This is a genomic window from Streptomyces sp. NPDC033177 (assembly GCF_055577715.1).
The window spans coordinates 398,391-510,189 of sequence record NZ_JBVIPS010000006.1; the positions used below are offsets into that span (position 1 = coordinate 398,391).

The window sequence follows — 111,799 nt, forward strand, 5'->3', positions numbered from 1 at the left end:
CCGATTACGTGAGGCCGAGCGCCGGCATCAGGTAGTAGAAGGCGAAGACAGCCGACACGATGTACATCGCGGCCGGCACCTCACGGCCGCGGCCCGAGGCCAGACGCAGCACGGTGAAGCTGATGAAGCCGATGCCGATGCCGTTCGTGATCGAGTACGTGAACGGCATCATGACCATCGTCAGGAACGCCGGGATCGCGATGGTGAAGTCCGCCCAGTCGATCTGGCCGATCGAGCCGGACAGGATCAGGAAGCCGACCGCGAGCAGCGCGGGCGTGGCCGCCTGCGACGGGACCATCGTCGCGATGGGCGTGAGGAACAGCGCCACGGTGAAGAGACCGCCGGTGACGATGTTGGCGAAGCCCGTACGCGCGCCCTCGCCGACGCCCGCCGTGGACTCCACGAAGCAGGTGGTGGCCGAGGAGGACGAGGCGCCGCCCGCTGCGACCGCGATGCCGTCGACGAACAGGACCTTGTTCATGCCGGGCATGTTGCCGTTGGCGTCGGTCAGCTTGGCCTCGTCGCCGACGCCCATGATCGTGCCCATGGCGTCGAAGAAGCACGACAGGAGCACGGTGAAGACGAAGAGGATGCCGGTGAGCAGGCCGACCTTCTCGAAGCCGCCGAACAGGCTGACCTGACCGACCAGGCCGAAGTCCGGGGTCGCGACGGGGTTGCCGGGCCACTCGGGCGTCGTCAGGCCCCAGGAGGGCACCTTCGCGACCCCGTTGATGATCATCGCGACGATCGTCATGACGACGATGCTGATGAGGATCGCGCCCGGCACCTTGCGCACGATCAGGCAGAGCGTGAGCAGCGCGCCGAGCACGAAGACGAGTACGGGCCAGCCGTTGAGGTGCCCGTCGCCGCCCAGCTGCAGCGGGACCGTGGTGTGCGCGGCGTCCGGGATGCGCGAGACGAAGCCGGAGTCCACGAGGCCGATCAGCATGATGAAGAGGCCGATGCCGATCGCGATGCCCTTGCGCAGGCCCAGCGGCACGGCGCTCATCACGCGCTCCCGCAGTCCGGTCGCCACGAGCAGCATCACGACGAAGCCCGCGAGGACGACCATGCCCATCGCGTCGGGCCACGACATGCGCGGCGCGAGCTGGAGGGCGACCACGGTGTTCACGCCGAGACCGGCGGCGAGTGCGATCGGGACGTTGCCGATGACGCCCATGAGCAGCGTGGTGAAGGCGGCGACCACGGCGGTCGCGGTCACCAGCTGGCCGTTGTCGAGCTGGTGCCCGTACATGTCCTTCGCGCTGCCCAGGATGATCGGGTTCAGCACGATGATGTAGGCCATCGCGAAGAAGGTGGCGAAGCCGCCTCGGACCTCACGGACGAGGGTCGAGCCCCGTTCGGTGATCTTGAAGAAGCCGTCGATGCCACCCTGCGGGGGCTTCGGCGGCTCTTTGCTGGCGTCGACCGGGGTGGTGGCCGAGGAAGGCATGCGGAACCTCGTGGACTCAGAGAAACGCAGAGAAAGGGGGGAAGATCGTTAAGTGGTGACCGTTGATCGATTTGTTTGTTCTTACGAAAACAACCAGCCATTAACGAGCGGTTTCAGTATGAATACATGAAGGGGAATACGCTATCTCCGCGCGTAGACCGTTGTGGGATCAGGGCGCACCGACCCCCGCGGGGGCCCGCCCCGGCTGCTCGTAAGCTAGGCGCATGGAGAAGTGGACCCCCAAGCACGAGGCGCCCGAGCCCCTGGAGGGCCCCGTCGTCGCCACCATCACGGGCGGCACGATCCTGTGGTTCGTCCTCTTCCTGGTGCAGCTGCCGTTCTACGGCTGGTTCGACGACCGCGACGCCACCTGGTGGGTGTGGACCTGCCTGGCCGGAGCGGGCCTCGGCCTGATCGGCATCTGGTACGTGCGGGGCCGCGACGCGGCGATCAAGCGGGACGCGGCGCGCAAGGCGCCCTCGGACTCCTCGGCCGGCGAGTAGTCCGTTCGTAGCGGAGTAGCCCGTTCGTAGCGGAGCCGCCCGCGCGACCACGGGACTCCAGTACGACCACGGGACGGCCCGTCTCCTACCGTGGTCGGATCTTTGGGCCACTCAAGGGGTGAAGCCCCCGCCCCGCCCGTACCGTCGATGCCATGACGCATATCGACGCGGGCGCCGAGCTCGACCCGGTCCACCCGGTGGCACCGCCCACCGGACGCGCGACGGGTCTGACCGCCGCCGAGGTCGCCGAGCGGGTCGCACGCGGCGAGGTCAACGACGTACCCATCCGCAGCTCCCGGTCCACCACCGAGATCATCCGGGCGAACGTCTTCACCCGCTTCAACGCGATCATCGGCGTGCTCTGGGTGATCATGCTCTTCGTCGCGCCGATCCAGGACAGCCTCTTCGGCTTCGTGATCATCGCCAACACGGGCATCGGCATCATCCAGGAGCTGCGCGCCAAGAAGACCCTGGACGGACTCGCGGTCATCGGCGAGGCCAAACCAACCGTGCGGCGCGACGGCACGGCGGCCGAGATCTCCACCTCCGAGATCGTCCTGGGCGACTTGGTGGAGCTGGGTCCGGGCGACAAGATCGTCGTGGACGGTGAGGCGGTCGAGACCGAAAGCCTGGAGGTCGACGAGTCCCTCCTGACCGGTGAGGCCGACCCCGTCATCAAGAAGCCCGGCGACAAGATGATGTCGGGCTCCTTCGTGGTCGCGGGCGGCGGCGCGTTCACCGCCACGAAGGTCGGCCGCGAGGCGTACGCGGCGCAGCTGGCCGAGGAGGCGAGCCGCTTCACGCTCGTCCACTCCGAGCTGCGCTCCGGCATCTCCACGATCCTCAAGTACGTGACGTGGCTGATGGTCCCGACCTCGATCGGCCTCATCATCAGCCAGCTCGTCGTCAAGGACGACAACTTCAAGGAGTCCGTCGCCTACACCGTGGGCGGCATCGTCCCCATGATCCCGGAGGGGCTCGTGCTCCTCACGTCGGTCGCCTTCGCGATCGGCGTCATCCGGCTCGGCCGCAAGCAGTGCCTGGTGCAGGAACTCCCCGCGATCGAGGGCCTGGCCCGCGTCGACACGGTCTGCCTCGACAAGACCGGTACCCTCACCGAGGGCGGCATGGACGTCACCGAACTGCGCCCGCTGAACGGCACGGACGAGGCGTACGTACAAAAGGTCCTCGGCGCCCTGGGGGAATCCGACCCGCGGCCCAACGCGTCACTCCAGGCGATCATCGACGCCTACCCCGACAGCGAGGAGTGGCGCTGCACGGAGTCGCTGCCCTTCTCCTCGGCCCGCAAGTACAGCGGCGCCTCCTTCAGCGAGGGCGACGGCGACGACTCGACGTGGCTGCTCGGCGCCCCGGACGTGCTGCTGCCCGACGGTGACCCGTCCCTCGCCGAGATCGAGGACCTCAACCAGCAGGGCCTGCGCGTACTGCTGCTCGCCCGCGCCGCCGGTGAACTGGACGACCCGGACGTGGCCTCGGGGGCGCGCGCCACCGCCCTGGTCGTCCTGGAGCAGCGGCTGCGCCCGGACGCCGCCGACACCCTGCGGTACTTCGAGGAGCAGGACGTCAGCGCGAAGGTCATCTCGGGCGACAACGCGGTCTCCGTGGGCGCGGTCGCCGGGAAGCTGAGCCTGCCGGGCGCGGAGAACACCGTGGACGCCCGCAAACTCCCCACGGACCAGGGAGAGATGGCCGAGGCCCTGGACGCCAACTCCGTTTTCGGCCGGGTCACCCCGCAGCAGAAGCGCGACATGGTGGGCGCCCTCCAGTCACGCGGCCACACGGTCGCGATGACGGGCGACGGCGTGAACGACGTCCTGGCCCTGAAGGACGCCGACATCGGCGTCTCGATGGGCTCGGGCTCCGAGGCGACGCGGGCGGTCGCCCAGATCGTGCTCCTGAACAACAGCTTCGCGACGCTGCCCTCGGTGGTCGCGGAGGGCCGCCGGGTCATCGGCAACATCACGCGGGTCGCGACGCTGTTCCTGGTGAAGACGGTCTACTCGGTCGTCATCGCACTCCTTGTGGTCTGCTCGCAGGTGGAGTACTTGTTCCTGCCGCGCCACCTCACGCTCCTGTCCACCCTGACGATCGGCGTCCCGGCCTTCTTCCTGGCCCTCGCCCCCAACAAGGAGCGGGCCAAGCCCCACTTCGTACGAAGGGTCATGCGGTACGCGATCCCGGGCGGGGTCGTCGCGGGCGTGGCGACGTTCTGCACGTACCTACTGGCCCGGCACCACTACGAGGGTGCGGGCGCGCGGGAAGCCGAGACCAGCGCGGCCACGCTGGCGCTGTTCCTGATCGCCATGTGGGTCCTCGCGATCATCGCCCGCCCCTACACGTGGTGGAGGCTCGGCCTGATCTCCGTGATGGGTCTCGGCTTCCTTCTGGTGCTCACCGTGCCGTGGCTCCAGGACTTCTTCCAGCTGAAGCTGGTCGGCACGACGATGCCGTGGGTGGCGGTCGCGGTCGCGGCGGTGGCCTCACTGATCATCGAGGTCATCTTCCGCTGGGTCGGCCGCCGCTTTCCGGCGTAGTCGGTACTAGTTCACGTCGACGAAGTCGCTGGTCGACGTGACGGCCGGGGTGGTGGACGTACCGGCGAAGACGTAGCGGTAGTAGCCGTCCGAGGAGGCCGTCACGGTCGTCTTCAGGTTGCCCTTGGAGTCGGACGTGACGGTCTTGAGGGTGGAGTAGGAGGTCGCACCCTTCTTCTTGTACTGGAGCTTCACCGACTGCTTGGTGTAGCCCGCGTACTTCGAGGTGTCCCAGTTGGCACGGGTCAGGGCGCCGGTGACCGTAAGGGTCTTGCCCTTCTTGACGGGCTCCGGGGAGGCGTTGGTGGTGAGGCGGGAGTTGCGCTGGATGCTGGCGGAGCCGACCGTGTCCTTGCTGACGTAGTCGCCGTCATTGCCGATCGCGTACGCCGACACCTTCCACTTGCCGGCCAGGATGTTGCTGTAGAGGTCGAGCTTCGGGTCGGCCGTGATGTTGACCGTGCAGGTAGAGGTGGTCGCGTTGACTACCTTGCACGTGGCGCCGCCCTCATCGGAGAAAAGCAGGCCGTCTATGTCGCTCTCGACGTCCGAGCCGTGCCACATGGAGGCATCGGCGTCGTAGATGCCCTCGGGGTCGGTCGCCGTGATGGCGACGGTGAACTTCTTCTTCTCGGTGGTGCCGACCACGATGTTCTTGCCACCGTTGACGGTGACCTTCGTGATCTTCGTGTCGCCGAGGGCCTCGTCGGCCGGGGCGTTGGCGGCGAAGGGCGCGAGCTTCGGGGCGTTCGGCTCGTCGGCCGCCTGAGCGGCGGGCACGACGAGAGCGGACAGAGCCAGGGTGCCGGTCAGTACGGCCACGGTGGCACAGATGCGCATGTGTTTCCCCAGTTGGGAAGGGGCTCCGCGGTGCGTGGGGGCTGTCACGCGGGGCCCGGTGATCTAGGAGTCTGTTGACTCGGAAGATCAGACCCTCGACCTGCCCCCGCGGTTGTACGGGAAGTGAAGATTTCGTGACCGAGATATGGACGACGGCCTTCCGCGACTGCGCCCCGGGCCCCGAAGGGGCGCGGGGAACTGCGCGATCCGCCACGGCGAACCCGCACCCGACGACGAACAGGCGTCCCTCAAGGGGCGCGGGGAACTGCGCGAGCGACCACAACCCACCCGCGGACGGCGACGAACCGACAGCCCCCAAGGGGCGCGGGGAACTGCGCGAGCGGCCACATCCCACCCGCACCCGCGGACCCCTCAGTCGAACCAGCGATCCCGCTCCAACTCATCCGTCCGCGAGGGATCTTCGAGCAACGCGGCGACCTCGAAGCGCCGTGGCCACTGCCCCGCCGCCCAGGCGAGCCCCGCGGCCACGCCCTCCAGCGTGGCCGCATGGACCACACCGTCAGGCGTCCGCCGCCAGTCCAGCTCGACGCCACCCGCGTGCAGCTCCTCGTACTCGACGTACGTCCGAGGCGTCCCGGACCCGAGCAGAATCCGCACAGCATCCGGCACCGGATGCTCGGCCCCCTCCCCCGAGGGGTCAACCGCCGCCGTCTCGCTCAACCTCCCCACCTGGAACAGCTCGGCCAGGTCACCCGCCCTGCGGGGCTCCACGGGCAGCAGCGCCACACCCCCGGCCAGCGGCAACAGATCAGGCGCGTCGGCGACGACCGCGTCCGCCACGTCGACGACCACGACCTCCCCGTCCACCACGGCCCGCACCTCGTCCGGCAACGTCACCTGCTCCGGGTCCAGATCGGCCAGAGCCCCGTACAACGCGTGCAACTGCGCCGCCGAAACGGTCCTCTCCGGGTCCGCGAGCCGTTCGAGCAGCTCGGCCGCGCCGCCCGGCTCCGCGAGGAGCGCGGCGACCGACGTACGGACGCCGAGCGCCCGCAGCACCTGCTCGTCGTCGAAGCCGGACGCGTCGGCCGCGTCGTAGAGCCCTTCGAGCAGCGGATCGCCGCCCGACGCCCGCAGACCGGCGGGACGCCGGCCGCCGAGCACGGGGTTCCCGCGCAGCCACCACGCCGTGTACGAACGCACGCTCTCCGTCGTGCCGTCCGGCAGCAGGACCCGCAACGGCTGCGTCACCGCGTCCCGCAGCGGCGGGCGCGACAGCATCGCCAGGGCCTGCGGCCAGCAGTCGTCGTCGACCAGGTCCAGGTCCCGTACGGCGATGATCTCGGTGGCGACCGGCGGGACGGGAGTCTCCGGCAGCCGGTCGAGGGTGTCCTCGCACCACACGTCCACGGCATCGAGCAGCCCCGCGTCGTCGGGCTCGGCGAAGTCGCCCTCGCGCGGGTCGAGTTCATCGGGGTCGAGTACGACGTCCGTGGCGCGGACGAGCGCGAAGGTGGCGAGGACACCGCACGCGGCGAGAGGCTGCTCGCCCCAGCGCTCGGCGAGCTCGGCGTCCACCGTGGCGAGTTCGTCCTCGCGCATGACCTGGGCGAAGGGGCTGCCGGGGAAGACGAGTTCACCGGCGGGCGCGAGGTCACCGTCCTCGTCGTCGGGGAGGGCGAGCGCGCCGAGCCAGGGCTCGTCGCCGGGCGCGAGGTTCGCGTCACGGACGAGCGCGAGCACGATGTCCGCGAGCTCGTCGGCGTCCAGGGCGTCCTCGTCCCACGTGTCGTCGTCGAGCGAGGCGGCGACGGCGGCGCGGACCTGCGGGGTCGTCAGGACGGCGCGGGGCGTGGCGGGCAGGGCGCCGAGCTTCTCCAGGAGGGGGTGCACGGCGTCGGGGTGCGCGACCTTGAGGCCGAGACGGACGAGAGCGGCCGGGTCGCTGTCGTCGCCGATGACGGGCAGGAGGACCTGGCGGGGCCCGATGGTGGTACGGCCGTCGGCAAGGGGTACGGGAAGCCCGGTGAGCCGATCGGGATCGACACCGGCCAACGTCTCGTACAGCCGGTGCCACCAGCCCGGCTCCCGCTCCAGACCGGCGAGCCGGTCGATGGCCTCGGTCAGCGGTACGCGGGCGACACCGAGGGTGCGCAGCTCGGCGCGCCGCTCGAGTCCCGCGGGAAGCAGGCTGGGCAGGACGTCGGCGAGCACACGTACGGTGTCGGCGCCCGCGCCCTCCACGACCTCGGCGTCACGCGGCCGCAGCGCGACGGGGGCCTGCCACTCGGGTACGTCGGGGTCCTCTTGCGGTACGGCCTCCACCGCGGGCGGCAGGAAAGCCGTGCGGGGCAGCCGATCGAGGATGGCCTGGCGCAGGGCGCCGTCGAGTTCGCTCTTGCCGAGCGGGCCGGGGACGAGGCTGATGATGCCTTCCCCGACGGGCCGCCACGCGGCGAGGAGTTCGGCGTACGCGTCGGCCGCGCGCTGCACGAGGAAGTCGGTGAGGGGCCCGGGTGCCGCGTGCCGCCGGGTCGTGTCCAGCGGGAACGAGGCGATGAGCAGCGCGGGTACGCCGAGCGGCTCGTCGCTCGGGGTCGGCGCGTGCAGGACGGGGGCGCTGCGGGGGGCCTGCGGGGCACCGTCGCGGTCGGTGGGGACGGCCCAGGTGACGGACCAGTGGGGGCGCAGCCGCTCCTCGACGGGCCGGTCGGCGAGGAGGTCCTGCTCCAGACCGCCCTGGCGGCTGACGGTGCGCCAGCGGGTGTCGCCGTCACGGGTGTCGGAGACGTCCACGTAATCCGGCTCGGTGGTGCGGCGGAGGGTACGGGGGGCGTGGTCGCCGACCTGGACCACCACCTCCTCGAGCCCGGGGAGGGCGAGGAGGAGAGCATCGTCGATGTCGCCGAGCAGCCGCAGGACGAGGTCCTCGGCGGCGGCGTCCCGCAGGGGCAGGATGACGACGGTGTCGTATCCCTCCGGGGCGGAACCCTCGGCGGCGAAGGGCAGCCGCAGCAGGGGTACGTGGCCGTCGCGCCGGCGGATCTCGTCCCCCAGACCCGGGCTGAAGCGGGCGGTGTCGGCGGCGAGTTCGCGCGCCTCGCCCAGGGACCAGCGGACGCCGCCGGTACGCCCCACGAGGGCGGGCTCGTCGGAGACGGCGAGAACGGCGGCGAAGCCGACGCCGAACCGGCCCACGGCGCCGTTGCTCTGATCCTCCCGCTTGGCGGAGGCGCGGAGGGTGGAGAGGGATTCGACGCCGGTGGCGTCGAGGGGGGCGCCGTTGTTGGCGGCGGCGAGTACGCCGTCCCGGAGGGTGAGGGCGAGTCGTCCCGGGGCGCCGGCCCTGGCTGCCGCGTCGGCGGCGTTCTGGGCGAGTTCGACGATCAGGCGGTCTCGGTAGCCGCCGAGGGCGAGGTCTTCCTCGGCGTTCGCGTCCTCCCGGAAGCGGGCCGGGCTTGCCGCCCAGGCGTCGAGGACTCCCCGGCGGAGCCGTGCCGTGCCGAACGGGTCTGTGCCCTCGGCCGCCGGCCGCACGGTCTTGCTCACGGTGTCGTCTCCCTAGCTCGGTTCGCGGGGCGAACGGTACCGCGTCCAGCGGTTTCCCCTGGCGGGGGGCGTCTCGCTCCCCCGGGCCGGAGGCCTTCTTTCCCACCCGCCCGAGCGCCCCGCAGCACGAACCTTCACGTAGGAACCCTCGGCGGCACGAGGAGTCCCGACCTGCGGGCCGGTGGACACCTCCCCGCGCTCCGCGCGAATTTTTCCCACCCACCCACCCGATTGCCCCGTGGTGCACGGGGTGGCGTGGGAGGAATGTGCGTCTGCTGTCTGCTGTCTGCTGCGGGCCGACGCCACTCCGTGCCGCGCTCCGCGCGGATGCCTCCCACCCACCCACCCGATTGCCCACAGTGCGAACCTGCACGTAGGAACCCTCAGCGGCACGAGGAGTCCCGACCTGCGGGCCGGTGGACACCTCCCCGCGCTCCGCGCGGATTTCCCCCCGGCCACCCACCCGTGCACCCCGCAGCGCCAGCCTGCGCGTAGGGGCCTCGGTGGCGCGAGGAGTCCCTACCTGCGGACCGGTGGAGCCACCCCGCGCTCCGCGCGGGACTCTCCCGCCCACCCACCCGATTGCCCCGCAGCCAATCGATGCCGGGCAATCGGGTGGGTGGGCGGGAAATATCCGCGCGAAGCGCGGGCACGGAGCAACGCCGAGCCGCAGACGGACAGCAGACGCACACCCCTCCCACGCCACCCCGGGGTATCGGGCAGCCGGGCGGGAAAAATCCGCGCGCAGCGCGGCACGGAGAAGCAGCGATGCGCAGACGCAACACAACCCCGCCCCACCTACGCCACCCCGTGCGCACCACGGGGTATCGGGTGGGTGGGTGGGTGGGGGAGATCCGCGCGGAGCGCGGGCATGGAGGAGCGGCGAGCCGCAGATGTGAAGCGACCCCGTTCCACCTACGGCACCCCGTGCACCACGGGGCAATCGGGTGGGTGGGTGGGAGGCATCCGCGCGGAGCGCGGCATGGAGTGCCGCCGGCCCGCACGCAGACAGCAGGCCCCCGCCCCAGCCTCACCCGCAGGGAAAGCCCCGGCCAAGGACCCCCAGCGGGAGCTCAGCTGTGGCCCAAGTCCTCCGGCGCAGCCTCCAGCGGGACCGAACCCGAGTCGGGGGACGGGCGCAGGGGGAGGACGTCCACGCGGGTCTCGTCCAGGACCGGGCCGGCCGGCCGGGACGGCGTAGGCATCACGGCCGCCTCCGAGTGACCCCCGCAGCCGTAGGCGAGGGACACCACGTGCCCGTCCGCAGGACCGAACTCATTCGCGCACACCCCGAACGCCTGTCCGAGCGATCCGCCGATCGGGGCAAGGAAGCCGCAGCTGACGCAGGACGCGGGCGCCGCCTGCGCCATCGCCGTCTTCGCGCCGTGCGACTCCTCCCAGCGATCGGCCGCGGTGTGCAGGCCGTACCGGGACAGGACGCGCGCCCGGCGCATGCCGAGCTCGTCCGCGAGCGCCGCGATGGAGCCACGTGCCGGCGCCGCCGGCAGCTCGGCGGGCGAGCCCGCCGTCACTTCCGCGTCCTCCGCCTCGACGAGCTCCGCCATCTCCTCGGAGAACACGGAGTTCGGCGGCGGCTCCTCCTCGCCGGAGTAGCCGGGCTCCAGGCGCAGATCCTCCGCGTCCGTGGGGAGCAGGTCCCCCGGACCCATGTCACCGGGGCGCAGCCGCTCGCTCCACGGCACCCACTCGGGGGCCAGCAACGCATCCGGGCCGGGCAACAGCACCGTCTCGTCGAGCGTGACGACCTTGGCGCGCGAGGCGCGGGCCACCGTCACGGCCCAGCGCCATCCCCGGTAGCCGAATTCCTTGCACTCGAACAGGTGCGTGACGACGCGGTCGCCCTCGACCACGACCTCGACGTGCTCACCGACCACACCGGGCGCGGCGGCCTCCTCGGCCGCGTCACGGGCCAGTCCCACCGCCTCGGCGCACAGGCGGTCGGGAGTACGCGGGGTACGCGGGGTACGGCTTCGCGTTGTCGCTGCGCTCACAGGTATCGCTTCTCCATTACGCCGTCTCACGAGTGCGCCACCCATACGCGGGAGTGCGGACGGAGCGGACCAAAGGGCCGCGTCGACGTCCGCGCCCTGACGTCCTCGGGCGCACCTACGTCATCCATTCTGCGGGATGACCGAGAGGCGCGCGGCCAAGAACAACCGCCGCAGGCGCGCTACGCACGCTACCTTCTCCTGGCCTCTGGGCCTACACCGGCGTGCGGCTGCCCTCCCCACCGAGCAGAGCCTTTCGCCGCTTCGCGGCGTTTCTCCCGCCCACCCACCCGTACAGCGCGCCTTTAGGGGGCACTATGACGAGGTGGCAACCGCAAGGTCGTCGTCCCAGGGATACAGCGGACGAAGCTCGGTGCTGAACCGGGCCGCCCGCTGGGTCGGCCGCGCCCTGCACCTGCCCTTCACCGGCACGGCCCGCGGCATCCGCAAGGCCACGCACGCGCACGGCGCGGGCGAGTCGGGCCTCGGCAAGCTCATCGAACTGCACGCCGTGAACGGCGCGGGCGACGTCATGATCACCATCGCGCTCGCCTCGACGGTCTTCTTCTCCGTGCCGACGGACGAGGCCCGCGGCCGTGTCGCCCTCTATCTCGCCATCACCATGGCGCCCTTCACCCTCCTCGCCCCCGTCATCGGCCCCCTCCTCGACCGCCTCCCGCACGGCCGCCGATATGCGATGGCCGCCGCGATGCTGGCCCGCGCCCTCCTCGCCCTGCTGCTGTCCGAGGCGGTGATCACCGGGAGCCTGGAGCTCTATCCGGCCGCGCTCGGCGTCCTGGTCGCCTCCAAGGCGTACGGGGTCGTGCGCAGCGCCGTGGTGCCCAGACTCCTGCCCAAGGGGTTCTCCCTGGTCAAGGCCAACTCCAGAGTCACGCTCGGCGGGCTTCTCGCGACCGGTATCGCCGCTCCCATCGGCGCGGGGCTACAAGCCCTCGGCCCACGCTGGCCCCTCTACGGCGCCTTCGTGATCTTCATCGTCGGGATGTTCCTCTCCGTCTCGCTGCCGTCCAAGGTCGACTCGGCGAAGGGCGAGCACAAGGCGCTCCTCGCGGCCGACGAGGAACACTTGCATCTGCACGCGCGCGCCCAGGCCGCGTCGGACACGTCCAAGAAGCGGCGCCTGGGACTGCGTACGGTCGGGCCCGCCGTCACCCACGCCCTCACCGTCAACGCCGCCCTGCGGTGTCTGTCCGGCTTCCTCATCTTCTTCCTCGCCTTCCTGCTGCGCGAGGAACCGCTCGGCGGGCAGAGCGCCGCGGTGTCCCTGGGGATAGTGGGCGTCGCGGCCGGGGTCGGCAACGCGCTCGGCACGGCCGTCGGCGCCGGCCTCAGATCGCGGGCGCCGGAGGTCATCATCGTGACCGTCGTCGCCGTCGTCCTCGGCGTGGCCGTCACCGCGGCGGTGTTCTTCGGGGCGGTGGGCGTCGCCTGCCTCGGCGCCGTGGCCGGATTCGCGCAGGCCATGTCGAAGCTCTCCCTGGACGCGCTGATCCAGCGGGACGTACCGGAAGAAGTGCGGACCTCCGCCTTCGCCCGCTCGGAGACCCTGCTCCAGGTCTCCTGGGTGGTCGGCGGCGGAATCGGCATGGCCCTGCCGCTGAACGGGTCACTGGGGCTCTCGGTGGCCGCGGCGATCGTCGCCGTCGGCTGGCTCTCGACCGTGCGGGGCCTGCTCTCGGCGGCCCGGCACGGCGGGAAGCGCCGCCCGCGGGTGGCGTGAACCCGACAAATTGACAGGTGCGGCACGCCGCGACCCCCACGTGGCGGGACGGCACGGGGTGCCCGATAGCCTTCGCCCATGACCTCCCTGCTCCGCGGCGGAGCCGCACACGTTCTCAAGCCGGCACGCCGTCGCCGTTCCGTGGCCGCCCTTGGCGCTGTCTCCGCCGGACTCCTCGTCCTGTCGGCCTGCGACAAGCCGACGCCGCTGGCCACCGTCACGGTCGGCAGCGACTCGGTGAACTCCGAGGCCTCCTGCTACAACGACGGCAAGGAGATCTCGGACACCCAGCTCCAGGGCTGCCTCAAGGACACGGACGCCGAGTCCATCAAGGTCGACCCCGACGAGAAGGTCCGCTTCGGCGTCGACCCCGAGGTCGCCGACAAGGGCTGGACGCTCCTGATGAACGGTCAGCCGCTCACCGAGGCCAGCAACAAGACCTACGTCGTCATCCCCGGCAGCGTCTTCTTCAACCAGCAGTACGGCGGCGGCAAGAACTCCACCACCGTCGGCCTGCTCGAAGGCGGCAAGGGCTCCGAGGCCAAGGCGACCGGCCTGTGGTCGTTCAAGCTCAAGAAGGACGCCTGACTCCTCCCTTGGTGTCCGCCCCTCACGTCCTGGTGGCCACCGCCGTCCCCGCCGAACGGGACGCGGTGGCCGACCGGCTGCCCCCGCACATGGACGCCGTCGCCGTCGGGGTCGGCCCCGCGGCTGCCGCGGCGCACACGGCGGCCGCCCTCGCGCGCGCGCCGTACGACCTGGTGATCTCCGCCGGGATCGGCGGCGGCTTCGGGCCCGACGCGCCGCTCGGCTCCCTCGTCTTCGCCGACGAGATCACCGCGGCCGACCTGGGTGCCGAGACGCCGGACGGCTTCCTGCCCGTCACCGCACTCGGGTTCGGTGCCGTCACCCACGCGCCGCCGCTGTCCCTCGTACGGGATCTGGCCGCCACCTGCGGCGGTCTCACCGGCAGCGTCCTGACCGTCTCCACCGTGACCGGCTCCGCCGAGCGTGCCGCCGAGCTGCGCCGCCGCCACCCGCGGGCGCTCGCCGAGGCGATGGAGGGATTCGGCGTCGCCGAGGCGGCCGCCGCTTACGCACTGCCCGTCCTGGAGATACGCGCGATCTCCAACGCCGTCGGGCCACGGGACCGCGCGGCCTGGCGGATCGGCGAGGCGCTCGGCGCGCTGGGAGAGGCGTTCGGGAAATTCGCGCCCGTACTGGAGAGTTGGAAACGGCATGACTGAATCGCCCACGCAGGACGCAAGCACCGCGAACACCGCGGACACCCTGCAGATCGCTTTCTCGCCCTGCCCGAACGACACGTTCGTCTTCGACGCCTGGGCGCACGGCCGGGTGCCCGGCGCGCCCGCACTCGATGTCACCTTCGCCGACATCGACATCACCAACGGCATGGCCGAGCGCGGCGAGCTCGACATCCTGAAGGTGTCGTACGCCGTGCTGCCCTACGTCCTCGACGAGTACGCGCTGCTGCCCTGCGGCGGCGCCCTCGGGCGGGGCTGCGGACCGCTGGTCCTCACCCGGGAGGCCGGGACCGATTTGACCGGCAAGACCGTCGCGGTGCCGAGCGAGAAGTCGACGGCCTACCTGCTGTTCCGGCTCTGGGCCGCGGACACCCTGGCCGACGGCGTGGGCGAGGTCGTCGTGCTGCCCTTCGACCAGATCATGCCCGCGGTGCGGGACGGCAAGGTCGACGCCGGACTCGTCATCCACGAGGCGCGCTTCACCTATCAGAACTACGGGCTCAACTGCCTCGCCGACATGGGCGAGCACTGGGAGCGGACGACGGGCCTGCCCATCCCGCTGGGCGCGATCATCGCCAAGAGGTCGCTCGGCGCCGAGCGTCTGCGGCAGCTCGCGGACAGCGTCCGCACCTCGGTGCGGATGGCCTGGGACGACCCCGAGGCCTCGCGGCCCTACGTGCAGGAGCACGCCCAGGAGATGGACCCGGCCGTCGCGGACCAGCACATCGGCCTGTACGTGAACGAGTTCACGGCTGATCTGGGCGAGAACGGCCACGCGGCGATCCGCGGACTGCTGACGCGCGCCGCGGCGGAGGGGCTCGTACCGCCCCTCGCGCCGGACGCACTCGCGTTCCCCTGAGCCCTTCCCCTGAGCCTGCGGCCTAGACGTCCAGCTGGTCCGCCACCGCCCGGAGCAGGCCCGCGATCTTCGCGCCCGACGCCTTGTCGGGGTAACGGCCCTTCTCCAGCATCGGCGTGATGTTCTCCAGGAGGGTCGTCAAGTCCTGGACGATGGACGCCAGTTCGTCCGGCTTGCGCCGCTGCGCGGCCGCGACGGACGGCGTCGGGTCGAGGATCGTCACCGACAGAGCCTGGTCACCGCGCTGACCGGCGACGACGCCGAACTCGACGCGCTGGCCGGGCTTGAGTGTGTCGACACCTGCGGGCAGTACGGAGGAGTGCACGAAGACGTCGCCGCCGTCATCGCGGGAGAGAAAGCCGAAGCCCTTCTCGCTGTTGAACCACTTGACCTTGCCGGTAGGCACCTGAAGTCCTCGTCCTCGTACTTGTCGTCGTACGTCGTCGTACGCGTCGATGCCGCGGAAAACGGCTCTGGATAGCACTACAGCGGGTCGCCCGACCCGCCGGAACCAAGACTATTGGTCCGGGGGCCGGTGACAAGACGTCCCCGGATTCTTCCTTCGCGCTGGGAACTACCCTGGTGGGGTGCGTGACAAAACCCAAACGAATTCCGCCGGACCGGGCGATGGCCTGGTCCGTACCGGAGCGATCATTTTCTTCGTCGGCGCCGTGGCAACTCTGGTCACGGTGGCCCCACTGTTCCTCGGCACCGACCCCTTCCCGTCCATCGCGTACGCGGTGTGCATGCTGATGGGCGTCGGATTCGTCGTCGCCGTGGCGGGAGTGCTGCGCGGTATCGCCGTGCAGCGCCGTCAGGCCAGGTCCGCGGCCACTTAACCGCGGTCGGCGGCGCCCGCGACGTACGAGCCGAGCCAGGCCGGGAACCCCGACAGGTCGGTGAGCACGATGTCCGCGCCCGCCGCGCGCAGTTCCGCTGCGTCGCACGGCCCGGTGGCCACCGCGACGGAGAGCGCGCCCGCCGTACGCGCGCCGCGTACATCACCGGTGTGGTCGCCGACGTACACCGCCGCGTCGTGCTCGCGCAGCGCCTCCGCCTTCGCCTCGGCCCACAGCCAGCCGATCACCGCGTCGGCCTCGATGCCCAGGTGCGCCAGGTGGAGCTTCGCGTTCGGCTCGTGCTTGGCGGTCACCACGATCGCCCGGCCGCCGTGGGAGCGCACGGCCGTGACCGCCTCACGGGCTCCGGGCATCGCGAGCGTGGGGGCGATGGCGTATGTGGGATAGATCTCACGGTAGCGGTCGGCCATCTCCTGGATCCGCTCCTCGGGGAACCAGTGGCGCAGCTCCTGCTCCAGGGGCGGGCCGAGGCGGGTGACGGCGAGGTCGGCGTCTATGTACGTCCCGGTCTCGGCGGACAGCGCCAAGTAGGCCTCCCTGATGCCGGGGCGGGAGTCGATCAGGGTCATGTCGAGGTCGAAGCCGACCGTCAGGGCGCGTGACGTCATGCAGCCATTGTGCAGAGGCCCGAGAGCCGGATGACCTGCGCCGTGCTGGCCTTACGCTTAGCCGAGCCTTACCTCAGTTCCCGCTCAGCCCCACCGACCCGAATCGAGCGCAGCCGATGCGTGTGCCAGCCCGACGCGCCGTCGCGATGACGGCAGCCGTCGTGGCCCTGCTGCTCGCGGTCCTGCTCAGCCTCTCCGTCGGCGCCCGCGCCATCGCACCGTCCGCCGTCGTCGACGCCCTGCTGCACGGCGGGCACAGCGACGCCGCCGACGTCATCCGCGAGATGCGGGTGCCGCGCACGCTCATCGGCCTGATGGTCGGCGCCGCGCTCGCCCTGGCCGGCACCGTGCTTCAGGGCATCACCCGCAACCCCATCGCCGACCCCGGCATCCTCGGCGTCAGCCAGGGCGCCTCGGTGGGCGTGGTCATGGCGATCGCGTTCGCGGGCGTGCACACCCTGACCGGATACGTCTGGTACGCCTTCGTCGGCGCGGGCATCGCGTCCGTCGCGGTGTACGCGATCGCCGCGAGCGGACGGGGCGGGGCGACCCCCGTGAAGCTCGCGCTCGGCGGCGCCGCGATCAACGCCCTGCTGGTGTCCGTGACCACCGGGATCCTCACCACCAAGGCATCGGCCCTGGACGAGTTCCGCTTCTGGCAGGTGGGCTCGCTCTCCGGGCGCGACGCGGAGATCGTCGGGCAGATCTGGCCGTTCCTGCTTGTGGGGCTCGTGCTTGTGCTGTCCGTCGCGCGGGGACTGGATGCGCTCGCCCTCGGCGAGGACGTGGCCAAGGGGCTCGGGCAGAACGTCGCGACCGTGCGGATCGTCGGGGGCCTCGGGGCGACCGTCCTGACCGGGGCGGGGGTCGCGGCGGCCGGACCCATCGCGTTCATCGGGCTCGCCGTCCCGCACATCGCTCGCGCGATCGTGGGCAGTGGGCATCGCTGGGTGCTGCCCATGGCCGCTGTCCTCGGGCCGGTGATGCTGCTCGTCTCCGACACGGTGGGGCGCGTGATCTTTCCGCCGAGTGAGGTTCCCGCCGGGGTGATGACGGCACTGATCGGGGTGCCGTTCTTGGTGACCCTGGTGCGCCGGAAGGCGGTGGCCGCGTGAGCGAGCGTTGTGGGCAGGCGTTCCGCAGGGCGGAACAGGTGGGCACAACCCCTGATGCGGGGCGCCCGGTGAAGCTGCGTCCAGCCGGATATGCCGTACTGCGGCTCGGGAAAGCCACGTTCCTTCTGCACCGCAGGGCAGCGGTGGCCGCCGTCGCCCTCGCCCTGCTGCTGGCGGCGAGCTGCCTCGCGTACCTCTGCATAGGCGAGTCCTTCGTCGCGCCCGGCGAAGTCCTGAAGGTCCTGACGGGGCAGCCATCCCCCGACGAGCTGGTCGTGGGAACGCTGCGCGAACCCCGCATGGTCGTCGGCCTCCTCGTGGGCGCCGCCTTCGGCGTCGCGGGCGGGCTCATCCAGACCGTCGCCCGCAACCCCCTCGCCAGCCCCGACATCATCGGCATCAGCCAGGGCGCGAGCGCCCTGACGGTCGGCGCGATGACCTTCGGGGTCACCTCCGCCACCGTCCTGCCGTATCTCTCGGTGCTCGGCGGTGTCGCCGCCGCCGCGCTCGTGTACGTCTTCGCCTGGCGCGGCGGCCTGCACGCCACGCGCTTCGTGCTCATCGGCATCGGCTTCGCCATCGCCCTGCGCTCCGTCACCACGCTCTTCATGACCAAGGGCGACTACCTCGTCGCCCAGCAGGCGCAGATCTGGATGACGGGCTCCCTCAACGGCCGCGGCTGGCCGGAGGCGTCGCCGCTCGCCCTGACCCTGCTCGTCCTGCTCCCGTTCGTGTTCTGGGCCGCCCGCGCCCAGCGCTCGGTGACCATGGACGACGACACGGCGACCGCGCTCGGGGTGCGCCTGGGACACGTACGCCTCGGGCTCGTGCTGCTCGGCGTGATCCTGGCGTCCGTGGCGACCGGCGCCGCCGGACCCGTCGACTTCGTGGCACTCCTCGCCCCGCAGATCGCCCGCAGGATGACCCGCACCGCGCAGATCCCGCTGCTCTGCTCGGCACTGACCGGCGCGCTGATCGTGGTCCTCGCCGACCTCCTCGCCCGGCGGCTCTTCTCGCCCACCGAGCTGCCGGTCGGCGTCCTCACGGCGGCCGTCGGAGCCCCGTACCTGATCTGGCTGATCGTCCGCAGCCGCTCCGTCCGCAATGGAGGCACCTCGTGACCGCCCCCGCCGCCCGCCTCAGCGCCCGCGAGCTGACCCTCGCCTACGAGGACCGCGAAGTCGTGCACCAGCTCGAACTCGCGGTGCCCGACGGCAAGGTCACGGTCATCGTCGGCCCCAACGCGTGCGGCAAGTCCACCACCCTGCGCGCGCTCGGCCGCCTCCTCAAGCCCCGCGGCGGCGCGGTCCTGCTCGACGGCGAGGCGCTCGCCAAGCTGCCGACCAAGAAGATCGCCCAGCAGATCGGGCTGCTCCCGCAGACGCCCGTCGCACCCGAGGCCATCACCGTCGCCCACCTCGTCGCGCGCGGACGCCAGCCGCACCAGCACTGGTGGCAGCAGTGGTCCGACGAGGACGAGCGGGCCGTGACCCAGGCGATGGAACGTACCGACGTCGCCGCGCTCGCCGAGCGGTCCGTCGACGAACTGTCGGGCGGCCAGCGCCAGCGGGTGTGGATCGCGATGGCCATCGCGCAGGAGACGGACATCCTGCTCCTGGACGAGCCGACGACGTATCTCGACATCGCCCACCAGGTGGAAGTGCTCGATTTGGTCCGCCAGTTGGCCGCCGACACTCAGGAAGGCGCCCGCGGCCGGACCGTGGTCGTCGTGCTGCACGACCTCAACCAGGCCGCCCGGTACGCCGATCACCTCGTCGCCATGAAGCAGGGCCGCATCGTCGCCGAAGGCGCGCCCGCCGATGTCGTCACCGAGGATCTCGTGCGCGAGGTGTTCGGTCTGGACTGTGTGGTGGTACCGGATCCCGTGACGGGGTCGCCCCTGGTCGTCCCCGGGGCCCCGTGGGCCGCCGACGCGCACCCGCACCCCTCGTCCAACCGAAAGGTGGCCCCCGGACCATGAGCACCAAGACCAGCTCCCCGCGCCGCTCCCGCGCCCTCGCCGCCGGGGCACTCGCCCTCGGTGGCGCCCTCGCGCTCTCCGCCTGCGGATCGTCGGACTCCGGCAAGGAGGACGCCCGTTCCGGCGGGACGCACGTCGTCAAGACCGCCATGGGTGACGTGAAGGTACCCGTCGCCCCGAAGCGTGTCGTCGTCCTCGACACGGCCGAGCTGGACTCCGCGATCACGCTGGGCGTGAAGCCGGTCGGCTCCACGCACGTCGAGGCGTCGTCGGGCTTCCCGGGCTATCTGCCCAAGGACAAGGTCAGCGGCATCAAGGACGTCGGCGAGATGCTGAACCCGAACATGGAGGCCATCGCGGCCCTCGAACCGGATGTCATCCTCACCAGCAAGATCCGGCACGCGGCGAAGTACGAGCAGCTCAAGCAGATCGCGCCGACGGTGATGACGGAGAACACCGGCTACCCCTGGAAGGAGAACTTCCAGGTGCACGCCGCCGCGCTGGGCAAGAAGGCCGAGGCGAAGAAGGTCGTCTCCGCGTACGACGCGCACGCCGAGAAGGTCACCACCGCCGTCGGCGGCCCCGCGAAGGCCAAGGCGACGGAGGTCAACGTCGTGCGCTTCGTGGAGGGCGCCGACATCCGCATCTACGGCGAGCAGACGTACGTCGCCACACTCCTCAAGGACGTGGGTCTGGGCCGCCCCGCCATCGCCGCCAAGGCCAAGGACGGCTTCTCGTACGACGTGTCGCCCGAGAAGATCGACCTCGCCGACGCGGACGTCATCTTCCGTTCCACGTACGGCGATCCGAAGAAGTCCAAGCAGACGCGGACCGTCGGCAGCAGCCTGTGGAAGAACATGGACGCGGTGAAGCGCGGCAACGTCCACACCGTCGACGACGAGCTGTGGATCCAGGGCATCGGCTACACGGCGGCGGACAAGATCCTGGACGAGATGCAGGCGGCTCTGACGAAGGAATGACGCAGGAATGGACGAACGAGGCGGCGCACTCCGACGTGGGGTCGGTGTGCGCCGCCTTGAGGGTGTACGGGCCGTGGTGTCGCGCGGCGGTCACTTGGGGTCGTCGTTGAACTTCGCGGTCGCCCAGAAGTAGCCGAGCAGGGTCAGCCCCAGGCACCAGCCGACGGCCAGCCAGCCGTTGTGGCCGATCTCGGTGCCGAGCAGGAGGCCGCGCAGGGTCTCGATGGCCGGGGTGAAGGGCTGGTACTCGGCGATCGGCTGGAACCAGCCCGGCATCGAGTCGACCGGGATGAAGGCACTGGACAGGAGCGGCAGCAGGATCATCGGCATCGCGTTGTTGCCGGCGGCCTCGGCGTTCGGGCTGACCAGGCCCATGCCGACCGCGACCCAGGTGAGGGCCATGGCGAAGAGGACGAGCAGTCCGAAGGCGGCCAGCCACTCCAGGACGGTGGCGTCGGTGGAGCGGAAGCCGATGGCCACCCCGACGGCACCGACGAGGACCACGCTCATGACCGTCTGGATCACGCTGCCGACGACGTGCCCGACGAGCACCGAGCCGCGGTGGATCGCCATGGTGCGGAAGCGGGCGATGATGCCCTCGGTCATGTCGTTCGAGACGGACACCGCGGTACCGATCACGGTGCTGCCGATGGTCATCAGCAGGATGCCCGGGACGATGTAGGCGATGTAGTCGGAGCGGTCCGAGCCGCCGATGCCCGCGCTCATCACGTCGCCGAAGATGTAGACGAAGAGCAGGAGCAGCATGACCGGCGTGAGCAGCAGGTTCAGGGTGAGGGAGGGGTAGCGCCGGGCATGCAGGAGGTTGCGGCGCAGCATCGTGTTCGAGTCGCGGACGGCGAGGGCGAGGGTGCTCATCGGGCGTTCTCCTCGGACTGGTTGGGCTGGTGGGGGATGGCGTCGGTGCTGGTGAGGGCGAAGAAGACGTCGTCGAGGTCGGGGGTGTGGACGGTGAGTTCGTCGGCCTCGATGCCCGCGGAGTCCAGCCAGTCGAGGATGGAGCGCAGTTCGCGCTGCGTGCCGTCGCTGGGGAGCTGGAGGGTGAGGGCCTCGTCGTTGCGGGTCGCTTCGGTGAGGGAGCTGCTGGCGTGCCGGTAGGCGTCGGGGTGGGAGAACCGCAGGCGTACGTGGCCGCCGGGGATGAGTCGTTTGAGTTCTTCGGAGGTGCCTTCGGCGGCGATCTTGCCGTCGTTCAACACGGCGATGCGGTCGGCGAGTTCGTCGGCTTCCTCCAGGTATTGGGTGGTGAGGAAGACGGTGACGCCGCTGGTGACGAGTTCGCGGATGATGGCCCACATGTTGTGGCGGGATCGGGGGTCGAGTCCGGTGGTGGGCTCGTCGAGGAAGATGATGCGCGGGTTGCCGACCAGGGTCATGGCGATGTCCAGGCGGCGCTTCATGCCGCCTGAGTAGGTGGAGGCGGGCTTCTTGGCGGCTTCGGTGAGGTCGAAGCGGGCGAGGAGTTCGGCGGCGACCTGGCGTCCCTCGCTTTTGGAGAGGTGGTGCAGGTCGGCCATGAGGAGCATGTTCTCCTCACCGGTGATCAGGCCGTCGACCGCGGAAAACTGCCCGGTGACACCGATCGCGGCACGCACGGCCTGGGGAGCGGCGGCCAGGTCGTGGCCACCGACGCGCAGGTCACCGGCGTCGGCAGTGATGAGGGTGGAGAGGATCTTCACGGCGGTGGTCTTGCCCGCACCGTTCGGGCCGAGGAGGGAGAAGACCGTTCCTTCCGGGACGGCCAGGTCGATGCCGTCGAGCACGGTCTTGTCGCCGTAGGACTTGCGCAGCCCGTTCGCGGCGATGGCCAGGTTCGTCATGAGGAGCGCTCCTAAAGGGCTGCGGGTCGGCTGTCGGGGGTGTCGGATGCTGAGTTGTCAGGTGCTGGGTCGTCAGTTGCTGCGGGCCGTGATGTCGCCGTAGGCGGTGGTCGCGTGGATGGTCAGGCCCGCGGTGGCGCCGTCGGCGTTCTGGAGCGAGTTGTGGATCCGGCCGTACGAGGTGCCTGCGTCCAGGGAGGCGGAGACCCCGCGGGCCGCGCCGACCGAGATCTCGCCGGACTCGGTGCGCAGGGTGACCGTGCCGTGCACGGCCTCGGCGACGGTCAGATCGCCCTTCTGCGTGCTGATCTCCGCGGGCCCGCCGAGCCGGCCGACCGAGATGTCGCCGGCCTGGAGGGCGAGGCGGGCGCTCGCGGTCTCGTCGAGCTTGACCGTGCCCTGCGCGCCCTCGAAGACGATGTCACCGAGCCGTCCGACGCCGCGGAGGTCGGCGGCGGCGGTCTTCGCCTCGACGTGGGATCCGGCGGGCAACTGGACGGTCACCTCCACCGATCCGGAGCCGTTGCCGAGGATGCGGTGCTTCGCCGGTGCGGCCTGGATGCGCAGGACACCGTCGGCGTACTCGACCGTGGTCTGCTCGGCCGCCGTCACGTCGTGGCTCTTCGATGCGCTCGCGGGCCGGACCTCGACCGCGGTGTCGGTCCGGTCGGCGGCGATGAGGCGGAGGTGGCCGGCGGGGATGTCGATGACGGCGGAGATCGGGGTGGGGGTGTCGAAGTTCCGCATGGTGTGTTCCTTCGGGTCGTCGTTGTTTCTGACATGAGAAAAGCTACGTTGCGTTCACGATTTCAGCAACACACTCGTTGCGCTTAGATTGTATAAGCGCAGCTCAAAGCAGCTTTTTCGTTGCAACAGACCAGAAGCGAATGCAACAGAGGGGACGCATTCGTTGCAATGGATTGCGAGTGAACGCTATGGTGAGGGCATTCGACGGGTACGAAGGAGATCGCGATGCCGGGCGGCAGACTCACTCAGCAGGAACGTCAGCAGATCGCGCTGGGGCTGGCCGACGGCCTCGCCTACGCGGAGATCGCCAGAAGTCTCGACCGGCCGACGTCGACGATCACGCGCGAGGTGATGCGGAACGGCGGCCCCACCGCCTACCGCGCCGACCTGGCCCACCGCGCCACCGAACGCCGCACCCAGCGGCGCAGGCAAGCGTCCCCCCGCGCGCCGGAAGCCGCCCCGCAGGCACATGGACGCGACGCCGAGGCCGTACGGGAGTACGAGGAGACGCTCACCACCGTCTTCATGCAGTCGGGGATGCCCAAGATGATGGCCCGGGTCCATGCCTGCCTCTGCACCACCGACTCGGGCAGCCTCACCGCGGCCGAACTCGTCCAGCGGCTCCAGGTCAGCCCGGCGTCCGTCTCCAAGGCCATCACCTACCTCGACGGGCAGGGCCTCATCCGCCGGGAACGCGACGAACGCCGCCGCGAGCGGTACGTCGTGGACGACGACATCTGGTACCAGTCGATGATGGCGAGCGCCCGCTCCACCGCCCACGTCGTCGAGACCGCGCGGCAGGGTGTGGGCATCCTCGGCCCCGGCACCCCGGCGGCCACCCGCCTCGAGAACATCGCCCGCTTCCTCGACTTCGTCAGCGAGAGCATCGCCCGTGCGGCGGACCAGGCACGCGAGGTGCTTCATGCGAAGCCGGAGGGGTCGGAAGGGGGTCCGGAAGGGGGTTCGGAGGGGGGTCCGGAGGGGGGTTCGGAGGGCCGCGGCTGACCGCGGCCCGTGGGCCTACGGCCGTCGGCGCTGAGATCTCCACAGCAGGTAGAGCGCGGAGGCGATGGCGGCGCCGCGTACCACCCACGGCCAGGTCTCGGCCATCGCGTCGCTCATGTGGCCCTCGCGGATGGGGTCGCCCCAGCGGCCCTCGCTCCTGCCCCACAGCCAGGTGATCCCGGCAGCCACGGACAGACCCGGAAGTCCGAGTGCGGCCCACTTCGCCTCGGCCCGGCTGAGCCTGCGCGAGGCGTAGGCGAGGAGCCAGCCGCCTCCCAGAGCAAGCCAGTTGCCCAGGATGGCACCCACGGTGAGGAGGGCCGCCGCGAGCAGGAGCAGGGGGTTGGTGAAGCGGGGTCCTGTGGGGGCGACGGCCGCGGTGACGGGCCTGCGGATGCGGATGCGGCGGCGACGCGTGGGAGCGGTGTCCTCCGCTTCCTCCCACTCCTCCTCTTCGTCCTCGTCGTCGTAGTCCTCGTCGTCGCCGGCCTCGCGCTTGTCTTCTTCGGGGCGCTTTTTCGGCGGGGGCTTGAGTATCTCCGGGATCTCTACGCCGCCGGTGAAGCCCGGGACGCTGTCGGCGAGGCCGAAGGGGCTGCTGTCCACCCGCCACCAGTCGGGCTCGGAGCCGGGGGCGCCGAGCTCGTCCGTGCTCGCGAGGTGCGGCGGGGAAGGCAGGTCCTCCTGGGGCGGCTCCGGCTCCTCCGCGGCCGGGCGGGGGCGGGGGACGACGCGGCGCAGGCGCTTGGGGCGTTCCTTCGGCTGTCCGGTGCGCTGGGTGGGGACGGCGGGGCGGGGCGTGCGGGGCGTGCGGGGCGTGCGGGTTGTGCGGGCCTTGGGCAGGTCGCGGTCACCGGCGTCGGCGGTGTCGGTGGCAGTGGGGCCGCTGCCGCCTGAGCCCGCGGCTTCGACCAGTTCCTCGGGGGAGCCCAGGCGGTCCAGGATGCGGCGTATCGCGGCCGGATTGTCGGCGGAGGCCTTCGCTCTGCTGCGGTCGATCTGGTTCCGCAGGTCGGATACGAGGCGCATGCGGGCGGCGGACGGCAGCTGGTGCTGCTGGGCCAGGTCGCCGACGCGGCTCAGATAGTCGAAGACGAGCTGATCGCTCTCGATCCCCACGAAGTCCCCTCCGGGGCGGCGCCGTTGGCCCGCCCTTTGTGCCCGGTAGCACGACCGTACCTTCTTCTGGCGTGGGCGCCTTGACCCCCTTCCTCCTTCCTTACGAACGAGCCTTCCCGCCCACCCGCCCGATTGCCCCGCGGTTGACCTCTTGACGAACTAGCCTTCCCGCCCACCCGCCCGATTGCCCCGTGGCTGAGCTCTTGGCGAACTAGCCTTCCCGCCCACCCACCCGTTTGCCCCGTGGCCGTCAGGAAGCACCGGCCTTGCACCGTGAACCGCTACCGTGAGCCTGATGAGCACCGACGAGCAGCCACAGCGCCCAGCGGACACCCCCCGGTCCCTCGCCGAGGCGCTTCGTTTCCGTGATGACGCGTCCCTCGGTGCGCTGCTCCACGCCCGCCCCGATCTGCTCACGCCGGTCCCGAACGACCTCACCCAGCTCGCCACCCGCGCGGCCACCCGCGCCTCCGTGGTCCGCGCGCTGGAGCGCCTCGACCGGTTCGCCCAGCAGGTCGCCGAGGCGCTCGCCGTGGCCCCGGAGCCGGCCACGTACGGAGAGCTGCACGCACTCGTGGCCGGGGACGAGGGAAGCGAGAAGAGCAGCACCGTCGAGGCCGCGCTGGGCCGCGCCCTCGCCACCCTCCGCGAGCAGGCCCTCGTCTGGGGCACCGACGACCGCCTCCGCCTGGTCCGCACCGCACGCGAACTCCTCGCCCCCGCCCCGCAGTACCCCTCCCCCACCGGCCTCGGCCCGACCGTCGCCGAGGCCACCGCGGGCATGTCGCCGAACCGCATGCAGGACATCGTGGCGGCGGCCGGGCTCCCCTCCACGCACGACGCGGTGTCCGCGGTCCGCTCGCTCACCGAACTCTTCACCGACCGCACCCGCATGTCCGCGCTCCTGGACGAAGCCCCCGCCGAGTCCGTCGAGGTGCTCTCGCGGCTCGTCTGGGGGCCGCCGTACGGGCAGGTCACCGCCGACCCGGCGCGCCACCTGCGCTGGCTCCTGGACCGCGGGCTGCTGCTTCCGACCGCGCCCGGCACCGTCGTACTCCCCCGCGAGGCGGCCCTGCACCTGCGCGCGGGCCGCGCCCACCGGGTGCTCGAACCCGCGCCGCCCGCCGTCGAGGCGCTGCGCGAACACCGTCCACAGGCTGTGGACGCGGCGGCGGCCAGCCAGGCGTACATGGCGCTCGACACGATCGAGGAGCTCCTGAAGGACTGGGACGAGGGCGGCCCCACCGTGCTCCGCGCGGGTGGCCTCAGCGTGCGCGACCTGAAGCGCACGGCGGTCGCCCTCGACCTGCCCGAACCGGTGGCGGCGTTCTGGGTCGAACTGGCCTACGCGGCGGGCCTCGTGGCATCGGACGGCGAGGCCGACGAGCGGTACGCGGCGACGCCCGCGTACGACGACTGGCAGGAGCTGCCCCCCGCCGAGCGCTGGTCGGTCCTGGCCACGGCGTGGCTGACGGCGACCCGCACGGCGGGCCTGATCGGCGGCCGTGACGGCAAGGACCGCACGCTTTCGGCGCTCGGCCCGCACCTGGACCGCTCGTCGGCGCCGGAGATCCGGCACCGCGTGCTCACGCTCCTCACCACGCTCCCGGACGGCGCGAGCCCGACCCCCGAGTCGATGCTGGCCCGCCTGCGGTGGGAGCGCCCGCCGCGCGGCGGCACAGGCACCTCCGGCAGCACCGCCCCCCTGGAGCTGCGCGCCCGTATCGCCCAATGGACGCTCAACGAGGCGGAGTTGCTCGGCGTCACAGGACGCGGGGCGCTGTCCGCGCACGGCCGGGCGCTGCTCGGCTCCGAGAGCGAGGACGACTCCGTGGGGACGGCGGCCCCCCACCCCTCCCCCGCCGAACTCGCCGCGTACGGCGCACGAGCCGCCCGGCTCCTCGCACCGCTGCTCCCCGAACCGCTCGACCACGTCCTGCTGCAGGCCGACCTCACCGCCGTGGCCCCCGGCCCGCTGGAGCGGCCGCTCGCCGAGACGCTGTCCGTGCTCGCCGACGTCGAGTCCAAGGGCGGGGCGACCGTGTACCGGTTCACGCCCGGCTCCGTGCGGCGGGCGCTCGACGCGGGCAAGTCCGCCTCCGACCTGCACGCCTTCCTCGCCGCGCACGCGCGTACGCCGGTGCCGCAGCCCCTTGCGTATCTCATCGACGACGTGGCCCGTAAGCACGGCCACCTGCGGATCGGCGCGGCGTCCGCGTACGTACGCTGCGACGACGAGGCGCTCCTCAACGAGATCCTGGCCGACAAGCGCTCCCAGGGCCTGCGGCTGCGCCGCCTCGCGCCGACCGTGCTCGCCGCGCAGGCCGATCCCGGGGCGCTCCTCGAAGGTCTGCGGGGCATGGGCTTCGCGCCCGCCGCGGAGAGCGCCGAGGGCGACGTACTGATCACGCGGGCCCACGCCCACCGCTCGCCGCCCCGCACCGCTCCCGAGCCGGTGCACGACGGGCCGCCGCTGCCGGACACCACCCTGATCGGCGCGGCCGTGCGCGCCATCCGCGCCGGTGACCTCGCCTCGACCGCGCCCCGCAAGGCGACCCCGGACAAGGGCGACGCGCTGCCGCGCACCACGGCCGCCGAGACCCTCGCCACGATGCAGGCCGCGGTCCTGACGGGCGAGGCGGTGTGGATCGGGTACGTCAACGCCGAGGGCTCCGCGAGCCAGCGCGTGATCGCCCCGATCCGGGTGGAGGGCGGCTTCGTCACGGCGTACGACCACACCGCGGACGAGGTCAAGACGTATCCGCTGCACCGCGTGACAGGGGTCGCGGAGCTGGCCGACGACTGAGCCGGGAGCCGAGCCACGAGCTGAGGCGGGGGCTGAGGCGGGAGCCGGGCGAGGAGCTGAGGCGGGAGCCGGGCCAGGGCTGAGGCAGGACCGTATGCGCGCGCCATGCGGCACACTGGACGTTTGGCTTACCGAAAGGGTGCGCGCGTGAATGGTCCCCTGATCGTCCAGTCGGACAAGACTCTCCTGCTCGAGGTCGACCACGAGCAGGCGGAGGCCTGCCGTCGTGTCATCGCGCCCTTCGCGGAGCTGGAGCGTGCTCCCGAGCACATCCACACCTACCGCGTGACGCCGCTCGGCCTGTGGAACGCCCGTGCCGCGGGGCACGACGCCGAGCAGGTCGTGGACGCGTTGGTGGAGTTCTCCCGCTATCCCGTGCCGCACGCGCTGCTCGTGGACATCGCCGAGACGATGGCGCGCTACGGCCGCCTCACGCTCTCGAAGCACCCCACGCACGGTCTCGTCCTGACCACCACCGACCGGCCGGTCCTGGAAGAGATCCTGCGGTCCAAGAAGGTGCAGCCGCTCGTCGGTGAGCGCCTCGACGCGGACACCGTCGCCGTACATCAGTCCGAGCGCGGTCAGATCAAGCAGACGCTCCTGAAGCTGGGCTGGCCCGCCGAGGACCTCGCCGGGTACGTCGACGGCGAGGCGCACCGCATCGACCTCGCGGAGGACGGCTGGGCGCTGCGGCCGTATCAGAAGCAGGCGGTCGAGGGGTTCTGGCACGGCGGCAGTGGTGTGGTCGTACTGCCCTGCGGCGCGGGCAAGACGCTGGTCGGGGCCGGTGCGATGGTCGAGGCCAAGGCGACGACGCTGATCCTGGTGACCAACACGGTCTCGGCCAGGCAGTGGAAGCACGAGCTGATCAAGCGGACGTCGCTGACCGAGGACGAGATCGGCGAGTACAGCGGTACGCGCAAGGAGATCCGCCCGGTCACCATCGCCACGTACCAGGTCCTGACGACGAAGCGTAAGGGCGTCTATCCGCACCTCGAACTCTTCGACTCCCGCGACTGGGGCCTCGTCATCTACGACGAGGTGCACCTGCTGCCCGCCCCCGTCTTCAAGTTCACCGCCGACCTCCAGGCGAGGCGACGCCTCGGCCTGACGGCGACGCTGGTCCGGGAGGACGGCCGCGAGTCGGACGTCTTCTCCCTGATCGGGCCCAAGCGGTTCGACGCTCCGTGGAAGGAGATCGAGGCGCAGGGCTACATCGCGCCCGCGGACTGTGTCGAGGTGCGGGTCAACCTCACGGACTCGGAGCGGCTCGCGTACGCGACGGCCGAGGCCGAGGAGAAGTACCGCTTCTGCGCCACGACGGCCACGAAGCGGAAGGTGACGGAAGCACTCGTCAAGAAGCACGCGGGCGAGCAGACGCTGGTCATCGGGCAGTACATCGACCAGCTGGACGAGCTGGGCGAGCATCTGGACGCGCCGGTCATCAAGGGCGAGACGACGAACGCGCAGCGCGAGAAGCTGTTCGGCGCGTTCCGGGAGGGCGAGATCTCCGTTCTCGTCGTCTCGAAGGTCGCGAACTTCTCGATCGACCTGCCCGAGGCTACGGTCGCGATCCAGGTGTCGGGAACGTTCGGCTCCCGGCAGGAGGAGGCGCAGCGGCTCGGTCGCGTCCTGCGTCCGAAGGCCGACGGCCATGAGGCCCGCTTCTACTCGGTCGTGGCCCGGGACACCATCGACCAGGACTTCGCGGCGCACCGGCAGCGGTTCCTGGCGGAGCAGGGGTACGCGTACCGGATCGTGGACGCGGACGAGCTGCTGGCAGACAACTGAGGGCCAAGGCGAGCGCCAGCAGGGGGTAGGGCGAGGCCAGCGGCTGCTGCCAGTCGGACAGTCGCAGGTCCGTTGCCCCCTGGTGGGGGACGAGCCACAGGGTGCGGGCCGTGAAGAGGGCCGCCACCGCCGCGGTCAGGCGGGGGCGGCCCTCCGCCATGAGCAGGACCAGGAGCGGTACGCACCAGATCCAGTGGTGGGACCAGCTGATGGGCGAGACCAGGAGCGCGGTGCCGGCGGTGAGGAGTACGCCGCGGGGCTCGCCGGGCTTACGGCGGGCCAGCCACAGCCCGGTGGCGGCGACGAGGACGGCGGGCACGGCCCACACGAGCCCTGGATGCGGGTCGTGCGCCACGCGGGCGATCAGCCCTTGCAACGACTGGTTGTCGACGATCCACGCTTTGCCGACGCGGCCCGTCTCGAAGAGCCGGTGGGTCCAGAAGTCGACGCTGGCGGCGGGCAGCACGAGCGCTCCGAGCGCGAGGGTGCCGGCGAGGGCGGCGGTGGCGGTGAGCCCTTCGCGTACGCGTCCGGTGATCAGGAGATACGCGATGAAGATTGCCGGGGTGAGCTTGATCCCGGCGGCGACCCCGATCGCTGCGCCCTTGCCCGGGGCGCCGGGAGGCCGGGTGAGGTCCCAGAGGATCAGACACGCGAGGGCGAGATTGATCTGCCCGAAGACGATCGTCTGGAAGACGGGCTCGACCCAGATCCCGAGGGCGGTGGCCGCGAGGAGGGGGGCGAGGCGGGTGGGGAGTCCGGCGAGGCGGCAGGAGAGGTGGACGAGGAGCGCGAGGAGAACGACGTTCCCGGCGAGGAAGGTGAGCTTGAGGGCGGGGAGGGGGAGCCAGGTGGTGGGGACGAAGAGGAGGGCGGCGAAGGGCGGATAGGTGGCCGGAAGCTTCCACTCGGTGACGGTGAACCCGTAAAGATCCCCGCCGCTCGCGACGGCGGCGCCTTCGGCCCGATAGACGAGGACGTCGGCCATGGGGATGCGCTGCACCAGACAGAGAGCGGCGAAGCCGACGAGAGAGACGGCGAGAAGCGCGACTGCGGGCGCGGGGTCCTTGACGCAACGTGACACGGTGCTCACGAACGGTACCTTCACGCCGGCGACCTTAGTGGATCTGAGGGCTCCGCCCAGAGGCAAGGCTGCGGGGTAAACGGGCGGACAGGCGGGAGAGGCCCCTTCGGCGAGCCCCCCGGCGGGGGCATAAATCGGTGGCCCCGCCACGTGGCGTGGCATAAGATGCCCGGTCTGCCCGCGTGCCTCGCGCCCGCCACCGCCCGGACGGCAACCGGCCGGCCCCAGACCCCGTACCCCCTGCCGGAGGCAACCGTGCACGCCCAGCCCGACCCGCTCTCCCGAGAGCGGAACCACCTCGCCGCCTCCCGCTCGGCCCTCCGAGCCATGCGCGAGGACGCCGAAGCGCTCGACATCCGCGACGTCACCGCGAACTGGGTCAACGCCGCCGTCCTGCAGAGCCAGCTCGACGAGCGCATCAAGTCCCTCGCCGACCTCTCCCACACCCCGCTGTTCTTCGGGCGGCTCGACTACCTCCACGCCCCCGGCGCCGACCAGGCGGAAGGCGCGCAGGGCGAGCAGTTCTACATCGGGCGGCGCCACGTCCACGACTCCGACGGTGACCCCATGGTCATCGACTGGCGCGCCCCGGTCTCGCAGCCCTTCTACCGCGCCTCGAAGAAGGCGCCGATGGACATCGCCCTGCGGCGGCGGTTCGGATACACGGGCGGCGACCTCACCGCGTACGAGGACGAGCACCTCAGCGACGCCGACGAGGCCGAGCAGACCAGCAAGCTGCTCCAGCAGGAGATCGAGCGGCCCCGCGTGGGCCCCATGCGGGACATCGTCGCCACGATCCAGCCCGAGCAGGACGAGATCGTGCGCAGTGATCTCGGCGGGTCCGTGTGCGTCCAGGGCGGGCCCGGCACCGGGAAGACCGCCGTCGGCCTGCATCGCGTCGCCTACCTGCTCTACGCCCACCGCGACCGCCTGGCCCGGACCGGGACCCTGGTCATCGGGCCCAACAAGTCCTTCCTGCATTACATCGAGCAAGTGCTGCCGGCACTGGGCGAGTTGGAGGTCAAGCAGGCCACCGTCGACGACCTCGTCGCCCACGTGGAGGTACGCGGGGCGGACGAAGCCGCCGCCGCCGTCGTCAAGGGCGACGCCCGCATGGCCGCCGTACTGCGCAACGCCCTGCGCTCCCATGTCTCCATGCCCGACGAGCCCGTCGTCGTCGTGCGCGGCTCCCGGCGGTGGCGCATCCCCGCGTACGAACTGGAGGAGATCGTGGGCGAGTTGCTCGCACGTGACATCCGGTATGGGGCCGCCCGTGACGCCCTGCCCCAGCGCATCGCGCACGCCGTGCTCGTACGGATGGAGCAGGCCGGCGAGGCCCCCGACGACCGGGTGCAGGACGCCGTCGCGCGCAACGCCGCCGTGAAAGCCGCCGTCAAGGCCGTGTGGCCGCCCGTCGATCCCGCCAAGCTCGTGCTGCGGCTGCTCTCCGACGCCGATTTCCTCGCCGCGCACGCGGAAGGGATCCTCGATCCCGACGAGCAGAAGCTCATCCTCTGGGCGAAGCCCGCGCGGAGTGTGAAGGCCGCCAAGTGGTCCGCTGCCGACGCCGTGTTGATCGATGAGGCCACTGATCTCGTCGCCCGGACCCATTCCCTCGGGCATGTCGTCCTCGACGAGGCGCAGGACCTCTCCCCCATGCAGTACCGCGCCGTCGGCCGCCGCTGCACCACCGGCTCCGCCACCGTCCTCGGCGACCTCGCGCAGGGCACCACCCCGTGGGCGACCCGGAGTTGGGATCAGGCCCTGGAGCATCTGGGGAAGGGGAACGCCGTGGTGGAGGAGCTCACCGCGGGTTTCCGTGTGCCCCGGGAAGTCATCGCGTTCGCCTCCCGGCTGCTTCCCTCGATCGCGCCGGGCCTCGCCGAGGTGAAGTCCGTGCGTGAGTCGCCCGGTTCACTCGTGGTGCGCAAGGTGACAGAGAGGGACGCCGCCTCGGTCGAAGCCTCTGTCGAAGCCTGCGCGGAGTCCCTGCGGCAGGAAGGTTCCATCGGGCTCATCGCCGCCGACGCCCGCGTCCCCGCGCTCGCCGAAGCACTCGGCGCCGCGGGGATGACGTACCTCTCGCCCGGCGAGGAGACCACCCCCGACACCCGGCTCACGCTCGTGCCCGCCTCCCTCGCCAAGGGACTCGAGTACGACTACGTGGTCCTGGACGAGCCCGCGGCCGTCGTCGACGGCGAGCCCGACGAGCGGACGGGCCTGCGGCGCCTGTACGTCGCCCTGACCCGAGCCGTCTCGGGGCTCACCGTCGTGCACTCGGCCGCGCTTCCCGAACAGCTCGCCGGCTAGCCGCGGGTCCCGGAGCCGTCCGCCGCGGCGCCGGCGGACGGCAGGTGCGTGACGACGAGGACGAGGCCCGCGAGCGTCACGATCCGGGTGGCCGCGTCCAGGCCGTTCCAGTCCTCCGACTGCCACATGGCGAACCATTCGCCGCCGATCCCGATGAAGCCCGCCCCGAAGAGCAGGAGCACCATCAGGAGGCCGACCGTGCCCGCCCGCCGGGCCCGGCGCAGTCCCTGGGGGCGGCGCAGCGCCCCGCCCCACAGGACCGTCGCGGCGATGAGGACCAGCGCCGCCAGGGTCTCCCAGACGATGATCCCGACGTACGCGATGTCCTGCAGCGTGGTGGACTCCACCGCGCGCCACATCAGGTCGTCGTCCTTGAAGGTGGTGTCCATCGCCAGGACATGGCGCACGAACTGCTGATTGGTACCGAAGTCGGTGATGTTCCCGAACGCCACGAGTGCGATGTAGAGCGCCACCGTCCCGGTGAGCAGCATCGCGGCGACGGGCAGCGCCCCGGCCGCGAGCATCCGCTCCGCGGGACGCGTCCTGCTGGCTGGTTTCGGCATGAAGTCCCCTCCCTGTCCGTCCAGTTGTATCGCGTCCCGCGCGTCAGCCCCACACCGCGCCCGCCCGCGCGCGTCGCGTACGGGCACGGCGGTCAGGCGTCCAGCGCCTCGCGCCACGTACGGACCGCGTCCGCCGAAACCGGTGCCGCCCAGCCGTCGGGGCGCGAGGCGCCTCCGATGTGGAAGGCGTCGACGCCCGCGGCCCTGAGCCGCGGCAGGTGGTCGAGGCGCAGGCCGCCGCCGATCAGGATCTGCTGCTCGTAGCCCGGTTCGCCGGACCGCGCCGCCTCGTCGAGCAGCGTGGTCATGCCCTCGTCCACGCCCGTCGCCGCGCCCGCGGTGAGGTAGGTGTCGAGGCCGGGCAGGTCCGCGAGCTGCTTGCGCAGGGAGTCGCGGTCGGGGGCCCGGTCGATGGCCCGGTGGAACGTCCAGCGGCAGCCGTCGAGCGCGCCCACCACGCTCTCCACCGCGGCCAGGTCGGGGCCACCCGTCTCGTCGAGGAAGCCCAGGACGAACTCGTCGGCGCCCGCGCTCCTGAGCTCGCGCGCACTGCGTACGAGAGCGTCGACGTCGCCCGCGTCGAAGCCGTCCGCGAGGCGCAGCATCACGCGCAGGGAGATGTCCACGGCGGCGCGGATCTCGGCAAAGGTCTCGCGGGACGGGGTCAGGCCGTCCGCGGCCATGTCGGTGACCAGCTCGAGGCGGTCCGCGCCTCCGGCCTGAGCGGCGACGGCGTCCTCGGCGTCGAGGGCGATCACCTCCAGGACTGCACGCTTGCTCATGGATGTCTTCCTTCGGGTCCGGGGCCGCGGGAGCGGGCGACGCGGTGGCCTTGAAGCAGCCACACATAGGTCTAGTCCAATTACCCAGCCTACGCGCAGATCACCCCGGCGCGCCCCCACCGCACCGGGGTGATCGAAGAGACATGTACACGTCGATCTTGCCGGGGGTTCAGGCGAACGCCCCTTCGGCGTTCAGCTCAAAGGCCCCCGGGCTTTCAGCTCAGCGGCTTGAACCCCCTCAGGCGCAGGCTGTTGCCGACCACGAAGACCGAGGAGAACGCCATCGCGGCGCCCGCGATCATCGGGTTCAGAAGGCCCGCGGCGGCCAGCGGCAGCGCGCCCACGTTGTAGGCGAAGGCCCAGAACAGGTTGGACTTGATCGTGCCGAGCGTGCGGCGGGAGAGGCGGATGGCGTCCGCCGCCGCGCGCAGGTCTCCCCGTACGAGGGTCAGGTCGCCCGCCTCGATCGCGGCGTCCGTGCCCGTGCCCATCGCCAGGCCCAGGTCGGCCTGGGCGAGCGCCGCCGCGTCGTTCACACCGTCGCCGACCATCGCCACGCTCCGGCCCTCGGCCTGGAGGCGCTTGACCACGTCGACCTTGTCCTGCGGCATGACCTCGGCGATCACGTCATCGGGCGCAATACCCACCTCGGCGGCCACCGACTCCGCGACCGCCTTGTTGTCGCCGGTGAGGAAGGTGGGGGTCAGACCGAGGGCGCGGAAGCGGCGGATCGCCTCCGGACTCGTCTCCTTGACCGCGTCCGCGACCTCCAGGACCGCCCGCGCCTCGCCGTCCCAGGCCACCGCGATGGCCGTACGCCCTGCTGCCTCGGCCGCCGCCTTCGCCCGCCCGAGTTCGACGGGCAGCGGGATCGCCCACTCCTTCAACAGCGCCTCGCGGCCGACCAGCACCGCGTGGCCCTCGACGATGCCCTGGACGCCGAGACCCGCGACGTTCGCGAAGTCCTCGGGGGTGGGCAGCTCGCCGACCTTCTCTGCGGCACCCGCGGCGACGGCCTGGGCGATGGGGTGCTCCGAGGAGTGCTCCAACGCGCCCGCCCGACGCAGGACTTCGAGCTCGCCGACGCCCTCGGCAACGTGCGTGGCGAGCAGGGTCATCTTGCCGGTGGTGACGGTGCCGGTCTTGTCCAGGACGATCGTGTCGACCTTGCGGGTCGTCTCCAGGACCTCCGGGCCCTTGATCAGGATGCCGAGCTGGGCGCCGCGTCCGGTGCCGACCATGAGCGCGGTCGGTGTCGCGAGCCCCAGGGCGCAGGGGCAGGCGATGATCAGTACGGCGACGGCCGCGGTGAAGGCCGCCGTCAGTCCTGAGCCGTTGCCGAGCCAGAAGCCGAGGGTGGCGACGGCGAGGGCGATGACGACCGGCACGAAGACCGCGGAGATCTTGTCGGCGAGGCGCTGGGCCGCCGCCTTGCCGTTCTGCGCGTCCTCCACCAGCTTGGCCATGCGGGCGAGTTGGGTGTCGGCCCCGACGCGGGTGGCCTCGACGACCAGGCGTCCGCCGACGTTGAGGGTGGCGCCGGTGACGGAGTCGCCCTTGGCGACCTCGACCGGCACGGACTCGCCGGTGAGCATGGAGGCGTCGACGGCGGACGCCCCCTCGACGACCTTGCCGTCGGTGGCGATCTTCTCGCCGGGGCGTACGAGGAATCGGTCGCCGACCTTCAAGTCGCTCACGGGGATGGTCTCTTCACGCCCGCCGCCCGCACCGTCACGGATGACCGTGACGTCCTTGGCGCCCAGCTGGAGCAGTGCCTTCAGGGCGGCGCCCGCCTTGCGCTTGGAACGGGCCTCGAAGTAGCGACCGGCCAGAATGAAGGCGGTGACGCCTGCCGCGGCCTCCAGGTAGATGTTCCCGGCGCCGTCCGTGCGGGCGATGGTCAGCTCGAAGGGGTGCGTCATGCCGGGCGTGCCGGCCGTACCGAAGAAGAGCGCCCACAGCGACCAGATGAACGCGGCCGACGTGCCGACCGAGATCAGTGTGTCCATCGTCGCCGCGCCGTGCCGCGCGTTCGTGTACGCGGCCTTGTGGAAGGGCCAGGCCGCGTACGTCACGACCGGTGCCGCGAGCGTCAGGGACAGCCACTGCCAGTACTCGAACTGCAGGGCGGGGATCATCGCCATCGCGACGACGGGCAGGGAGAGCAGGACGGCGGTGATCAACCGCTCGCGCAGCGGCCGCAGTTCATCGTCGGCACGCCGTTCGTCGTCGGCCGGGCCCTGCTCCTGCGCGGCGACCGGTGCGGGCTCCTGCGCGGTGTAGCCGGTGGCTTCGACGGTGGCGATCAGGTCCTGTACGGCGATGTCCTGGCCGCGGTAGCTGACCTTGGCCTTCTCGGTGGCGTAGTTGACGGTCGCCTCGACGCCGTCCATGCGGTTGAGCTTCTTCTCGATCCGGGCGGCGCACGAGGCGCAGGTCATGCCACCGATGGCTAGCTCTACTTCTGCCACCTCGGTGGTGCCGGGTGTGGTGGTCATGGCTGCGGGCTCCTTGTGACGGGGGTACCCGGGGCGGGTACCTTCGACCTGGGCCCCTTTATACCCCTGGGGGGTATCGATCGCAAGAGCCACCCCGGGCTTGACTTGATACCCCTAGGGGGTATCGTCAAGACATGAAGGGCGGGCCGTGCCTCTCCCGCCGACTCTCCACCCGACCCCTCCACCCGACTCATGGGAGCCGTCATGAACACCGGACTGAAGATCACCGCCTTCGCCGCGGCCGTCGCCGCGACCTTCGGCACCGCGTACGGAGTGGGCCAGGGCGTCGACCCCGTGACCGCGGAGAAGAAGCCCGCGAGCGAGCACGGCGGGCATGCGGACGAGAGCGGGAAGGCGAAGAAGCCAGGAGGGGCGGATGCCGGCACGGGCCACGCGGAGACCGTGCCCGGCGGCCTGCAGATCTCCGAGCGCGGCTACACCCTGGACCTGGAGACCTCCCGCATCGACGCCGAGAACCGCGAGGAGCTCCGGTTCTCGGTCGTCAAGGACGGCAAGGGCGGTGCGGGCGGTGGGGGCGAGGACGGCCGGGGCAAGAACGGCCGGGGCAAGAACGTCACGGCGTACGAGAAGGAGCACGGCAAGGAGCTGCACCTCATCGTCGCCTCACAGGACCTGACGACCTACCGCCACCTGCACCCGACCCGCGCGAAGGACGGCACGTGGTCGACGCCGGTCGAGCTCCCGGAGGCGGGCGGTTACCGCGTCTTCGCCGACTTCAAGCCCGCGGGCGCGAAGGAGGGGCTGACACTGGGCGCGGACCTCGCGGTGGCGGGGACGTACGCGCCGCGGTCGCTGCCGGAGCCCTCCAGGAAGGCGAGTGTCGACGGCTACGAGGTCAGCCTCAAGGGGGAGTTGAAGCCCGGCAAGGCGGCGGACGTGACCCTGGACGTGGAGAAGAACGGCAAGCCCGTCACCGACCTTCAGCCCTACCTCGGCTCGTACGGCCACCTGGTCGCCCTGCGCTCCGGTGACCTCGCCTACCTCCACGTCCACCCCACCGGCGAACCCGGCGACGGCAGGACGAAGCCGGGTCCGGGCGTCTCCTTCGCGGCGACGGCTCCGAGCGGGGGCGCGTATCGGCTGTTCCTCGACTTCAAGCATGAGGGGGAGGTACGGACGGCGGCGTTCACGGTTTACGCGGGTGCGGGTGCGGGTGCCGGTGCCGGCGGCGAGGGGGGGCACGGGGATACCCCCGAGTCCGCAGACTCGGGACACGCACACTGACGCCTTGCGGTTCCTCGCCACCTGCGGGTCCGCTGTGGCCGTTCGCGCAGTTCCCCGCGCCCCTGAAACCGCTACGACCCCCGTCCGCACCTGCGGGTTCACTGTGCTTGCTCGCGCAGTTCCCCGCGCCCCCTGGGCGCCCGAAGGGGCGCGAGGAACTGCGCGACCAGCCACAGCGGGCCCGCAGACGTGTGTGAGCGGGCTCAGTCGAAGATCGGGAGTTCCGATTCCCTTGCTCCGGCCAGTTCGTAGCGCGTTCCCGCAAGGGGACGGCCCGTGTAGAGACGGATCAGGGTCGGCGCATCGCCGATGTAGCGGGCCGGAGGCCGCTTGCCGTCGGGGACACCAAGGGAGAGCGGCTCATCCCTCCCGTCCACATCCGCGTGCAGCGCAAGCGCCGACGTAGCCCTGCTGTACTCCCCGAGCAGGGTCAACACATCGGGCAGCCCCGCACCGCCGTACGCCCCAGGCAGCCCCCACGCCTCCCGCACATCCCCCGCGTGCACCCACTCCCCCAGCGCCACGCCGTCCAGGCGCCCCTTGAACTCGACCATGACCGCACCCGCCTCCGTCATGCCGCGCTCCAGCTCGTCCACGACACGGGAGTGGGACCAGTCGGCGCGCTCGGCGATGTCGCGGTCGTTGCTCTCGGCGCTGTAGACGCCCTCCTCGAAACGGCGGTCGATGACGCGCATCAGCGCGGCACTGCAGTGCGCGAGCACATGCCGCACGGTCCAGCCGGGACAACAGGTCCTGACCGCGTACGCGGAGTCGTCCGCGTCCCTCAACAGCGGTATGAGCAGGTCGCGTTCGGTTCGCAGTAGCCGGCCGGGCAGCTCGGGGTCGTATGTCTCGTCGCGGTGCGTCATGGAAGTCATGCGGGCAAGCCAATCGCGCGCGGCGGCATACGGCAACGCACAAGGGCGGTGAATATCTACATACCCCCCAGGGGTACAGGCCCTCGCGCCCGCTAAAGTCGCCCCATGCCCCACCACGACAAGGACCTCGACCTCCGCGCCCGCTGGCACGCGACGCTGCTCCGCGCGAGCGAGGAGACCCCCGACCCCGCCCCCTACGCGGACAACCTGCTGACGCGCTGGGCCGAGCCGCAGCGGCGGTATCACACGACCGCCCACCTCGCGGCGGTCCTCGGTCACATCGACGTACTGGAGGAGCACGCCGAGGAGCCCGATCTCGTACGGCTCGCGGCATGGTTCCACGACGCGGTGTACGCGCCGGACCGCTCCGAGAACGAGGAACGCAGCGCCCGCCTCGCCGAACGTGCCCTGGCCGAGGCCGGGTTGACCGAGGCGCGGACCGCCGAAGTGGCCCGTCTCGTCCGGCTCACCGTCACCCACGACCCCGCCGACGGCGACCACGACGGCGAGGTCCTGTGCGACGCCGACCTGGCGATCCTGGCCGCGGCCCCGGACGCCTACGCCGCGTACGCCGCCGCCGTCCGCGAGGAGTACGCCTTCGTGCCGGACGAGGACTTCCGCGCGGGCCGGGCCGCGGTGCTCCGGCAGCTCCTCGCGCTGCCGAGGCTGTTCCGCACACCGTACGGAGCGGCCGAGTGGGAGGGTCCGGCGCGCGCGAACCTGGCGACGGAAATGGAGCTGCTGGACTCCTGAGGCTCCCGTACGCTCGCCGCATGCTTTTCATGGGTGGGGACCAGATCGAGGAAGCCGTGGCGTACGCGGCGAAGGTGCTGCGCGCGGGGGTGGAGCTCGACTGGAGCGTCAAGGCGGGCGGTCTCGAATGGAGCTGCCTGGATACGGCCGAGCACATCGCGGGCGACCTCGTCGCGTACGCGGGGCAGTTGACGGGCCGGGCGACCGACGGGTGGGTCCCCTTCGAGATCGCCTTCGACGAGGGCTCGGGTCCCGCGGACGCGATCAGCGTCATCGAGTCGACCGGCCGCCTGCTCTCGGCGGTGGTGCGGACCACGCCCCCGGGGGTGCGGGGCTACCACCCGTACCCGTCCGGGAGTGCGGACGCGACCGGCTTCGCGGCGATGGGCACGGCGGAGGTGCTCCTGCACACGTACGACATCGGGCAGGCGCTCGGCCTGGACGCGCAGCCGCCGGCCGGGCTGTGCGAGGCGGTGCTCGCCTGGCTCTTCCCGCAGGTCATGCCCGCGCGCACGCCCGACGACCACTGGGCGACGCTGCTCTGGGCCACGGGGCGCGGTGCGCTGGCGGGGCGGCCCCGCCTCGACAAGTGGCGCTGGCACAACGCCTTTTCGATTCCCGCGGGGCGGATCGCGCTGCGGGAGGTCTCCCCCGCGGCGGCGGCGGATCTCGCCGCGGGCGGCACGGGGGGTCTGACCTGGATCGAGGGCGGGCCCTTCGACGGGACGCGGCGGGCGGCGGAGGGGGTCGCCAAGGCGTACGCGTCCGGGGTGCACCGGCCCGAGTGGGGCATGTTCGCGCTGGTGCGGGTGGAGGACGAGGTCGCGGTCGGTGGCATGGGCTTCCACGGTCCGCCGGACGAGGAGGGCGTGGCGGAGGTCGGCTACGACCTGGCGGTCGGCGCGCGGGGCCGGGGGTACGCCACGGAGTCCCTCCGCGCGCTCTCCGACTGGGCCTTGGCCCGCCCGGGAGTCACGTCCCTCCTGGCCGTGATCGACCCCGAGAACGAACCTTCCCAGGCGGTGGTGACAAGGGCGGGCTACACCCGAGCCTCGGACCGGGAGAACCTCCGGGCGTACGTGCGCCGCGCCTAGCCGGGTGGGGGGTGGCGATGGCATCTCGACCCGGGGCAATCGGGTGGGTGGGCGGGAAGCATCCGCGCGAAGCGCGGGAGAGGCACCCGACCCGGGGCAATCAGGCGGGTGGGCGGGAAGCATCCGCGCGGAGCGCGGGAAAGGCACCCGACCGGGGCACCCCCGCAGGAGACGCCCGCGCGCAGCGCGGGGAACGCGGCCGCGGCCCACCCCCGCACCCCACGGGAATGTAAGCAGCCACCCCGACGTTCACCACTGTTATGCCGACACCTGACCCAAAGGCCCCTCTCCCCAAGGCCCCCGAGCCAGGGAAAAGCCCCGCCCGCAGCACGAACCGTATGCCCGTCGCCGTCTACATCCTCGGCCTCGCCGTCTTCGCGCTCGGCACGAGTGAGTTCATGCTCTCGGGGCTCCTGCCCCCCATCGCGGACGACATGGACGTCTCCATCCCCCGCGCCGGCCTCCTCATCTCCGCCTTCGCCATCGGCATGGTCGTCGGCGCTCCCCTCCTGGCCGTGGCGACCCTTCGCCTCCCCCGCCGTACGACCCTGATCACCCTCATCACCGTCTTCGGGCTCGGCCAGGTCGCAGGTGCCCTCGCGCCCACGTACGAGATCCTCTTCGCGTCCCGCGTCGTCAGCGCCTTCGCCTGCGCGGGGTTCTGGGCGGTCGGCGCGGCCGTCGCCATCGCGATGGTGCCGGTCAACCAGCGGGCCCGCGCCATGGCCGTGATGATCGGCGGCCTCTCGATCGCGAACGTCCTCGGCGTCCCCGCGGGCGCGTTCCTCGGCGACAACTTCGGCTGGCGTTCGGCCTTCTGGGCGGTGGGCGCCGCCTCCGCGATCGCCCTCGTCGGCGTACTGACCCTCATCCCCCGCATCCCGCTCCCGGCCGAGAAGCCGCGCCTGAAGCAGGAGTTGGCCATCTACCGCGACCGGCAGGTCTGGCTCTCCATCACGATCACCGCCCTCGCGGCGGGCGGCGTCTTCTGCGCGTTCTCGTACCTCTCGCCGCTCCTGACGGACGTCGCGGGGCTCGACGAGGGATGGGTGCCGACCGTGCTCGGCCTCTTCGGGCTCGGCGCGCTCATCGGCACGGCGATCGGCGGCCGTGTCGCCGATGCCCACCTCTTCGGGGTCATGCTGAGCGGCGCCGCGGCCTCGACCGTCTTCCTCGTCGCCCTCGCGCTCTTCTCCGGCACGACGGCCGTCGCGGTGACGCTCTCCTTCCTCCTCGGCGTCTCCGCCTTCTACACGGCCCCGGCCCTCAACGCCCGCATGTTCAACGTCGCGGGCGCCGCCCCCACCCTCGCGGGCGCGACCACGACGGCGGCGTTCAACCTGGGCAACACCGGCGGCCCCTGGCTCGGCGGCACGGTCATCGACCTGGACCTGGGCTACGCATCGACGGCGTGGGCGGGCGCGGCGATGACGGCGGTGGCGATCATCGCGGTGACGGTGTCGATGCGACTGCACCGCAAGGCACCGAGCCGCGTGATCACGACGTCCACGACCGAACCCGAACCCGAGGTTGAAGCCGAAGCCTCCCACCCCGCCGCCGCGCCCTCACTCCAGAGGCCGTAGGAACCGACGCTCGTAGCGCCGGATGCACCGCGTCCGGCGCGCGAGTTCGACGGCTTCCTGGCACTCGGGGTCGCTCGCGCTCTCGGTGCGGTAGCGCTCGTAGTCGGCGAGGCTCGGGAAGGAGAACAGGGCGTACGCGATGTCGCTGTCGCCCTCGCTGGGCAGGAAGTAGCCGTGGTGGTCGCCGCCGAGGCGGTTGACCAGGACGACCCAACGGCGGCCGTACTCCTCGAAGTCGTCGATGCGGTCGGGGTCGATCTCGTACTTCAGGTGAACCGTGATCATGCGGCTCACCCTAGGCTCGCCCCGCGAAGCGCCGCCCGCCTTTAAGCGGGCCTCCCGCTCAAGCGTGCCTCGCACCGCCGGCGGGCCTCCCCTTGGGCCTCCGCAGCCCGGCCTCAGTGAGCCTGCGCACAAGCTCCTTCGAGCCGATCTCGACCGCTCCCGCGCGCACCGCGTCGTCGTAGCGGTGCGAGGGCAGGTCGTAGTGGTCGCGCTCGAAGGCGCGCGCGGGGGCGCCGATGCCCGCCGCGAACGCGTGCAGTTCCTCGTACGAGACGTCGCTGACCAGGTGCGACCACATGCGCCCATGCCCCGGCCAGGTCGGCGGATCGATGTACACCGTCACGGCGTCAGGCCGCCCACGGGAGCCACGACCACGCCCGCCTTGCCGCACACCCAGTGCGGGTCGGGGCCCAACTCGGGCTCCACGTCCAGGGCGTGCGGGTCGCCCGTGCCGCAGACGGGGCAGAGCGGCCAGCGGCCGTAGCGCTCCAAGAGCGCGTCCTGGACGTCCTGGGCGACGAGGCCCGCGACGTACTCGACGCCCTCCGGCCACTGCTCGACCCACCAGCGGCGGTGCGCCACCGACTCCTCGACCAGCGAGACGACCTCGGCCTGGGCGACCTCGCGGGTCACGAGGTCGGCGAGGACAAGTGCACGAGCGGCGTGCAGCGCCTGCTCCAGGGGGTCGATCGCGTCCATGCAGCCATTGTCCACCCCACGCGCAACCCGCTGAAGATCCAACCGGAACGGAGGTGAGGCAGGTAACCGAGATCGGGACCAAAGGGGTCTTGACCGCCCCCCGCTCCGAAAATATCTTTCAAGCGTGACCAATGACGTGAAGGAAATTTTCGCGGGCGCGGCGCCCCCCGCCCCGGCCGCCCTCGCGGCCAAGGTGCGGACCCTCGCCCCGTCCATGACCCGCTCCATGCAACTGGTCGCCGAAGCCGTCGCAGGCGATCCCGCGGGCTGCGCGGCCCTCACGGTCACCGGCCTCGCCGAGCTCACCGGGACCAGCGAGGCCACGGTGGTCCGCACCGCCCGCCTCCTCGGCTATCCCGGCTACCGCGACCTGCGGCTCGCCCTCGCCGGACTCGCCGCCCAGCAGCAGTCGGGCCGCGCGCCCGCCGTCACCGCCGACATCGCGGTCGACGACCCGATCGCGGACGTCGTGGCGAAGCTGGCGTACGACGAGCAGCAGACCCTCGCCGACACCGCGGGCGGCCTCGACACCGTCCAGCTCGGCGCCGCCGTCGCCGCGCTCGCCGTCGCGCCCCGCGCCGAGATCTACGGCGTCGCGGCCTCCGGCCTAGTCGCCCAGGACCTCGCGCAGAAGCTGCTGCGCATCGGTCACATCGCCCACGCGCACTCCGACCCTCACCTGGCCGTCACGAACGCTGTCACCCTGCGCTCCAAGGACGTGGCCATCGCGATCACGCATTCCGGGTCGACCGGTGACGTCATCGAGCCGCTGCGGGTCGCCTTCGAGCGCGGGGCGACGACCATCGCGATCACCGGACGCCCCGGCAGCCCCGTCTCGCAGTACGCGGACCACATCCTCACCACGTCCACCGCCCGCGAGAGCGAACTCAGGCCCGCCGCGATGTCCTCCCGCACGAGCCAGCTGCTCGTCGTGGACTGCCTGTTCGTCGGCGTCGCCCAGCGGACGTACGAGACCGCCGCCCCCGCGCTCGCCGCCTCGTACGAAGCTCTCGCCCACCGGCACAGCCCGCGCGGCGGCAGCCGCTGAGCCCACCCTTGCAGCACGCCCCTTGCAGCACCCGCACCCACCCCCCTCGCCGCACACGAAAGAGCCGCACCTCATGACCTCCACGACCGACGCCACGGACTCCCCCGCCCCCGGAAGCGGATCCGGCGACACGTACGGCGAACTCCGCGCCCAGCTGGACACGCTCACCACGGAAGCGTTCCGGCCCGAGCTCTCCGAGATCGACCGGCTGCCCACGTCGGAGATCGCGAAGATCATGAACGGCGAGGACGCCACCGTGCCCGCGGCCGTCGCCGAGCAGCTCCCGGCCATCGCCGCCGCCATCGACGGCACCGCCGAGCGCATGGCCCGCGGCGGCCGGCTCATCTACGCGGGCGCGGGAACGGCCGGGCGCCTCGGGGTGCTCGACGCCTCCGAGTGCCCGCCCACCTTCAACACCGACCCGGCCGAGGTCGTCGGCCTCATCGCGGGCGGCCCGAGCGCCATGGTCACGGCGGTCGAGGGCGCGGAGGACAGCAAGGAGCTCGCGGCCGATGACCTGGACGGGCTCCGGCTCACCGCGGACGACGTGGTCGTCGGCATCTCCGCGTCCGGCCGCACGCCGTACGCGATCGGCGCGGTGGAACACGCCCGCACCCGCTACGGCGCCCTCACCATCGGCCTCTCCTGCAACGCGGACAGCGCCCTCGCGGCAGCGGCCGACCACGGCATCGAGGTGGTCGTGGGCCCCGAACTCCTCACCGGCTCCACCCGCCTGAAGGCGGGCACGGCCCAGAAGCTCGTCCTCAACATGCTGTCGACGATCACGATGATCCGCCTCGGCAAGACCTACGGAAACCTGATGGTGGACGTACGCGCCTCGAACGAGAAGCTGCGCGCCCGCTCGCGCCGGATCGTCTCCCTCGCCACCGGCGCGTCCGACGAGGAGATCGAGGCCGCGCTCGCCGCCACCGACGGGGAGGTGAAGAACGCCATCCTCACCATCCTCGGCGGGGTGGACGGCCCCACCGCGGCCGACCTCCTGTCGTCATCGGACGGCCACCTGAGGGCCGCCCTCGACACCTCCCGCACGAACCGCACCACGCACACCCCCCGCACCACCTGACTGACCTCCCCCAGCCGCTGGAAGAACAGCGCCACCCGCACGCACAGCAAGGCACCCCGCACCATGGCAACTGACAAGAACCGCGCCACAGCCGCCGCGATCCTCCCCCTCGTCGGCGGCGCCCAGAACGTCACGTCCATCGCCCACTGCATGACGCGCCTGCGCCTGAGCCTGGCCGACCGCTCGCTGGTCGACGACGAGGCCCTGAAGGCACTGCCCGCTGTCATGGGTGTGGTCGAGGACGACACGTACCAGATCGTGCTGGGCCCGGGCACGGTCGCCCGCGTCACGCCGGAGTTCGAGGCCTTGGTGGCGGAAGCCGGGGCGGCGTCCCCGCCGGAACCCACCCGCACCGCGGATGAGTTGGCGGAGCAGGGGGCGGCCATCAGGGCGGCCCGCAAGGAGAAGAACGCCACCCCCTTCAAGCTCTTCCTGCGCCGCATCGCGAACATCTTCGTGCCGCTGATCCCGGCCCTCATCGGCTGCGGCATCATCGCGGGCATCAACGGCCTCCTGATCAACCTGGAGTGGCTGCCGGGCATCACCCCGGCGCTCGCGGCGATCGCCTCCGGGTTCATGGCGCTGATCGCGGTGTTCGTGGGCTTCAACACGGCGAAGGAGTTCGGCGGTACGCCGATCCTGGGCGGCGCGGTGGCGGCGATCATCGTCTACGCGGGCGTGGCGAACATCGAGGCGTTCGGCCAGAAGCTGTCGCCCGGCCAGGGCGGCGTACTGGGCGCGCTCGGCGCGGCGGTCCTCGCCACGTACATCGAGAAGTGGTGCAGGCGCTGGGTCCCCGAGGCGCTCGACGTCCTCGTGACCCCCACCATCACGGTCCTGCTCTCCGGCCTGGTCACGATCTTCGGCCTGATGTTCCTGGCGGGCGAGGTCTCGACGGGCATCGGCACGGCGGCGAACTGGCTCCTGGACAACACGGGCGCGTTCGCCGGCCTCGTCCTCGGTGGCCTGTTCCTCCCCCTCGTCATGCTGGGCCTGCACCAGGCGCTGATCCCCATCCACACCACGCTCATCGAACAGCAGGGCTTCACGGTTCTGCTCCCCATCCTCGCGATGGCGGGCGCGGGCCAGGTGGGCTGCGCGATCGCGGTGTTCAAGCGCCTGCGCCACAACACCTCGATCCGTACGACGATCAAGTCGGCGCTCCCCGCGGGCTTCCTGGGCGTGGGCGAGCCCCTGATCTACGGCGTCTCGCTCCCCCTCGGCCGCCCCTTCATCACGGCGTGCGTGGGCGGCGCGGCGGGCGGCGCGTTCATCGGCTTCTTCTCGATGATCGGCGACAAGGTCGGCTCCACCGCGATCGGCCCGTCGGGCTGGGCCCTGTTCCCCCTCCTCGACGGCAACCAGGGCCTTGGCCCGACGATCGCGATCTACGGCGGCGGCCTCCTCGTCGGCTACCTCGTGGGCTTCTTCGCGACGTACTTCTTCGGCTTCAGCAAGCAGATGCTGGTGGAGCTGAACGTCGACACGACCGCCCACGAACAGGTCGTCGCGGCGTCCCCCGGCACGAAGTCCGAGCCGACGACTCCGGAGGCGGAAGCGGATACGGAGCCGGCCAGGGTCTGACCCGCGGCCTCGGGGGCGGATGACGAAAAGATCCCGGTGAACGCCGCCCGAAGCGGCGTTCATCGGGATTTTTCTGCACGGGCCGCGGCGAGTTGTCCACGAAGTCCCCCGGGATTGTCCGTGATCCGTAACGGACTTGGTCTCGGTGCATCCTCCCGGCCCCCTTCCTCGTCCTGCCAGGTGCCGCGCGTGACCGGGGAGCGGCGAGGGACTGGACGCAAAGGGGCGGACGATGGCGCGACACAGCGGCGGCCGGGGCTGGTACGGGAAGATGATCGGGGCTGCGCTCGGGGTGACGCTGCTCGCCACCGGCGCAGGGGTGTGGAGCGCGCAGGCCGGTACGTCGGAGGGAGCACCGGCGGCCAAGAAGCCCAGCGCCGTGAAGCCGGTCTCGGCGGCCATCGCGCACGCCTCCGAGAAGGGGAAGCAGGGCGTCAACCTCACCATCGACGACGGCCCCGATCCCAAGTGGACTCCTCAAGTACTCGACGTGCTGCGGGAGTACGACGTGAAGGCCACGTTCTGCATGGTCGGGACGCAGGCCGAGGCCCACCCCGACATGGTGAAGAAGGTCGTCGCCGCCGGGCACCGCCTCTGCGACCACTCGGTGTCGCACAACACCGGCATGGACAAGGACTCCAAGGCCTACCAGCGCCGGCAGATCCTCGACGCCGAACGCATGATCACCAAGGCGTCCGGTGGCGTACGGCCGATGTACTACCGGGCCCCCGGCGGGGCGTTCACCCCGTACAGCCGCGAGCTCGCCGCCGAGCGGGGCATGCGGCCGCTCGGCTGGAACGTGGACACCAAGGACTTCGAGCGCCCCGGTACGGACGCCATCGTCGCCACGGTCGAGCGGGAGCTGCCCAACGGGCCCACCCTCCTCTTCCACGACGCCGGCGGCGACCGCACCCAGACCGTCGAGGCTCTGCGCACGCTCCTCCCCCGGCTCAAGCAGCAGGGCTACACCTTCGGCTTCCCGGTGCGCTGAGCCGGAGAAGTCGAAGGTGTGCTCATTCGGGACATATTTCCCCGACCGCGGCGCGCCGATCCTGACCGAGTCCCGCACCCGCGTCCGCCTCCGCCCCGTCCCGACCTGCTCCGGCCCCCCTGCGGCACAGGCGAAAGCGGCCAACGTCCCGCTGTCCGAAAGGACTCGGCCCGCCCGGGGAATCGCGGTGGCCGTCTTCCGGTGGCTACCCCGCGTATCGAGGATGGCACGTGCCGTCATCGAGGCCGACGCACCGGAGGGGACCATCCATGACCGAGCCCAACGACACCGGCCAGCCCGACGAACAGCAGATCGCCGAAGCTCTCGGCTCCGCGGCCAACATCACGCTCGCCCCAGGCCCCAGGGCGGTCTCCGAGGCCGCTCCCGCCCCCGACCAGGAGTGGACGCTGCCGGAAGGCAGGGCCTGGGTGTATCTCGCCGACCCCGGGCAGGGGCTCACCAAACCGGTGATCCTCGCCGATGGCTTCAACACCGGGCCGAGCGACCTTGACTTCCTCTGGGAGGGCCTGGAGCGGGGCGCGTACCCGTTCATCGGCGAGCTGCGGGCGCGCGGCCACGACGTCATCCTGCTCGGCTTCGACGAGCGCAGCGCCTCGATCCTGGACAACGCCAAGGCGGCCCGTTCGGCGATCCAGGAGGCCATCGCGCGGCGCACGGGCAACCACCCGCTGACCGTCGGCGGTTTCAGCATGGGCGGCCTCGTCACGCGGTACGCGCTCGCCAAGATGGAGCACGAGAGCGTCGACCACGAGACCGAGCTGTACTTCTCCTTCGACAGCCCGCACCGCGGTGCCTGGATCCCGATCGCGCTGCAGTCGTTCGCGCACTACATCCGGCGGCTCAACGCGGCCTTCTCGAACCAGATGAACAGCCCGGCCGCGCGCCAGCTCCTGTGGCAGCACATCGCGGAGTGGAATGACACCCCGGAGACGGACAAGGAGCGCGTCGAGTTCCTCGCCGAGCTGGCGCGGGTCGGCGGCTGGCCCAGGCGCCCGCGGAAGATCGGCGTCGCCAACGGCGTGCGCACAGGCGTCGCCAACGGCATCGGCCCCGGCGAGCGGGCGTTCCACGGCAGGGGCCTGGCCATCACCGGCACCCACCTCTACACGCAGCCCACGGGCGAGGAGAAGCTCGTCGCGCAGCTCCGGGTGGTGACCCTGCGCAAGCCGCAGATCCACACCTCGGGCCTGCCCGAGATCGACGGCGCCCCCGGCGGCACCCTGGAGGGCTTCGGCATCCTGGCCGACGAGCTGAACAAGATCCCCGCGATCATCGGCCTCGGCTCCGAGGCCGAGATCCGCGAGCACTGCTTCGTGCCCTCGGTCAGCGCGGTCGCCCTGCGGGACATCGACACCCAGGAGAAGCTGCACGACCCGTTCCCGGAGCAGTCCGAGGACAGCGAGCTCGACGAGTACCTCTGCGCCACCCACAACGAGGGCCACACCCTCGTCACCGGGGAACTCTGCGCATGGATCATGGACCGGCTGCCGTAGTCACACACGGCTCCGGAAAACGCCCGAGGGCGGCACCCCTTCGTGAGAAGGGGTGCCGCCCTCGGTTCGCGTGAGCGATGAACCGCTGATCAACCAGAGGTCGATCAGAAGTCCATGTCACCGCCCGGCATGCCGCCGCCGGCCGGGGCAGCGCCCGCCTTCTCCGGCTTGTCGGCGATGACGGCCTCGGTGGTGAGGAACAGCGCGGCGATCGACGCGGCGTTCTGCAGGGCAGAGCGCGTGACCTTCGCCGGGTCGAGGATGCCCTCGGCGATCATGTCGACGTACTCACCGGTCGCGGCGTTCAGGCCGTGGCCGACGGTCAGGTTGCGCACCTTCTCGACGACGACGCCACCCTCAAGGCCGGCGTTGACGGCGATCTGCTTCAGCGGGGCCTCGAGGGCCAGCTTCACAGCGGCGGCACCGGTGGCCTCGTCACCCTCGAGCTCAAGCTTCTCGAAGACAGCGGCGGCCTGGATGAGCGCCACGCCACCACCGGCGACGATGCCCTCTTCGACGGCGGCCTTCGCGTTGCGAACGGCGTCCTCGATGCGGTGCTTGCGCTCCTTGAGCTCGACCTCGGTCGCGGCACCGGCCTTGATGACCGCAACACCGCCGGCGAGCTTCGCCAGGCGCTCCTGCAGCTTCTCGCGGTCGTAGTCGCTGTCCGAGTTCTCGATCTCGGCGCGGATCTGGTTGACGCGACCCTGGACCTGGTCGCTCTCACCGGAGCCGTCGACGATCGTGGTCTCGTCCTTGGTGATGACGACCTTGCGGGCGCGGCCGAGCAGGTCGAGACCGGCGTTCTCCAGCTTGAGGCCGACCTCCTCGGAGATGACGGTGCCACCGGTGAGGATGGCGATGTCGCCGAGCATGGCCTTGCGGCGGTCACCGAAGCCCGGGGCCTTGACGGCGACGGACTTGAAGGTGCCACGGATCTTGTTGACGACCAGGGTCGACAGGGCCTCGCCCTCGACGTCCTCGGCGATGATCAGCAGCGGCTTGCCGGACTGCATGACCTTCTCGAGGAGCGGAAGGAGGTCCTTCACGTTCGAGATCTTCGAGTTCACGATCAGGATGTACGGGTCGTCGAGCGACGCCTCCATACGCTCCATGTCCGTGGCGAAGTACGCCGAGATGTAGCCCTTGTCGAAGCGCATGCCCTCGGTGAGCTCAAGCTCGAGCCCGAAGGTCTGCGACTCCTCGACGGTGATGACGCCTTCCTTGCCGACCTTGTCCATCGCCTCGGCGATGAGCTCGCCGATCTGGGTGTCGGCGGCGGAGATGGAGGCGGTCGAAGCGATCTGCTCCTTGGTCTCCACGTCCTTGGCCTGCTCGAGCAGGGCGCCCGAGACGGCCTCGACGGCCTTCTCGATGCCGCGCTTGAGGGCCATCGGGTTGGCACCGGCGGCCACGTTGCGAAGGCCCTCACGGACCAGCGCCTGGGCCAGGACGGTCGCGGTCGTCGTGCCGTCACCGGCGACGTCGTCCGTCTTCTTCGCGACCTCCTTGACCAGCTCGGCGCCGATCTTCTCGTACGGGTCCTCGAGCTCGATCTCCTTGGCGATGGAAACACCATCGTTGGTGATCGTGGGGGCACCCCACTTCTTCTCGAGGACGACGTTGCGACCCTTGGGGCCCAGGGTCACCTTGACGGCGTCGGCGAGCTGGTTCATGCCGCGCTCGAGGCCGCGCCGTGCCTCCTCGTCGAACGCGATGATCTTGGCCATGTGAAGTGGTCCTCCCGGACAGGGGTGGCATGCTTCCGGATCGCGCCAGCGCCCGCGACGGACGGCCTGCAAGCCTTGTGGTTCCTTGCCCCACCCGGCCTGCGGGCCTCACCGACCCGATCCAAGTTCTGTCACTCTCACTCGGAGAGTGCTAAGCCCAATGATTAGCACTCGACCCCTACGAGTGCAAGCGCCTCTTGCGGATCTCAGACGTACGAGGGGGTGCGCGCCCAGGGGCGCGCGGCGGTCCGCGCCACGGGTCGCGGGCGATGACGCACGAGGGGCCCGTACTCCTGTCGGGATACGGGCCCCTCGTCACTCGCTAAGTTCGCTGGCCGATCGCGCCGAGATCAGACGGCGAGCTTGACCATGTCCGCCTGCGGACCCTTCTGGCCCTGCGAGATCTCGAACTCCACTCGCTGACCTTCTTCAAGGGTGCGGTAGCCGTCCATCTGAATCGCGCTGTAGTGGACGAAAACATCCGCACCACCGTCGACCGCGATGAAGCCGTACCCCTTCTCCGCGTTGAACCACTTGACGGTGCCCTGAGCCATGCCTAACTCCCCTATTACTGGCCCTTGCACGGACCCGCACTTCGCGGACCCGGGTCAGACCTCACCCCCCCAATGGGTTGTGGAGGCGTGCGCCGGAACGCGTCGACCGCGGCTGAATGTATCTGTCCAACTGCCCTCTGCAACAGGTCAATCGGACGAGAATTCTGGGCACGCCTGATCGGTGATACGCGGAGAATTCACCGGAGTTCAGGGCAAGTCGGGCCAGACAAATGCCACAGGAAGGGCAAATGGGCGGTGCACATTGGCTACTTCTTGTCGCTCTCGGGGCGACTTCGTATATGCGCCAGGCACAAACGGGGAAGCTCGCTTCCCAACTGTACCGCGCTCAACCTCATGGAATTGCCCCCTCCGTTTCTCTCGCGGAGGGGGCAACAAGGATTACGCAGGGTATTTCCTTAAAGAATCAACCAGGATCAACCACCCGCGACGGCGGGGATGATCGAGACGCCCGCACCGTCCGGCGTCGCGGTCTCAAGACCCTGCTCGAAGCGGACGTCGTCGTCGTTCACGTAGACGTTCACGAAGCGCCGCAGCTTGCCCTGGTCGTCCAGGACGCGGGCGGCGATACCGGCGTGGTTCTTCTCCAGGTCGGCGATGACCTCGGAGAGGTTCGCCCCCTCGGCGGCAACCTCGGACTGACCGCCGGTGTAGGTGCGGAGAATGGTGGGGATGCGGACCTTGACGCTCATGGGATTCACCTCGGTAGTTCAGGAGGGGCGCCCGCCAGGGGCGCCCCGTCAGGGGCGCGGGGCTGTGACATTTGCGGCTCCGCCGCGGGGCGCGACCAGCCACAGCCGGCCCGCAGCCAGGGGGACAAGCTCAGTCTGCGAGCCCGGCGGCGCGGAACGCGTCGAGGCTGGGACGGATGGTCGCGGTCGCCTGAGACCTCTCGGCAACAGCGTCCAGGGTCTTGAGCCCGTCACCGGTGTTCAGCACGACTGTGGTCAGCGTCGGGTCGATGAGCCCCGCCTCAAGAAGCTTCTTGGTGACGCCCACCGTCACACCCCCGGCGGTCTCCGCGAAGATCCCCTCACTCCGAGCGAGCAGCTCGATCGCATCCACGACCTGCTCGTCGTTCACGTCCTCCACCGCACCGCCCGTGCGACGCGCGATGTCCAGGACGTACGGCCCGTCGGCGGGGTTGCCGATGGCGAGCGACTTGGCGATGGTGTCCGGCTTCTGCGGGCGCACGACGTCGTGCCCGGCCTTGAAGGCGGTCGACACCGGGGAGCAGCCCTCGGCCTGCGCACCGAAGATCTTGTAGGGCTTGTCCTCGACCAGACCCAGCTGGATGAGCTCCTTCAGGCCCTTGTCGATCTTCGTGAGCTGCGAGCCGGAGGCGATCGGGATGACCAGCTGGTCGGGGAGGACCCACCCCAGCTGCTCGCAGATCTCGTACGCGAGGGTCTTGGAGCCCTCGCCGTAGTACGGCCGCAGGTTCACGTTCACGAAGCCCCAGCCCTCGCCGAGCGGGTCGCCGATGAGCTCGGAGCAGAAGCGGTTCACGTCGTCGTAGTTGCCCTCGATGCCGACGAGCTCGCCACCGTAGACCGCGGCCATGACGACCTTGCCCTGCTCCAGGTCGTGCGGGATGAACACGCAGGAGCGGAAGCCGGCACGGGCCGCCGCGGCGCCGACGGCGCCCGCGAGGTTGCCGGTGGAGGAGCAGGAGAGCGTGGTGAAGCCGAAGGCGCGTGCGGCCTCGATGGCCTGCGCCACGACGCGGTCCTTGAAGGAGTGCGTCGGGTTGCCGGAGTCGTCCTTGACGAACAGCTTGCCCTGCTCGACGCCGAGCTCACGGGCGAGGTTGTCGGCCTTGACGAGCTTGGTCCAGCCGGGGTTGATGTTCGGCTTCTCGGCCACGTTCGCCGGGACCGGCAGCAGCGGGGCGTAACGCCAGATGTTGTCGGGGCCGGACTCGATCTGCTTCCGCAGGGCCTCGGGGTCACCGGTCGGCAGGTCGTACGCCACTTCGAGCGGGCCGAAACAGGCCTGACAGGCGAAGATCGGGCCGAGGGCGTAGAGCTCGCCGCACTCGCGGCAAGAGAGGCCCGATGCGGGACCGAGGTCCACGGAACCCGTGGTGGAAGGGGTGGTGTCGTTCGTTGCGACAGTCTGCGCAGCCATGGAGGCGAGGCCCTTTCTCCTCATCTTCCCCGCGACGCATCTCGTCGCGAGACGGAATTGGCACCTTCCCCACCGAGACCTCGCGTGCGCGGTCGGCGGGATGGTTGCCGGGGCTTCAACGGGCCGTATCCCTCTGCCCCTCTGGATGAGCGGTATGGCGCCGGGGGCTTCAGGGGCCCCAGGGCATTTGTCACGCGATGACCCCGGCATGCGATGGTCATCGGCGTTGTTCAAGACTGTAACCGACGGCCTGGACCCTTGAGATAGTCGTCCGAACCGCGAGATGGATCACATGTAGGTCACACACAGGAGGAGCCCCCCGTGCTGGAAGAGGCCGAGCGCTGGCTGACCAGGCGTTCCTGGTCCGTTGCCGACCGTCCGCTCAGCGCGCTCGTCGACGCCAAACGGACGTCCGGGGCCTCGGTGAGCGTGGTCCTGCCCGCGCTCGACGAGGAGGGGACGGTCGGCGAGATCGTCGCCGAGATCCGCCGTGAGCTGGTCGAGAAGGCCGCTCTCGTCGACGAGCTCGTGGTGGTCGACTCCGGCTCGCGGGACCGTACGCCGGAGGTCGCGCGGAAGGCGGGCGCGCGGGTCGTGCACCGGGACGTGATCCTGCCGCGCATCCCGGCCGTGCCCGGCAAGGGCGAGGTCATGTGGCGCTCGCTCCTGGTGACCGGCGGTGACATCGTCGCGTTCGTCGACGCGGACCTGAAGGAGTTCTCGGCGGACTTCGTCACCGGCACGGTGGGCCCGCTCCTGACCGAGACCGACGTGCACTTCGTGAAGGCGATGTACGACCGCCCCCTGGGTGAGACCGCAGGTCAGGGCGGCCGGGTGACCGAGCTGATGGCGCGCCCGCTGCTCAACATGCACTGGCCCCAACTGGCGGGCTTCGTACAGCCGTTGGGCGGCGAGTACGCGGCGCGCAGGTCCCTCCTCGAGCGGCTGCCGTTCCCCGTCGGTTACGGGGTGGAGCTGGGCCTGCTCGTGGACGCGCTGCACACCGTGGGCCTCGACGCGCTCGCGCAGGTCGACGTCGGGGTGCGCAAGCACCGGCACCAGGACGGGCAGGCGCTCGGCCGGATGGCGGCGGCGATCTACCGGACGGCGCAGCTGCGGCTCGCGCGCGGCCATCTCGTACGGCCCGAGCTCACCCAGTTCGAACGGGGCGAGCAGGGGTTCGAGCCGCGGTCCCATTCGGTGGACACGGAGGAGCGGCCGCCGATGTGCGGTATCGCGGAGTACACGGCTCGCCGCGTGGCGTAACCACCCCAAGCCAGGCATTTTGTCTACATTCCCCACTTATGTGGGTCAGACAAGCAGTGAGAAGCGCGCCACGCGCCGGTGCCGTGGCCTTGGCGACGGCCACCCTCGCGGCAGGGGCTCTCGGCGCGGCCACCGCGTCCGCCGCCACGGCGGATGCCGGCACCGGGCCGGGGATCGGCCACACCGACGACATCGCCCGGCGGGCGCAGGCGCAGCCCGCGCCGCGGGAACAAACGGGCGAGCCCGTGCGCCGGGAGGGCGCCCCGGGGCAACTGGCCAAGTCGGGCAGCGACTCGGACACGATGCTGTACGCGGGGCTTGCGATCTCCCTGTGCACACTGGGCGCGCTGACGGTCGCGGGCGCCAGGAGCAGACGTGATCAGTCGCCGCCGGCCACCCGGAGTCCGGCCGTACGTTTGAGTCCCCGCCCCAGGGGCTAGGTTCGCCACATGGTCTCCGAGCACGCCTCCGCACAGGTCCTCGTCGCGTCCAACCGCGGCCCCGTCACGTACACCCTGGAGGAGAACGGGGAACTGACGGCCAAGCGGGGCGGAGGCGGACTCGTCTCCGGGCTCAGCGCGATCGGCGACTCCGACGGCGACGACGCGGCCCTGTGGGTCTGCGCGGCGCTCGGCGACGGCGACCGGGAGGCCGTGCGGCGCGGGGTGGGCGAGCCGGGCGTACGGATGCTCGACATCGACGCGCGCGTGCACGCGGACGCGTACAACGGGATCGCGAACTCGGTCCTGTGGTTCGTCCACCACATGCTCTACCAGACCCCGCTGGAGCCGGCCTTCGGCCCGGAGTTCCGGGCGCAGTGGGCGGCGTACGAGACCTACAACCGGGCCTTCGCCGAGGCACTCGCCGAGAGCGCGGGCGCGGACGCGGCGGTCCTCGTGCAGGACTACCACCTGGCGCTGGTGCCGGGAATGCTGCGTGAGCTGCGCCCCGACCTGCGCATCGGCCATTTCTCGCACACGCCGTGGGCGCCGGTGGACTACTTCCGGATGCTGCCGGACGACGTCGCGGAGCAGCTCCTTCGCGGCATCCTGGGCGCCGACCGTGCGGCGTTCCTGACGGGCCGGTGGGCGGACGCGTTCACGGAGTGCTGCGTCGCCGTCCTCGGCGGTACGTCCGGTACGCGGATCGGGGTGCACGGGCTCGGGGCGGACGCGGACTTCCTGCGGGAGCGGTCGCGGCGGGCGGACGTGGAGGAGCGCCTGGTCGCGCTGCGGGAGCAGATCGGGGGCTCCGGCGACCGGAAGGTGATCGTCCGAGTGGACCGGACGGAGCTGTCGAAGAACATCGTGCGGGGACTGCTCGCTTACCGGGAGCTGCTCGAGACGCGCCCCGAGTGGCGGGAGCGGGTGGTGCACGTCGCCTTCGCCTATCCCTCGCGGCAGGATCTCGCGGTGTACCGCGAGTACACCGCCGAGGTCCAACGGGTCGCCGATGAGATCAACTCCCGCTTCGGGGTGGAGGGCTGGACCCCGGTCGTCCTGCACGTGAAGGACGACTTCGCGCGGTCGCTCGCGGCGTACCGCCTGGCGGACGTGGCGCTGGTGAATCCCATCCGGGACGGGATGAACCTGGTCGCCAAGGAGGTGCCGGTCGTCTCCGACGACGGGTGCGTTCTTGTCCTGTCCCGGGAGGCGGGGGCGTACGAGGAGTTGGGCGAGGATGCGGTTGTCGTGAACCCGTACGACGTCACGGGGACGGCTGTCGCGTTGCACGCGGGGCTGACGATGCCGGAGGGGGAGCGGGCGGAACGTACGAAGCGGCTCGCTTCGGCGGCGACGGCGTTGCCCCCGGCCCAGTGGTTCCTGGACCAGCTGCGGGCGCTGAGGGCCTGACTTTTTTCCCCAACCCCGCCCCTTCCCAAAGACCGTGCCTGCGCCCCGGGCCTACCTGGGGCTCCGCCCCAGACCCCGCTCCTCAAACGCCGGAGGGGCTGAATTTTCAGCCCCTCCGGCGTTTGAGGAGGGCCCTCGCGCCGAGCGACCCGCGGCGGAGCCGCAAATGTCACAGCCGGGAAGGGGCGGGGTTGGGGACTACATCGTGCCGTTCAGGCCAGCCGCGCGGCCACCGCGACAAGCAGCGCCACCACACCCCCCGGCCCGTCCACCACCAAGTCCGCCCGTTCCGCCAGCTCCGCCACCTCCGCACTGCCACTGCACACCAGCAGCCCCGGAACCTGGTCAGAGCGGAGTTTCTCGACGGCCGCGAAGGCGGGCAGGTCGCCCAAGTCGTCGCCCGCGTACAACACACATTCGGCACCCACCTCCCGTACGTAGTCCGCGAGGGCCACGCCCTTGTCCATGCCGGGGGGCCGCAACTCCAGGACGAGGCGCCCCGGTTCGACGATGAGGCCGTGGCGGGACGCCAGCTCCGCCAGCGGCTCCCGCAACGCCTCGAAGGCGGCCTGCGGATCGGCCGCACGCCGGGTGTGGACGGCGACCGCCCGGCCCTTCTCCTCTATCCACGTACCGCGCCACGCGCCCATCGTGTCCAGGAAACCGGGCAGTTCGGCGCGCACGGCCGCCACACCGGGATGCGGCTCCGCCGCGTGCACGGTGGACGAGACGGCGTCCCAGCGCTCGGCGCCGTAGTGCCCGAGCACGACGAGGTGTTCGAGGCCGGGCACACCCGCGAGCCCGCCGTACCGCACCGCCACACCCGCAGGCCGCCCGGTGACGACCGCGACGGAACACACCTTCGGCGCGAGCGCGGCGAGAGCGGGGACGGCGCCGGGGTGGGCGCGGGCCTGCTCGGGGTCCGGCACGATCGCGGCGAGCGTGCCGTCGAAGTCGAGCGCGATCACGGCTTTCCCGGGGCGCGCGAGCAGCGCGGCAAGGCCCTCGCGCCCGGCGGCGGTCACGGGCTCGGGCAGCTCGGGAGAGTTCGGCGAGTACTCAAGGTCACCCATGCGCCCGACCCTACGCTCAACGCTCCCCGCGCCGGGACTCCCTGACCCGCCGGAGCCGGTTGACGGTGACCGGATCGTGCGCGAGGGCGCGGGGATCGTCGAGCAGGGCGTTCAGGAGCTGGTAGTAGCGCACCGGCACCAGGCCGAGCTGCTCGCGCACGGCCCGCTCCTTGGCGCCGGGACCGGTCACCCAGTCACGGCGCTCCAGGGCGAGGATCGCGCGGTCACGCTCGGAGAGCCCGGTGTCGGGAAACATGTCACCGGAGGAGTCGGCGGGATCCGTGGCATCCGTCATGCCGGTCACGCTATTCCGAGTTCTCCTCGGTCGCCGCCTTGGACTGGATCTGGCCGAGGATCGACGCCGGATTGCCGTTCGGGTCGACTGCCTTGCCGATGTACTTCTTGACCTCGACGGACACCTGCGCCCAGGACGTCTTGCCCACGGGGTACAGCTGCGAGGTGGGCAGCTCGTCGAGGAACTCGGCGAGCGCCTTGTCGTTCTTGTTGCCCGTCATCTCCTCGGCGGCGGAGTTCGTGACCGGCAGCAGGTCGTACTCGCGGGAGAAGTCCAGGACGTTCTTCGTGCTGTAGGCGAAGTCGAGGAACTTGCCGATCTCCTCGCGGTGGCCCTTCTGCTTGAAGGCCATCATCCAGTCGGCGACACCCATCGTGGCGTCGGCGTGGCCGTTCACGCCGGGCATCGGCACCATGCCGTACTTCACGCCCTTCTTCGCGGCCATCTGCATCAGCGTGGGGTGGCCGTTGAGCATGCCGACGTCGCCGCGCGTGAAGGCGGCGAAGGCCTCGGCGCGGTCGAGCTTGGCGGGGGGCGTGGCGCCCGTCAGGCCCTTGCCGACGAGCTCGTCCTTCAGCCAGGTGAAGGTCTTCACGTTCTGCGTGGAGTCGATGTCGTACGTGTCGACGTTGTCGGTGTAGCCGCCGCCACCGCTCAGCAGCCACTGCATCGTCTCGGCCTGCGCCTCTTCCTTGCCGAGCGGAAGGGCGTAGGGGATCTTCACGCCGCGCGCCTTGAGCGTCTTGGCGGCGGCCGCGAGATCGCTCCAGCTCTGCGGCGGGGTGAGGCCTGCGTCCTTGAAGATCTTCTCGTTGTAGAAGAGCAGGCGCGTCGAGGAGGCGAAGGGCATGCCGTACTGGACGCGCTTGACCTCGCCCGCCTCGGAGAGGGGGGCCATGAAGTCGGCCTGCGTGGTGATGGAGACCAGGTCCTCGGTGCGGTAGAGCTTGTCCGCCGCGGCGTAGTCGGCGTACGCGCCGATCTGGGCGATGTCGGGGGCGTCGCCGGCCTTGACCATTTCCTTGACCTTGCGGTCCACGTCGGTCCAGGAGTAGACGCTGACGTCGACCTTGATGCCGGGGTTCTCGGCCTCGAACTTGTCGGCGATCTTGTCCCAGTACTTCTGGGAGCTGTTGGCCTTGGAGTCGCCGTAGTCGGCGGCCACCAGCTTGAGGGTGACGTCGCCGGAGTCGCCCGGACCGCCGCAGCCGGCGAGTACCGCCGCCATGCCCAGTACGGCTATCGCCGCGGTCAGTCCTGTCGCGCGCCGCTGCACAGCTGTTCCCACCCTCGATGATCTTCGTGAACTGCGATTTTCCCTCGCGTATGGACACGAGGTCTACACCACCTCAGTATCGCTTGTGCAACGGCGTACCACTGACAGCCCACCGGCAAGGAGTCTCGACGCATGTCGCGTACCGCAGCAGAGATCGCAACCCAGCCCGCCTGCTGGCACCGGGCGGCCGAGGCCGCTCTCACCTTCGACGGACTGCCGAAGAAGGGCGAGCGGGTCGCCGTCACGGGGTGCGGGACGTCGTGGTTCATGGCCATCGCGTACGCGGCGCTGCGCGAGGCCGCCGGGCAGGGCGAGACGGACGCGTTCGCGTCGTCGGAGTTCCCGGCGGGGCGGTCGTACGACCGGGTGGTGGCCATCACCCGGTCCGGTACGACGACGGAGGTGCTCGAACTCCTCGGACAGCTGAAGGGCGTGGTCCCGACCACGGCCCTGACCGCCGACCCGAAGACTCCGGTCATGGACGCGGCCGACGCGGTGGCGGTCCTCGACTGGGCGGACGAGGAGTCGGTCGTCCAGACCCGCTTCGCCACGACCGCGCTCGCCTTCCTGCGGGCCGGGCTCGGTGACATCCCCGGCGTGAAGTCGGTCGCCGACGCGGCGGTCGACGCGGAGCTCGCGGTCACGGAGCCGCTGCCCGCCTCCGTGGTCGGCGCCGAGCAGTGGACGTTCCTGGGGCGGGGCTGGACGTACGGTCTCGCCCTTGAGGCCGCGCTGAAGATGCGGGAGGCCGCGGGCGCCTGGACGGAGTCGTACCCGGCGATGGAGTACCGCCACGGGCCGATCTCCATCACGGGCCCTGGCCGGGTGGCGTGGATGTTCGGGGTGCTTCCGGAGGGGCTCGCGGGCAATGTCGACCGGGTCGGCGGGGAGCTGGTGGCCCGCGAGGAGCTGGATCCCCTGGCGGATCTGATCCGGGCCCAGCGGCTCGCGGTTGCACTGGCTGAGTCGCGGGGCTTCGACCCTGACCGGCCCCGGAACCTGACGCGGAGCGTCATTTTGGGCTAGTCCGATCCTGACCCGCCGCTTCGCGGCGGATGCTCCCCACCCACCCACCCGATTGCCCCGCGGGGTGCCGGGTGGGTGGGTGGGAGACATCCGCCGCGAAGCGGCGGTTTAGGGTCGCCCACCCACCGGAGGAGACCGGCAGATACCCGAAGTGGACTAGACCTCTCGCGGCGTAGGCGCGACACTGTCCCCCGTGAGACACGTCATCGCCCTCGATGTGGGCGGCACCGGAATGAAGGCCGCCCTGGTCGGGGCGGACGGCGCGCTCCTCCACGAGGCGCGGCGGCCCACCGGCCGCGAACGCGGTCCCGACGCCGTGGTCGAGTCCATCCTCGACTTCGCCGCCGATCTGCGCGCCCACGGGATCCAGGAGTTCGGGGAGTCCGCCGCCGCGGCCGGCGTCGCGATCCCCGGGATCGTCGACACCGAACGCGGCACGGCGGTCTACGCCGCGAACCTCGGCTGGCGTGACGTCCCGATGCGCGACCTCCTGAGCCGCCGGCTCGAAGGCATCCCGGTGGCGCTCGGCCACGACGTCCGCACCGGCGGCCTCGCCGAGGGGCGGATCGGCGCGGGCAAGGGCGCCGACCGGTTCCTCTTCGTGCCCCTGGGCACGGGCATCGCCGGCGCCATCGGGATCGGCGGCGGCATCGAGCCCGGCGCCCACGGCTCGGCGGGCGAGATCGGGCACATCATCGTGCGCCCCGGCGGCCCGCTCTGCGGCTGCGGCCAGCGCGGCTGCCTGGAGCGGCTCGCCTCCGCGTCCGCGGTGAGCGAGGCGTGGGCGGCGGCGAGCGGCGACCCGGAGGCGGACGCCGCGGACTGCGCGAAGGCCGTGGAGTCCGGCGACCCGCGCGCCCGGGAGGTCTGGCAGAACGCCATCGACGCGCTCGCCGACGGCCTCATCACGGCCCTCACCCTCCTGGACCCGCACACTCTGATCATCGGTGGCGGTCTGGCCGAGGCCGGGGAAACCTTGTTCACACCCCTGCGGGCGGCCATGACGGAACGCATCGTCACGTTCCAGACCCAGCCCCTCATCGTCCCCGCCGCCCTGGGGGACACCGCCGGGTGCCTGGGCGCGGGCCTGCTCGCCTGGGATCTGCTCGAAGGAACCGCCCCCGACCCCACCCGACCCACGGAGGTAACCGCCTGATGGCCGCTAGCAAAGTTCTCGCCGGTGCTCAGGTGGTCCTGCCCACCGGGACGCTCACCAACGGCCGCGTGATCGTGGACGGCACGCGCATCGCCGGGAGCACTCCCGCGGACGCCGAGGTCATCGACCTTCCGCCCGGTCACTGGGTCGTCCCCGGCTTCGTCGACCTCCACAACCACGGCGGCGGCGGAGCCTCCTTCACCTCCGGCACGGTCGACGACGTGCTCAAGGGCGTCCACACGCACCGCCTGCACGGCACGACCACGCTCGTCGCCTCCACCGTCACCGGCGAGATGGACTTCCTCGCCCAGCGGGCGGGCATGCTCAGCGAGCTGGCCGAGCAGGGCGACATCGCGGGCATCCACTTCGAGGGCCCCTTCATCTCGCCGTGCCGCAAGGGCGCGCACAGCGAGGTGCTCCTGCGCGACCCGGACCCCGCCGAGGTCCGCAAGCTGATCGACGCCGCCCGCGGCCGGGCGAAGATGCTGACGCTGGCCACTGAACTGCCGGGCGGCATCGACTCCGTACGCCTCCTGGCCGAGCACGGTGTGATCGCGGCCATCGGGCACACGGACGCCTCGTACGAGCAGACGGTCGAGGCCATCGACGCGGGCGCCACCGTCGCCACGCACCTCTACAACGCGATGCCGGGTCTCGGGCACCGCGAGCCGGGCCCGATCGCCGCGCTCCTGGAGGACGAGCGGATCACGGTCGAGCTGATCAACGACGGCACGCATCTGCACCCCGCCGCGTTCGAGCTGGCCTTCCACCACGCGGGCGCGGCCCGCACGGCGCTCATCACGGACGCGATGGACGCGGCGGGCTTCGGCGACGGCCGGTACATGCTCGGCCCGCTGGAGGTCGAGGTGAAGGACAGCGTCGCGCGCCTCGTCGAGGGCGGTTCGATCGCGGGCTCGACCCTGACCCTGGACCGCGCGTTCAAGCGCTCGGTGACGGTGGACGGGCTGCCGGTCGAGGACGTCGTGCGGTCCATCTCCGCCAACCCGGCCAGGCTGCTCGGGATGTACGCCGAGATCGGCTCGCTGGAACCCGGCAAGGACGCCGACCTGGTGATTCTGGACGCGGAGTTCGACCTGAAGGGCGTCATGCGCAAGGGCGAGTGGGTACTTGCGCCCCATTAGGCCCAACTGGGGTGATTTCACCACCCGTTGAAGAGACAACCAAGAGAAGGCGGTTGGCCCGGACCCCTGGGCCAACCGCCTTCTCTTTGGCATGATCAGCCCCGGAAAGAGACGGGCGGCAAGCGCGTTCCCAAGTGAACCCGGGGGTGAGTGACCAGTGATCCTCGCGGTGACGCTGAACGCCGCCCTGGACATCACCTACCGCGTCCCCGCCCTCGTCCCGCACGCCTCGCACCGCGTCACCGAGGTCATCGAACGCCCCGGCGGCAAGGGCCTGAACGTCGCCCGCGTCCTGGCCGCCCTCGGCCACGACGTGACGGTGACCGGCTTCGCGGGCGGTGACACGGGCCGCGTCCTGCACGAGCGCCTGGCGCGCGAGCCCCGCGTCACGGACGCCCTCGTGCCCGTCGCCGGCGCCACCCGCCGCACGCTCGCCGTCGTCGACGCGGCGACCGGCGACACCACCCAGCTGAACGAACCGGGCCCGGCGGTCTCACCCGCCGAGTGGACCGCGTTCCAGGAGTCGTACGAGGAGTTGCTGCGCCGGGGCGCCTCCGCGGTCGCGCTCTGCGGCAGCCTGCCGCCCGGGGTCCCGGTCGGCGCGTACGCGACGCTCGTACGGGCCGCGCGTGCCGCCAAGGTCCCCGTGCTCCTGGACACCAGCGGGGAGGCGCTGCGCCGTGGCCTCGCCGCACGCCCCGACATCATCAAGCCGAACGCCGACGAACTGGCCGAACTGACCGGCTCCCACGAGCCCGCCCAGGCGACCCGTGACGCCCGCCGCAGGGGCGCGCACGCCGTGGTGGCGTCCCTGGGCGCCGACGGCCTGCGCGCCGTCACGCCGGAGGGCACCTGGCAGGCGGCTCCGCCGGCCCGTGTGCGCGGCAACCCGACGGGTGCCGGTGACTCGGCGGTGGCGGGCCTGCTCTCCGCCCTGGTGGAAGAACTCCCCTGGCCGCAGCGCCTCGCACGGGCCGTGGCCCTGTCCGCGGCGACCGTCGAGTCCCCCGTGGCGGGCGAGTTCGTTCCCTCGACGTACGAAGACCTGCTCGCGCGGGTCGTGGTGACCGGGGAGGCCACCGCGGCGTGAGATCACGCGTCACCGCGTGGGCGAGCACAACGCGACGCACAACGGGCCGTTATGGCCCAGGAATTGGGGACATTCATCGTGCCACTCGTATCCACCGGCGACCTGGTTTCCGACGCGCGCGCCACGGGGCGCGGGGTCGCCGCGTTCAACGTGATCACCCTGGAGCACGCGGAGGCGATCGCCGCTGGCGCCGAGCAGGCGGGCTCCCCCGCGATCCTCCAGATCTCCGAGAACGCCGTGAAGTTCCACGGCGGCAGCCTGTCCGCCATCGCGGCGGCGGCAGCGGCGGTGGCCCGCACCTCCTCGGCCCCGCTCTCCCTGCACCTGGACCACGTCATGGACCCGGAACTCCTGCGGGCCGCGCATCCCGAGGGCTTCAGCTCGGTGATGTTCGACGCGTCGAAGATGCCGTACGACGAGAACGTCAAGGCGACCGCGGACGCCGTGCGTTGGGGCCACGAGCGCGGCATCTGGGTCGAGGCCGAGCTGGGCAAGGTGGGCGGCAAGGAGGGCGAGGCCCCGCTGGACGCGCACGCGCATGGCGTCCGCACGGACCCCACGGAGGCGGCGGCCTACGTGGCCGACACGGGAGTCGACGCCCTCGCGGTGGCGGTGGGCTCCTCCCATGCGATGACGGAGCGCACGGCGGCCCTGGACCACGAGTTGATCGCGACCCTCGCGGCAGCCGTGCCCGTGCCTCTCGTGCTGCACGGCTCAAGTGGCGTACCGGACCACGAGATCCGGCGGGCCGTCGCGTCCGGCATGGTGAAGATCAACGTCGGCACGGCCCTCAACACGGCGTTCACGGGCGAGGTGCGCGCGTACCTCGCCGCCCACGACCAGGGTGTCGACCCCCGGAAATACCTCGCCCCGGCTCGCGAGGCGATGGCCGGGACGGTGGCGGGGTTCCTGGGGCTGCTGAAGCAGCCCCAGGAGTAGCCCCAAAGGGGCGGCGGACGGCTCAGCCCTTGCCGCCCTCCACGAGCCACATCTGGTCGATGTTCGCCCCGACTGTCCCGCACAGGTCGCTCTGGGCGCAGGTCAGCGTGATCGAGTTGGTGCCCTTGGTGAGCTGGACCACCGCCCAGGTGTTGGTCCAGCCCTTCTCCCAGTTCCCTTCCTCCGCACCGGCGAAGTTCTTCATGTTCAGGGGACGGGTCTGCTTCTTGCCGTTCACCAGGATGGTGGCGTTGGAGTCCTTGCCGGGGACGCCGTAGTTCACGCGCAGGCTGTACGAACCGGCCTTGGGGATGCCGTTGACGGTCCACGTCACCTGGGCGCCGACCTTGTCGAACCCGGACACGTACGAGCCGCCGTCCGACTTCGCGCCGTCTACGTCCGAGGCCGTGGTCGTGCCGCCCTCCAGCTTGAGCGCCTTCGCGTCGGTCTTCGGCAGTTCGACCGGCTCATCGGGCTTCTTGGTCGGCTTCTCGCTGGGCTCGACCGTCTCGGCCTGGGTGGAGCCGCCGCCCGCTTCCTTCTTGCCGCCCTCGTCGTCGCCGCCACCGAAGATCATCGCGGCGCCGATCCCGATGGCGACGACCGCGACGACCGCGATCGCAGCGATCAGGAGGCCCTTCGTGTTCGGGCCGCTGCCGCGACCGCCGGAGCCTCTGGACGCCGGGGTGTACTGCGGGGTCGTCGGAGCCCCGCCGGGCTGCGTCTCCGGAGCGGCGTAGTGCGCGTTCGGCTGGCCGTACGCCTGCTGCTGCGGCGGCACCTGCTGGCCGTACGTGGGCGCGGCCTGCGTGCCGTAGCTGTTGGGCCGACGGTCACCGACCGCGCGCACGTGGTTGTACGAGGACCGCGGACCGGGGTACCCGTAGCCGCCCCCGCCGTTGGGCGGGGTGGCGCCGGCCGCCTGTCCGTCTTCGTACAGATAGCCGAACGGATCGTCGTCGCCCTCCGGCGGGTTCGGCGTGTGCTCGCCGTTGTTGCCGGGCGTCATTCCCTGGTCACTCCCTCATGTCGCTGACCGGGGGAGCCTACCCGCTCCGGGTAGGCCCAATGGGTGGCGTGCGCCTCACCCGGCACGCCTGTGCTGCTTGGCACGTGAGCGTTTCTCCACGTACATCCGCTGGTCAGCGGAGTGCAACACCTCGTCGGCCGACATCCCGCAGTGCGCCCACCCGATGCCGAAACTGGCACCGACCCGGACCGCCCTGCCGTCCACCCGGATCGGCGGGATGATCGCGTTCCGCAGCCGCACCGCGAGGTCCTGGGCGTCGGCGCGGCCGAGCCCGTCGGCGAGGACGACGAATTCGTCACCCCCGAGCCGCGCGACCGTGTCCCCGTCACGGACGCCGCTGGTCAGCCGCCTGGCGACCTCGATGAGAACCGCGTCACCCGTGTGGTGCCCGAAGCGGTCGTTGATCGACTTGAAGCCGTCGAGGTCGCAGAAGAGCACGGCGAGGCCCTTCGTGCCGTCGTCCGTGTCCCCGTGGCCCTCGGGGGGCGCGACGGTGTGCACGTGGTGGTCGAAGCCTTCGCCGCCCTGCTGGAGGCTGTGCGCGTTCTGCGAGCCGTAGTCGAAGCTGTGCCGGCCCTCCGCGTCGTAGACGCCGTCGTACGCCGCGTCCAGCGAGTCCACGGCGCTCGGCTGGCCCGCGTGCGGCCTGCGACAGAGCCGGGCGCTGAGGCGGGAGCGCAGCTCGGCGGAGTTCGGCAGGCCGGTGAGGGAGTCGTGCGAGGCGCGGTGCGCGAGCTGGAGCTCGCGGCGCTTGCGCTCCTCTATGTCCTCGACGTGGGTGAGGAGGAAGCGCGGCCCGTCGGCGGCGTCGGCGACCACGCTGTTGCGCAGGGAAACCCAGACGTACGTCCCGTCGCGGCGCGCCAGGCGCAGCTCGGCCCTGCCGCCCTCGGCGGACGTCCGCAGGAGGGTGCCGATGTCCTCGGGGTGGACCAGGTCGGAGAAGGAGTAGCGGCGCATCGCGGACGCGGGGCGGCCAAGGAGGCGGCACAGCGCGTCGTTCGTGCGCAGGATCCGCCCGTGCTGGTCGCCGCCCATCTCGGCGATGGCCATGCCGGAGGGCGCGTACTCGAAGGCCTGGCGGAAGGACTCCTCGCTGGCCCGCAGCGCCTGCTGCTCGCGCTCCAGGCGGACCAGGGCGCGCTGCATGTTGGCGCGAAGGCGGGCGTTGCTGATCGCGATGGCGGCCTGGAAGGCGTACATCTGGAGGGCCTCGCGGCCCCAGGCGCCGGGCCTGCGGCCATTGCGGGGGCGGTCCACGGAGATCACGCCGAGCAGTTCGCCGCCGGCCGCGCCCGTCGCGTACATCGGGGCGAAGAGGCGGTCCGCGGGGTGCCACTCGTCCTCGAAGCGGGGCTCGGGACCGTCGGTGTACCACTGCGGGACGTCGTCCTCGTCCAGGACCCATCCCTCGGTGTACGAGATGAACCGCAGGGCGCCCCAGGCCTCGCCCATGGCGAGCCGCTTCTCCCAGGCCTCGCGGGAGCCGACCCGGCCGGTGATGAGGGCCTCGGCGGCGGTGTTGCCCGCGAAGGCGGCGACCACGAGGTCGCCGTCAGGGCGCACGAGATTGACGCACGCCAGTTCATAGCCAAGGCCGTTGACCACGCCGTCGGCGACGGTCTGCAGCGTGTCCGCCAGGCTCCGGGCCGTATTGAGATCCGCCACCACCTGATGCAGCTGCCGCAGGGTCGCAAGACGGACGTACGGCTCCGACTCGGTCTCCATTGCTCGCTCTCCCCGAGACCTCGACAGCAACTCCAGGATTCGCAGCGCCCTTACTGTTCTCTTCGTACCTGAGTTCTCTCAGTGTCCGATTGCCACCGTCACTGAATCACAGCGAGCAGCTCACTCGGTACACAGGGTCAACAAAATATGGGTCCTGTGACTCAAGTCACAGATGGGAAGCCTTCGTTGGTCCAGTCCACTTGCCCGGTACACGGCTCCGCACGCCCTGCCGGCCGCCTCGGTCGCCGGTCCTAGGCCCGGTCTCGGACCACGGGCCGATGTGGCGGCGGGGACGGCCGGGCTAGCGTCGGCCTTGTGGTTCCCGTACTGAAGACATCCCTGCCGAGCGCCTCCGCGACTCCCCCCGCCCCGCCCTCCCCCCGCGCCCCGTCCCCCGACGGGCATCCTGTGGGGGTGAGCAACGAAGAGTTCCGTGCCGCCATGTCCCGGCTGGCCGCGGGTGTGGTCCTGGTGACCGCCAGAGAGCCGTCACTGGACGCGGACGACCCGCAGGCGCCGGACGGCGAGGACGTCGGCATGACCGCGACGGCCTTCCTGTCCGTGTCCCTCGACCCGCCGCTCGTGCTGGTCAGCCTGCGTGAGGGCTCCCGGATGGACGACCTGCTGGCCGAGCAGCCGCTGTGGGGCGTCTCGGTGCTCTCCGAGAGCCAGCGCCACATCGCGGGCCGGTTCGCGATGAAGGGCCGGATCAGCGACCGGCTGCTCTTCGAGGACCTTCCCTACTCCCGGGGGGAGACGTCAGGGGCACCGCTGATCGGCGGCGCGCTCTCTACGCTTGAATGCCGGACCGAACAGACGGTGACAGCGGGTGATCACACCCTCGTCATCGGGCGTGTACTTTCGGCTGCCCTGCCGAGCGCCGACGGGGGCCCGCTGATGTACTTCAAGGGCAAGTACCGACAGCTGGGCTGAACGGTTGCCGGATGAACCGTTCCGGGCTCAATGGTCCTGAACTCAATGGTTCTGGGTTGAACGGTCTTTGCCGGCGGGATCGTTTGCTGCGGTGGCCATGGCCGGGTCCGGGGCTCAGCCCCAGCCCTCGCCCGAGCGGCCGCGCTTGGTCTGACTGCGCTGCTTCTTCTCGCGGAGCCGCCGTTCGTTGATCCCCCGGGGGATCTTCGTGGCGCGGCGGGGCCGCGGCGGCGGCGCGGTGGCCTCCGCGAGCAGCGAGGCGAGGCGGGTGGCCGCCATCTCGCGGTTGCGCCACTGGGAACGGTGCTCGGAGGCCCGCACGCTGACGACTCCGCCGACGAGCCGGCCGGCGAGCCGCTCCAGGGCGCGCTCCTTCCACACCGGAGGCAGCGCTTCCGTGCCGGCCAGGTCGAATCTCAGCTCCACCTGCGAATCGCTGGTGTTGACGTGCTGACCGCCCGGCCCTGACGACCTGGAGAAGCGCCACATGAGCTCGGCCTCGGGCAGGGAGACGGAGCCGCGGATGACATAGGGACCGGACATGGGTCCTATGGTCCCGCGTCTGTCCGGTCCACGTCACCCGTATTAACGGCGCGCCCCGCTTGCGTCGGGAGTGACACGTGAGATGAGTAAAGAAAGTAAAAGGACCTGGAACCTCTGGGACCCTGGTCGACGTTCATAGAGGTGACGGTAGCTTCGTCCCCAGTACGAAGCCCGTTCGTACGCAACGAGGGAAGGGACTCCCAACAATGGCAGTAAGCCTGTCCAAGGGTGGCAACGTCTCGCTCACCAAGGAGGCTCCGGGCCTGACCGCCGTCACCGTGGGCCTCGGCTGGGACGTCCGTACCACCACTGGCACCGACTTCGACCTGGATGCCTCGGCCATCGCGGTGAACCCGCAGGGCAAGGTCTTCTCGGACCAGCACTTCGTCTTCTTCAACAACAAGGTGACGCCGGACCAGACCATCGAGCACACCGGTGACAACGTCACGGGTGAGGGCGAGGGCGACGACGAGCAGATCAAGGTCAACCTGGCCGGCCTCCCGGCCGACATCGACAAGATCGTGTTCCCGGTCTCGATCTACGACGCCGAGAACCGCTCGCAGAACTTCGGCCAGGTGCGGAACGCCTTCATCCGCATCGTTAACCAGGCCGGTGGCACCGAGATCGCCCGCTATGACCTGAGCGAGGACGCCGCCACCGAGACCGCCATGGTCTTCGGCGAGCTGTACCGCAGCGGCGCGGAGTGGAAGTTCCGCGCCGTCGGCCAGGGCTACGCGTCCGGCCTCGTCGGCATCGCGCAGGACTTCGGCGTCAACGTCTGAGTTTTCTGGGCGAGTTCGCGAGGGCCCCCGGCGGAGATTTTCCGCCGGGGGCCCTCGCGGTGCGCCGCCGCCCGCCACGGGCAGGCGGCTAACGTGCGCCGCATGATCCTCGAACCGCTCACGCCCGCGCGGGACGGCGCGCTCCCCGGCGAGCTGCTCACCGAGCTCACCGCCCTGTACGCGTCGAACCACGCCTTCCACGCCCTCTCCGGGGACTTCCCCGACCCCCACGACATCCGCTCGGAGCAGGTCGCCGCCGCGCTCGCGGACGAGTTGGCCGTGCCGGGAGCCGAGGTGCTTCTCGCGCGGTCCGAGGGGCGGGTCGTCGGGATCGGCATCACGCTGGACCGCCATCCCGACCCCGCCGACCCGGACCCGTGGATCGGGCTGCTCATGGTCGACGCGGGGGAGCAACGCAAGGGGTATGGAGGGGAGTTCGAGCGCAAGATCGAGGAGAGGTTCCGGGCTGACGGGCGCGACGGGGTGCGGCTCGCGGTGCTCGACGGGAACGCCACCGGGCTCGCCTTCTGGAAGGCACTCGGTTACGAGGTCATCGATCACCGCCGCGATCTTCAGGCGGACCGCCCCTGCGCGGTACTCCGCAAGCCGCTTCCGTAGGTCTACGGGCGCGCCGGCTTCCCGTCCCCGTACAGCCACGGGCCCCAGATGGCGCGCACCTTCTTGCGCGCCGCCTCGCTGCCCGCGTGCTGCTCCACGTACCGCGTGAAGTCCTCGGTGTCCGCGTTGCCGTGGCGGTGGGTCTTCGTCCAGCCCTGCACGATGTCGTAGAAGGTGGCGTCGCCCACCGCCCGGCGGATCTTGTGGACGACCATGCCGCCCCGCTCATAGACCGGGCTGTCCGAAATGGTCGCGGCGGACGGCGGCTTCGCGGGCGGGAAGGCCCAGATGGCGTCGTTGTCCTCCTTGGCCTCGTAGTAGTCGCCCGCGTAGATCTGGTCGAAGATCTCCTGCGCGCTGTCGCCGTCGTTGTCCTCCTGCCAGAGCCACTCGGCGTACGTCGCGAAGCCTTCGTTGAGCCACATGTCCCGCCAGGACTTGGGCGTCACGGAGTTCCCGAACCACTGGTGAGCCAGCTCATGGACGATGAGCTGGGTGTCGGGGGCGCCCGGGTAGGTGGGGCGGGTCTGCGTCTCCAGGGCGTAGCCCGCGTCCCCCTCGCTGCCGACAATCGCGCCGGTCGACGAGAAGGGGTAGGGGCCGAAGTTCAGCTCCTGCCACTCCAGGATCTCGGGAATCCGGGCGAGCGCCTTGGCACTGGCCTTGGCCTCGGCGGGTTCCACCGCCGTGAGCACCGGTATGCCGGACTCCGTCGTCGACTTCTTCACCTCGTACGGCCCGATCGCCACCGTCGCGAGATAGCTCGCCATCGGCTCGGCGCTGTGCCAGGCGAAGGTGGTGCGGCCGTTCCTGGTCGACTCGCGGGTCAACTCGCCGTTGGAGATGGCCTTCAGGCCCTTGGGCACGGTGACGCGTATGTCGTACGAGGCCTTGTCCGACGGGTGGTTGTTCGACGGGAACCACGCCATGGAGCCGGTCGGCTCACCCAGCGCGATGGCGCCCTCCTCCGTCCGCAGCCAGCCCTCCTCGGAGTCGTCCGGGTCGGTGATGGTCTCCGGGTTGCCGGAGTAGCGGACGACCGTGCGGAACGTCTCGCCCTCGTCGAGGTCGTCCGGCGGGCGGATCGTCAGCTCCTGCCCGTCGCGGTGGAAGGAGGCGTCCTTCCCCTCGACGGTCACGCCCTTCACCTCCAGGCCCTTGAGGTCCAGGTTGAAGGCGCTGAGGTCCTGCGTCGCGCGCGCCGTGACCTCGGCGGTGCCGGAGAGGTGGCGCGCGTCGGGGTCGTAGCCGAGGGTCAGGTCGTAGTGCGCGACGTCGTAACCGCCGTTGCCGAGCCTGGGGAAGTACGGGTCACGCACGCCGTCGGCCCCGGGCGTGCCGTGCACTCCGGAGCCGCTGCACGCGGTGAGGACGAGAGCGGTGAGGGCGGCGGCGGACGTGCCGCGCAGTGCCGTGGATCGTGGGTGCACGCCTGTGATCTTATGCGGCATATGTTCGGTCGTGCATCGCGCACGCCCGCCGCGTCGGCGCCCTAGAGGACCACGATGCCCAGCGGGCGTTCCCCTGCCGGGAGTCGGTGGGTTTCGCCGCTCCTCAGGTCGATGACGGTGATGCCGTTCCAGAAGCCGTCGCGGGTGAAGCCACCGGTGACGTAGGCGGTGTCGCCGTCCTCGGAGACCGCGACGTCCTCGTGCGGGCCGTCCAGCGGGAAGACCCTCTCCTCGCCGTCCTTCATACGCATGGTCAGCGAAGGCCCCTCGTCCGACGAGGGGTCGATGGGGCCCGTGCCGACCGCGAAGAGCGTGCCGTCCGGGGTGATCAGCGCGCCGTGCTGATGCGTGTTGGCCGTCATCTTCTCGATGTCGGACTCGCCGGTGCGCGGGTCGAGCACGACGAGCTTCTCGCCCTCGAAGGGCAGCAGAAGCTTGCCGTCCGACGGCCGTACGGCGGCGTAGTGCGGCTTCAGCCAGGAGCCGAGGCCGCCTTCCGTGCCGTAGGGGGCGACTTCGATGCGACGCGGTTCGAGGGAGTCCGCACGGACGACCGTCACGTCGAAGGTGTCGTGGTTGGTCGCGTAGACCTCCTTGCCGTCCTTCGAAACATCCACGTCGAAGGGCCGGCGGCCCACCGGAACGGTGTCCGTGACCTCGCGCTTCCCGGTGTCGATGACCTCCAGGGTTCCCTTCCCGTCCGGGACATTGACGCCCACGTAGGCGTGCTCGCCGTCCGGCGAGAGCGCGATGCCCATGCCGCCGCCGCGGTACTCGCCGGTCGTCGCGGGGCCGCTGTCGGTCTCGTACGGGATGCGGTCGACGCGTTCGCGCGTGTCGGTGTCCACGAGGGCCACGCCGTCCGCGGTGGCGACCCAGGCGCGGCCGTCCTCCCCCACGGCGATCCCGTACGGCGCGGTGCCGACCTTCACGGACTCGACGGGCCCGCGCTCGGGGTCCACGAACGTGACGGTGTCCGAGCCGAAGTCGGCCACCAGGAGGGTGCCTTCGGGGGTGCGCCGGTCCGCGGGAATGGTGGCGGTGGCCTTCGCGCGGGTGGGCTCGGCGCCGGACGCCGCGGCGTCATCCCCGCCGGTGCCGCAGCCCGCGAGAACGGCGGCCGCCAGCAGGACCGACGCACCGGTGGCGAAGGGCCGCGCCTTCACGCGGCGCCCCCCAGCAGCGCGGCGATCTCGGCGAAACCGCGGCGCTCCGCGTGCCCGAGAGGGGTGACGCCGTCCCGGTCGGCGAGTCCTGGCGTCGCGCCCGCGGCGAGCAGCAGCTCCACGATCTCCTGGTGCGCGCGACCGCCGTCGCCGAGGATCACGGCCTCCAGCAGGGCGGTCCAGCCGAGGTCGTTGACGTGGTCGACGTCGATGTCGGTGACGCGCAGGACCTCCCGTACGTACGCGACGTGGCCGCGTTCCGCCGCCGGGATCACGGAGATCCCGCCGAACCGGTTACGGAGCTTCAGGTCGGGCCCCGCGGGAAGCAGGACGCGCAGCATGGCGACGCTGCCGGTCACGCCGGTGGCCAGCCAGGGGCTGTCGGCGCGGCGGTCCTGGGCGTCGACGTCGGCGCCGGCGGCCACCAGGACCCGTGCGGCCTCGACGCGGTCGCCTATGACGGCGAGCAGCAGGGGGGTGCGCAGCTCGGGGTCACGGGCCTCGACGCGGGCTCCCGCGTCGAGGGCGGTTCTCACTTCGTCGGCGTTCCCGGCCCGTGCGGCGTCGAGCAGCCGCTGGTCCTGCGCGGTCCTTGCCATGTGCGTCCTCCTCGTCGTCGTACGGACCGGGAACACCCTCAGCATCAGCGGCCGAGCGCCGCGACGCCCGCCTTGGCGAACTTCTCGTCCAGGTCGCCGCTCGGGGCGCCCGCGACACCGATGCCCGCGATGGGCGCGTTCTTGGCGGTCACCGGGGCGCCGCCCGCGAGGAACAGGGTGCCGGGGATGTCCTTCAGGTTCGGGGCCTGCTCCAGGCGCTTGGTCAGCTCGGAGGTGGGCGCGTTCCAGGAGACCGCGGTGTACGCCTTCTTCACGGCGGACTCGGGGGACTGCGGTCCTGCGCCGTCACCGCGCAGCTCGACGATGGTGTTGCCGTTGCGGTCGACGACGGCGACGGAGACGCGCTGGTTCTCCTTCTTCGCGGCGTCGAGGGTGGCCTGGGCGGCCTTGGTCGCCGCGGCGACGTTCAGGTGCGTCGACTGCGTGAGGTTCTTGTCAGCGGCGACGGCGACGGCGGCCTTGGGGGCGGCGGCCGGGGACTCGGCGCTGGCGGAGACGGCCCCGAAGGTGCCGGCGAGAACGGCGGCGGTCGCGGCGATGGTCAGGACGCGGGTGCGGCGGGAGAGCTTCTGCATGGGGTGCTCCTCAGGTGAAGGTGGGGCGCGGAGGCGGGGATCGGGGGAGGTCGTTCCCTCTGCGATCAATCCTCCGGCCGCATCCGGGGCCCACCCCTCGACGTACCGGCTGCTACCTGCCTGCGACTCGGCCGACACGAGGGTCAGCCGATCGGTTGACCCCCTGGTGATCCCGACGGGCCACAATGAGGTTGTTTGCGCAGTTCAGCAGCGAGGCGCGAGCCGCGCGTCATGAGCCGCTCATCGTGCGCCGCGCGTCACGAGCCGCGCATCGTGAGCCGCGTGTCGGAAGGAGCGAAGCCGTGGAGCAGGCCGAAGTCGCCCCCGCGGGCAGGGGTTCCGCGGACCCCGACGCACGCTGGCTCGCAGCCGTCATGCACACGGCGTTCTTCGTGCTCCTCGGCTCGTCCCTGACCCGCTTCCTGATGCGGCACCCCGGCGAACCGCGTACGCCGTGGATCATCGCACTCTCGGTCTCCCTCGCCCTGCTCTACGTACTGGGTCCCGCCATCGGCGCCCGCCCCACCGCGCCGCGCCGCCTCACCTGGTTGATCCTCGTCGTCACCGTCTGGGTCGTCATCGTCATACTCGCGCCGAGCTTCGCCTGGTGCGCGGTGCCGCTCTTCTACACCGGGCTGCGGACGCTGCCGCCGCGCGCCGCGCTGTTCCTGGTGGCCGTCCTGACCGCCTTCGTGGTCGTCGCGCAGTTGCAGCTCGCGGGCCACTTCGACCCGAACCTGCTGCTCGCTCCGCCCGCCTGGGCCGCGGTCGCGACCGCGGTCTTCCTCTACATGCAGCGTCAGGCGGCCCGGCAGCGCACCCTCATCGACGACCTGATCCGCACCCGGCGCGAGCTGGCCGCCATCGAGCGCCGCGAGGGCACCCTCGCCGAGCGCCAGCGCATCTCCATGGAGATCCACGACACCCTCGCGCAGGGGTTGTCCAGCCAGCAGATGCTGCTCCAGGCCGCCGACCGCGTCTGGGACACCGACCCGGACAAGGCCCGCGCCCATGTCCGTACCGCCGAGTCGATCACCGAACTGGGCCTCACGGAGGCTCGCCGCTTCGTGCACGACCTGGCGCCCGCCGACCTCGCCGACGGCGGCGGCCTCGACGCGGCACTGCGGACGCTGGCCGAGCGCACCGCGCAGGACGCGGGCCTCACGGTCCGCTTCCACGCCGAGGGGACGCCCGCGCCGCTGCCCGACCGCACCCAGTCGGCGCTCCTGCGCATCGCGCAGGGCGCGCTCGCCAACGTGACGGAGCACGCCGACGCGTCCACCGCGGCGCTGACGCTCACACACCTGGACGATCAGGTGGTGCTCGACATCGCGGACGACGGGCGTGGCTTCACACCCACGGAACAGCCGCCCGCCTCCGACCGTCGGGGGCACGGGCTGCCCGCGATCCGCGCCCGCGCACAGCAGCTCGGCGGCACCCTGACGATCGAGTCCGCGCCGGGCGAGGGCACGGTCCTCTCGGTCGCGATCCCCCTCTCCCCCCAAAGGACCACCTGATGTCACAGCCTTCGGTACGCCTCCTGGTCTGCGACGACCACATCGTCGTACGCGCCGGACTGCTGGCCCTGCTGGGCAGCGCGCCGGACATCGAGGTGGTCGGCGAGGCGGGCACCGGCGAGGAGGCGATCGCGCTCGCCGCGAAGCTGGCGCCGGACGTGGTCCTGATGGATCTGCAGCTCGGCGAGGGTATGGACGGCGTGGAGGCGACACGCCGCATCACGTCCGTCGCCGCCCCCGCACCCCACGTCCTGGTCCTGACGACGTACGACACGGACGCGGACATCACCCGTGCCATCGAGGCGGGGGCGACGGGCTACCTCCTGAAGGCCGAGCGCCCCGAGGAGCTCTTCGCCGCGATCCACGCCGCGGCGCAGGGCCGCACCACGCTCTCCCCGCCGGTCGCGTCCCGCGTGATGGCCCGCATGCGCAAGCCGCTGCCCACTCTCACCGACCGCGAGCTGGACATCCTCGCCCAGCTCTCCCAGGGCCTCGGCAACCGCGACATCGCCCGCGCGCTGTTCATCAGCGAGGCCACGGTGAAGACACACCTGGGCCGGATCTACGACAAGCTGGGCGTGGACACGAGGGCGGGAGCGGTATCGGTGGCAAAGGAGCAACGCCTGCTGCCGTGAGGAGAGGCAGGCCGTCCACGGCCCCGGCCAAGGAGCAGCGGCGATCCGTGGCCTCCGGCCCGTGACACCATCGACCACGTGCTCGACATCGGCTACGCCCTCTCCCACCGCTTTCCCGACCCCCCGCAGTTCGACTACCGCCGCGCGGACGTCCACGCGCTGCGGCACGACCTGTTCTGCGGTGACGTGTATCTCGCGGACACGAAGGCGGACCGGGAGCTGTCCACAGCCTGGGGATGGGTTCCGGTGCTCGATTTCGCGTGGGCGCTGTGCGACATCGTCGAGCTCCTGGACCAGGACCCCCTGGGAAGCCGGGCGTCCCGCCCCCAGTACGCCGAGCTCGACTTCACGGAGTCGACGGACCGCATGCTGTTCACCCGCCGCTTCGGCTGGGTGGACATCGAGGCGGACTGGATGCAGGCAGAGGAACCCCCTCTCACGTTCTCCCACTCCGAGCTGCGCCGCGAGGCCCGGGACTTCCTCCAGGACCTCCTCGCCGACCTGACGGACCTGCACGAGTCGCTGGCGGACAACCCGGCGATCTGGACGCTCCAGTCCCGTTTCCCCCGGGCGTAGGCGCATCCTCCCCTCCCCCCGGGAGGCGCAGGCACGCTAATCCACCCGTACGCCGACCTGCGCGGCGAACGCCGGGGCCAAGTCCATCAGTTGGGCCGTACTGATCACCGACCCCGCCAAGCAGTCGATCCCCCGCAGGATGTCCACCTCGGCCGCTTCCCGCAGGTCGACGTCCTTCATCCGGACCCCGCTGAAATCCGCCCCCTTCAGCACGCAGCCCACGAACTCCACCCGTTCGAGCACCGCCTGCCCGAAGTCCGGCTCCACCAGCACGCACCCCTCGAAAACGACGTCCTTCAGCCGGGCCTTCCGCAAATTCAGATAGTCGATCTTGCCGCCCCGCACGACCACCCGCTCCAGCACACCCCCGTGCAGCTGCACACCCCCCAGCCGCGCGTCCACCACCTCCACGTCCCGCAGCGACGCCTCCACCAGCTCCGTGCCGACCCCGCGCAGCTCCGTCAGCACCGAGTCCACGAACCGCGCCCGGCTGAGCCGCGTCTCCGTCACCCCGCAGCCCGTCACCGCGCAGTCCAGGAACAGCGCTCCCCCACCGTCCTGCCCCGCGAGATCCAGGTCCCGGAACTCGACCCCGTCGTAATCCCCGTCGGGCTGCAGCTCACCCCCGCCGAGCCCCAGCTCCACGAACCCCCGCAGCGCGGGCAACCGCACCTCCGGCCGCCGAGCCTTCTTCACCCCTGCCGCATCCCGCTGCCCATCCCTCAGTCCCATGCGCCCATCGTGCACCCACCCACTGACAACCCCCGCACCCCCATGTCACATCCCGGGCACCCCCGTCCGTCGTACCCAGTGAACGCACCGACCACGGCAGGAGCCCAGCCACATGCCCACCCACCGCAAGACCCTCAGCATCATCGGCGGCGGCTTCGCCGGCCTCACCGCGGCCATCACCGCCGCGGAATCCGGCGCCCGCGTGACCCTCCACGAGTCCCACCACACCCTCGGCGGCCGGGCCCGCACCGCCGAAGGCCCGTACCGCACGAACGAAGGCCCGCACGCCCTCTACAACGGCGGCCCCCACTGGACCTGGCTCAAGCAGCGCGACCTCATCGGCCCCCTCGCCCCCATCCCGCCCATCGAGGGCACCCGGCTCCGCCTCCACCACCAGGGCAGGCTCCGCCGCACCCCACCCCTCGCCATGCTGAAGCTCCTGCGCCGCAAGGCCGAACAGGCGCCCGTCGACCAGGACTTCATGACGTGGGCCACCGGCGAGGTGGGCGAGGACGGCGCACGCGCCGCCGCTCACTACATCGCCGTGGCCACGTTCCACCACGACCCCGGCTCCCTCTCCGCCAGGTTCGTGCACGAGCGCCTGCGCCGCGCCACGAAGCTGCCCCCGGAGGCCCACTACCCGAGCGGCGGCTGGGGCTCGGTCATCGACCGCATGGCGACCCTCGCCTGGAACCTGGGCGTACGGGTGGAGACGCTGTCCCGCGTCGACTCCCTCGCCCCGCTCTCCGCCAAGGGACCGGTCGTCGTCGCCACCTCACTGCCCGCGGCCCGCCAACTGCTCCAGGACGACGGCCTGCGCTGGGACAGCGCCCGTACGACCCTCGTCGACCTGGCCCTCACCTCCCGCAGGGGCGACCCGTTCGCGATCTCCGACCTGGACGGGACCGGCTGGATCGAACGGTTCACCACCCAGGACCGCAGCCTCGCCCCCGCGGGGCAGGAGCTCGTCCAGGGCCAGTTCCCGCTCTCCCCCGAGGAGTCCAAGGCGGACGGCACCGCCCGCGCCGACCGCCTGCTCGACCTCGGCTTCCCCGGCTGGCGCGACCGCCTGGTCTGGCGCCGCGACGCCGTGTCCAACGGCCGCACCGGCGCGGTCGACCTGCCCGGCACCACCTGGCGCAACCGCCCGGCGATCGACCGCGGCAACGGCGTCTACCTGGCCGGAGACCAGGTCGCGGCGCCCGGTCTGCTCTCCGAGGTCTCCTTCAACAGCGCGCTGGAGGCAGTGACACTCGCCCTCACCTCGACAAGGCTCGACCTCGAGTCCGCCTGATCTACGGGAGCAGCCCCGTCACTTCGCGGCGGACCCCAGCCCCGCCAACGCCCCGTCGGTCAGCCGGTACACGGTCCACTCGTCCTGCGGCAGCGCGCCCAGCGACTTGTAGAAGTTGATCGACGGCTCGTTCCAGTCGAGCACGGACCATTCGAGCCGCTCATAGCCACGCTCCACACAGATCCGCGCGAGCTCGGTCAGCAGCGCCTTGCCGTGCCCGCCGCCGCGCGCCTCCGGCCGTACGTACAAATCCTCCAGGTAGATCCCGTGCACCCCACGCCACGTGGAAAAGTTCAGGAACCACAGCGAGAACCCGACGACCGCCCCCGTGGCGTCGTCCTCGGCGATGTGCGCGAACGCGGCGGGCCGCTCCCCGAAGAGCGCCTCACGCAGCTGCTCCTCGGTGGCCCTGGCCTCGTCGAGCGCCTTCTCGTACGCGGCGAGGTCGCGGACCATGGCGTGGATGACAGGGACGTCGGCAGGCGTGGCGGTACGAATCATGGCGGCAGAGTACGACGATCCTGCGCCGCACAGCAGGTCGTCACCGGCCCAGGAGCCGCCGCGCGACCTCCAGATCCTCCTCGTCCGGTGACCGCCCGTCCTCGATCTCCCACAGGGCGTTCTGCAGCACCCGCCCCAGCGTCCACGCACGGGCCCGCCCGCGGTCGAGACCGAGCACCTCGCTCATCGCGTCGAAACGCCACAGCACGTCGTCCGCGTCGAAGCGGTTGTTGAGCGCGGGCCACAGATCGAAGCCCGGGTCCCCGGCCAGCGGCTTCGGGTCGATGGCGAGCCACGGCTCACGCTCGGCCGCCAGAACGTTCTCGAAGTGCAGGTCCCAGTGCAGGAGCTGCTCCCCCGGCTCCCCCATGACCTCACGCATCGCGCCCCCGCACCGCTCCACGAGCGCGCGCTCGGCCGGGTCGGGGATCGCGTTCAGGGCATCCGGCAGATCGTCGAGCATCTCCGCCGCGATGTCCGCGAGCCGCCGCATGCCCGCGGGCGCGGGCACGGACGTGAGCCGCGCGAGCAGCTCGGCGATGACGAGAACCGCCTTGTGCGTGTCCTCCACCGTCGACAACATCCGCCCGGAGTCGAGGCGTTCGAGCAGCATCGTGCCGGTGCCCTCGTCGTGGTCGAGCAACCGCACCGCCCCGTCGCCGTCCCACACCCGCAGCCCGACCGGCTCCCCCTCGGTCTCCTCGTCCAGAAGCTGGAACTTGACCGCCGCGGGGGTGCCGTCGCGCCGCACCACGGGCAGTACGAGCGCCGCCATGCCGTGCATCGAGGGCCCGTCGACCCGCAGGTCCCACCGCTCGACGAACTCCGCCACGCGCGCGGGCAGCGCCGCGATGAAGGCACGGCCCGGCTCCCCCGCGTACGCGTACTGCGACTCGATCAGCTCGTCCGGAATGCGAAAGTCGATCACACCGGCGACGCTACCGGGCGTGCGTGAATCACCGCACGGGGATTACGCGCGGGGATCACGCACGGGGACCACGCATAGGGGGAAGAGCCCGATCAGATCCCCGAGGCCTTGAGCTCCTTCGCGAACGCGTCCTGGTCGAACAGCGAGTTGCTGTCCGCCTTCTTGCCGTCGATGACGACGGTCGGCGTGCCCTGCATGCCGTCGTCGGTGAAGGCCTGCATGGCCTCACCGACCCAGCCCTTGTACGTCACCTTCTTCACCGCCTTGTCGAACTCGGCGCCCCGCAGCCCGTCCACGGTGTCGGCGATCTTCAACAGGAAGGCCGGCGTGAAGGCGTCGTCGGTCTCGCGCTCCGGCTGGTTGGCGAAGACCGCGGCGTGGAACTGCGGGAACTTGCCCGCGTCCACCGAGGCCCGCAACGCGTTCGCCGCGTTCACCGAACCACTGCCGCCGAGGTTCTTGTCGAGGAACGACGCGAGCGTGTACTCGACCTTCACCTTGCCCTCGGCCACCGGCTTCACCAGAGCCTGCGCACCCGTCTCCTCGAACTTCTTGCAGATCGGGCAGCGCGCGTCCTCGTACAGCTTGACCGTGTGCCCGGCCTTCGGGTCGCCGACCGTGATCACGCCACCCTTCACCGACGCGGGCGTCTTGGCCAGCGCGTCCGTGCCGGCCGGCGGCTGCTTCGCCGCAGGGCCGCCGCCGGACGCGGACTCCGACGCCGACGTCCCCTTGTCGTCGCTCCCGCCCCCGCCCGTGAGGTCCTCGGGCCCGCAGGCGGCTGCGCCCCCGGCGACGAGTGCGGTGGCAGCCACCGCGGCGACGATGCGCCCGGCCTTGCGTACGGCCATCTGGACAGTCCTCCTGGATCTCGGCACGCGCCGCTTCGACATCGCCACGCGCCGGATCAACGTATCGGAACCCCCACCCCCAAGACCCCTCCCCAAAGCCCCCACCAGCGCAGTAACGTCCCGCACATGAGCAGCACGATCAACGGCGGCATCTCGTACTGGTACGCGGACCACGGCACCCCGGCCCCCCGCGAACCCCTGCCGGGCGACGAGAGTGCCGACGTCTGCATAGTCGGCGGCGGCTACACGGGCCTGTGGACCGCGTACTACCTGAAGAAGGCCGCCCCCTTCCTCCGCATCACCGTCCTGGAACAGAAGTTCTGCGGCTACGGAGCCTCCGGCCGCAACGGCGGCTGGCTCTACAACGGCATCGCGGGCCGCGACCGCTACGCCCGCCTGCACGGCAAAGAGGCAGCGGTCCGCCTCCAGGAGGCGATGAACGAAACGGTCACCGAGGTGATCGAGACGGCGAAGACGGAAGGGATCGACGCCGACATCCACCACGGCGGCGTACTGGAAGTCGCCTACACACCCGCCCAGTTGGCGCGCCTGAAGGAATTCCACGCCACGGAACTCGCGTACGGCGAGAAGGAACGCACCCTGCACGGCGCCCGGGAGACGGCCGACCGGATCCGCGTCGCGGGCGCCGTCGGCTCCACCTGGACCCCGCACGGCGCACGCCTGCACCCGGTGAAACTGGTGAAGGGCCTGGCGGCGGCGGTCGAGTCCCTGGGCGTCACGATCCACGAATCAACGCCCGTCACGGAGATCAAGCCGAAGCACGCGATCACCCCGTACGGCACGGTCCGCGCCCCGTACATCCTGCGCTGCACGGAGGGCTTCACGGCGTCCCTGAAGGGCCAACGCCGCACATGGCTCCCCATGAACTCCTCAATGATCGCGACAGAACCCCTGTCGCTTGCCCAATGGGAGTCGATCGGCTGGGAAGGCCGCGAAACGCTGGGCGACATGACGCACGCGTACATGTACGCGCAACGCACGGCCGACGGTCGCATCGCACTGGGCGGCCGAGGCGTCCCGTACCGCTACGGCTCGAAAACGGACAGCGACGGCCGCACGCAACCGGCCACGATCGAGGCCCTGCGCGACATCCTGACCCGCTTCTTCCCCCAACTGGCCGGAGTCGAGATCGCCCACGCCTGGTCCGGCGTCCTCGGCGTCCCCCGCGACTGGTGCGCCACGGTCACCCTGGACCGCGCCACGGGCCTCGGCTGGGCGGGCGGCTACGTCGGCTCGGGCGTGGCCACCGCCAACCTCGCGGCCCGCACCCTGCGCGACCTGGTCCAACAGGACTCGGGCCAAGCAGGCCCCACGGACCTCACCACCCTCCCCTGGGTCAACCACAAGGTCCGCAAATGGGAACCGGAACCGTTCCGCTGGCTGGGCGTCCAGGGCATGTACGCGACATACCGCAAAGCAGACCAAAACGAACTCACAACCCCAACCGCAACATCGTCCCGCCTGGCCCAATGGGCAGACAGGGCGTCCGGACGCCACTAAACATCAGCAGCCCCTCCAGCACCGGGTGCCACAACCGTGTGCCACGATCACTCGATCATTCACTCAGCCTGGGGGGGCTCGATGCCTGAACCACGTCCTTCTGCGAGACCCGCGGCTTCTGCCGCGCTCTTTCTCGCTCTCGCCGCACTGCTGGCCCTGCTCGTACCCACCGCACTGCCCGCGACGGCAGCCCACGCCGCCGAGCCGGACTGCGCACCGCTGGCTCTCGCCCCGTTCGGCGATCCGGGTGCCGCGCTCGGGAAAACGACCGTCGCCCCCGACGCGACGACCTGCTTCACCTTCACCACCGCCGAGGCCGGCCTTCACCTCGTCTCGTTCGACGACTCCAGCAACGAGGCGCACACCGACGTCTACAGCGGCGACACCGAAGTCGACTGCTATGACACCGAGTACCGCACCGACGGCTGGTGCGACCTCTCCGCCGCGGGCACCTACACGCTGAAGGTCGTCAACGACGGCTGGGAGGAAGCCGACGTCGCGGTCACCGTCGTCTCGCTCGGCAGCGACCGCGGCTGCGCCCCGAAGGCCGGCACCAACTGGGACCAGTCGACGCCCACACGTACGTCGGTCAGCCCCGCCCAGATCGACTGCCTGCCCCTCGACGCCGAGCCGGGCGACCGCATCCGGCTCACCCGCGGCACGAAGGTCTATGGCGAGTCCATCGCCTGGATCACCGACGCCACCGGCGCCCGGATCTGCCCGCGCTTCCCCGAGGACGGCGAGAACAGCTGCGTCCTGCCCGGCAAGGGCCCCTACCGTGCTCTGTCCCGCGTCACGCGCGTGGAGGGCGGCTTCCCGGCCGAGTTCGCGGTCACGGCACGCCGCCTGAACGACCCGCAGGGCTGCCCGTCCGCCCCGGTCCGCCCCTACGGCCCGCTTACCGCGCAGGACTTGACCAAGACTCCCTGCTTCGCGGTCACCGCCGAGAAGGCGGGCAAGTACCGCTTCGACTCCGTCGACAAGGACGGGGAGACCGCCCCGGTCCGCGTGCACGACCGCTCCGGCACAACCGTCTGCCGCACCAATGAGCAGCCCTGCCGACTGCCCTCCGCGGGCACCTACACCGCCTACCTCGACGGCTCGTCCCCCTTCCACGACACCCCGCGCGGACTGATCGTCCTCGACCGGGCCTCCGCCGATGGCTGCCTGAAGAGCGAAATGGGCACCCACAAGGGCTCGTTCAGCACGGCAGGGCAGTACGACTGCCTGAACCTCCCCGCGCCCAAGGACTCCCGGATCGCGGCCCTCACCCCGCTCAGCAGCTCCGGGGTCGACGCAGCGGTGGAGGTTCTGGACAGCGAAGGCACCGAACAGTGCGGCGCGGACCAGCTCGCCGCGGGCGACTGCGCGCTCACCGGCACCGCGCCGTACCGCGCCCTCGTGCACGCCGCCGGCAGCCCCCGCACCGGCCCGTACTCGGTCGCCGTGCACCGCACGGATGCGGCTGAAGACTGCCCCGTCCTGCCCGCGGGCAGCTTCGCCGCCGACGGGGCCAAGGCCGCCTTCTCCACCGGGGACGGCGTCTTCGCGCACTGCCTGACCATCCCGGCGGACGACCACACCTCGGCCGAGGCACTGCAACTCGCCGCCACCTCCGGTGACGTACCTGCCAAGTTCTCCGTGCTCGACTCCACCGGCAAGCGCGTCTGCGACCGAACCGCCACCACCAACGGCTGGACGCTCTGCTCCCTGACAGCGGGCAAGGCCCACACAGTCCTGGTCACCGGCCGCGACCAGGCCGCCGACTACACCCTGACGAGGCGCGACGTGACGTCGACGGCTTCATCGGCAGGCTGCACGAAGACGGCGGCCGCCAAGGTCGGCGGCCCCTCCGTGCAGGGCACGTCCGGCACCCCCGGCGCTCTCCGCTGCCACCAGGTCACCACGTCCGCCGCCACCGACGTCGTGCACGTCAACGTGCGGGACGCCCTTGGCACCGCCGACATGTACGTCATCGACGGCGCCGGCAAGAGCGAGTGCGGCCAGCGCGCACGAGCCTGCGCCGCCACCGGCAGCACCACCCACCAGGTCCTCGTCCAGACTCCGGCGAACCGCGCGGCAGCACCTAAGTACCGCCTCGACGCACTGCGCATCGCCACCGCCGACGGTCCCGTCGCCGAGTGCACCAAGGTCCCTTCGGTCGCCTTCGGCTACGGCCCGGTCACCGGCGCCCTCGACGAAACGCACACGGCCACGTGCGCATCCCTGCCCACGGCCCGCAACGACCACTTCGACGTCGAGATCTCCGACACCACGGGAGCGACCGACGAAGCGGTCCCCGCCCTCTACAACAGCTCCTGGCAGAACGGCTGCGCCGGGATGGTCCCGGGTGACTACACCTGCGGGGTGAACGACTCGCCCACGGACCCGAAGAAGCCCTCCGTGCTCATCCTCGGCCTCCCGGAGAAGGCCTCGGCCACGTCCTACAGCGCCACCCTGAAGTGCCGGTTCAGCCGCTGCGGCGACGAGACGACCACCATCACCGGCGTCACCCCGGCCGAGGCCCCCGGCGGCACCAAGCCCACGGTCACCGTGACGGGCACCGCCATCAGCCCCGACGCGACGGTCCGGCTGACGCAGGCGGGCAGGACCCTCACCGCGAAGACGACGTCGGTCTCCGCGGATTACCGGACGCTGAAGGCGACGCTCGACCTGACGGACGTCCCCGCGGGCACCTGGAACGTCAGCGTCATCGCGGGCGGGGAACACCAGCGCGGCACCTTCACCGTGACCGAGCCGCAGCCCCGCAACACCACCGCTCCCAAGGTAACGGGAACGGCGGCCGTCGGCTCCAAGCTCACCACCGACACCGGTAGCTGGGCGGCAGCGCCCTCGTCGTACACCTACCAGTGGAAGGCGAACGGCACGGCGATCGCGGGCGCCACGGCATCGACGTACAAAATCCCGGCGGCACAGCTGAACAAGAAGCTTTCCGTGACGGTCACCGCCCACAAGGCGGGCCACGAGGACGCCACCGCGACGTCCTCGACGGTCACGGTCGCCCTGGGCGCCGCGCCCAAGGCGACGAAGAAGCCGACGGTCAGCGGCACCGCCAAGGTCGGCAAGACCCTCAAGGCCGCGAAGGGCACCTGGTCGCCCGCCCCGGGGTCGTACTCCTACCAGTGGTACGCAAACGGAACGAAGATCACCGGCGCGAGCAAGTCCTCGCTGACCTTGAAGTCCGCCCAGCGCGGCAAGAAGGTCACGGTCAAGGTCACGGCACACCGCACCGCCCACCGCGACGGAACGTCCACGAGCAAGGCAACGGCGACCATCGCCCCCTAGCCAGGAACACCACCCCCACAACCACAGCGAAGGCCCAGGCCACCAATCCGGTGACCTGGGCCTTCGCTGTGTCGGAGCCCCCTGTCGGATTCGAACCGACGACCTACGCATTACAAGTGCGTTGCTCTGGCCATCTGAGCTAAGGAGGCGTGCTGCGGCGTGCCCGAGCAGTGTAACCAACGTCGCATGTGCCCCCGTCGAAAATTTCCTCGAAGGTCGCGGGTGCAGGACTACTGACAGATCCGTGCCCCCCGGGGTACCGTCCGAGCAGTTCACTCAGGTGGACTACACCACTCCTCTCTTTACAACGGATCGTCCGGCACGTTCCTGCCGGTGAAGGGGGCCCTCACCATGGCCACTGTTTCGTTCGACAAGGCGACCCGCATCTACCCGGGTGGCGACAAGCCCGCCGTCGACCAGCTTCAGCTCGACGTCGCGGACGGCGAGTTCCTCGTCCTCGTCGGTCCCTCCGGCTGCGGAAAGTCCACCTCCCTGCGCATGCTCGCGGGCCTGGAGGACGTGAACGCCGGAGCCATCCGCATCGGTGACCGCGACGTCACGCACCTGCCGCCCAAGGACCGGGACATCGCCATGGTGTTCCAGAACTACGCGCTCTACCCGCACATGACGGTCGCCGACAACATGGGCTTCGCCCTGAAGATCGCGGGCGTCAACAAGGCCGAGATCCGCCAGAAGGTCGAGGACGCGGCGAAGATCCTCGACCTCACGGACTACCTGGCCCGTAAGCCGAAGGCGCTCTCCGGTGGTCAGCGTCAGCGTGTCGCCATGGGTCGCGCCATCGTGCGTGAGCCGCAGGTCTTCCTCATGGACGAGCCGCTGTCGAACCTCGACGCCAAGCTCCGTGTGAGCACTCGTACGCAGATCGCGTCCCTCCAGCGCCGTCTCGGCATCACCACCGTGTACGTCACGCACGACCAGGTCGAGGCCATGACCATGGGCGACCGCGTGGCCGTGCTGAAGGACGGGCTCCTCCAGCAGGTGGACAGTCCCCGCAACATGTACGACCGCCCGGCCAACCTCTTCGTCGCCGGCTTCATCGGCTCCCCCGCCATGAACCTCGTCGAGGTCCCGATCACCGACGGCGGCGTGAAGTTCGGCAACTCCGTCGTGCCGGTGAACCGCGAGGCGCTGTCCGCCGCGGCCGACAGGGGCGACCGCACGGTGACGGTCGGCGTCCGCCCGGAGCACTTCGACATCGTCGAGCAGGACGGCTCCACGGCGAAGTCCCTCTCGAAGGAGACCGAGGACGCCCCGGCGGGCCTGGCCGTCTCCGTGAACGTCGTCGAGGAGCTCGGCGCCGACGGTTACGTCTACGGCTCCGCGGAGGTCGGCGGCGAGCACAAGGACCTCGTGGTCCGCGTGAACGGCCGCAGGGTCCCGGAGAAGGGCACGCAGCTGCACGTCGTCCCGCGTCCGGGTGAGATCCACGTGTTCTCGACGTCGACGGGCGAGCGCCTCACCGACTGACCTGCGGACATCGACGGACGAAGGGCCCCGCACCTCGGTGCGGGGCCCTTCGCGTGCGCCCACGTTGTCGACAAATACCCCGGCAGACCGGTCATTTCGCCCCGGGCCCGTCAACACCGCTCCAAAAAAACCTCATTCTCCGTCGCTCGACCGAGTGACGTAATGTCGCCAAATCATCACCGAGCGCTACGCTCACTCGCGTGACGCACTCCGCCAACTACACCCAGAAGCCGCGCCGAGCCCACCGAGGCCCCGCCCGACGCATCGGCCGCACGCTCGCTCTCGTCCTGCCCGTGATGCTGGTGCTCTCCGGGACCCTCGCGGTCACCAGCGTCAACTGGTCCGGGAACTCCTCGGATTCGATGCTCACCGCATCCGCCGACAATCTTTCGAAGCCGGCCAAGTCCCGCGCCCCGCAGGACATCCTGCGCGACAAGCTGCTCTTGGAGCTCCAGGAGAAGAACCCGGGCGTCGCGCTCACGCACCTCCAGCAGGAGGTGAACCGCCACCCGTCGCTCGCCAGGCACTGTGTCTCCATCGCCCGTGCCCTCGGCCGCGCGGCCGTCCGGGCGTACGGCCCGACACGCGCGCAGTCGTATGCCCGTCCGGTCTGCGACACGTCCTTCGCGACGGGCGTCGCCGGCGCCCATCAGAACGGCTGACCGGGCCGGCACGTAGGGTTTCCGGCATGACCGGCGACCCTCACGCTCACAGACCCACGCAGGCCGTCGTCCTGGCCGGAGGCCAGGGCTCGCGCCTCCGTCCGTACACCGACGACCGGCCCAAGCCGATGGTCGAGATCCCCGGCACGGGGACCCCGATCATCGGCCATCAGCTTTCCTGGCTGGCGGCCGAGGGCGTGACGGACGCCGTGGTCTCCTGCGGCCATCTCGCCGAAGTGCTCCAGGAGTGGCTGGAGTCGGCGGACCTCCCCCTGAACGTCACCACGGTCGTCGAGAACGAACCGCTGGGCCGCGGCGGCGGCCTGAAGTACGCCGCCCGCCACCTCCCGCACGCGGACCGCCCCTGGTACGCGACGAACGGCGACATCTGGACCCGCTTCTCGCTGCGCGACATGGCGGCCTTCCACGCCGAGCGCGACGCCACCGCGACGCTCGCCCTGGCCCGCCCCCGCATCCCGTGGGGCGCCGTCGAGACCGACGCGTTCGGCCACATCACGGACTTCATCGAGTCCCCGCCGTCCCCGTACCTGATCAACGCGGGCGTGTACGTCTTCTCCGCCTCGTTCACCGCGCTCCTGCCGGACCGCGGTGACCACGAGCGCACCACGTTCCCGCGCCTGGCCCGTGAGAAGAGCCTGGCGGGCTTCCCGCTGCCGCAGGGCGCGTACTGGCGGGCGATCGACACCGCGAAGGACCTCACCGAGGCGGCCAAGGAGCTGGCGGCACAGAGCGGTTGAGAGCCTCTCGACGATATTCGTGACCCGTACGCGAACCGGGGCCCCGCACAGTGTCTGTGCGGGGCCCCGTCGGCGTATCCGGAAGGGCAGGTCAGCCGCCGAGCAGGCCGCCCACGAGGCGGTCGTTGCCGCCGCCGCCCGTGCTGCCGCCGCTCGTGCCGCTCTCGGGCGCCGCGCCACCGCTGCCGCCGCCGCTGGACGTGGGTCCGGCGGTCGCGGACGAGGGAGGCTGCTGCGGCGAGGACTGCTGTGGCGGTGCCTGACCGGTGGTGCCCTGCGTCTGGCTGGGCTGCCCCTGGCCGGCGGCCGCGCCCGCGGTCTCGCGCGCCGCCGCACCCGGCGGGGTCGCCGTGGCGCCCTGGGTGGGGCTCGCGGAACTGCCCCGCGTCGGCGCACCGGAGCCGGTGGCCGTGGGGCTCTGCGACTGCCCCTGGCCGCGCTGCCGCTGCTTTCCGGGCTCCTCCGGGAGCGGTGAGCCCGGGAGTTCGTTGCGCGGGGCCTCGCCGGGTCCCGGCACGGTCACGCGGTCGGCGTCGCGCACCGCGCCGCCGAGCATCGAACCGATCAGCAGGGTGAGGCCGACGACGAGCGCACCGACGAGCGCGCCGCGCCGCAGCACCCGGCGCCGCAGATCCCAGATGTGCACGCGCGGCCCGAGCGTCCGCCAGGCCTCGCCCGCCAGGCGTCCGTCGACGGAGTAGACGGGGGCGCCCGCGATGATCAGCGGCGACCAGGCGGCCAGATAGATGATGTCCGGCGCGTCGTAGGCGGGGACGGTCTTCCAGCTGACGGTGACGATGAGCGCGGCGGACAGGAGTACGCCGACGCCGGCCGCGACCCGCTGCCAGAGCCCGAGCACCGTGAGCACGCCGACGATGATCTGCAGGAAGGCGATGCAGAGCCCCGCGCCCACGGGGTGCGAGAGGGCGAAGTCACGCAGCGGCTCGGCGAGCGCCCAGGGGTGCAGCGAGTTGAGCCACTTGACCATGGAGCCGCGGTCGCCGCCGTCGAAGTACACGGGGTCGCAGAGCTTGCCCATGCCGGCGTAGATGGAGATGAATCCGAGGAAGACGCGCAGCGGGAGCAGCACGACGCCGAGGTTCATGCGGCGGCCGGGGTAGTAGGCGTGCCGGACGGGGTCGGCTCCGTGCCGCCGGGCGACCTGACGCCCGTCCTCGTCCTCGTCGTCGAAGCCGTCGTCGAACTCGTCGTCCCTGTAGGGGAGTTGTTCGTCGAGGTCGCTCTCCGGCATGGGCATGCGCGGGATGAGCCGGGTTCCGGGGTCGGGGTGGCGGGGGCCGATGACGGCAGGCGTGGCCTGCGTGGTCTCGAGGTCGTCCTCGACGTCGATGCGGGGGATGACCTGCGTGGCACCTCCGTCGTCGTAGGAGGAGCCGCCTGCTTCGGCCGAATGGCGCAGGCCGGTGCCGCGCACCGCCTGCAGCAGTCCGGTGGCTCCGGGGTCGCCCGGCTCGGACTTCCCGCTCCAGACAACGGGCGAGCGGCGCCGTGCGGCGGAGCCTGCCGCGGGGATACGCAGGGTGTCGTCGGCATTGCTCAAGTGCCGTGCGATACGCGGGGATTGGGTCCGCTGCGCGGTGGGGAGCTGCACGCGGAAGCTCGCGTGGTTCACGATGACCTGGGCCGGGTCGCTCGGCACCTTCACCATGCTCAGCGCGGGAGCTTCGTCGAACCCTGACGAGCTTCCCCCCGTGGGATTGCGGGGCGTTCTGGTGTCCACACTCATCTAACCGAGTGATGTGTGTTTAGGACACTGCCTTGACCGTGCGGAAATGTCCGGACCGCGTCAAGATCTACATCGGACGCCCGCCGGCCCGCTGAATCCGGGCCGGCCGACGTCCTGGGTGAGGTCTAGCTGCGGCGCCGGGACGCCTCGTAGAGCACGACTCCGGCCGCGACACCGGCGTTCAGGGACTCCGTGCCGCCCGGCATCGGGATCCGTACGCGGTAGTCGCAGGTCTCGCCGACGAGGCGGGAGAGGCCCTTGCCCTCGCTGCCGATGACGATGACGACGGGACCGGAGAGTGCCTCCAGGTCGCCGACCTCGTGCTCGCCGTCCGCCGCGAGCCCGACGATCGCGAGCCCGGCCTTCTTGTACGACTCAAGGACGCGGGTCAGGTTCGTGGCGCGCGCCACGGGCGTACGCGCCGCGGCACCCGCGGCCGTCTTCCAGGCGCCCGCGGTCATCCCGGCGGCACGCCGCTCGGGGACGACGACGCCATGCCCGCCGAAGGCGGACGCCGAACGCACCACGGCGCCCAGGTTCCGCGGGTCGGTCACGCCGTCCAGTGCGACGATCAGCGGGTCCTCGCCCTGGTCGTACGCGGCGGCGGCGAGCTCCTCGGGGTGCGCGTACTCGTAGGGCGGCACCTGGAGCACGAGGCCCTGGTGGTTGAGCCCGTTGGTCATGCGGTCCAGCTCGGGGCGCGGGGCCTCCATGAGGTGGATGCCGCCGCGTTCACCGGCGATCTGCAGCGCCTCGCGGACGCGCTCGTCGTTGTCGATGAACTGCTGGACGTAGAGCATCGAGGCGGGCACGCCCTCGCGCAGCGCCTCGACGACCGAGTTGCGGCCGACGACCATCTCGGAGGTGCCCTTGCCGCGGCCCTTCACGGAGGCGGGACGGCGGCTGCCACCGGGGCCGCCGCCTGCCTTCTTGGCCGCGGCGTTGGCGATGCGGTTCTTCTTGTGTCCCTTGCGCGCCTCGGCGGGCGGCGTCGGGCCCTTGCCCTCAAGGCCGCGGCGCCGGTTCCCGCCGCTGCCGACCTGCGCGCCCTTCTTGCCGGACATGCGGCGGTTGTTAGCGGCCATGACCTACCTGTCTCTGTGTTGCGTGCGGCTGCCTGCTTGCTGCATGGCTGCCCACGGCGTGACTGCGTACGTATATGAAGTGTGCCGCCCGGGTCGCCGGGCGGCACATCGCGAGGTCAGACGCTCAGCGCGGGCCGAGAGTCCACCGCGGTCCGGCCGGGCTGTCCTCGATGACGAGGCCGGACTGGTTGAGCTGGTCGCGGATGGCGTCGGCGGTGGCCCAGTCCTTGCGGCCGCGCGCCGCCTCTCGCTGCTGGAGCACGAGACGGACGAGGGTGTCGACGGCCCCGTGGAGGTCGTCGCCGCGGTCGCCGTCGCCGGCCCACTGCGGGTCGAGCGGGTCGAGGCCGAGGACGCCCAGCATGGCGCGCACCTCGGCGAGCCGTTCCACCGCGGCTTCCTTGTCGTCGGCGGCCAGGGCGGAGTTGCCCTGCCGGACCGTCGTGTGCACGATCGCGAGGGCCTGCGGGACACCGAGGTCGTCGTCCATGGCGTCGGCGAAGGCCGGCGGCACGTCGGAGGCGGGCTCCACGACGCCTCCTGCCTTCTCCACCACGCGCTGCACGAAGCCCTCGATCCGCGCGAACGCGGACTCGGCCTCGCGCAGGGCCTCCTCGCTGTACTCGATCATCGAGCGGTAGTGCGGGGTGCCCAGGTAGTAGCGCAGGACGATCGGGCGCCACTTCTTGACCATCTCGGAGACGAGGACCGAGTTGCCGAGCGACTTCGACATCTTCTCGCCGCTCATGGTGACCCAGCCGTTGTGCACCCAGTACCGCGCGAACGCGTCGCCGAAGGCCTTGGCCTGCGCGATTTCGTTCTCGTGGTGCGGGAAGATCAGGTCGATGCCGCCGCCGTGGATGTCGAACTCACGGCCGAGGTATTTGTGGGCCATGGCCGAGCACTCCAGGTGCCAGCCCGGACGGCCGCGGCCCCAGGGGGTCTCCCAGCTGGGCTCCCCTTCCTTGGCGGTCTTCCACATGGCGAAGTCACGCGGGTCGCGCTTGCCGGTCTCGCCCTCGCCCGACGGCTGAAGGAGGTTGTCCAGCTCTTGGTTGGACAGCTCCAGATAGCCGGGGAAGGACTTCACGTCGAAGTAGACGTTGCCGTCCGACTCGTAAGCGTGGCCGCGCTCGATCAGGCCGCGCATCATCTCGACCATCTCGGTGATGTGTCCGGTGGCGCGCGGCTCGTACGTGGGCGGGAGGCAGCCCAGGACGTCGTAGCCGCTGTTGAAGGCGCGCTCGTTCTCGTACCCGATCGACCACCACGGGCGGCCCTGCTCGGCCGACTTCCGGATGATCTTGTCGTCGATGTCCGTGACGTTCCGGATGAAGGTGACGTCGTATCCGCGGTGGGCGAACCAGCGGCGCATGATGTCGAAGTTGAGTCCCGACCGGATGTGGCCGATGTGTGGGGCTGCCTGCACCGTCGCGCCGCACAGGTAGATCGAGACACAACCGTCGTTGAGCGGGCTGAAGTCTCGGATCTGCCGGGCGCTGGTGTCGTACAGGCGAATCGTCACCACTCCAGGGTAGTGGTCCAAGGACAGTGCCCTGCGACCTCCCGGGTCAACAGGGCACGTAACTGTGACATGCGCGGGTCCGCGAGGGGGCGTCAGATCCTGCCGACGACCTTGCGCGGGGTGACGCGGACGACGACGCGGGTGTCGTCCTTCGCCGCGGACTGATTGAACTCGGCGTACTTCAGGCCGGTGTACTTCAGCGCCAGCTCGTCGATGAGCTCCTGCCCGCCCTCGGTGGTCATCGTCACCTCGCCGCGGATCTCGGCGTACGTGTACGGGGCGTCGAAGGGCTGGAGGAGCACCGTCACGCGTGGGTCGCGGCGCAGGTTCTTCTCCTTGCGGCGGTTGACCGTGGTGGAGAAGAGCAGGTCGTCGCCGTCCCGCTTCACCCAGACCGGTGAGACCTGGGGGCTGCCGTCGGGCTGGACCGTGGCGACGGAGACGAAGACGGGGGTGTCGAGCAGGGCCTTGAGCTTGTCGGACAGTTCGGCGGACATAGGGGCGCCTCTCTCGTACGTCGGTGACTGTCGCTGTTGCTGTCGGGGTGCCGTACCGATACTCCCCCGTCGCCCGTGCGCCGGTCAGTCCGTCCGCACGACCAGTGCCGTCGCGATGGCGGCGAGGCCCTCGGCGCGGCCGGTGAGGCCGAGCCCGTCGGTGGTCGTGCCGGACACGGCGACCGGGGCGCCGACGGCTGCGGTCAGCGTCTTCTGTGCCTCGTCACGCCGCTTGCCGACCTTGGGGCGTACGCCGATGACCTGGACGGCGACGTTGCCGATCTCGAAGCCTTCGGCGCGCACGATCCTGGCCGCCTCGGCGAGCAGCGTCACTCCGGAGGCACCGGACCATTCGGGCCTGCCGGTGCCGAAGTGCGCGCCGAGGTCGCCGATGCCGGCGGCGGAGAAGAGGGCGTCGCAGGCGGCGTGCGCGGCGACGTCACCGTCCGAGTGCCCGGCGAGGCCGGCGCTCTCGCCCTCCCAGAGGAGTCCGGCGCACCACAGCTCGCGCCCTTCCTCGAAGGCGTGCACATCGGTGCCGATGCCGACCTGCGGGAACGCCGCGCGCGGCTGCTGCTCAGAAGCCATCGTTGGCCCTCCTGCGGGCGAGTACGGCCTCGGCGAGGACGAGGTCCAGGGGCCGCGTGACCTTGAAGGCCTCTTCGTGGCCGGGCACGACGACGACCTGGAGGCCGAGCTGCTCGACCATGCTGGCGTCGTCCGTGACGTTGTCGGTGACCGTGGCGTGGGCGCGGACGAGGATGTCGCGGTCGAAGCCCTGCGGGGTCTGCACGGCGCGCAGACGGGCCCGCTCGGGCGTGGCCACCACGGGCTCCGGCGCTCCGGGCTCGCCGGGTTCGACCTGCTTGACGGTGTCGGTCAGGGGCAGCGCGGGGACGACGGCGGGGGCGCCGTCGCGTACGGCCTCGATGACGCCGTCGACGGTGTCGACGGGCACCAGCGGGCGGGCCGCGTCGTGCACCAGGACGACGTCGATGCCGTCCGGCAGGGCGTCGAGGCCGAGCTTCACGGACTCCTGGCGGGTGTCGCCGCCGGGGACCACGACGAAGTCGGTGCTCCCAGGCAGCGCGTGGTCGGCAAGGAGGGTCTTGACCTCGGCGGCGCCCTCCGGCGGGGCCACGACGACGACGAGCGAGACGGCGCGGGAGGCGGCCATGGCCCGTACGGCATGGATGAGCATGGGCGTGCCGTTCAGCGCGCGGAGCGCCTTGGGGGCGCCCGGGCCGAGCCGTACGCCGCGTCCGGCGGCGGGGATCACGACCGCGGTGCGGGATTCCTCAGACATCGCTTCCGTTCAGGTTTGTGTGCTCGGCGGGGCTGGGTATGGCCTTGGCAGAGTGCCGGGCGTGAGCCTTGACCGGACCCTTCCGTGACATCTGGTCGAGCCGACTGCCCGGCACGCACACCAAGCAGCGCCGAGTACGACGCGGGTAGGGAACGTCAGGAATTCAAGGATTACGCCTTCAGGGATTACGCCTGAGCAAGCTGGGCAGGTCCAAGCAGGGCAGGTCTGGGTACGAACATGCCGCAGCGCCCGGCGACACCATTGAGGGTCAGCGGGCACCGCGGCATTTCATGGCGCCAAGACGTATGCGTATGTCAGGACGCGATCAGGACGCGAGAACCTCGTCAAGCAGGGCCTCGGCCTTGTCCTCGTTCGTGTTCTCCGCGAGGGCGAGCTCGCTCACCAGGATCTGGCGAGCCTTGGCGAGCATGCGCTTCTCACCCGCGGACAGTCCGCGCTCACGCTCACGACGCCACAGGTCACGCACGACTTCCGCGACCTTGATGACATCGCCCGATGCGAGCTTCTCGAGATTTGCCTTGTAGCGACGGGACCAGTTCGTCGGCTCTTCGGCGTACGGCGCGCGCAGTACTTCGAAGACCCGGTCGAGCCCGTCCTGACCGACCACATCACGCACGCCGACGAACTCCGCATTGTCCGCAGGCACACGTACCGTCAGGTCGCCCTGAGCGACCTTCAGCACCAAGTAGGTCTTGTCCACGCCTTTGATCTGGCGAGTCTCAATGGCCTCGATCAGCGCGGCCCCGTGATGGGGATAGACCACGGTGTCGCCAACCTTGAACGTCATGTGACAGGTACCCCTTCCGTGGCTATCCATCCTAACACGAGAATCGCCTCTTCTGAATGGCGTTTTCGCAGGTCAGGGCATATCTCGGGGCTTGACAACAGCAACAGGAACGTGCTGCGAAGGGCTTGTGGAGCGAGGTATTCGCAGGTCGGAGCGGCTCTTCGGGGAAGCGGAAACATGCCCGTCACACCCCCTCCGGGAGCGCTCCACGAGGCTGAACGTCCCGGTTTGCCGGGTTCCGAGTGGTGAACTTCCGCTACTCCGTTCGGCGACCGGAGAGCGGTGCGAGCCCGCGTTCGACGGAAATCCGGAATTGATCAAGCGCCCCCGGTGATCAATTCCCCCGGACTTCCGCGCACTTCCTCGGACTTCCCCGGAACCGCCATGCATTCCTTACCGGAAATCCGCAGGTCCAGCCGCGATGACTCTTGACGGCACTTAAGTGAATGGTGGACGAGATGCCAATGGCGCGGACGTCACGGCAGGGGCGTGTGCGTCGCCGCACGAGCCACGGGAGAGCGGCTCACCACCCGTAGGGGCGGGTCGGGTGCGGTGGCACGGGAACGGCTCGGTAACCTAAGCCCGCTGACACACGCTTAGGGCGGCTTCAGGGCCGCCCGCCCCTCCCGTACCGCCCTCGTTCAAGGAGTTGCCGCCGCCGTGAGCCGCAGCCTTCGACGTGGCGCAATTGCCGCCACCGCCATCGCGTTCTCGCTCGCGTCGCTCGCCGCGTGCGGCGCCGGTAACAACGCCCAGACGCACGAGATCAAGCCGGACAACGCCGCGACCGCTGTCGGCGACATCAAGATCCAGAACGCCATGGTGATCACCCAGCCCGACCTGAAGTCGACGGGCCCGGCGGTGATCGCCGCCACGATCTTCAACAACGGCAGCACCGACCAGAAGCTGGAAGAGATCGCGGTCGACGGCACCGGCAAGAAGGCCAAGATCACGCCCGCCAAGGACGACAAGATCTCCAAGCGGGGCGGTCCGCTGACCATCCCCGCCGGCGGCTCGGTCATCATCGGCGGCAAGGACAACGCCACCGCGGTCCTGCCCAGCAGCCGCGAGGCCGTCAAGGACGGCGACGCCCAGCCGGTCACCTTCGCCTTCAGCAAGACCGGCGACGTGAAGATGAAGACCTTCGTCGTGCCGGCCGAGAGCTACTTCAAGAAGTGGGGCCCGGCCGAGGTTCCCGAGGCCCCGGGCTCGAAGCCGTCGGAGAAGCCGTCCGGCAGCGCGTCGGCCGACCCTTCGGGCTCGCCCGCCACGAACCCCTCGGGCACGCCCGCCGATGGCGCGAACACCGAGCCGTCCGGGGCGGCCTCGTCGCCGGCCGGTGGCGGCACGCAGTCGCACGGTGCGGGCGACGCCGTCCAGCACTGACCGGCGTCCGTACGAGACGTACACACGGAAGGGCGGGAACCCGGTGCCGGGTTCCCGCCCTTCCTCTGTCTGCCGCGTCTACCGGGGGGCCGTCTACGGCTCGAACTTGTAGCCCAGGCCCCGCACCGTCACCAGGTAGCGCGGGGCTCCCGGGTCCGGTTCGATCTTGGCGCGGAGGCGCTTGACGTGGACGTCGAGGGTCTTGGTGTCTCCCACGTAGTCCGCGCCCCAGACGCGGTCGATGAGCTGCATGCGGGTCAGGACGCGGCCCGCGTTGCGCAGGAGCATCTCCAGGAGGTCGAACTCCTTGAGGGGCAGGTCGACCTTGGAGCCGGAGACCGTGACGACGTGGCGGTCCACGTCCATCCGGACCGGGCCCGCCTCCAGGGCCTGCGGGGTGACCTCCTCGGGCTCACCGCGGCGGCGCAGTACCGCGCGGATGCGGGCCACGAGTTCGCGGGACGAGAAGGGCTTGGTGACGTAGTCATCGGCTCCTATTTCCAGGCCGACCACCTTGTCGATCTCGCTGTCCTTGGCGGTGACCATGATCACCGGGACGTTGGAGCGGCCGCGCAGCTGTCGGCAGACCTCCGTGCCGGGCAGGCCCGGCAGCATCAGGTCGAGCAGGACGAGGTCGGCGCCGTTCCGCTCGAACTCGTCCAGTCCGTCAGGGCCGGTTGCCGCGATGGCGACCTCGAAGCCCTCCTTGCGAAGCATGTAGGACAGGGCGTCGGAGAAGGACTCCTCGTCCTCTACGACGAGCACTCGGGTCACGGAAGGACCTCCGGGGCAGGAATGGGTTCGTACGAAGTGGTCTCTTCGGGCCGTGCGGTGCCGGCTTCGCTGCCGTCTCCGCCGTGACCGGATCCGCGGTCGCGGTTCGCGGCTGCTTCGGGCAGCCGCAGCGTGAAGGTGGAGCCCTGTCCCTCGGAGCTCCACACGGTGACCTCCCCGCCGTGCGAGGCGGCCACGTGTTTGACGATGGCGAGGCCGAGGCCGGTGCCGCCGGTGGCGCGGGAGCGCGCCGGGTCCACTCGGTAGAAGCGCTCGAAGATGCGCTCCTTGTCCTTGTCGGAGATGCCGATCCCCTGGTCGGTGACGGCCACCTCGATGAAGTCTCCGCCCGGTGCGTTGACCCGGCGGGCGGCGACGCCCACCCGGGTGCGCGCCGGCGAGTAGTTCACGGCGTTCTCGACGAGGTTGCCGAGTGCCGCCGCCAGCTGGCCGCGGTTGCCCCATATCTGCAGGTCGGCGGTGCCGCCCGCGGCCATGGTGATCTGTTTGTGCGATGCCTGGTGACGGCTGCGGTCGATCGCCTCCGCCACCAGTTCGTCGACACGGACGGGCTCGGCGTCCTCCAGGGGGTCGTCGTTCTGGACCCGGGAGAGGTCGATGAGCTCCTGCACGAGGTTGGTCAGGCGGGTCGCCTCGATCTGCATGCGGCCCGCGAAGCGCTCGACGGCCTCGGGGTCGTCCGAGGCGTCCATGACGGCCTCGGAGAGGAGGGAGAGAGCTCCTACCGGCGTCTTGAGCTCGTGGCTCACGTTCGCGACGAAGTCGCGTCGTACGGCCTCGATGCGGCGGGCCTCCGTGAGGTCCTCCACGAGGAGCAGGACCAGGCGGGAGCCCAAGGGGGCCACGCGTGCGGAGACGGCGAGGGCCTCGCCCCGGCCGGTGCCGCGGCGTGGCAGGTCCAGTTCGACCTGGCGTATCTCGCCGTCGCGGCGGGTGTCGCGCGTCATCTGGAGCATGGGCTCGACGGCGAGCTTGCCGCCGCGGACCAGGCCGAGGGCGTACGCGGCCGAGCTGGCCTTGACGACGCTGTCCGCCTCGTCGAGGACGACGGCGGACGAGCGGAGCACGGAGAGCACCGTGTCGACGCCGGGCGGCAGTACGGGGTCGGTGTGCAGGGAGGTCCGGGTGGGGCGTTTCAGGTCGCGCTCGCTCCAGCGGAACGCCAGCATGGCGATGACGCCGGTGCACACCCCGGCGATCGCTGCCGCTGCGGCGACCGCCGCGTTCACGTCCATGCCCCCAGGTTATGCGCCGGATGAGCACCTGCCCCAGCCATCCGGGTGCCCGCTCGAACACTCGTCGCCCAGAGTTCACCGAGGGGACGGTGTTGGTTCACTTCGGCCGAACGGGTTACTCCGGGCCGTGCGGACACGGCTCCGGGGCGCGCACCACGCGTCGCCCACAGTTCACCTCGGTGACAGGGGCGGTTCATTCGGGGTGCCGGAAACGGACGCGTCGGGGCCGCACCGTGGGAGCGTGGGGGTCACCCCCCGGGACGTACTAGAGAGGGACATCCACATGCGGGACGCGTACCACGAGGAACTTGACTCGATCGGCGAAGGCCTGGTCGAGATGGCCCGCCTTGTCGGGTCCGCGATCGGGCGCGCCACGACGGCCATGCTCGACGCCGACCTGAAGATGGCGGAGAGCGTGATCGCCGCCGACCAGAAGGTGGACGATCTGCAGCACGAGCTGGAGGCGCGCGCGATAGCCCTCCTCGCACGGCAGCAGCCGGTCGCCACCGACCTGCGCATCGTCGTGACCTCGCTGCGGATGAGCGCCGACCTGGAGCGTTCGGGCGACCTCGCCCAGCACGTCGGCAAGCTGACCCGCCTGCGCTTCCCCGCGTCGGCCGTTCCGCAGGACCTGCACGCGACGATCCTGGAGATGGGGCAGCTCGCGCAGCGCCTCATGGCCAAGGCGGCCGAGGTCATCATCACGAAGGACGTCGACCTGGCGCTCCAGCTGGAGCAGGACGACGACGAGATGGACCTGCTGCACCGCACGCTCTTCCAGCACCTGATGGACGACCGCTGGAAGCACGGCATCGAGACGGCCGTGGACGTGACGCTGCTCGGCCGCTACTACGAGCGCTTCGCCGACCACGCCGTCTCGGTGGCGAAGAGGGTCGTCTACCTGGTCACGGGCGAGCACGCGGACGAGATCCAGACGACGGGGGCGCCGGTGGAGGGCGCCTGAGGCGCTTCTCGTCCGGAGGGCGCCTGAGCCCTCCTGTTCGTACGCAAGGGTGTGCCCCGCACGGTCAGGTCGTGCGGGGCACGGTCGTGTCCGGCGTCGCTCCGGGTCAGCCGCAGCAGCCGCCGCATTGGCACGGTCCGCCCGACTGACAGCCGCAGCCGCAGCCCGAGCCGCAGCCGCAGGAGCCAAGGAGCACCAGCTCGGGCAGGCCGGGCGTCTTCGCCGACTGCTCGGGGACGGTTTCGGTCATGGGGGACTCGGCCATGGGTCTCCTCCTCGAAGGCGTACTGCCTGATGCCCATTCCATGCCCACTGGGAGGGGCGCAGCAACGGCGCACGCGCGCGCGGGTGTTGAGGGACGGGCAGGGACGCTGTCCCCTACGCGCGGGCGGGAAGGTCGGCGGCTTCGCCGGGCGCGGGAGCCGTGGGCACGAGGGTCGCTTCCACCGTTTCCTCCTCGGCGGGCAGCCCCTTCATCAGCCACCAGTACCCGGCGGCGGCGAACGTGCCGATGACCGCGCAGATGCCCCAGAGCCACTCGGCGCCGAAGCGGTCGATGACGAAGCCGGACATCAGCGGGGCGACGAGCGAGGCCACGGCCCACGACAGGACGTACATGCCCTGGTAGCGGCCCCTGCCGTGGGTCGGCGAGAGGCGTACGACCAGGCCCGTCTGCGTGGGCGCGTTGACGATCTCGGCGAGGGTCCAGACGCACACGGTCAGGGCGAAGACGCCGATGGATCCGGCGAAGGCGGTGAGCCCGAAGCCGTAGCCGGCGAGCAGCGCGGAGACGATCAACAGCCGCTGCGGGTCGCGGTGTTCGATGAAGCGGGTGACGGGGATCTGGAGCGCGACGATCAGGACGCCGTTGACGGCGATGGCGAGACCGTAGTCGGCGGGCGTGAACCCGGCCTCGCCCATGGCGACGGGCAGTCCCACGGAGCCCTGCTGGAAGATCAGGGCGACGAGGAAGGACAGCCCCACGACGCCCATGAAGCGCCTGTCGCGCAGGACGGTCCCGAGGCCGACCTCCGGGTCCGACGCCTTCTCCAGGGCGGTCCGCACGGGCCGCGACTCCGGGAGCTTCGCGAAGACGACGACGGCGCAGACCATGGTCATCACGGCTTCGATGAGGAACCCGGCGAGGTAGCTGAACTCGGCGATGAAACCGGCGCCCATGGAGGAGATCGCGAACCCGAGGTTGATGGCCCAGTAGTTGAGCGAGAAGGCCCGCACCCGGTCCTCGGGGCGGACGATGTCGGCCATCATCGCCTGGACGGCGGGGCGGGACGCGTTGCTCGCCATGCCGACGAGGAAGGCGACGGCCGCGATGGCCAGGGGGTCCTTCATGAAGCCGAGGAGCGCCACGGACAGGGCGGTGGAGGCCTGGGCGACGAGGAGGGTGGGCCGCCGCCCGAGCCGGTCGGTCATCACGCCCGCGCCGACCGAGGAGACGACGCCGCCGAGTCCGTGCAGGGCGGCGACGAGACCGGCGTACAGGGCGGAGTAGCCGCGGTCGAGGGTCAGGTAGAGCGCCATGAAGGTGGCGACGAAGGCGCCGAGGCGGTTGACGAGGGTGCTGGTCCACAGCCACCAGAACTCGCGGGGAAGACCGGAGACGGACTCCTTGGCGGCGCGTCTCAGGGCGGCGAGTGGCATCGGTGTTCCCCCACGGTTCAGGCAGACCTACAAGCGCCTCATGTAAGTGTCTCTAGCGCGGATCGAACATTACGATGTGACTGTCCCGGAGGGCCAGTGGATTAGCGAAACCCGTCAATCGACCGGCCTGCCGTCCGGGGTCCGGGCGGACGCGCGGGGCACCCGGCGGTTCGATTACGCTCAGGGGCATGGCCGACGCACCGTACAAGCTGATCCTCCTCCGCCACGGCGAGAGCGAGTGGAACGCGAAGAACCTGTTCACCGGCTGGGTGGACGTCAACCTCAACGAGAAGGGCGAGAAGGAGGCGGTCCGCGGCGGTGAGCTGCTCAAGGACGCCGGCCTGCTCCCCGACGTGGTCCACACGTCGCTCCAGAAGCGCGCGATCCGCACGGCCCAGCTTGCGCTGGAGTCCGCGGACCGCCACTGGATCCCCGTGCACCGCTCGTGGCGCCTGAACGAGCGTCACTACGGCGCGCTGCAGGGCAAGGACAAGGCGCAGACGCTCGCCGAGTTCGGCGAGGAGCAGTTCATGCTCTGGCGCCGCTCGTACGACACCCCGCCGCCGCCGCTGGACCGTGACGCCGAGTACTCGCAGTTCGAGGACCCGCGCTACGCGACGCTCCCGCCCGAGCTGCGCCCGCAGACGGAGTGCCTGAAGGACGTCGTCGTCCGCATGCTCCCGTACTGGTTCGACGGCATCGTCCCGGACCTCCTGACCGGCAAGACGGTCCTGGTCGCAGCCCACGGCAACTCGCTGCGCGCCCTGGTCAAGCACCTGGACGGCATCTCGGACGAGGACATCGCGGGCCTGAACATCCCGACGGGCATCCCGCTGTCGTACGAACTGGACGCGGAGTTCAAGCCGCTGAAGGCCGGCGGCACGTACCTCGACCCCGACGCGGCGAAGGCGGCGATCGAGGCGGTCAAGAACCAGGGCAAGAAGAAGTAAGACGGACTGATCAAGCCCCCCTACCTGCGGGTCCTCCGCTGGTAGGGGGGCTTGATGCTGCTGTGGGGCCGTCTCTGGGCCGTCAGCTGCTTGGTCGGGCGTCACACGGCAGGACCGGCGGAGCCCGGTCGCGGCTGTGGTCTCACATCTGCCTGTGCTCCCGCTTCACGGAGAGCCGCAACCGCGATCTCGGCGGCCTCTTCGGATATGCCGTCGTGGATTACAACGGGAGCCTCATCCATCAAGATTTTGCTCTGCCAGATGCTCAGCCCGGTCAGCCAACGCACGACCTGCAGAACGTCCAGCGTCCGGGCTCCGACGTCGGTGAGCACCACGGTCTGAGGTATGTCGTCGCACACCACGGTGACGTAGATGTACTCGTCTGCCATCCCTGCCCCCTCCCGTCCAGATCAGGAGCGTAGGCGTGCTGCGCCGACGCCCGCCCACACATGGATAGGGCCGGGGCCAATCGGCGATCACCCGACGAATCGACCCAGGCGCAAGGCGATGCCTCCGGCGGGGGCGCTCTGACTCTGGGATGGAGGGGGCGCCGTACGCGTCTGCGGGCTCATCGTGGCGAGTGTTGGGGGGCTCCCATCCCGTCCACCGTCGACCCAGGCAGAGCCGAGCAGACGCGGCCCATGGCGTCCAGGTCGTTCGTACAGTGGCGCGCTCCACCTGGACGCCATGAACCACGCCCGCTCCACGGTGTGTGGGTCGACGGCGGACGGGATGGGAGCTGAGGAGAGTGGTGGGTTGAGCTGAACCGATCGAAGCCGCCTAGTGGTAGCCCCTGACAGTGGTTAGTCGTAGCTTTCAGTCATGCGACATCCAGCAGACCCGGTGCTGCTCTTCGATCCAGATGGGCGCATGTTCATAGTCCCTGAACCAGCCCTCGCTGATGAACTGATCGGGTCGGTAGAGGAGTTCTTTGAAGGCTACGACGGTCGGGGGCGCCCTATCCGCGCATATGGACCGCCCGGACAGGTGGGCCTGACCCTCGTTTCTACGGATCCACGGGAGGAGGAAATCCGAGCACGAGTCGAGCACTACTACTTCGTATTCGCCGCCCGCCATCCCACGAGAACCCCTCCCCAGGAGACCGACTTAGAGGCCTTCATTCGAGCTGTAGCGGAGGACTGGGTCGAGGAGTAGCTGAAATGGGCGAAGGGCCGTCTACTTGGCCCAAAAGCCAGCTGGGCGGCGCGATGCATCTTGCACCTTCTTCAGAGCATGCACCCACCGGTACGCGCTGCGTGCGCACGCTGCGAGGTCGTGGAGATCCCGTACCGTTGGCGCTCCCTTGGCCTTGGGCATGGAATCAATCAGCTGTCGAGTCCTCCGCAGACACTGCGCGTCGTCGCCGGTAAGAATGTTCAGATCCCTGCGCAAGACCTGCGTCAACTCGTTGTCCAACCAGGGGAGACCGACTGACGCCAACCGAGCTCGGACATCGCGTTCGAGGAAGCGCCACTCCGCTTCGGCAAGTCCGGCCCACTCCAGAGCCTGCCGACTCTGCGAGAGCGTTGTCGCTATCCCAGATTGGTCCAAGAACTTCCGTCCGGCATTTGCAGCCTGATCCCACTCGTATCGGGATACAGAAACGCCGATCACCCGCTCCCGCATGCCCCGTCTCGGCCGGAGTAGATCTCGCGTGTTGGTGACGGCGTGTGTGTAGAAGTCGTCGACAAAAGTCACAAGACCGTTGAGCCGTGTTTCGGCGCCCTCCCCGGAATCGTCCATCCGGATGCAGCTCCGCACGGTCAGATCAAAATCTTCCGCCACACGGCGAGCCAGGCTGAGTGCTGCTCGCCGCTCCGAACGCTCTACTTGATCCCTGTTGAGTGCATTGAGGAAGAAGAGCGCAACGGGCGCTCCAATCAGGAAGCCGGTAAGCCCCGAGAGGGCGCTCGGCACATATGCCAAGCCCCAACCCGAGGTCGAATCCTTCCAGACGGACCAGGCCAGCAGCAGGAAGCCAAGGATCAAGGATGCCCACCCTGCGACCTTCGTAGCAGCTGTTGCGTCCCTCATGTCCTCGCGCCAGCGTGTCATCTGGCCTCCTCATGTACCGCGCGTAGCACGGAGTCCTGTGTGGATCTGTTATGCAGCACAGCAGTGGATACGGCAACCCCAGAAGCCGGAAGCGTTCCACAGCGGGGCTCACTTGCCTCCCCATAGCCTGGATGTCCTCCGAGACCGAATTTCTACCGAGCTGCGGACAGAAGGCGCGGAGGTAGAGCGGGAATCTGTGAGTGTCTAACTGAGTGACAAAACCGACGGACAGCGCCGGACGTAAGCGAACAACGACGGACCATCTCCGCAGCTCAGCACGGCAGTTAGTCCCGCTCAGCCTCTCCCCAAGTTGCTTCGGGGCGCAGCGGTCGTTCCCCAAGGCTCGCCGCTACGCTACCGTCGGCACGGCCTTCTCATACGGACGTCGCCAGCAGCCTGGCTGAGGCTGGACGGCGCTGACGCAGACGATGCCCTCCGATACGCTCCCGAGCCATGGCGAATGGCAACGGCGTGCCGGAAAAGGTGGCGTGGATCCTGGTTCGGGACGACCGGGTGTTGGTAACGCGTAGTCACGGCAGAGATTGCTTCTACTTCCCGGGCGGTCATCGTGAGCCGGGCGAGTCCGACAGCGAGACCCTGGTGCGGGAGATCGACGAGGAACTGCAGGCGACGATCGACCCTGGTTCCATGGTGCACTTCGGCACTTTCGAGATCGGTGAGGGCCATCCGGATCACGGCCCTTTCCGGATGATCTGTTACACCGCCGATCACCGTGGTGAGCTAACCCCGTCGAGGGAAATCTCCGAGAAGGCATGGTTCCGCTATGCCGATCGGGACCGAGTCTCGGCCGTCGACGAGCTGGCTTTCGACGCGCTTCACGAGGCCGGGGGGCTTCCCTGATCCCGTGACCGCTGTACAGCAGCGAAGTACAGCAACCACCACGACCGCAGCCGACCGCCAACAGCCGTCGATGGCTGACTCACCAGCCAACCAGACCTAATGGCCCTCCAGCCAGGAGTTCGGGCCGAAGAGACCGTGCAGAAGCGTGCCAGGTCGCGCGGGGAACCATGGGGAATGGCGGGGACCAGATCGTCGGCCCGTCCCGTGTCAAAGCCGCTGCTACACAGGGCAGGCCAGCAATCGCCCACAGGAGACCCGAGCTTCCCAAGCTGATATCTCCGACAGCAGCTCGCACTCGTGTCTTGGCCTTCACCGTTGCGGGAGATCGCCCAGCGTGGCGCACTCCCTGGCCCACCTCTGCCACGGCACCCTGGCGGCCCAGAAGAAGCGACAGAGAGAGGTTGACCTGTGCCCCGTTCCGACCAAGTGCAGACTCCTGCGCTGGCGCCCCACGTCTCGCAGGTGGCGTTGAGCCCAGAACGCCTTCTGGATGCCCCGCTGCTCGATCTTCTCGCAGAGGTGGACATCACGCTTGACGAGTCTTCGATCACCGACCCCGGGTTCACCGGCGCTGCCGTGGTCACCCAAGACCGCGTGGTCCTGGCCATGAGGTCCGGCCAACCCGACTGGGAGCGGGACAATGTTGCGCGAGCCTTGCTGGGTCGTGTGCTCAACGTGCCGCTGGCGCCGTTGCCTGAGCCCTACCGAATCACGGAGGTCTGAACCGGTCAGATCCTGGGCCGTTTCTGGGGCGTCCGAGGCCGCTCGCCACTGGCCAATAATGACCAATGACGAGCACTCGGCCGCCTATGGACACCGCCCTGAACAGCAAAGTCCCAGCTCCCCAAGATCCCCGACACCACCCAGGGCAAGAAGAAGTAGCCCACAGCCGTACGCGCACAGTCGTAAGCCCCCTGCCCGCCGGTTCCCGTCGGGCAGGGGGCTTTCGTTGGTCTGTGCGCGGGGTCGGGCTCAGGCGCTCCAGCCGCCGCCGGTCGCGCGGCTCGCCAGGTAGGAGTCCCGTAGTGCCTCGCGCAGGCCCGGGACTATTTCGTCGTAGCGGGTGGCGAGGGTCTTGAGGGGTTCTTTGTGGGCGCGGGACTCTGCGCGGGTCCATACGCAGGTCAGTTCCAGTTCGACCGCGAACACGGCCATGGTCAGCTCGTCCAGGGGGATCGACGCCGGGTCGGCTCCGCTGAGGACGGTGTCGCGTACCCGCTTCTGGAGGGTGCGCACCGCCTCCGGGTCCGTGACGGTGACGCGGTCGGCCGGGATGAGGCCCATCAGCTTGCCGCGGGCGACGGACACCGCTCCCGCCTCGGCGAGCTGGTCACGCACCGGTGTCTCCGCGGTGTGGGCCTTGTTGTGCACGTAGTTGAGCCAGCCCTTGGGCTTCTCGTCGGGCAGGTCGCCCCACACCCCGGCGGCGAAGGAATCGTCCGGCGCCTTCCCGGGCCTTCGGATCACCTTGCGTCCCTCTGTGGCGAGCAGCCCGTCCCGGGCCAGCTCGGTGAAGGCACCCGCCCGCAGCAGTTGGCCGCGGCCCTGGATGTTGTCGAGCTGGAACTTGCCCTTGTCCACGGAGTAGCAGAGCAGGTAGAGCCGTTGCGGCAGTGTCTGGGTCTGGGTCTGGGTCATGGCTTCTCCCGTAAGTGTCTCGGCCGTACGCATGGGTGTGTTCATGCCTCGTGAGGGCTGAAGCCCAGGTGTTCGCCCAGGAAGCGTTCGGCCGCCGTGTAGAGCGCGATAACGTTCTCCGGGTTCTCGATCGCGTGGCCCTCGTCCTCCATGACGATGTACTCGACGGGGACACCGCGTGCGCGGCAGGCTTCGACGAGCTGGTCGGACTCGGCGAGGACCACGCGGGCGTCGTTGGCGCCGTGCACCACCATCAGGGGCGTACGGATCTGGTCGACGCGGCTGATCGGGGAGCGGGCCAGCATGTCGGCCTCCTGCTCCGGGTCCGCCGGGTCGCCGACGTACGTGAACCAGTTGTAGGCGAGCATCGGCTTGACGAAGTCGGGCTGGCTGCGCATGAAGTTGGCCAGGTCCGCGATGCCGACGACATCCACGGCTGCGGCGAAGACGTCCGGGGTGAAGGTGACGCCGACCAGGGACGCGTAGCCGCCGTACGAGCCGCCCATGATCGCCACGCGGTCCGGGTCGGCGTACCCCTGGTCGACCGCCCACCGCACGCCGTCGATGAGGTCGTCGTGCATCTTGCCTGCGAGCTCCCCGATGCCGGCCCTGGTGAAAGCCTTGCCGTACCCGGTGGAACCCCGGAAGTTGACCTGCAGCACGGCACAGCCACGGTTGGCGAAGAGCTGCACGGCGGCGTTGTACCCCCAGCTGTCCCGGGTCCAGGGGCCGCCGTGGACGAAGAGGACCAGCGGCAGCCCTGACGGCTCGATGCCGACCGGCAGCGTCAGGTGCGAGGGCAGGGTCAGACCGTCGCGTGAGGTGATCGACACCGGTCGCATCGGGGCCAGCGACTCGGGGTCGAGGTCCGGCCTCGCCCGGTGGAGGAGGCGGCTCTCGCCCGTGGCGTGGTCGTAGAAGTAGGTGACCCCGGGGTCACGGTCGTGGGTGAAGCTCACCACCCACCGCCGGCCGCTCTCGTCGGATGACACCCCGGCGAGGTCACCGTCGGACAGCTTCTCCAGGTTCTCCAGTACGGCGGCGAAGTGCGGGTCGAGGGCGTGGATCACCTGCCGCTCGCCGAGATAGCGGACCCCGAGCAGCTCCCCGGTGCGTCGGCAGCGGATGAGAGGGGAGGGCAGGGCGGGGAAAACCAGGGCACGGGTGTCCAGGTCGTACGACGGGTGGGAGTCGACCTCTTCCTCCTCGCCGGTGGCCAGGTCGAGCCGGGCAAGACGCAGGCGGTCGCTCCCGCGGTTCGAGCCCAGCCACACGCCGGTGCCGTCCGGCGTGACCTCCATGGGGTAGATGCCCAGCGGCGCGTCACTGCCGTCGAACTCCGCCACGGGGTGCAGCGCGCCCGTCGCCCCGTCCCACCGGGACAGTTCGAGGTTGCCCTCGGCCGTCGTCGCCACCGCGAACAGGCCGCGCTCGCCGTACAGCCAGCCCCCGACCTTGCCGCCGGGGTGCCGGGCGAGGGTCGTGAGGTCACCGGTGGCCATGTCCAGCTCGACCAGGTCGAACTGGGCCCGGTCGCGCAGGTTCAGCTGGGTGATCACCTTGCCGGGCCGTCCCGCGGGCAGGTCCAGGCCCATGGTCCGTACGCCGGGGAAGGGCGTGAGGTTCACCGCGGGGGCGTCCGGGTTCTCCAGGTCCACGCGGTAGAGGTGCAGGTTCTCGTCGCCGCCCTGGTCCCGGCAGTAGAGCAGCCACCGCGGGTCACGCGTCCAGTGGTAACTCACCACCCCGCGGTCCTCGGTCGACACGCAGCGCGCGTCGCCCGGCGCGTCGGTGCTGCCTTCTGCCTGCTGATCGACGCTCTCGATCCAGACGTTCATGCGGTTCTTCCACGGCGCCAGGTACGCCATCTTCTTGCCGTCCGGCGAGAGCGTTGCCTTCGCTCGAGCCGGCGAACCGAAGAACTCCTCGACGGAGATGGTCTCCCGCGTCTCTCGTGTCTCTCGCAGTCCCATGTCGGTCCTTCCTGTGGGCGCTTGCTGTCACGCCTCCATCGCGGCACTTGCTGTCACTTAATGACAGTGTCACTAAATGACACGCACGGCAAGCAGGCATCGACAGGCGGAAGCGCGGGCAACCGTGTGGTCCACGTCACATGCAAAACGGGTAGCCATCGTGTGTCACTAAGTGTCAATCTAGCGTTAAGTGACGTAGCGAAATCGCACTGTGCCCCCCAGACGAACTCGGGAGAACTGACCACCATGAAGACCAAGAGCTTCCTGGCGACAGAGACCGACCACACGCAGGCGGAGCAGGAGCAGCAGCCGGCATCCCCGCAGCGGCCTTCGATCCTCGATCAGGCGGGTGGCACCAAGGGAGTCGTCTACTCGGCCCTGCCCGTACTGGCATTCGTCGTCGCCCACAACTTCCGCGGGCTCAAGGCGTCGATCATCGCCGCCGTCGCCGTCGCCGTCGCGATCGGCGTGGAGCGGCTCGTCCGCAAGGAATCGGTGCAGCCCGCGATCGGCGGCGTGTTCGGCGTCGCGATCGCCGCCGGCGTCGTCTGGTTCACCGGCTCGGCCAAGGACTACTTCCTCATCGGCATCTGGGCGAGCCTGGCCGGCGCCGTCCTCTTCCTCCTCTCCGTACTGGTGCGGTGGCCGCTGGCCGGCGTGCTCTGGAACGCGGCGACCGGTCAGGGCAGCATCTGGCGCGCGGACAAGCGCTCGCGGCTCTACTACGACGTCGCCACCCTGGTGCTCGCCGCCGTCTTCGGCGCCCGGTTCGCCGTACAGCAGTACTTCTACGCGACCGACCAGGTCGGGTCGCTGGGCGCCGCCAAGATCGCCATGGGCTTCCCGCTGCTCGCCCTGGCCCTCCTGGTGGTCGCCTGGGCCGCCCGGCGTTCGAACCAGCGGCTGGCGGAGATCGGCCTGCTGCCCGCCAAGCACGTCTCGCCCAGCCGGTGATGGTGACGGCGACAGCGACGGTGGCTGTGACCGCGACCGTGACCGTGACACCGGGAAGGAAACCGCAGTGACCACGAGCCGAGGCCACGTCGTCCGACCGCTGGGCGCGTTCGAGCGGACCATCGACTTCTACATGCGCCGCAACCCCCTCCAGTTCTCCCTGGTCGCAGAGCTCGACCGGCCCGTGTCGGAGGCCGAGCTGGCAACCGCGCTGGTGGAGCTGTGCCGTTGGCACCCGCTGCTCGCGGTGACGGTGGACCGCACCGCGGCCGAGGCCGTGTACCGGCGGACCGACCGCGCGATCCCGGTGACGACGCTGCCCGATGGCACGCCCTGGCAGGCCGTCGCGGCCGCCGAGCAGACCCGGCCGATCCCTCAGGACCCGGGCCCGCTGGTGCGCGCCGCCCTGCTGCCGCGGGGGCCGCGGTGCGCCATCGTGCTCACCTTCGCCCACCAGATCGCCGACGGGGTGGGCGGGTTGCGGGCGCTGCTCGACCTGGTGGCGGCGCTGGACGGCGAGGAGCGCTCGCCCGGCAGTGTCCCCGAGGCACAGGAAGACCTGCTCGCCCGGATCCGGATGGTCACGCCACCGGACACCGTGACCGACGGACCGGCAGCGGATGATCCGCGCATGCACGCCACCGGCGGACTTGCCCCCTTCTCCGGGCACCTGCCGCACCTGCAGTCCCTGGCCCTCGACCAGGAGCTGACCAGCCGGCTCGTCCACCGCTGCCGCCTGGAGAGCGCATCGGTGCATGCCGCGCTCTGCGCCGCCGCCGCGGTGGTGTTCCACCGGCGAGGGCGTGAGTTCGTACGAGTGCTGACTCCCGTCGATCTGCGCCGCGCCGGCGGTCTGCCCGACGAGGTGGTGAACCGCTTCGTCGGGGCCAAGACCTCGAGTGAGGCGCACGAGGCCGGCGACTTCTGGAAGCTGGCGCGGAACGTTCGCGAGTCCCTCACCCGCCAGCGTGCTCCGCACGCCATCAAGGAGGCCGGTGCGCAGCTCACGGAGCATGCC

General features: G+C 70.6%; 102 protein-coding genes, 1 tRNA gene, 1 pseudogene and 1 riboswitch (1 of these 105 running past the window's edge). Of the genes and pseudogenes, 52 read left to right on the plus strand and 52 right to left on the minus strand.

Going from position 1 to position 111,799, the window contains the following annotated elements:
* Positions 1–4: 4 nt before the first annotated feature.
* The gene (locus tag ACZ5U5_RS22720) at positions 5–1,453 is read right to left on the minus strand and encodes an NCS2 family permease (protein ID WP_469024518.1); all 1,449 of its coding nucleotides are present in this window, start codon (positions 1,451–1,453) and stop codon (positions 5–7) included.
* Positions 1,454–1,677: 224 nt separating this feature from the next.
* Between ACZ5U5_RS22720 and ACZ5U5_RS22725 the strand changes: the two genes are divergently transcribed.
* Positions 1,678–1,956, plus strand: a complete 279-nt coding sequence (locus ACZ5U5_RS22725; RefSeq protein ID WP_469024521.1) for a DUF2530 domain-containing protein — start codon at positions 1,678–1,680, stop codon at positions 1,954–1,956.
* A gap of 152 nt (positions 1,957–2,108) precedes the next feature.
* Positions 2,109–4,511: a cation-translocating P-type ATPase gene (locus ACZ5U5_RS22730; RefSeq protein ID WP_469024524.1), complete on the plus strand. Its 2,403-nt coding sequence runs from the start codon at positions 2,109–2,111 to the stop codon at positions 4,509–4,511.
* Positions 4,512–4,517: 6 nt separating this feature from the next.
* Here the strand turns inward: ACZ5U5_RS22730 and ACZ5U5_RS22735 are convergent, their stop codons facing one another.
* From ACZ5U5_RS22735 to ACZ5U5_RS22745, 3 genes are all read right to left on the minus strand, one after another.
* Complete coding sequence (locus tag ACZ5U5_RS22735) at positions 4,518–5,351, minus strand: calcium-binding protein (RefSeq protein WP_469024526.1); 834 nt, start codon at positions 5,349–5,351, stop codon at positions 4,518–4,520.
* A gap of 372 nt (positions 5,352–5,723) precedes the next feature.
* Positions 5,724–8,861 carry a sacsin N-terminal ATP-binding-like domain-containing protein gene (locus ACZ5U5_RS22740; RefSeq protein ID WP_469024528.1) on the minus strand — a complete coding sequence of 1,046 codons (3,138 nt, stop codon included), beginning with the start codon at positions 8,859–8,861 and terminating at the stop codon, positions 5,724–5,726.
* A 1,073-nt stretch (positions 8,862–9,934) separates the two neighbouring features.
* The gene (locus ACZ5U5_RS22745; RefSeq protein ID WP_469024530.1) at positions 9,935–10,873 is read right to left on the minus strand and encodes a DUF3027 domain-containing protein; all 939 of its coding nucleotides are present in this window, start codon (positions 10,871–10,873) and stop codon (positions 9,935–9,937) included.
* A 373-nt stretch (positions 10,874–11,246) separates the two neighbouring features.
* Here ACZ5U5_RS22745 and ACZ5U5_RS22750 point away from each other — a divergent pair, with 373 nt between their 5' ends.
* The 4 genes from ACZ5U5_RS22750 to ACZ5U5_RS22765 all read left to right on the plus strand — a co-directional run bounded on the left by ACZ5U5_RS22750 (position 11,247) and on the right by ACZ5U5_RS22765 (position 14,735).
* Positions 11,247–12,611: an MFS transporter gene (locus ACZ5U5_RS22750; protein WP_469025006.1), complete on the plus strand. Its 1,365-nt coding sequence runs from the start codon at positions 11,247–11,249 to the stop codon at positions 12,609–12,611.
* 78 nt (positions 12,612–12,689) lie between these two features.
* Positions 12,690–13,199 carry a DUF2771 domain-containing protein gene (locus ACZ5U5_RS22755; RefSeq protein ID WP_469024532.1) on the plus strand — a complete coding sequence of 170 codons (510 nt, stop codon included), beginning with the start codon at positions 12,690–12,692 and terminating at the stop codon, positions 13,197–13,199.
* An 11-nt stretch (positions 13,200–13,210) separates the two neighbouring features.
* Positions 13,211–13,858, plus strand: a complete 648-nt coding sequence (locus tag ACZ5U5_RS22760; RefSeq protein ID WP_469024534.1) for a futalosine hydrolase — start codon at positions 13,211–13,213, stop codon at positions 13,856–13,858.
* Positions 13,851–14,735 (plus strand): 1,4-dihydroxy-6-naphthoate synthase, encoded by an 885-nt coding sequence (locus ACZ5U5_RS22765; RefSeq protein ID WP_469024536.1) that lies wholly within the window; start codon positions 13,851–13,853, stop codon positions 14,733–14,735. The genes ACZ5U5_RS22760 and ACZ5U5_RS22765 overlap by 8 nt, the downstream gene beginning before the upstream one ends.
* Positions 14,736–14,757: 22 nt before the next feature.
* Here ACZ5U5_RS22765 and ACZ5U5_RS22770 read toward each other — a convergent pair whose 3' ends face one another.
* Positions 14,758–15,141, minus strand: coding sequence for a cold-shock protein (locus tag ACZ5U5_RS22770; RefSeq protein ID WP_055701393.1), 384 nt, complete (start codon positions 15,139–15,141; stop codon positions 14,758–14,760).
* A gap of 181 nt (positions 15,142–15,322) precedes the next feature.
* On the opposite strand from ACZ5U5_RS22770, the gene ACZ5U5_RS22775 reads away from it, so the two are divergent.
* A complete protein-coding gene (locus ACZ5U5_RS22775) occupies positions 15,323–15,574 on the plus strand; it encodes a hypothetical protein (protein ID WP_469024539.1) in 252 nt (83 codons plus the stop codon).
* On the opposite strand, the gene ACZ5U5_RS22780 is transcribed toward ACZ5U5_RS22775, so the two are convergent.
* Positions 15,571–16,203 (minus strand): HAD family hydrolase, encoded by a 633-nt coding sequence (locus ACZ5U5_RS22780; protein WP_469024541.1) that lies wholly within the window; start codon positions 16,201–16,203, stop codon positions 15,571–15,573. The genes ACZ5U5_RS22775 and ACZ5U5_RS22780 overlap by 4 nt on opposite strands.
* Positions 16,204–16,319: 116 nt before the next feature.
* Here ACZ5U5_RS22780 and ACZ5U5_RS22785 point away from each other — a divergent pair, with 116 nt between their 5' ends.
* The 4 genes from ACZ5U5_RS22785 to ACZ5U5_RS22800 are packed head-to-tail and all read left to right on the plus strand — an operon-like array spanning position 16,320 to position 20,279.
* Positions 16,320–17,318 (plus strand): FecCD family ABC transporter permease, encoded by a 999-nt coding sequence (locus tag ACZ5U5_RS22785; RefSeq protein ID WP_469024544.1) that lies wholly within the window; start codon positions 16,320–16,322, stop codon positions 17,316–17,318.
* Positions 17,319–17,356: 38 nt separating this feature from the next.
* Positions 17,357–18,439 carry a FecCD family ABC transporter permease gene (locus tag ACZ5U5_RS22790; RefSeq protein WP_469025008.1) on the plus strand — a complete coding sequence of 361 codons (1,083 nt, stop codon included), beginning with the start codon at positions 17,357–17,359 and terminating at the stop codon, positions 18,437–18,439.
* Entirely contained in the window at positions 18,436–19,299 is an 864-nt protein-coding gene (locus tag ACZ5U5_RS22795; RefSeq protein ID WP_469024546.1) for an ABC transporter ATP-binding protein, read from the plus strand. The genes ACZ5U5_RS22790 and ACZ5U5_RS22795 overlap by 4 nt, the downstream gene beginning before the upstream one ends.
* A complete protein-coding gene (locus ACZ5U5_RS22800) occupies positions 19,296–20,279 on the plus strand; it encodes an ABC transporter substrate-binding protein (RefSeq protein WP_469024549.1) in 984 nt (327 codons plus the stop codon). Before ACZ5U5_RS22795 ends, ACZ5U5_RS22800 begins: the two co-directional genes overlap by 4 nt.
* A 90-nt stretch (positions 20,280–20,369) precedes the next feature.
* Here ACZ5U5_RS22800 and ACZ5U5_RS22805 read toward each other — a convergent pair whose 3' ends face one another.
* From ACZ5U5_RS22805 to ACZ5U5_RS22815, 3 genes are all read right to left on the minus strand, one after another.
* A complete protein-coding gene (locus ACZ5U5_RS22805) occupies positions 20,370–21,155 on the minus strand; it encodes an ABC transporter permease (RefSeq protein ID WP_469024551.1) in 786 nt (261 codons plus the stop codon).
* Entirely contained in the window at positions 21,152–22,117 is a 966-nt protein-coding gene (locus tag ACZ5U5_RS22810) for an ATP-binding cassette domain-containing protein (protein WP_469024553.1), read from the minus strand. The genes ACZ5U5_RS22805 and ACZ5U5_RS22810 overlap by 4 nt, the downstream gene beginning before the upstream one ends.
* A gap of 72 nt (positions 22,118–22,189) precedes the next feature.
* Positions 22,190–22,864, minus strand: a complete 675-nt coding sequence (locus ACZ5U5_RS22815; protein WP_469024557.1) for a DUF4097 family beta strand repeat-containing protein — start codon at positions 22,862–22,864, stop codon at positions 22,190–22,192.
* Positions 22,865–23,089: 225 nt separating this feature from the next.
* On the opposite strand from ACZ5U5_RS22815, the gene ACZ5U5_RS22820 reads away from it, so the two are divergent.
* A complete protein-coding gene (locus tag ACZ5U5_RS22820; protein ID WP_469024560.1) occupies positions 23,090–23,869 on the plus strand; it encodes a GbsR/MarR family transcriptional regulator in 780 nt (259 codons plus the stop codon).
* A gap of 15 nt (positions 23,870–23,884) precedes the next feature.
* On the opposite strand, the gene ACZ5U5_RS22825 is transcribed toward ACZ5U5_RS22820, so the two are convergent.
* Entirely contained in the window at positions 23,885–24,988 is a 1,104-nt protein-coding gene (locus tag ACZ5U5_RS22825) for a hypothetical protein (protein WP_469024563.1), read from the minus strand.
* Positions 24,989–25,283: 295 nt separating this feature from the next.
* Here ACZ5U5_RS22825 and ACZ5U5_RS22830 point away from each other — a divergent pair, with 295 nt between their 5' ends.
* Together ACZ5U5_RS22830 and ACZ5U5_RS22835 are read left to right on the plus strand one after the other, a co-directional pair.
* The gene (locus tag ACZ5U5_RS22830) at positions 25,284–27,794 is read left to right on the plus strand and encodes a helicase-associated domain-containing protein (RefSeq protein WP_469024565.1); all 2,511 of its coding nucleotides are present in this window, start codon (positions 25,284–25,286) and stop codon (positions 27,792–27,794) included.
* A 147-nt stretch (positions 27,795–27,941) separates the two neighbouring features.
* Entirely contained in the window at positions 27,942–29,585 is a 1,644-nt protein-coding gene (locus ACZ5U5_RS22835) for a DNA repair helicase XPB (protein ID WP_469024568.1), read from the plus strand.
* A gap of 271 nt (positions 29,586–29,856) precedes the next feature.
* Here the strand turns inward: ACZ5U5_RS22835 and ACZ5U5_RS22840 are convergent.
* Positions 29,857–30,831: pseudogene (locus ACZ5U5_RS22840) on the minus strand (glycosyltransferase 87 family protein); the annotation flags it as partial.
* Between the two features lie 3 nt (positions 30,832–30,834).
* Here ACZ5U5_RS22840 and ACZ5U5_RS22845 point away from each other — a divergent pair.
* Positions 30,835–32,979 carry a HelD family protein gene (locus tag ACZ5U5_RS22845; protein WP_469024570.1) on the plus strand — a complete coding sequence of 715 codons (2,145 nt, stop codon included), beginning with the start codon at positions 30,835–30,837 and terminating at the stop codon, positions 32,977–32,979.
* Here ACZ5U5_RS22845 and ACZ5U5_RS22850 read toward each other — a convergent pair.
* The 3 genes from ACZ5U5_RS22850 to ACZ5U5_RS22860 form a co-directional block, all read right to left on the minus strand.
* A complete protein-coding gene (locus tag ACZ5U5_RS22850) occupies positions 32,976–33,542 on the minus strand; it encodes a DUF2165 domain-containing protein (protein ID WP_469024572.1) in 567 nt (188 codons plus the stop codon). The genes ACZ5U5_RS22845 and ACZ5U5_RS22850 overlap by 4 nt on opposite strands.
* Before the next feature lie 92 nt (positions 33,543–33,634).
* Complete coding sequence (locus ACZ5U5_RS22855; protein WP_469024574.1) at positions 33,635–34,324, minus strand: copper homeostasis protein CutC; 690 nt, start codon at positions 34,322–34,324, stop codon at positions 33,635–33,637.
* 215 nt (positions 34,325–34,539) lie between these two features.
* A complete protein-coding gene (locus tag ACZ5U5_RS22860) occupies positions 34,540–36,822 on the minus strand; it encodes a heavy metal translocating P-type ATPase (RefSeq protein ID WP_469024576.1) in 2,283 nt (760 codons plus the stop codon).
* Between the two features lie 204 nt (positions 36,823–37,026).
* On the opposite strand from ACZ5U5_RS22860, the gene ACZ5U5_RS22865 reads away from it, so the two are divergent.
* Positions 37,027–38,067, plus strand: coding sequence for a hypothetical protein (locus ACZ5U5_RS22865; RefSeq protein WP_469024579.1), 1,041 nt, complete (start codon positions 37,027–37,029; stop codon positions 38,065–38,067).
* A gap of 203 nt (positions 38,068–38,270) precedes the next feature.
* On the opposite strand, the gene ACZ5U5_RS22870 is transcribed toward ACZ5U5_RS22865, so the two are convergent.
* Positions 38,271–38,945, minus strand: coding sequence for a maleylpyruvate isomerase family mycothiol-dependent enzyme (locus ACZ5U5_RS22870; protein ID WP_469024581.1), 675 nt, complete (start codon positions 38,943–38,945; stop codon positions 38,271–38,273).
* Between the two features lie 105 nt (positions 38,946–39,050).
* On the opposite strand from ACZ5U5_RS22870, the gene ACZ5U5_RS22875 reads away from it, so the two are divergent.
* The 3 genes from ACZ5U5_RS22875 (at position 39,051) to ACZ5U5_RS22885 (ending at position 42,375) form a co-directional block, all read left to right on the plus strand.
* Positions 39,051–39,698: an HD domain-containing protein gene (locus ACZ5U5_RS22875; RefSeq protein ID WP_469024584.1), complete on the plus strand. Its 648-nt coding sequence runs from the start codon at positions 39,051–39,053 to the stop codon at positions 39,696–39,698.
* Positions 39,699–39,718: 20 nt separating this feature from the next.
* Positions 39,719–40,792, plus strand: coding sequence for a GNAT family N-acetyltransferase (locus tag ACZ5U5_RS22880; protein WP_469024586.1), 1,074 nt, complete (start codon positions 39,719–39,721; stop codon positions 40,790–40,792).
* A gap of 338 nt (positions 40,793–41,130) precedes the next feature.
* Positions 41,131–42,375 (plus strand): Cmx/CmrA family chloramphenicol efflux MFS transporter, encoded by a 1,245-nt coding sequence (locus ACZ5U5_RS22885; RefSeq protein WP_469024589.1) that lies wholly within the window; start codon positions 41,131–41,133, stop codon positions 42,373–42,375.
* On the opposite strand, the gene ACZ5U5_RS22890 is transcribed toward ACZ5U5_RS22885, so the two are convergent.
* Genes ACZ5U5_RS22890 through ACZ5U5_RS22900 form a run of 3 tightly spaced genes read right to left on the minus strand, consistent with a single transcriptional unit; the run spans position 42,358 to position 43,359 of the window.
* A complete protein-coding gene (locus ACZ5U5_RS22890; protein WP_469024591.1) occupies positions 42,358–42,660 on the minus strand; it encodes an NIPSNAP family protein in 303 nt (100 codons plus the stop codon). The two genes, ACZ5U5_RS22885 and ACZ5U5_RS22890, sit on opposite strands and share 18 nt — an antisense overlap.
* 58 nt (positions 42,661–42,718) lie before the next feature.
* On the minus strand, positions 42,719–43,003 hold the full coding sequence (locus ACZ5U5_RS22895) for a DUF4031 domain-containing protein (protein WP_469024594.1): 285 nt from the start codon (positions 43,001–43,003) through the stop codon (positions 42,719–42,721).
* A complete protein-coding gene (locus tag ACZ5U5_RS22900) occupies positions 43,000–43,359 on the minus strand; it encodes a hypothetical protein (RefSeq protein WP_469024597.1) in 360 nt (119 codons plus the stop codon). Before ACZ5U5_RS22900 ends, ACZ5U5_RS22895 begins: the two co-directional genes overlap by 4 nt.
* A 124-nt stretch (positions 43,360–43,483) precedes the next feature.
* Here ACZ5U5_RS22900 and ACZ5U5_RS22905 point away from each other — a divergent pair, with 124 nt between their 5' ends.
* The 5 genes from ACZ5U5_RS22905 (at position 43,484) to ACZ5U5_RS22925 (ending at position 49,580) form a co-directional block, all read left to right on the plus strand.
* Positions 43,484–44,407, plus strand: a complete 924-nt coding sequence (locus ACZ5U5_RS22905; protein ID WP_469024599.1) for a MurR/RpiR family transcriptional regulator — start codon at positions 43,484–43,486, stop codon at positions 44,405–44,407.
* Between the two features lie 73 nt (positions 44,408–44,480).
* Positions 44,481–45,491 (plus strand): N-acetylmuramic acid 6-phosphate etherase, encoded by a 1,011-nt coding sequence (gene murQ, locus ACZ5U5_RS22910; protein ID WP_469024601.1) that lies wholly within the window; start codon positions 44,481–44,483, stop codon positions 45,489–45,491.
* Between the two features lie 63 nt (positions 45,492–45,554).
* Positions 45,555–47,075 carry a PTS transporter subunit EIIC gene (locus tag ACZ5U5_RS22915; protein ID WP_469024604.1) on the plus strand — a complete coding sequence of 507 codons (1,521 nt, stop codon included), beginning with the start codon at positions 45,555–45,557 and terminating at the stop codon, positions 47,073–47,075.
* 232 nt (positions 47,076–47,307) lie between these two features.
* Positions 47,308–48,066, plus strand: a complete 759-nt coding sequence (locus ACZ5U5_RS22920; protein WP_469024607.1) for a polysaccharide deacetylase family protein — start codon at positions 47,308–47,310, stop codon at positions 48,064–48,066.
* 269 nt (positions 48,067–48,335) lie between these two features.
* On the plus strand, positions 48,336–49,580 hold the full coding sequence (locus ACZ5U5_RS22925) for an esterase/lipase family protein (RefSeq protein WP_469024609.1): 1,245 nt from the start codon (positions 48,336–48,338) through the stop codon (positions 49,578–49,580).
* 104 nt (positions 49,581–49,684) lie between these two features.
* Here ACZ5U5_RS22925 and groL read toward each other — a convergent pair whose 3' ends face one another.
* The 4 genes from groL to thrC all read right to left on the minus strand — a co-directional run bounded on the left by groL (position 49,685) and on the right by thrC (position 54,012).
* Positions 49,685–51,310: a chaperonin GroEL gene (gene groL, locus ACZ5U5_RS22930; RefSeq protein WP_055551550.1), complete on the minus strand. Its 1,626-nt coding sequence runs from the start codon at positions 51,308–51,310 to the stop codon at positions 49,685–49,687.
* A gap of 350 nt (positions 51,311–51,660) precedes the next feature.
* Complete coding sequence (locus tag ACZ5U5_RS22935; protein WP_005315736.1) at positions 51,661–51,864, minus strand: cold-shock protein; 204 nt, start codon at positions 51,862–51,864, stop codon at positions 51,661–51,663.
* Between the two features lie 434 nt (positions 51,865–52,298).
* Positions 52,299–52,574 carry a MoaD/ThiS family protein gene (locus tag ACZ5U5_RS22940; RefSeq protein ID WP_190083788.1) on the minus strand — a complete coding sequence of 92 codons (276 nt, stop codon included), beginning with the start codon at positions 52,572–52,574 and terminating at the stop codon, positions 52,299–52,301.
* Between the two features lie 130 nt (positions 52,575–52,704).
* Positions 52,705–54,012, minus strand: a complete 1,308-nt coding sequence (gene thrC, locus ACZ5U5_RS22945) for a threonine synthase (RefSeq protein ID WP_469024613.1) — start codon at positions 54,010–54,012, stop codon at positions 52,705–52,707.
* 17 nt (positions 54,013–54,029) lie between these two features.
* Positions 54,030–54,164: riboswitch (SAM riboswitch) on the minus strand.
* A gap of 169 nt (positions 54,165–54,333) precedes the next feature.
* Here thrC and ACZ5U5_RS22950 point away from each other — a divergent pair.
* From ACZ5U5_RS22950 to ACZ5U5_RS22960, 3 genes are all read left to right on the plus strand, one after another.
* Positions 54,334–55,278: a glucosyl-3-phosphoglycerate synthase gene (locus ACZ5U5_RS22950; RefSeq protein ID WP_469024615.1), complete on the plus strand. Its 945-nt coding sequence runs from the start codon at positions 54,334–54,336 to the stop codon at positions 55,276–55,278.
* Between the two features lie 89 nt (positions 55,279–55,367).
* Complete coding sequence (locus tag ACZ5U5_RS22955; RefSeq protein WP_469024618.1) at positions 55,368–55,718, plus strand: hypothetical protein; 351 nt, start codon at positions 55,368–55,370, stop codon at positions 55,716–55,718.
* A 9-nt stretch (positions 55,719–55,727) separates the two neighbouring features.
* Positions 55,728–57,131 (plus strand): alpha,alpha-trehalose-phosphate synthase (UDP-forming), encoded by a 1,404-nt coding sequence (locus ACZ5U5_RS22960; protein ID WP_469024621.1) that lies wholly within the window; start codon positions 55,728–55,730, stop codon positions 57,129–57,131.
* A 212-nt stretch (positions 57,132–57,343) separates the two neighbouring features.
* Here ACZ5U5_RS22960 and otsB read toward each other — a convergent pair whose 3' ends face one another.
* Genes otsB through ACZ5U5_RS22975 form a run of 3 tightly spaced genes read right to left on the minus strand, consistent with a single transcriptional unit; the run spans position 57,344 to position 59,775 of the window.
* Positions 57,344–58,204, minus strand: a complete 861-nt coding sequence (otsB, locus tag ACZ5U5_RS22965; protein WP_469024623.1) for a trehalose-phosphatase — start codon at positions 58,202–58,204, stop codon at positions 57,344–57,346.
* Positions 58,205–58,220: 16 nt separating this feature from the next.
* Positions 58,221–58,499, minus strand: coding sequence for a DUF3263 domain-containing protein (locus ACZ5U5_RS22970; protein WP_469024626.1), 279 nt, complete (start codon positions 58,497–58,499; stop codon positions 58,221–58,223).
* A 10-nt stretch (positions 58,500–58,509) separates the two neighbouring features.
* Positions 58,510–59,775, minus strand: a complete 1,266-nt coding sequence (locus tag ACZ5U5_RS22975; protein WP_469025010.1) for an ABC transporter substrate-binding protein — start codon at positions 59,773–59,775, stop codon at positions 58,510–58,512.
* Positions 59,776–59,907: 132 nt separating this feature from the next.
* Here ACZ5U5_RS22975 and ACZ5U5_RS22980 point away from each other — a divergent pair, with 132 nt between their 5' ends.
* The 5 genes from ACZ5U5_RS22980 (at position 59,908) to ACZ5U5_RS23000 (ending at position 65,128) form a co-directional block, all read left to right on the plus strand.
* Positions 59,908–60,801: an SIS domain-containing protein gene (locus ACZ5U5_RS22980; protein ID WP_469024628.1), complete on the plus strand. Its 894-nt coding sequence runs from the start codon at positions 59,908–59,910 to the stop codon at positions 60,799–60,801.
* Positions 60,802–60,994: 193 nt separating this feature from the next.
* Positions 60,995–61,957: an ROK family protein gene (locus ACZ5U5_RS22985; protein WP_469024630.1), complete on the plus strand. Its 963-nt coding sequence runs from the start codon at positions 60,995–60,997 to the stop codon at positions 61,955–61,957.
* Positions 61,957–63,099: an N-acetylglucosamine-6-phosphate deacetylase gene (gene nagA / locus ACZ5U5_RS22990; protein WP_469024633.1), complete on the plus strand. Its 1,143-nt coding sequence runs from the start codon at positions 61,957–61,959 to the stop codon at positions 63,097–63,099. The genes ACZ5U5_RS22985 and nagA overlap by 1 nt, the downstream gene beginning before the upstream one ends.
* 157 nt (positions 63,100–63,256) lie before the next feature.
* A complete protein-coding gene (locus ACZ5U5_RS22995) occupies positions 63,257–64,189 on the plus strand; it encodes a 1-phosphofructokinase family hexose kinase (protein WP_469024635.1) in 933 nt (310 codons plus the stop codon).
* A gap of 78 nt (positions 64,190–64,267) precedes the next feature.
* Positions 64,268–65,128 carry a class II fructose-bisphosphate aldolase gene (locus tag ACZ5U5_RS23000; RefSeq protein WP_469024637.1) on the plus strand — a complete coding sequence of 287 codons (861 nt, stop codon included), beginning with the start codon at positions 64,268–64,270 and terminating at the stop codon, positions 65,126–65,128.
* A gap of 22 nt (positions 65,129–65,150) precedes the next feature.
* Here the strand turns inward: ACZ5U5_RS23000 and ACZ5U5_RS23005 are convergent, their stop codons facing one another.
* Positions 65,151–66,137 carry a CBM35 domain-containing protein gene (locus ACZ5U5_RS23005; protein WP_469024640.1) on the minus strand — a complete coding sequence of 329 codons (987 nt, stop codon included), beginning with the start codon at positions 66,135–66,137 and terminating at the stop codon, positions 65,151–65,153.
* Positions 66,138–66,212: 75 nt separating this feature from the next.
* Positions 66,213–67,886 (minus strand): diguanylate cyclase CdgB, encoded by a 1,674-nt coding sequence (gene cdgB, locus ACZ5U5_RS23010; RefSeq protein ID WP_469024642.1) that lies wholly within the window; start codon positions 67,884–67,886, stop codon positions 66,213–66,215.
* Between the two features lie 339 nt (positions 67,887–68,225).
* On the opposite strand from cdgB, the gene ACZ5U5_RS23015 reads away from it, so the two are divergent.
* The gene (locus tag ACZ5U5_RS23015) at positions 68,226–68,819 is read left to right on the plus strand and encodes a flavin reductase family protein (protein WP_469025013.1); all 594 of its coding nucleotides are present in this window, start codon (positions 68,226–68,228) and stop codon (positions 68,817–68,819) included.
* A gap of 114 nt (positions 68,820–68,933) precedes the next feature.
* Here ACZ5U5_RS23015 and arfB read toward each other — a convergent pair whose 3' ends face one another.
* Positions 68,934–69,371: an alternative ribosome rescue aminoacyl-tRNA hydrolase ArfB gene (gene arfB / locus ACZ5U5_RS23020; protein ID WP_469025015.1), complete on the minus strand. Its 438-nt coding sequence runs from the start codon at positions 69,369–69,371 to the stop codon at positions 68,934–68,936.
* A 197-nt stretch (positions 69,372–69,568) separates the two neighbouring features.
* On the opposite strand from arfB, the gene ACZ5U5_RS23025 reads away from it, so the two are divergent.
* Both ACZ5U5_RS23025 and ACZ5U5_RS23030 read left to right on the plus strand, forming a co-directional pair.
* A complete protein-coding gene (locus ACZ5U5_RS23025) occupies positions 69,569–70,144 on the plus strand; it encodes a TerD family protein (protein ID WP_363213091.1) in 576 nt (191 codons plus the stop codon).
* A gap of 102 nt (positions 70,145–70,246) precedes the next feature.
* A complete protein-coding gene (locus ACZ5U5_RS23030; RefSeq protein WP_469024645.1) occupies positions 70,247–70,762 on the plus strand; it encodes a GNAT family N-acetyltransferase in 516 nt (171 codons plus the stop codon).
* Between the two features lie 2 nt (positions 70,763–70,764).
* Here the strand turns inward: ACZ5U5_RS23030 and ACZ5U5_RS23035 are convergent, their stop codons facing one another.
* From ACZ5U5_RS23035 to ACZ5U5_RS23050, 4 genes are read right to left on the minus strand one after another with little or no spacing between them, the layout of a single operon-like run.
* A complete protein-coding gene (locus ACZ5U5_RS23035) occupies positions 70,765–72,213 on the minus strand; it encodes a M1 family metallopeptidase (protein ID WP_469024647.1) in 1,449 nt (482 codons plus the stop codon).
* A 41-nt stretch (positions 72,214–72,254) separates the two neighbouring features.
* Complete coding sequence (locus tag ACZ5U5_RS23040) at positions 72,255–73,379, minus strand: YncE family protein (protein WP_469024650.1); 1,125 nt, start codon at positions 73,377–73,379, stop codon at positions 72,255–72,257.
* Positions 73,376–73,978, minus strand: coding sequence for an ankyrin repeat domain-containing protein (locus tag ACZ5U5_RS23045; protein ID WP_469024653.1), 603 nt, complete (start codon positions 73,976–73,978; stop codon positions 73,376–73,378). Before ACZ5U5_RS23045 ends, ACZ5U5_RS23040 begins: the two co-directional genes overlap by 4 nt.
* Positions 73,979–74,022: 44 nt before the next feature.
* A complete protein-coding gene (locus ACZ5U5_RS23050) occupies positions 74,023–74,574 on the minus strand; it encodes a GlcG/HbpS family heme-binding protein (RefSeq protein WP_469024656.1) in 552 nt (183 codons plus the stop codon).
* Positions 74,575–74,759: 185 nt separating this feature from the next.
* Between ACZ5U5_RS23050 and ACZ5U5_RS23055 the strand changes: the two genes are divergently transcribed.
* The 3 genes from ACZ5U5_RS23055 to ACZ5U5_RS23065 all read left to right on the plus strand — a co-directional run bounded on the left by ACZ5U5_RS23055 (position 74,760) and on the right by ACZ5U5_RS23065 (position 77,302).
* Positions 74,760–76,091 carry a sensor histidine kinase gene (locus ACZ5U5_RS23055; RefSeq protein ID WP_469024658.1) on the plus strand — a complete coding sequence of 444 codons (1,332 nt, stop codon included), beginning with the start codon at positions 74,760–74,762 and terminating at the stop codon, positions 76,089–76,091.
* The gene (locus tag ACZ5U5_RS23060) at positions 76,091–76,726 is read left to right on the plus strand and encodes a response regulator (RefSeq protein WP_469024661.1); all 636 of its coding nucleotides are present in this window, start codon (positions 76,091–76,093) and stop codon (positions 76,724–76,726) included. The genes ACZ5U5_RS23055 and ACZ5U5_RS23060 overlap by 1 nt, the downstream gene beginning before the upstream one ends.
* Before the next feature lie 78 nt (positions 76,727–76,804).
* Positions 76,805–77,302 (plus strand): hypothetical protein, encoded by a 498-nt coding sequence (locus tag ACZ5U5_RS23065; protein WP_469024664.1) that lies wholly within the window; start codon positions 76,805–76,807, stop codon positions 77,300–77,302.
* A gap of 36 nt (positions 77,303–77,338) precedes the next feature.
* On the opposite strand, the gene ACZ5U5_RS23070 is transcribed toward ACZ5U5_RS23065, so the two are convergent.
* Entirely contained in the window at positions 77,339–78,034 is a 696-nt protein-coding gene (locus ACZ5U5_RS23070; RefSeq protein ID WP_469024667.1) for a pentapeptide repeat-containing protein, read from the minus strand.
* A 112-nt stretch (positions 78,035–78,146) separates the two neighbouring features.
* Between ACZ5U5_RS23070 and ACZ5U5_RS23075 the strand changes: the two genes are divergently transcribed.
* Positions 78,147–79,328: an FAD-dependent oxidoreductase gene (locus ACZ5U5_RS23075; RefSeq protein ID WP_469024670.1), complete on the plus strand. Its 1,182-nt coding sequence runs from the start codon at positions 78,147–78,149 to the stop codon at positions 79,326–79,328.
* A gap of 18 nt (positions 79,329–79,346) precedes the next feature.
* Here the strand turns inward: ACZ5U5_RS23075 and ACZ5U5_RS23080 are convergent, their stop codons facing one another.
* The 3 genes from ACZ5U5_RS23080 to ACZ5U5_RS23090 form a co-directional block, all read right to left on the minus strand.
* Entirely contained in the window at positions 79,347–79,829 is a 483-nt protein-coding gene (locus ACZ5U5_RS23080; protein WP_469024673.1) for a GNAT family N-acetyltransferase, read from the minus strand.
* A 40-nt stretch (positions 79,830–79,869) separates the two neighbouring features.
* Positions 79,870–80,757, minus strand: a complete 888-nt coding sequence (locus ACZ5U5_RS23085) for an aminoglycoside phosphotransferase family protein (RefSeq protein WP_469024676.1) — start codon at positions 80,755–80,757, stop codon at positions 79,870–79,872.
* 92 nt (positions 80,758–80,849) lie between these two features.
* Positions 80,850–81,608 (minus strand): DsbA family protein, encoded by a 759-nt coding sequence (locus ACZ5U5_RS23090; protein WP_469024679.1) that lies wholly within the window; start codon positions 81,606–81,608, stop codon positions 80,850–80,852.
* 126 nt (positions 81,609–81,734) lie between these two features.
* Here ACZ5U5_RS23090 and ACZ5U5_RS23095 point away from each other — a divergent pair, with 126 nt between their 5' ends.
* Together ACZ5U5_RS23095 and ACZ5U5_RS23100 are read left to right on the plus strand one after the other, a co-directional pair.
* Complete coding sequence (locus ACZ5U5_RS23095) at positions 81,735–83,129, plus strand: NAD(P)/FAD-dependent oxidoreductase (RefSeq protein ID WP_469024681.1); 1,395 nt, start codon at positions 81,735–81,737, stop codon at positions 83,127–83,129.
* 81 nt (positions 83,130–83,210) lie between these two features.
* Complete coding sequence (locus ACZ5U5_RS23100) at positions 83,211–86,435, plus strand: Tat pathway signal protein (protein ID WP_469024683.1); 3,225 nt, start codon at positions 83,211–83,213, stop codon at positions 86,433–86,435.
* Positions 86,436–86,510: 75 nt separating this feature from the next.
* On the opposite strand, the gene ACZ5U5_RS23105 is transcribed toward ACZ5U5_RS23100, so the two are convergent.
* Positions 86,511–86,584: transfer RNA gene (locus ACZ5U5_RS23105), tRNA-Thr, on the minus strand.
* Between the two features lie 202 nt (positions 86,585–86,786).
* Between ACZ5U5_RS23105 and ACZ5U5_RS23110 the strand changes: the two genes are divergently transcribed.
* From ACZ5U5_RS23110 to ACZ5U5_RS23120, 3 genes are all read left to right on the plus strand, one after another.
* Positions 86,787–87,923, plus strand: a complete 1,137-nt coding sequence (locus tag ACZ5U5_RS23110) for an ABC transporter ATP-binding protein (RefSeq protein WP_469024685.1) — start codon at positions 86,787–86,789, stop codon at positions 87,921–87,923.
* 200 nt (positions 87,924–88,123) lie between these two features.
* Positions 88,124–88,585, plus strand: a complete 462-nt coding sequence (locus ACZ5U5_RS23115) for a hypothetical protein (protein WP_469024686.1) — start codon at positions 88,124–88,126, stop codon at positions 88,583–88,585.
* A 26-nt stretch (positions 88,586–88,611) separates the two neighbouring features.
* On the plus strand, positions 88,612–89,343 hold the full coding sequence (locus ACZ5U5_RS23120) for a nucleotidyltransferase family protein (RefSeq protein ID WP_363213109.1): 732 nt from the start codon (positions 88,612–88,614) through the stop codon (positions 89,341–89,343).
* A 91-nt stretch (positions 89,344–89,434) separates the two neighbouring features.
* Here the strand turns inward: ACZ5U5_RS23120 and ACZ5U5_RS23125 are convergent, their stop codons facing one another.
* The 7 genes from ACZ5U5_RS23125 to ACZ5U5_RS23155 form a co-directional block, all read right to left on the minus strand.
* Complete coding sequence (locus tag ACZ5U5_RS23125; RefSeq protein WP_469024689.1) at positions 89,435–91,090, minus strand: DoxX family protein; 1,656 nt, start codon at positions 91,088–91,090, stop codon at positions 89,435–89,437.
* Between the two features lie 125 nt (positions 91,091–91,215).
* A complete protein-coding gene (gene rlmB, locus ACZ5U5_RS23130; RefSeq protein WP_469024692.1) occupies positions 91,216–92,175 on the minus strand; it encodes a 23S rRNA (guanosine(2251)-2'-O)-methyltransferase RlmB in 960 nt (319 codons plus the stop codon).
* Positions 92,176–92,299: 124 nt separating this feature from the next.
* Positions 92,300–93,700 (minus strand): cysteine--tRNA ligase, encoded by a 1,401-nt coding sequence (cysS, locus tag ACZ5U5_RS23135; protein ID WP_469024695.1) that lies wholly within the window; start codon positions 93,698–93,700, stop codon positions 92,300–92,302.
* Positions 93,701–93,792: 92 nt separating this feature from the next.
* A complete protein-coding gene (locus ACZ5U5_RS23140) occupies positions 93,793–94,197 on the minus strand; it encodes a PPOX class F420-dependent oxidoreductase (protein WP_469024698.1) in 405 nt (134 codons plus the stop codon).
* Between the two features lie 84 nt (positions 94,198–94,281).
* A complete protein-coding gene (gene ispF / locus ACZ5U5_RS23145; RefSeq protein ID WP_469024701.1) occupies positions 94,282–94,785 on the minus strand; it encodes a 2-C-methyl-D-erythritol 2,4-cyclodiphosphate synthase in 504 nt (167 codons plus the stop codon).
* Entirely contained in the window at positions 94,775–95,503 is a 729-nt protein-coding gene (ispD, locus tag ACZ5U5_RS23150; protein WP_469024703.1) for a 2-C-methyl-D-erythritol 4-phosphate cytidylyltransferase, read from the minus strand. Before ispD ends, ispF begins: the two co-directional genes overlap by 11 nt.
* 325 nt (positions 95,504–95,828) lie before the next feature.
* The gene (locus ACZ5U5_RS23155; protein WP_003953493.1) at positions 95,829–96,311 is read right to left on the minus strand and encodes a CarD family transcriptional regulator; all 483 of its coding nucleotides are present in this window, start codon (positions 96,309–96,311) and stop codon (positions 95,829–95,831) included.
* A gap of 660 nt (positions 96,312–96,971) precedes the next feature.
* Here ACZ5U5_RS23155 and ACZ5U5_RS23160 point away from each other — a divergent pair.
* Entirely contained in the window at positions 96,972–97,697 is a 726-nt protein-coding gene (locus ACZ5U5_RS23160) for a copper chaperone PCu(A)C domain-containing protein (protein WP_469024705.1), read from the plus strand.
* 93 nt (positions 97,698–97,790) lie between these two features.
* On the opposite strand, the gene phoP is transcribed toward ACZ5U5_RS23160, so the two are convergent.
* Together phoP and phoR are read right to left on the minus strand one after the other, a co-directional pair.
* Positions 97,791–98,462 (minus strand): two-component system response regulator PhoP, encoded by a 672-nt coding sequence (gene phoP / locus ACZ5U5_RS23165; RefSeq protein ID WP_468975769.1) that lies wholly within the window; start codon positions 98,460–98,462, stop codon positions 97,791–97,793.
* A gap of 5 nt (positions 98,463–98,467) precedes the next feature.
* Entirely contained in the window at positions 98,468–99,727 is a 1,260-nt protein-coding gene (gene phoR / locus ACZ5U5_RS23170) for a two-component system sensor histidine kinase PhoR (RefSeq protein WP_469024709.1), read from the minus strand.
* Positions 99,728–100,010: 283 nt separating this feature from the next.
* Here phoR and phoU point away from each other — a divergent pair, with 283 nt between their 5' ends.
* The gene (phoU, locus tag ACZ5U5_RS23175) at positions 100,011–100,691 is read left to right on the plus strand and encodes a phosphate signaling complex protein PhoU (RefSeq protein ID WP_469025017.1); all 681 of its coding nucleotides are present in this window, start codon (positions 100,011–100,013) and stop codon (positions 100,689–100,691) included.
* Between the two features lie 106 nt (positions 100,692–100,797).
* Here the strand turns inward: phoU and ACZ5U5_RS23180 are convergent, their stop codons facing one another.
* Both ACZ5U5_RS23180 and ACZ5U5_RS23185 read right to left on the minus strand, forming a co-directional pair.
* Positions 100,798–100,956 carry a hypothetical protein gene (locus ACZ5U5_RS23180; RefSeq protein ID WP_363213118.1) on the minus strand — a complete coding sequence of 53 codons (159 nt, stop codon included), beginning with the start codon at positions 100,954–100,956 and terminating at the stop codon, positions 100,798–100,800.
* 113 nt (positions 100,957–101,069) lie between these two features.
* Positions 101,070–102,350, minus strand: a complete 1,281-nt coding sequence (locus ACZ5U5_RS23185; RefSeq protein WP_469024712.1) for an MDR family MFS transporter — start codon at positions 102,348–102,350, stop codon at positions 101,070–101,072.
* Between the two features lie 188 nt (positions 102,351–102,538).
* Here ACZ5U5_RS23185 and ACZ5U5_RS23190 point away from each other — a divergent pair, with 188 nt between their 5' ends.
* Entirely contained in the window at positions 102,539–103,300 is a 762-nt protein-coding gene (locus ACZ5U5_RS23190; RefSeq protein ID WP_469024715.1) for a phosphoglyceromutase, read from the plus strand.
* A gap of 101 nt (positions 103,301–103,401) precedes the next feature.
* On the opposite strand, the gene ACZ5U5_RS23195 is transcribed toward ACZ5U5_RS23190, so the two are convergent.
* Entirely contained in the window at positions 103,402–103,689 is a 288-nt protein-coding gene (locus ACZ5U5_RS23195) for a ribosomal protein L7/L12 (RefSeq protein WP_469024717.1), read from the minus strand.
* A 433-nt stretch (positions 103,690–104,122) separates the two neighbouring features.
* Between ACZ5U5_RS23195 and ACZ5U5_RS23200 the strand changes: the two genes are divergently transcribed.
* Positions 104,123–104,455: a hypothetical protein gene (locus ACZ5U5_RS23200; protein ID WP_469024720.1), complete on the plus strand. Its 333-nt coding sequence runs from the start codon at positions 104,123–104,125 to the stop codon at positions 104,453–104,455.
* Between the two features lie 21 nt (positions 104,456–104,476).
* On the opposite strand, the gene ACZ5U5_RS23205 is transcribed toward ACZ5U5_RS23200, so the two are convergent.
* Positions 104,477–105,355 (minus strand): hypothetical protein, encoded by an 879-nt coding sequence (locus tag ACZ5U5_RS23205; RefSeq protein WP_469024722.1) that lies wholly within the window; start codon positions 105,353–105,355, stop codon positions 104,477–104,479.
* A 453-nt stretch (positions 105,356–105,808) separates the two neighbouring features.
* Here ACZ5U5_RS23205 and ACZ5U5_RS23210 point away from each other — a divergent pair, with 453 nt between their 5' ends.
* Both ACZ5U5_RS23210 and ACZ5U5_RS23215 read left to right on the plus strand, forming a co-directional pair.
* Complete coding sequence (locus ACZ5U5_RS23210) at positions 105,809–106,216, plus strand: NUDIX hydrolase (RefSeq protein ID WP_469024724.1); 408 nt, start codon at positions 105,809–105,811, stop codon at positions 106,214–106,216.
* Between the two features lie 408 nt (positions 106,217–106,624).
* Complete coding sequence (locus ACZ5U5_RS23215; RefSeq protein ID WP_469024727.1) at positions 106,625–106,939, plus strand: hypothetical protein; 315 nt, start codon at positions 106,625–106,627, stop codon at positions 106,937–106,939.
* A 249-nt stretch (positions 106,940–107,188) separates the two neighbouring features.
* Here the strand turns inward: ACZ5U5_RS23215 and ACZ5U5_RS23220 are convergent, their stop codons facing one another.
* Both ACZ5U5_RS23220 and ACZ5U5_RS23225 read right to left on the minus strand, forming a co-directional pair.
* Positions 107,189–107,854, minus strand: a complete 666-nt coding sequence (locus ACZ5U5_RS23220; protein WP_469024730.1) for a GOLPH3/VPS74 family protein — start codon at positions 107,852–107,854, stop codon at positions 107,189–107,191.
* Between the two features lie 41 nt (positions 107,855–107,895).
* Positions 107,896–109,827: a S9 family peptidase gene (locus ACZ5U5_RS23225; protein WP_469024733.1), complete on the minus strand. Its 1,932-nt coding sequence runs from the start codon at positions 109,825–109,827 to the stop codon at positions 107,896–107,898.
* 246 nt (positions 109,828–110,073) lie between these two features.
* Here ACZ5U5_RS23225 and ACZ5U5_RS23230 point away from each other — a divergent pair, with 246 nt between their 5' ends.
* Complete coding sequence (locus ACZ5U5_RS23230) at positions 110,074–110,781, plus strand: DUF3159 domain-containing protein (RefSeq protein ID WP_469024736.1); 708 nt, start codon at positions 110,074–110,076, stop codon at positions 110,779–110,781.
* Between the two features lie 67 nt (positions 110,782–110,848).
* Positions 110,849–111,799 carry the 5' portion of a phthiocerol/phthiodiolone dimycocerosyl transferase family protein gene (locus ACZ5U5_RS23235; RefSeq protein WP_469024739.1) on the plus strand. The gene runs 288 nt beyond the window's last position, so the window shows 951 of its 1,239 coding nt (coding positions 1–951); the start codon lies at positions 110,849–110,851; its stop codon lies beyond the right edge, outside the window.

Coding starts and splice junctions, on each gene's coding strand:
- ACZ5U5_RS23200 (WP_469024720.1), top strand. CDS start 104,123: ATGCGACATCCAGCAGACCCGGTGCTGCTCTTCGATCCAGATGGGCGC.
- ACZ5U5_RS22885 (WP_469024589.1), top strand. CDS start 41,131: ATGCCCGTCGCCGTCTACATCCTCGGCCTCGCCGTCTTCGCGCTCGGC.
- ACZ5U5_RS23110 (WP_469024685.1), top strand. CDS start 86,787: ATGGCCACTGTTTCGTTCGACAAGGCGACCCGCATCTACCCGGGTGGC.
- ACZ5U5_RS23190 (WP_469024715.1), top strand. CDS start 102,539: ATGGCCGACGCACCGTACAAGCTGATCCTCCTCCGCCACGGCGAGAGC.
- ACZ5U5_RS22880 (WP_469024586.1), top strand. CDS start 39,719: ATGCTTTTCATGGGTGGGGACCAGATCGAGGAAGCCGTGGCGTACGCG.
- ACZ5U5_RS22870 (WP_469024581.1), bottom strand. CDS start 38,945: ATGACTTCCATGACGCACCGCGACGAGACATACGACCCCGAGCTGCCC.
- cdgB (WP_469024642.1), bottom strand. CDS start 67,886: ATGGAGACCGAGTCGGAGCCGTACGTCCGTCTTGCGACCCTGCGGCAG.
- ACZ5U5_RS22785 (WP_469024544.1), top strand. CDS start 16,320: ATGCGTGTGCCAGCCCGACGCGCCGTCGCGATGACGGCAGCCGTCGTG.
- ACZ5U5_RS22940 (WP_190083788.1), bottom strand. CDS start 52,574: ATGAGCGTCAAGGTCCGCATCCCCACCATTCTCCGCACCTACACCGGC.
- ACZ5U5_RS23025 (WP_363213091.1), top strand. CDS start 69,569: ATGGCAGTAAGCCTGTCCAAGGGTGGCAACGTCTCGCTCACCAAGGAG.
- ACZ5U5_RS23120 (WP_363213109.1), top strand. CDS start 88,612: ATGACCGGCGACCCTCACGCTCACAGACCCACGCAGGCCGTCGTCCTG.
- phoU (WP_469025017.1), top strand. CDS start 100,011: ATGCGGGACGCGTACCACGAGGAACTTGACTCGATCGGCGAAGGCCTG.
- nagA (WP_469024633.1), top strand. CDS start 61,957: ATGGCCGCTAGCAAAGTTCTCGCCGGTGCTCAGGTGGTCCTGCCCACC.
- ACZ5U5_RS22815 (WP_469024557.1), bottom strand. CDS start 22,864: ATGCGGAACTTCGACACCCCCACCCCGATCTCCGCCGTCATCGACATC.
- ACZ5U5_RS22780 (WP_469024541.1), bottom strand. CDS start 16,203: ATGACGTCACGCGCCCTGACGGTCGGCTTCGACCTCGACATGACCCTG.
- ACZ5U5_RS22820 (WP_469024560.1), top strand. CDS start 23,090: ATGCCGGGCGGCAGACTCACTCAGCAGGAACGTCAGCAGATCGCGCTG.
- ACZ5U5_RS22845 (WP_469024570.1), top strand. CDS start 30,835: ATGCCCGGTCTGCCCGCGTGCCTCGCGCCCGCCACCGCCCGGACGGCA.
- ACZ5U5_RS22800 (WP_469024549.1), top strand. CDS start 19,296: ATGAGCACCAAGACCAGCTCCCCGCGCCGCTCCCGCGCCCTCGCCGCC.
- ACZ5U5_RS22730 (WP_469024524.1), top strand. CDS start 2,109: ATGACGCATATCGACGCGGGCGCCGAGCTCGACCCGGTCCACCCGGTG.
- ACZ5U5_RS23225 (WP_469024733.1), bottom strand. CDS start 109,827: ATGGGACTGCGAGAGACACGAGAGACGCGGGAGACCATCTCCGTCGAG.
- ACZ5U5_RS23090 (WP_469024679.1), bottom strand. CDS start 81,608: ATGGCCGTACGCAAGGCCGGGCGCATCGTCGCCGCGGTGGCTGCCACC.
- ACZ5U5_RS22860 (WP_469024576.1), bottom strand. CDS start 36,822: ATGACCACCACACCCGGCACCACCGAGGTGGCAGAAGTAGAGCTAGCC.
- ACZ5U5_RS23095 (WP_469024681.1), top strand. CDS start 81,735: ATGAGCAGCACGATCAACGGCGGCATCTCGTACTGGTACGCGGACCAC.
- ACZ5U5_RS22725 (WP_469024521.1), top strand. CDS start 1,678: ATGGAGAAGTGGACCCCCAAGCACGAGGCGCCCGAGCCCCTGGAGGGC.
- ACZ5U5_RS23005 (WP_469024640.1), bottom strand. CDS start 66,137: ATGACGCCCGGCAACAACGGCGAGCACACGCCGAACCCGCCGGAGGGC.
- otsB (WP_469024623.1), bottom strand. CDS start 58,204: ATGGGTGACCTTGAGTACTCGCCGAACTCTCCCGAGCTGCCCGAGCCC.
- ACZ5U5_RS22810 (WP_469024553.1), bottom strand. CDS start 22,117: ATGACGAACCTGGCCATCGCCGCGAACGGGCTGCGCAAGTCCTACGGC.
- ACZ5U5_RS23230 (WP_469024736.1), top strand. CDS start 110,074: ATGAAGACCAAGAGCTTCCTGGCGACAGAGACCGACCACACGCAGGCG.
- ACZ5U5_RS22735 (WP_469024526.1), bottom strand. CDS start 5,351: ATGCGCATCTGTGCCACCGTGGCCGTACTGACCGGCACCCTGGCTCTG.
- ACZ5U5_RS22900 (WP_469024597.1), bottom strand. CDS start 43,359: ATGGACGCGATCGACCCCCTGGAGCAGGCGCTGCACGCCGCTCGTGCA.
- ACZ5U5_RS22920 (WP_469024607.1), top strand. CDS start 47,308: ATGGCGCGACACAGCGGCGGCCGGGGCTGGTACGGGAAGATGATCGGG.
- ACZ5U5_RS23180 (WP_363213118.1), bottom strand. CDS start 100,956: ATGGCCGAGTCCCCCATGACCGAAACCGTCCCCGAGCAGTCGGCGAAG.
- ACZ5U5_RS22875 (WP_469024584.1), top strand. CDS start 39,051: ATGCCCCACCACGACAAGGACCTCGACCTCCGCGCCCGCTGGCACGCG.
- ACZ5U5_RS22960 (WP_469024621.1), top strand. CDS start 55,728: ATGGTCTCCGAGCACGCCTCCGCACAGGTCCTCGTCGCGTCCAACCGC.
- ispD (WP_469024703.1), bottom strand. CDS start 95,503: ATGTCTGAGGAATCCCGCACCGCGGTCGTGATCCCCGCCGCCGGACGC.
- ACZ5U5_RS22915 (WP_469024604.1), top strand. CDS start 45,555: ATGGCAACTGACAAGAACCGCGCCACAGCCGCCGCGATCCTCCCCCTC.
- groL (WP_055551550.1), bottom strand. CDS start 51,310: ATGGCCAAGATCATCGCGTTCGACGAGGAGGCACGGCGCGGCCTCGAG.
- ACZ5U5_RS23140 (WP_469024698.1), bottom strand. CDS start 94,197: ATGTCCGCCGAACTGTCCGACAAGCTCAAGGCCCTGCTCGACACCCCC.
- ispF (WP_469024701.1), bottom strand. CDS start 94,785: ATGGCTTCTGAGCAGCAGCCGCGCGCGGCGTTCCCGCAGGTCGGCATC.
- ACZ5U5_RS23220 (WP_469024730.1), bottom strand. CDS start 107,854: ATGACCCAGACCCAGACCCAGACACTGCCGCAACGGCTCTACCTGCTC.
- ACZ5U5_RS22970 (WP_469024626.1), bottom strand. CDS start 58,499: ATGACGGATGCCACGGATCCCGCCGACTCCTCCGGTGACATGTTTCCC.
- ACZ5U5_RS22980 (WP_469024628.1), top strand. CDS start 59,908: ATGTCGCGTACCGCAGCAGAGATCGCAACCCAGCCCGCCTGCTGGCAC.
- ACZ5U5_RS22720 (WP_469024518.1), bottom strand. CDS start 1,453: ATGCCTTCCTCGGCCACCACCCCGGTCGACGCCAGCAAAGAGCCGCCG.
- ACZ5U5_RS23060 (WP_469024661.1), top strand. CDS start 76,091: ATGTCACAGCCTTCGGTACGCCTCCTGGTCTGCGACGACCACATCGTC.
- phoR (WP_469024709.1), bottom strand. CDS start 99,727: ATGGACGTGAACGCGGCGGTCGCCGCAGCGGCAGCGATCGCCGGGGTG.
- ACZ5U5_RS23210 (WP_469024724.1), top strand. CDS start 105,809: ATGGCGAATGGCAACGGCGTGCCGGAAAAGGTGGCGTGGATCCTGGTT.
- ACZ5U5_RS22850 (WP_469024572.1), bottom strand. CDS start 33,542: ATGCCGAAACCAGCCAGCAGGACGCGTCCCGCGGAGCGGATGCTCGCG.
- ACZ5U5_RS23125 (WP_469024689.1), bottom strand. CDS start 91,090: ATGAGTGTGGACACCAGAACGCCCCGCAATCCCACGGGGGGAAGCTCG.
- ACZ5U5_RS22755 (WP_469024532.1), top strand. CDS start 12,690: ATGACCTCCCTGCTCCGCGGCGGAGCCGCACACGTTCTCAAGCCGGCA.
- ACZ5U5_RS23075 (WP_469024670.1), top strand. CDS start 78,147: ATGCCCACCCACCGCAAGACCCTCAGCATCATCGGCGGCGGCTTCGCC.
- ACZ5U5_RS22805 (WP_469024551.1), bottom strand. CDS start 21,155: ATGAGCACCCTCGCCCTCGCCGTCCGCGACTCGAACACGATGCTGCGC.
- murQ (WP_469024601.1), top strand. CDS start 44,481: ATGACCTCCACGACCGACGCCACGGACTCCCCCGCCCCCGGAAGCGGA.
- ACZ5U5_RS22890 (WP_469024591.1), bottom strand. CDS start 42,660: ATGATCACGGTTCACCTGAAGTACGAGATCGACCCCGACCGCATCGAC.
- ACZ5U5_RS22765 (WP_469024536.1), top strand. CDS start 13,851: ATGACTGAATCGCCCACGCAGGACGCAAGCACCGCGAACACCGCGGAC.
- ACZ5U5_RS22855 (WP_469024574.1), bottom strand. CDS start 34,324: ATGAGCAAGCGTGCAGTCCTGGAGGTGATCGCCCTCGACGCCGAGGAC.
- ACZ5U5_RS23185 (WP_469024712.1), bottom strand. CDS start 102,350: ATGCCACTCGCCGCCCTGAGACGCGCCGCCAAGGAGTCCGTCTCCGGT.
- thrC (WP_469024613.1), bottom strand. CDS start 54,012: ATGGCTGCGCAGACTGTCGCAACGAACGACACCACCCCTTCCACCACG.
- ACZ5U5_RS23050 (WP_469024656.1), bottom strand. CDS start 74,574: ATGCAGAAGCTCTCCCGCCGCACCCGCGTCCTGACCATCGCCGCGACC.
- ACZ5U5_RS23155 (WP_003953493.1), bottom strand. CDS start 96,311: ATGACGTTCAAGGTTGGCGACACCGTGGTCTATCCCCATCACGGGGCC.
- ACZ5U5_RS23035 (WP_469024647.1), bottom strand. CDS start 72,213: ATGCCGCATAAGATCACAGGCGTGCACCCACGATCCACGGCACTGCGC.
- ACZ5U5_RS23100 (WP_469024683.1), top strand. CDS start 83,211: ATGCCTGAACCACGTCCTTCTGCGAGACCCGCGGCTTCTGCCGCGCTC.
- ACZ5U5_RS22830 (WP_469024565.1), top strand. CDS start 25,284: ATGAGCACCGACGAGCAGCCACAGCGCCCAGCGGACACCCCCCGGTCC.
- ACZ5U5_RS22925 (WP_469024609.1), top strand. CDS start 48,336: ATGACCGAGCCCAACGACACCGGCCAGCCCGACGAACAGCAGATCGCC.
- ACZ5U5_RS23055 (WP_469024658.1), top strand. CDS start 74,760: ATGAGGTTGTTTGCGCAGTTCAGCAGCGAGGCGCGAGCCGCGCGTCAT.
- ACZ5U5_RS23195 (WP_469024717.1), bottom strand. CDS start 103,689: ATGGCAGACGAGTACATCTACGTCACCGTGGTGTGCGACGACATACCT.
- ACZ5U5_RS22935 (WP_005315736.1), bottom strand. CDS start 51,864: ATGGCTCAGGGCACCGTCAAGTGGTTCAACGCGGAGAAGGGGTACGGC.
- ACZ5U5_RS23070 (WP_469024667.1), bottom strand. CDS start 78,034: ATGGGACTGAGGGATGGGCAGCGGGATGCGGCAGGGGTGAAGAAGGCT.
- ACZ5U5_RS23080 (WP_469024673.1), bottom strand. CDS start 79,829: ATGATTCGTACCGCCACGCCTGCCGACGTCCCTGTCATCCACGCCATG.
- ACZ5U5_RS22865 (WP_469024579.1), top strand. CDS start 37,027: ATGAACACCGGACTGAAGATCACCGCCTTCGCCGCGGCCGTCGCCGCG.
- ACZ5U5_RS23205 (WP_469024722.1), bottom strand. CDS start 105,355: ATGACACGCTGGCGCGAGGACATGAGGGACGCAACAGCTGCTACGAAG.
- rlmB (WP_469024692.1), bottom strand. CDS start 92,175: ATGGCCGCTAACAACCGCCGCATGTCCGGCAAGAAGGGCGCGCAGGTC.
- ACZ5U5_RS23045 (WP_469024653.1), bottom strand. CDS start 73,978: ATGGCAAGGACCGCGCAGGACCAGCGGCTGCTCGACGCCGCACGGGCC.
- ACZ5U5_RS23030 (WP_469024645.1), top strand. CDS start 70,247: ATGATCCTCGAACCGCTCACGCCCGCGCGGGACGGCGCGCTCCCCGGC.